The following is a 111,600-nucleotide window of genomic DNA, read 5'->3' on the forward strand; positions in this document are numbered from 1 at the left end:
GCTTCGCCGAATAACGGCTTTCGCCGGGCGGTACAAGCCTGCCGGATCAGGCGACCAGGAAGATGGACGAGCTTGGCGGCCGCCGGGTCGCATTGCCGAAGCCGTCATAGGTGATCGGCGCGCCATGGAACACGCGAACCGCGGCATTTCGTTCGGCGATCATTTTCTCGGCGCCGCCGATCTCGCCACGGATTTCGAGCAGCTTCTGCAGCATGATTTCGACGCCGGGCAGGCCGCCGACGGCACCGGACACGGCCGCAGCACGGTCCTGGGGCACAGCGCCGCCCTTGGGCAGCACCACGCCGATGGTCTGCACCGCAAGTTTGGGGATGACGTCCATGACTGACATGCAGGCTAAGGTAGCATCAGCCTTATCCACAGGAAAGGTGTGGTTTTTATTCAGTTAATACAACGGCTTGCTCTTAACGGATTGTTTACCAGCCGGCGGCCGCAGGCTTTCGCCACGTCCCGCCATTTCTTGCTATCCTGAGCGCGCATGCCGTTCCGCGCTGACAACAGTGATCCGCATTGCAGACCCCACCGGAGAAAACTCCTGATCGGGGCGGGCCATGCAGTGGCAGCAGCCATGTTGCCCTGGCCGCTGCGGGCCCAGCCTAAAGCCGTCGATCTTGCATTGGTGTTGGCGGCCGATTGTTCAGGCAGCGTCCATGCCGAGCATTACGCGCTGCAGCAGAAGGGGTACGCCGAGGCCTTCCGCAATCGCCAGGTTATCCAGGCCATTCGCTCCGGCATCCATGGCGCCATCGCGGTCTGCTATTTCCAGTGGTCGGGCTACAGCCTGCAGACGCCCGTGCTGCCCTGGACCATCCTGCGCAGCGATGCCGATATCGCCGGTTTCGCCACGCTCATGGAACGGGCCGAGCGCGTCATCTTCGGTGGTGGCACCTCGCCCACGGGGGCCATCGAATTCGGTCGTCGCATGCTGGACCAGGCGCCGGTGCAGACCACGCGGCGCGTCATCGATATCTCGGGCGACGGCCGCAACAACACCGGACCAGCCCCGATGGAGGCGCGCGATGCCGCCGTGGCCGCGGGCATCATCATCAACGGCCTGCCGATCCTGCATATGGAGCCGGATATCGACGACTATTACGAAAAATATGTCATTGGCGGTCCGGGCTCTTTCATCGTGCCGGCCCGCGACTACACCTCCTTCGAAGCGGCAGTCCGGCGCAAGCTGATCCTGGAAATCGCGGGCCATGACAGCGGGCCCAGCCATGGCTGAAACCGGCCTGGTCAGTGCGGATGAACTTTTTTTGTTTCTCCGCGTTCAGATTTCTCACAAGTACTTCGGGGGATATCATGTTTCGCAGTGTGATCGCGGTCCTGGCCGGTCTGGGGCTGATGACGATGACCATCAGCGCCGCAGGGCCGGCGGCTGCCCAGTCCAACGATCCGGCTTCCCGTTCGGCGGGACAGTCGACGCAGAACACCGGCAACAATATCTCCAGTCGCACGACGGCAGCTGCCGCCATGCCTGAACGTCCCAATGGCGCCTGGTTCCAGGCCGGCTATACCGATGTCGAGCAGAGCACGGCCGGTGCGGCCTTCGACGGCAGCCTGACCAACCTGATCGTCGGCTATGATCGCTTTGTCACCAGCCGGGTGCTGCTGGGCGTGGCCTTCACCTTCGAAAGCCTGGATATCGACACCAACTTCCTCAGCGGGCGCGGCAGTCTGGAAAACAAGGGCTTCGGTCTGGCGCCCTATGTCGGCGTCAAGCTGGACGATACCTGGTCGGTGGATTTCTCCGCTGGCTACAGCTGGCTCGATTATGACGTGCGCGGCAGCAACAACACGGTCGCCGGCAGCTTCGATGCCGAGCGCTGGTTCGCGAACAGCAGCGCCAATGCCATCTATCGCAGCGGCAACTGGCGCTTCCTGCCCAAGGTCGGCGTGCTCTACATGAAGGAAGACCAGGACGGCTATACCCAGTCGAACGGCGTTGCCGTCGCCCAGCAGGATATCCGTCTCGGCCGCCTCTATGCCGGCGGTCGCGTCGGCTACGCCACGGAAACGATGATGCCTTACATCCGCCTGCAGGGCGAATATGACTTCAAGCATCCCGCCGGGCAGGCGATCGGCAATGGCCAGTTCACCAGCGACGACGATACCGGCGGCCAGATTGGCGCCGGCATCGAGTTCTTCTCCACCGGTCCGTGGAGCGGCGCGATGGAGTTGGCCTACAACTCGCTCGGCCGCCAGGATCTGGATGTCTGGAATGCGCTGGCCCGCATCCGCATGACCTTCTGATCAGCCGCGCTGCCAGCGCCGCTGACGCAGCGACAGCATCAGGTCCAGGGGATTGGGTAAAGAACGAGCTGCCGGCGCCGGCGGCTCGTTTGCGTTCGTGGCCGGAGCTTTTGGTGTCGGCCTGCTGCCGCCACGATCCTGCAGGACCTGGCAAACCTGCACGCGGTAATTCTCGAAGAACTCACGCCGGCCCGCCGCCTTGGCGGTCAGGTGATCAGGATGCCGGCCCCAGGCCTGCATCGCGGCTTCATTTTCATATTCGACCAGCGTGACCCGCTCGCCATCCTCGGCGACGAAGGCCTTATGGGCGATATAGCCGGGCATGGAGGCGGCGAGAGGCGCAATTTGCTGCGCCATCTCCTTATAGGCAACGCTGGCATCGGCCCGCAGCCGGCTGCGGAAAGCAACGAGTATCATGATGGGTATCCTTTCGCGGGCCATGGGGAGGGGCGGCCGGCAGGCGGATATTGCGATTTCCTGTAAATCACGTAAAATGAATAATAATGATTATATCCATCTTAGGATGAGAACATGGAATTGTCCGATCTGCGCATCTTTCGCGCCGTGGTGCAGGCTGGCGGCATCACCCATGCGGCCCGGCAGCTGCATCGCGTCCAGTCCAACATCACCGCGCGCATCAAGAAGCTGGAAGTAGACCTGCAGGTCGACCTGTTCCTGCGCGAGGGGAAGCGGATGCAGCTCAGCCCCGCCGGGCGCGTATTGCTCGAGCATGCCGAGGAGCTGCTGGCGATGGCCGACCGTGCCCGCGAGGCATTGCACCAGACCACGCCGCATGGACTTCTGCGCATCGGGGCCATGGAAAGCACGGCTGCCGTGCGCCTGCCGGCACCGTTGAGCATCTATCACCAGCGATATCCCGGGGTGACCATCGAACTGCATAGCGGTCAACCGCGCGAGATGATCGCCCAGGTATTGGCCGGCGAGCTGGATGCCGCGCTGGTGGCCGAACCGGTCAGTGACAACCGCCTCGATGCCGTCAGCGTCTTTACCGAGGAGCTGGTGCTGGTGACGGATGTGAGGCATCCACCGATCAAGGCGCCCCGTGATGTGCAGATGCGCGGCATGCTGGCTTTCCATCCCGGCTGTCCGCATCGCGAACGGCTGGAGGCCTGGTTTGCACGGGCCAATGTGCCGATCGAGCGCGTGATCGAACTGTCGTCCTATCATGCCATGCTGGGCTGCGCCGTGGTCGGCATGGGCGTTGCGCTGATGCCGCGCAGCGTGCTGGACACCTATGCTGAAAAAGCGCGGCTGGGTGTGCACCCGCTAACATCACCGTTCCATCAGGCCCGCACGCTGCTGATCGCGCGCAAGGGGCCGGTGCAGCCGAAGGTGGCGGCGCTCACCGCGCTGCTGCTGGAAGAAAAGACACCGAAGGTCGCAAAGGCGAGGCGTACGGCCTGAGCCGGCGCTCTGGCTGCCGGAGACGTATAGACGACGCGTCCTGTTGCCCCTAAATAGGATCAGAGGAAGCAACAGGAGGGCGCCATGACCGGTCTCGACCAGCTTGCGGCGATGATCCCCGACGGTGCCAAGATCGCTGTGCCGCCGGATTATTCCGGCGTCTCGATGGCGCTCACCCATGCCATGATCCGGCGCGGCATCCGCAATCTGCATCTGGTCGGCGTGCCGGTTTCCGGCTTGCAGGCTGAACTGCTGATCGGCGCCGGCTGCGTCGCCGCGCTGGAAACCTCGGCCATCACGCTGGGCGAATACGGCACGGCTTCCCGGTTTGCCGCCGCGCTCAAGGCCGGTTCTTTCCGCATGATGGATGCGACCTGCCCGGCCATCCATGCCGCCATCCAGGCCGCCGGCAAGGGACTGCCCTTCATGCCGCTGCGCGGTCTGCTTGGCACCGATCTGCTGGCCAACCGGCCCGACTGGAAAGTGATCAGCAATCCCTTCGAGGACAAGGCCGATCCGATCGTGCTGCTGCCGGCCATCCGCCCCGATGTCGCGATCTTCCATGCGCCCTATGCCGACCGTAACGGCAATGTCTTTATCGGTCGTCGGCGCGAGCTGGTGGCGATGGCGCATGCCGCGGTCACCACGCTGGTGACGGTGGAAGAGATCCGCGATGTCGATCTGCTGGCGACGGAAGAGTCTGCCGCCGGCACATTGAGCGCGGCCTATATCGGCGGTGTGGCGATCGCCCCGCGCGGTGCCTGGCCGCTCAGCCTGTGGGACTTGTACGATTACGACGAGGCGCATCTGCGTGAATACGGCGAGTTGGCGAAGACGGACGAGGGCTTCCGGCGCTACCTCCAGACTTATGTGCATGACCGGCGGGCTGCCGAATGAGTTTCAGCCGCCAGGAACTGCTGATCCATACCATTGCCGGCCTGTTGCAGGGCTGCCGCATCATCGCGGTCGGATCGTCTTCGCCGATCCCCGGTGCTGGCGCGTTGCTGGCTCGGGCCCGCGATCCAAAGCTGCGTATCAATATCCTGGGCAGCGTGCGCCATAACTTCTTCTGCGATGGCGGCGTCGAGCTGTTCGATATCGCAGCCCAAGGGCGTCTTGATGCCTTCTTCCTCGGCGGCGGCCAGATCGATGGTCATGCCAATATCAATCTGGTCGGTGCTGGCGGCCAGTATCCGCAGACGGATGTGCGCTGGCCCGGCTCGTTCGGTTCGGGCTACCTTTATTATCTGGTGCCACGCGTCATCCTGTTCCGCGAAGAGCATTCGCGGCGCGTGCTGGTGCCGAAGGTGGATTTCATCTCCTCGGCCGGCCCGAAGAATGACGGCACCTATCGGCCGGGCGGGCCGATTGGCCTGCTGACCAACCTGTGCTGGTTCAGTTTCGACAAACAGACGCTGCGCTTCCGGCTCGACAGCGTGCATCCGGGTCACACGGTCGAGGAAGTGCGCGACAATACCGGCTTCGATTTCGATTGCCCCGATCATGTGCCGCAGACGGCCGCACCCGACGCGGCGACGCTGGCCCTGATGCGCGGCCGCATCGCCGCCGAGATCGGCGAGACCTATCCGCGCTTCGTCGCCAAGGTTTTCCCCCAGGCCGCCAGCGCCTGATCTCCAAAAGGATTGAATCATGTCAGCAGAGAAGACCCTGCCCGTGCAGCGCGTGGCTATTGTCGGTGCCGGTCTGATCGGTGCGAGCTGGGCGGCGCTGTTCACCGCCGGCGGCATCGACGTTGCGGTCTGGGACCCGGATACGGCGGCGCTGGAAGCCTTCCGGCCGCGCATGGCGGCGGCGCGGAAACAGCTGGCGCAGCTCGGCTTGCGCGGGCGTGGCAAGGCGAAACTGTTCAAGCGGCTGTCGGCCGCCGTCACTGACGCCGATCTGGTGCAGGAGAATGCACCGGAAAAGATCGAACTCAAGCGCCGCCTGTACAACGACATCTTCAATGCTGCGCCTGATACGGTGATCGCCAGCAGCACCTCGTCCTTCGCCTGGTCCGATCTCACCCAGGGCGTATCGAAGCCGGCGCAGATCGTCGTGGCGCATCCCTTCAACCCGCCGCATCTGGTGCCGCTGGTTGAAATCTTCGGCACCGATGACGTCATCGTGCGGCGTGTGATCGGCTTCTACGAGGCTCTGGGCAAGGTGCCAGTGCGCATGAAGCGTGAAGCGCCGGGCCATATCGCCAACCGTTTGGCCTCGGCGCTCTATCGGGAGGCCGTGAATATCGTCGCCGAGGGCATCGCCGACGTAGAGGCCGTCGACAAGGCGCTGGTCGAAGGTCCTGGCCTGCGCTGGTCGATCCAGGGGGCGCATATGACCTATCACCTGGGCGGCGGCGACGGCGGCATACGGCATTACCTCGACCATCTCGGTCCCAGCCAGGAAAAGCGCTGGGCCTCGCTTGGCAATCCGCAGCTGAGTGAAGAGGTGAAGGCCGCCATCGTGCAGGGCGTGGAAGCGGAAGCTGCCGGTCGCTCGATTGCCGAACTGAGCGCCGAGCGTGATGCCATGCTGCTGCAGACCCTGAAACTGCGAGCGAAGCGGCGCAGCTAAAGCCCGGGACTGCCGACTAAAAAACAGGCGCACTACCACCGGATGGGCAACGTTCATGGTCACCTGCGGGGAACCATGCGGATTGCACTGCAGCATCACATTTCCGTGCCCCGAATTTTCTAGGGCAAACGGGGGCGGCTGAGTTGTAATATGTGCACCCCATAATGGACGGCCCACGTCCAACCCCACCGACTTTCTGTCGCGGATCCGGAGGACCAGCAATGCCCAAGCTCAACGTGAATGGCAAAGTGCGCGAGTTCAAAGCCGAGGAGGATACCCCGCTGCTCTGGGTGATCCGCGAGCAGCTCAAGCTGACGGGCACCAAATACGGCTGCGGTGTCGCCCAGTGCGGCGCTTGCACCGTGCATGTGGATGGCGAGGCCGTCCGCTCCTGCGCCATGCCGGCCTCGGCTTTCACCGAGGCGCAGAAGATCGTCACCATCGAGGGCCTGTCGCCCGATGGCTCGCATCCGGTGCAGAAGGCCTGGCTGGCCCAGGACGTGCCGCAATGCGGTTACTGCCAGGTCGGCATGATCATGGCGGTCGCCGCGCTGCTGAAGTCGAAGCCCAAGCCGACGGATGCCGATATCGACGCCGAACTCACCAATATCTGCCGCTGCGGTACCTATAACCGCGTGCGCAGCGCGATCCACCAGGCAGCCGAGATGGCAGGCAGTGCGCCCGCCACTCGTGGCCGCACGTAAGCGCAGGGAAGGAGAACCATCATGAACGTTATGACTCCCTCCCGCCGCGGCTTCATTGCCGGGTCCGCCGCCGCCGGTCTCACCGTCGGCTTCCATATCCCCTTTGCCTCGGCGCAGCAAAAGACGCCTGCGCCGGCGCCCGAGATCAACGCCTGGGTGGTGATCAAGCCCGATGACACCGTGGTGGTCCGCATCGCCCGTTCCGAAATGGGGCAGGGGTCGCTCACCGGTCTGGCGCAGCTCGTTGCCGAAGAATTGGAATGCGACTGGTCGAAGGTGACCACCGAATATCCGACACCCGGCCAGAACCTCGCGCGCAACCGCGCCTGGGGCAATTTCTCCACCGGTGGCAGTCGCGGCATCCGTGAGTCGCATGACTATGTTCGCAAAGGCGGTGCGGCGGCGCGCATGATGCTGGTGCAGGCCGCGGCCGAACAGTGGAAAGTCCCGGCGGCCGAATGCACGGTCGAGAAAAGCGTGATCACGCACAAGGCGTCGAACCGCAAGACCACCTACGGCAAGGTGGCTAATGCCGCCGCCAAGCTGACCCCGCCCACCGATGTGCCGCTGAAGGACCCGAAGAACTGGAAGATCGCGGGCCAGCCGGTGAAGCGCCTGGATACGGTCGACAAGCTGACCGGCAAGCAGGTCTATGGCGTCGATCTTCAATTGCCCGGCATGCTGAATGCCGCGATCAAGGACTGCCCGGTCTTCGGCGGCAAGGTGAAGAGCTTCGATGCGGCCGGCACCATGAAGAAGCCCGGCGTGAAGAAGGTCGTCCAGGTGGGTGACAGCGCGGTAGCCGTGGTTGCTGATACCTGGTGGCGGGCGAAAAGCGCGCTGGATGCCATGACCATCGAATGGGATGAGGGGCCGAACGCCAAGGTTTCCAGCGCCACCATCGCCGCCGTCCTGAAGGAAGGGCTGGATGCCAAGGAAGCGGCCGTTGGCAACAAGGTCGGCGATGTCGAAGCGGCGCTGAAGGGCGCGGCCAAGACTGTCACCGCGACCTACAGCTATCCGTACCAAAACCACGCCACCATGGAGCCGATGAACGCCACGGCGAAATATACGGCACAGCGTTGCGAGGTCTGGACGCCGACCCAGAATGGCGAGGCGGCGCTGGCCGCGGCCTCGGAAGCCTCGGGCCTGCCGCCGGCGCAGTGCGAAGTCTACAAGCTGCATCTCGGCGGCGGTTTCGGCCGGCGCGGCGCGGTGCATGACTGGGTGCGTCAGGCGGTTGCCATCGCCAAAGAAATGCCCGGCACGCCGATCAAGCTGATCTGGTCGCGCGAAGAAGACATGACTCATGGCCGCTATCATCCGGTCACCCAGTGCAAGATGACGGCGGGGCTGGACGATAAGGGCGAGATCACCGGGCTGCATATGCGCATCTCGGGCCAGTCGATCGTCGCCGGCATCTTCCCGCAGAACATCCGCAACGGGCTTGATCCGGTGGTCTTCCAGGGCCTCAATCCGGCGGGCGGTGCGGAAGCCTCGATCGGCTACACCTTCCCGAACCTGCTGATCGACCACGCCATGCGCAACCCGCATGTGCCGCCGGGCTTCTGGCGCGGCGTGAATCTCAACCAGAATGCCATCTATCTGGAGAGCTTCATCGACGAGCTGGCGCATGAGACCAAACAGGATCCGCTGGCGCTGCGGCGCAAGCTGATGGCCAATCACCCCAAGCATCTCGCGGTGCTGAATGCGGTGGCGGACAAGATCGAATGGTCGAAGCCCGCACCCGCCGGCATCTTCCGCGGTCTGGCCCAGACCATGGGCTTCGGCTCCTATGTTGCCGCCTGTGCCGAGGTTTCGGTCGGCAAGGACGGCAAGATCAAGGTGCACCGCATCGTGGCGGCCACCGATCCGGGCCATGCAGTGAATCCGCAGCAGATCGCGGCACAGGTCGAAGGCTCCTTCGTCTATGGCCTGACGGCGGCGCTCTACGGCGAATGCACGGTGGCCAATGGCCGCATCGAGCAGGAGAACTTCGATACCTATCCGATGATCCGCATCGACGAGATGCCGAAGGTGGAGACGGTGATCGTGGCCTCGGGCGGCTTCTGGGGCGGCGTAGGCGAACCCACCATCGCCGTCGCCGCACCGGCGGTGCTGAACGCGATCTTTGCCGCCACCGGCAAGCGCATCCGTGACCTGCCGATGAAGAACACCGATCTGAAGTCGGCGTGATTTTTCGGACGGCTGTCGTTTCCGGCGTTCTGGCCCTGGCGGTATTGTCTGCCAGGGCCGAACCGCCGGTCGCTTACATAGTAACAGGCGATGCGATCCTGCTCTCGCTGACCGGGAAACCGGGCGATGCGCAGCGCGGCCGCGCCATCGTCGCCAGCCGGCAGAAGGGCCTGTGCCTGCTCTGCCATACCGGGCCGTTCCCGGAAGAGCGGTTCCAGGGTGACCTGGCGCCGCCGCTGAATGGCGCGGGGGCGCGCTGGTCGGAAGGGCAATTACGCCTGCGCATTGTGGATTCCAGACGGTTGAACCCGGACACCATCATGCCATCTTACTATCGTATCGAAGGCCTCAGTCATGTCGGCGCCGCCTGGCGCGACCAGCCGGTGCTGACGGCGGCCGAGATCGAGGATGTTGTGGCGTTTCTGACGGGATTGCGCGAGTGAACACAGGCCTGATCATCACGCGACGTATGGCGATGGCCGGCGCAGCCAGTCTGCTGGTGGTTCGACCTGCATGGTCGACCACGCCGGCCGAACTGGCGGATGTGATCGCTGAATTCACCGGCGGCGCCAAGGTGCAGCCGGGCCGCGTCAAGCTCGACCTGCCGCCGTTGGTCGAGAACGGCAATTCGGTTTCGGTCACGCTGAAGGCCGATAGTCCGATGACTCAGGCCGATCATGTGCGTGCCTTTGCCATCTTCACCGAACAGAATCCGCAACCCAATGTGGCGACCTTCCATCTCGGTCCGCGCGCCGGCCGTGCCACGGTGACGACCCGCATGCGGCTGGCTACCTCGCAGCGTGTGACGGCGATTGGCGCGTTCAGCGATGGCAGTTTCCGTTCCGACCAGGTCGACGTGATCGTCACCCTGGCCGCCTGCATCGAGTGACGCCCATGGCCAGAGCTCTCATCAGCGTGCCGAAGACGGCGAAGAAGGGCGAGATCATCGAGATCAAGGCGATGATTTCCCATGTCATGGAAACCGGCTACCGGCCGGGCGTGGATGGCAGGATCGTGCCGCGCGACATCCTGCGCAAATTCATCTGCCGCTATGCCGGCGAGGAAATCTTCCGTGCCGATTTCCATCCGGCCACGGCCGCCAATCCCTTTATCGGTTTCACCACCATCGCCACCGCCAGCGGGCCGATCACCTTCACCTGGGAAGGCGACAACGGTTTCAGCCAGACTGAGACCATGACCATTGCCGTGACATGATCCGACGCGGTCTGCTGGCCGTGATGGGCCTGGCGGCGACAGCCGCTGTGGCTGCCGACATCCCCAAAGCCGAGCGCCGCTCGGGCTTCACCTTCATGAGCCGCGAGACCCAGGCCATGCAGGAAGATGAAACGTTCAACTCGGGCATGCTCTGGGTCGCCGATGGCGAAAGCCTGTGGAGCGAAGCGCCGTCTGCGTCTGCCAAGGCCTGCAGCGGGTGTCATAATGATGCCACCGTCAGCATGCGCGGTGTCGCCGCGCGCTATCCGGCTTTTGACGACAGAAGCGGCAAGGCCATTGATCTGGAACAACGCATCAATCTCTGCCGCCAGACCCATCAGCAGCAGCCGGCCTTTGAGCCCGAAAGCCGGCCGCTGCTCGGGCTCTCGGCCTATATCGGCCACCAGTCGAAAGGCATGCCCATAGCGCCGCCTGACGATCCGCGTCTGGCCGCGACGCGCGAACGCGGCAAGGCGCTGTTCTCCACGCCGATGGGGCAACTGAATTTCTCCTGCGCGCAATGCCATGACGACAACTGGGGCAAGCGGCTGGCCGGCAGCCCGATCCCGCAGGCGCATCCGACCGGCTATCCGATCTACCGCCTGGAATGGCAGGGCATGGGTTCGCTGCAGCGCCGCCTGCGCAACTGCATGACTGGTGTGCGCGCCGAGCCGTTCGCTTACGGTGCGCCGGAGATGATCGAGCTGGAACTGTATCTGGCTGATCGCGCCAAGGGCATGGCGCTCGAAACACCCGCCGTCAGGCCGTAACGCCGAGACGCTTCAGCCGCGTCGCCTGATCTGGATTGACGGCGAGGTCCGGCATCCTGCCTTCGACCAAAGCCTTCACCTGCCGCACCGTATCGAAGGCCTGATGCTGGGTCGCCGCCGGGGTCAGCCCGCCGATATGCGGCGTGGCGATCACGTCGGTGCGGTTTGCCAGAAAAGGCGACGGCATCTGATCCGGTGCGCGGCCGACATCCAGCGCCGCACCGGCGAGATGGCCGGAGTCGAGCGCCTGAGCGAGCACTGCCTCATCGACCAGTTCGCCGCGCGCCAGGTTGATGAAATAGCTGCCAGCTTTCATGGCGGAAAAGGCCTGCGCGTTCATCAGATTCTCGGTCTGCGCATTGGCCGGCGCGAGGCAGATCACGAACTTTGACGCCTGCAGCAGGTGCGACAGTGTCACCTGTTCTACATGCGGCTCCGTGATCGTCACGGCGGGATCGGTGGCCAGCACCGTCATGCCCATGGCATGGGCAAGGGCCGCCACCCGCTGGCCGATGGCGCCATAGCCGATGATGCCGACGCTGGAGGTCGAGAGCTGCACGCCCATGCGGATGGCGGGCGGCTGGCCGCTGCGATAGGCCTGCACGGCGCTGCTCACGCCCCTTGAAAGATCGACCATGAAGCCGATGGCGAGTTCAGCCACTGAATCGATGAAGCCGGCGGTGGCGCGTGTCACCAGAACGCCGGCCTTGTTGGCGGCATCCAGGTCGATGTTGCGGATATCCATGGCGCAGCGCACGAAGGCGACCAGATCGGGCAAAGCCATAAAGATTTCGGCCGGGCCGGTGGTCTGGCGGTCGGATACGATCACCTGGCAGTCGCGGGCGCGTGCGATCAGTTCGGCCGGAGTCATCGGCGCGGCACCGTCATGCAGCCGCACCTCGCCATGCCTGCGCAGCGCAGCCAGCGCTTCCTCGCCGTAATAATTCTTCAGGGCATCAGGCGTGTGGCAGAGCAGGATACGCATCATGAAACTCGATCAATGGGACAGGCTGCGGCGCGGCTTGCCCGGCGGGGCGACCGAGCCGCGCACCAGCAGCGTGGACTTGAAGCGGAATTCTTCCGGCATCGTGTCGGGCTCTTTCAGGCGCAGCATGATGCGGTCGACCATGGTGCGCGCCAGTTCGGGCAGCGGCAGGCGCACGGTGGTCAGCGGCGGCGCCGTGTAAGCCCCGAGCGGAATGCCGTCCATGCCAACCACCGACATGTCGTCGGGGAGCGTCAGCCCGCGCTCGCGTAGGCCCGCCATCAGTCCGACGGCCATCATGTCGTTGATGGCGACGGCGGCAGTCGGCTTGTCGGGGTGCTTCACCAGCGGCTCAGCCAGGCTCTGGCCCAGTTCGGCCATTTCCTCGTCGGCGTAATGCGACGCCGTGCTGCCGGCGATGATCACCGCCTGCATGCCGACGGCTTTCGCGGCATTGAGGAAGCCTTCGCGTTTTTCGGCACGACTGAAGGTCCAGCCGGACGGCGTCAGGAAGGCGATGGTGCGATGGCCATGCTCGGCCAGATGCTGCACGGCCAGGCCGGCGCCGGCGACGTTGTCGGCCGAGACGTAATCCAGGATCGGCTGACGATCGCGGCGCGCATGGCTGTCATAGCTGACGGCGGCGAGGCCGCGCGCCACCGGCTCCTCGAAATGCGCCTCATCGGCCAGCGAGGAGATGACGATGGCGCCGCGCACGCCCTGCGACCACAGGTCATCGAGGAAGGCGCGTTCCTGCTCGGCCTTGCGGTAGGTATTGGCGACGATGACGCGATAGCCGTATTGCTGCTGCGCCACGGTTTCGATCTCGCGCGCCAGCAGGCCGTAGGAGGGGTTGGCCATCGATGGCACCAGCAGGCCCAACAGCTGCGCCTGGCCGGTCTTGAGCTGGCGGGCGGCGCGGTTGGGCTGGAAGCCGAGCTGCGCCACGGCCTGTTCGACCCGGCTCAGCGTCTCCTTGCTCATGCGGTCGGTGCGACCGTTGAGCACGTTGGAGACCGTCGAGGTCGAGACTTTGGCGAGCCGGGCGACGTCGCTGATGGTGGACATGATCAATGCATACCGAATTGCGCCGGAAGCCAGAGCGAGAAGGACGGAAACACGATCAGTATTACGATCCCGAGCGCGAGGATGGCAAGATACTTGGCCATTGGCCGCGCCACATCCTCGACCCGCGTGCCGGTCATGGTGCAGGTGGCGAACAGGCCTAACCCTACAGGGGGAGCAAACAGCCCGAAGCCCATGGCGATCACCATAATGGTGCCGAAATGCAGCGGGTTGACGCCGAGCTGGGCGGCGATGGGCGTCAGCAGCGGGCCGAAGATGATCAGCGCTGGCGCGCCTTCCAGCACGGCGCCGAAGAAGATCATCACCAGCGTCGCCACGATGACGAACATCATGCTGCCGTAGTTGCGGCCGAATTCGATCAGCGTGGTCGAGATCAGCGTCGGGATCTGCTCGATGGTCAACGCATAGGCAAAGCCGGAGGCCGCCGCCACGATGAACAGGATGCTGCCGGCCATGGCCGAGGACTGCACGAACAGCCGCAGCGTGACGCGCACCGTCAGTTCGCGGAAAGCAAGACCGCCGACCACCAGCGCATAGACCACGGCGAAGGCCGAGACTTCCGTCGAGGTGGCAACGCCGGCGGTGACGCCGCGGCCGACCATCAGGATCATGATCAGCGCGACCAGCGAACCGCCCACAAGCTGTGCCATCGAGCGGTCGCTGGCCTTCAGATACTGCGGGTCGACCTTGCCGCCGAACCAGATGGCGACGGCGGCCAGCAGCAGCGCCAGGAAGGCCGCCGGCACCAGCCCGGCCACGAACAGGCCGCCGACCGACACATTGGCGACGAAGGCGAAGATGATCATGTTGACGCAGGGCGGGATGGTCTCGGCCATCACGGCTGTACAAGCAAGCAGCCCTGCAGTCTCGTTGGGGTCCTGCCGGCTGCGGCGCACGGCCGGCATGATGATGCCGCCCACGGCTGCGATATCGGCCAGCTTCGAGCCCGAGATGCCCGAGAAGACGGCGGTGGCGACGATGGTGATCAGGTTGATGCCGCCGCGCATGCGGCCCATCAGCCGCAGCAGCAGCTCGATCAGCCGCGAGGACATGCCGTTGGCTTCCATGGCCAGGCCAGCCAGCACGAAGAAGGGAATCGCCAGCAGCACGAAGTGATCGGCGCCGGCCGCTACCTGCTGCGAATAGATCACCATCGGCAGCGAGGGATCGGCGAGGAAATACACCAGAGAGGCAAAGGCCAGCGCAAAAGCGATCGGCACGCCGATGACGACGCTGCCGATGAAGCCGACCAGCAGCAGGACGAGCGGCGAGGGCGCCGAAGCCCAGTGCAGGCTGTGCCAGGCCCAGATGGCGGCGCAGAAGATGATGGTCCCGACCAGCGTGCCCAGCGCCAGGCTACGCGGTGCCTCGAAGGCATTGGCCAGTGCGAAGACAGTCATGGCCAGGCTGCCCAGCAGCACCGGGTAGACATAGATGCCATGCGGCAGGCCCAGCGGCGTGGTCTGGCCGGCGCTTTCTTCGAGTAAAGAGTATGTCGTTGCCAGCAGGGCCAGCGCCACGCCGACCACGATCCAGCGGCCGGTCTGCACCAGGGCGGCCTGCCAGTGCGGCGGGAAGGCGGCGCGGAAGACATCGATGCCGGCATGATGGCTGCGGCCCAGCGCGGTGGCCGCGCCGAAGAAGACCAGCGCCACCATCAGGGCGCGCGCCACCTCCTCGGCCCAGTCCACCGGGTCATGCAGGAAATAGCGGAAGATCACGGAGGTGAAGACGACCAGCACGTCGACCAGCAGCGCGAAGGCCGCAATATGCTCGATCACATGCAGGCCATTGCGCAGCACGGCGCCGCCGCGACCGTAATGGTGGTAAAGGATCGGCGCGTCTGTGGCCATGCTGTTCATGTCGGTATGTTTCCTTTGTAGCGCCGGCCCCGCGGTGTGATCCGCAGGGCCGGGCTTTTGACCGTTCTGTCTGTTAGCCGCGCGCCTTGGCGATGGCGTCGAAGACGGGTTTGGTCGTCGGATACTGCGTCATGAACTGCGCATACAGCGTCTCCGAGATCGGCTTGGCGATCGCGGCGCGATCGGCGGCCGGGAAGGGCGTGAAGGTGACGCCCAGCTTTTCCAGTTCCTTCATGGCCTCGGTCGCCTTGGCATCGGCGATGGCGCGTTCGGCCAGCGTCGCTTCCTTGGCGGCCGCCAGGAAGGCGTCCTTGGTGTCCTTGGTCAGCTTGGCCATGCCGCGCTTGCCCAGGGCGCAGATCATCGGACTGAACAGATGGTCGGTGCGCAGGCAGAACTTGGCCACTTCGTAGAAGCGGTTGGACAGCACGGTGGCCGGATCATGTTCGAAGCCGTCGACCACGCCGGTCTGCAGCGCGGTGTAGAGTTCGTTGACCGGGATCGGCACCGGCACGGCGCCCATGATCTTGAAGGTCTCGATGAAGGCCGGCGCCGGCAGCACGCGCAGCTTGACGTTCTTCAGGCCGGCCAGGTTCTCGGCCTTGGCGCGGGTGTAGACGCTGCGGGCACCGAAATGGAAGCCCCAGCCCAGCACGCTAATGCCCTTGCGCTCGTCCAGCATGCTCTCGAAGGTCTTGCCTACGCCGGTATCCAGCGCCTTGGCGCCATGGGCGTAGTTGTCGAACAGGAAGCCCAGATCGAGCGCGCCGAGTTCCGGCACTGCCGTGGCCCAGATCGACGAGCCGGTGATCATCATGTCGACCGAGCCGATGATCACCTGCTGCACCACGTCGGCTTCCTTGCCGAGCTGGCTGTTGGGGAAGAAGTCGAGGCGGATCTTGTCGCCCACCTTGGCCTTCAGGTTCTTCTGGAACAGGTCGAACCAGACGTGATGCGCGGCATTGGGATCGATCGGCATCGAGGACGAGACGCGGAAGGTGATTGGCGCGGCCTGGGCCAGGATGGCGGGCGAGGCGAAGAGCGAGGCGGCGGCCACCCCGGTACCGGTCTTGATGAAGCTGCGGCGTGAAAGCGACATGGTGATGTTTCCTTTTCCCTGACGGTTTCTTGTTTGTGTATCGATTTACTAAATCGATTTACCTAAAGAGCGTCGCATGGAGAGTCAAGCAGAGCCTGTGCTGCGCTGCAGCGGCCGCCATGGCCGGACTGTCGGCAGATAGCCTAGTCGGGGGATTGTGCCGCCGGGACGGCAGTCCGATAGTGGCGGTGGATTTCCCTGACAATACAGACCCCATGAACGAGAAGATCAGGCCGCTGAAGTCGTCGCTGCAGGCCGGTCTGGCCGAGCGTCTCGATACCGCGCTGTTGTGGCGGACCGAGCGCGCCGGCCTGCGCGCCGAGGACATCGCCAGTTCCATCGGCCTGATGCCGGCGGTGCTGGCCGACAAGCGGGCCGGGCGCGAGCCGATCCTGTTCCAGGAGGTCGAGGCGCTGGAGGAGTATTTCGCCACCATCGGCTTTCCGGGCCTGATCGACGAATTGCGCCAGCCCCAGGGCTGGGCGGCGCAGCCGCTGCCGATGAGTTCGGCCAATGGCAATGCGATTGCGCTGCGCCTGCTGGAAGCGGCGCCCGATATTCGCAATGCCGGCATTTCGCTGCCGGAATTCCTGGGCGAACGCGGCCTGCTGGCCTATGTGCATATCATGATCAAGGCCGATGACTCGATCCGCACGGTGCATTGCGGCGGATCGGCGGCGGCCCATGCCGTGAATGTCGATCGCACCATCCTGGGGCGCGACCTGCGTACGCTCAGCGACCGCGCCTATGGCCAGTTCCTGCACAATCATGTCTCGGAACTGCTGCGCAAGGGCCAGCCTGACCTGAGCCGTATCACCTCGCAGACGCTGCGCTATTCGCGGCTCAGCATTCCGGCCGGCGTGACGCTGGTCGCCTATTCCTTCGATGTGGAAGCGACGGAATCCTTCTCGCTGCGCTGAAATCCCAGCAAAGCCAGTGCGGACATTCACATGATCGAATATATCTTGGCTAAAGTCGAATGGGGGCCAAGAAATGACAGCGGCAATCGGCACTGCAACTCAGAAACGCACCATCAAACTTTGGGAAGGCTTAATCATAGCCGCAATTATTGGCGTGATCGTCATCATTTCGCTTGATCCTGCTGCACTTGATCCGATCGGGGCAGTAATTGTTACCATATGGAAGGATCAGACGGCGGCGGCCTGGGCGCAGGGCATTGGTACAATTGCCGGTGTATTGGGTGCGGCGATGATTGCTGTTTGGCAGGAGCGTCGGCGAGAAGTTGCGGCGACGCGAGACCAGTTCAATGAAGGTCTCGGTATAGCGATTATGATCCGCACGCCCTTGAAAGATTACGTCACGGAATTGCATGGCCGCCTGCAAGGGCCTGTTGCTGCGCATGGCATTCTATTGCGACGATTCACGCTGCCGATACCAGATGACCTTCGCCAGCATGCGGGGCGCCTATGGATCATGGGGCGTCTGGGGGCCGAAATCCTAGAATTCATTTCAATGCAGGATGCAGCACAAGCTGCAGTTCAACGTGGATATGCAGCAGAACGCAAAGCCGATCCTGCGCAATTGCTTGCGGAGTTGAAGATTGCGGAATCGCACATGATCATTGGGCACCAAGTCGGTGAGATTGTGCTGCGGAACCTCAAAAACAGATACAATAACTATCAATGAGTCCGTTCCTGAATCAGGCATATGACTTGGGGCACGGATGCTTTTACTGAGCACCACCAGTTCTCACGCAGATTCACGGCCGGCAGCCCGACTAACTTTTCGCGCAGCGCTTTAGGCGCGGACTAATCTGCTTGACAAACTATTATATAAGTATTTGATATTTAAGATAAATGGTGGGCGGTACTGGGATTGAACCAGTGGCCCCAGCAATGTGAATGCTGTGCTCTACCGCTGAGCTAACCGCCCGCCGAAGGCAGCGTATAAAGAGGCCGCCTGAGGGTGTCAAGCGGCCTGTTGTTCCAAGGGCTTAGCCCGGTCTCCGGCAGGCTGGACCGGGCGGTTTCCAACCCTTAAGCCGCCGCGCGCTTGCGTTCCACGGCAAAGGGGCTGAGGCCCAGCCAGGTCTGCATCGTGCTGGCGATCTCGCGGGCGCCGGTCAGGGTAATCCTGCTGCCGGCCTTTTTCACCGTGAGTAAACCCATCCAGATTTCGGTCATGGTGCACAGGTCGGTCGAGACATAGAGGTCGACGTCGAAGCCCGGATCAGACCAGCACAGATCCACCTCGCCATGGGGCTCCACCACCAGCCACCACTGTCGCTTCGAGGCCGGCAGGTCGGAATACATCACCTCGATGACCACCCGCCGTTCCGGCAGCGGTGTCGGATCGAGATTCCGCCGCATGTCCCACATCAGCAGCGAGACATCCAGGTTGCTGAGAGAGAGACGCGCCTCCACCCATCGCTGACCCCAGAAGCCCATGGCTTCCACCACCGGGCGCAGGTCCCGGCCGGCTGCAGTCAGGCGATATTCGAAAACACCTTTTTCCGTTTTCACCTTGCAGCGCTCGAGCAGACCGGCGGCTTCCAGTTCCTTCAGCCGCTGCGACAGCAGCGTGGGCGACATCTTCGGCACACCGCGACGCAGATCGTTGAAGCGGGTCGATCCGGCGATCAGTTCGCGCAGCAGTACCATGGTCCAGCGTGTGCACAACACTTCGGCAGCCATGGCGACGGGGCAGAACTGCTTGTATCCGGCTTGGGTCATGACGGTCTCCATTCAAAAGCGGGGGGACCATAGGCGCGCCGCCGTGTCGCGCACAGTACAGAAACTGTATTGCCCGGATACAGATCGAGGACTGGAGGGCTTCGTCATACGTCTGACAGAGTGCCGCGCCGGCCGCGGATTCCCCCGCGCACCGCACAATCCCTCAGGAGTTTCAATGCAATGACTGTTTATGTAATCGCCGATATCAAAGTGACGAACGACAACTGGGTGCCGTCCTATGCCGCGTCGGTTCACGATCTTGTGCACAAGCATGGTGGCAAGTATCTGGCCCGCAGCGGCAATGTCGTGACCATGGAAGGCAAGCCGCTGGATACGACCCTGATCGCGATCATCGAGTTCCCGAACGCGGCGGCGGCGAATGCCTTCGCGGCCGATCCGCAATACGCGTCCTTCGCCGCAGCGCGCAAGGCCGGTAGCGACAGCCGTTTCCAGATGGTCGACGACAGCGATCTGGCCGGCACCATTCCGTATCTGCGCAAGGCATAAGCCTCGCCGGACAAAAGAAAAGCCGCGCCTGTTCAGGGCGCGGCTTTTTTGTTCCTGGTAGAGGCGGCCGGTCTTCAGTAAAGACCGCCTGTGCCCGAGATCGGCGCAGAGCCTGCAGAGGCGCCCACGCCCGAGATGCTGTCGCGCTCGGCCTGCATGGAGCCGTCCAGCACGGCGGCGCGTTCGCCCAGCTGGGGCTCGGTGCCGGGACGGAAGGCTTCCAGGATCACATTGCGGTCGCCGGGCCGGGCCAGTTCGCCGGTTTCGGCCTGCACGCGCACCAGGCGCACGCCCGGCGGTACGCGGAACTGGATGTTCGGCTTGCCCTGCAGGGCCTCGGCCATGAAATCCTTGAACACCGGCACCGAGACGGATGAACCGGTCTCGCGCTTGCCCATGTCCTTGGGCGTGTCGTAGCCGATGAAGACGCCGACCGCGAGGTCGGGGCTGAAACCGATGAACCAGGTATCCATGCTGTCGTTGCTGGTGCCGGTCTTGCCGGCCAGCGGCTTGTTCAGCTCGCGGATGCGGATGCCGGTGCCACGCTGCACCACGCCTTCCAGCATCGACACCATCTGATAGGCGGTGACGCTGTCGATCACCTGCGCGCGCGTATCGGGCAGAGCGGGTTCGCTCTGGCTGCTCCAGTCGGCCAGGCAGCCGGTGCAGTCGCGCCTGTCATGGCGATAGACAGTGATGCCGTTGCGGTTCTGCACGCGGTCGATCAGGGTCGGCGTGATCTTCTTGCCGCCATTGACCAGCTCGGCATAGGCCGTGGTCATTTTCATCAGCGTGCTTTCGCCCGCGCCCAGCGACATCGACAGCATGGCCGGCATGTTGTCGATTACGCCGAAGCGCTTGGCGTTGTCGACCACCTTTTCCATGCCGATGGCCTGGGCCAGGCGCACGGTCATCAGGTTGCGCGACTTCTCGATGCCGACGCGCAGCGTGGAGGGACCATAGAACTGGTTGGAGTAGTTGCCCGGCTTCCACAGCGGCAGGCCCGGACCCTGGTCCAGCACGAAGGGCGCATCCAGCACCAGCGATGAGGGCGTGAAGCCGGCATCCAGCGCCGCCGTGTAGACGATCGGCTTGAAGGACGAACCCGGTTGGCGCAGCGCCTGCGTCGCGCGGTTGAACTGGCTGATCTTGAAATCGAAGCCGCCGACCAGCGCCAGCACGCGGCCGGTGTGGGGATCCATGGCGACCAGGCCGCCGCCGACTTCGGGAATTTGGCGCAAGCTGTAGCCGCTCTGCGGCTTGCCGGCTTCCAGCGGTTGTACGGCGATCACGTCACCGACGCTGACGACTTCCGAAGGCGAGCGCGGCACCGGGCCGAAATGATCAGGGCCCAGTTTCTTGCGCGCCCAGCGTAGGCCGGCATAGGGCAGGGTGCCTTTGCTGCCATCGCTGAAACCAAGGGCGACGCTGTCGTTTTCCACGGCGGTGACGGCGGCGACACGCCATGTGGCGGAAAGGCCGGGGAAGGGCGGCATGGCGCTGAGCTGCGTGCGCCAGTCGGCAGTGGGCTGCAGCCTGGCCAGTGGGCCGCGCCAGCCGCCGGCGCGGCGGTCATAGGCTTCCAGGCCGTCGCGCAGCGCGCGCTCGCCCAGCGCCTGCAGCTTCGGGTCCATGGTGGTGCGAACACTCAGGCCGCCTTCATACAGGCCCTTCTCGCCGAATTTCAGCACCAGATCGCGGCGCACTTCCTCGGCGAACCAGTCGGCGCGCGCCAGTTCGGAATCCGGACGCGCCAGCGCGACCAGCGGAGATGCGATGGCGGCGCGCGCCTGCTCGACGGTGATGACGCCGTCTTCCTGCAGACGCTCGATCACCCAGTCGCGGCGCGCCTTGGCGCGGTCCAGGTGGCGCACCGGGTTGTAGTTGCTCGGCGCTTTGGGCAGGGCGGCCAGATAGGCGGCCTCGGGCAGCGTGAGGTCGTAAAGCGACTTGTCGAAATACACCAGCGCGGCGGCGGCCACGCCATAGGCACCCGAGCCGAGATAGATTTCGTTCAGGTACAGCTCGAGAATCTTGTCCTTGCTGAAGGTCTTCTCGATGCGGAAGGCAAGGATGGCTTCCTTGGCCTTGCGGCCAAGCGACACTTCGTTGCCCAGCAGGAAGTTCTTCGCCACCTGCTGCGTGATGGTGGAGGCGCCGACCGGACGGCGGCTCTGCGCCAGGTTCGCCACATTCTGTACGATGGCGCGCGCGATGCCGATCGGATCGATGCCGCTGTGTTCGTAGAAGTTCTTGTCCTCGGCCGACAGGAAGGCCTGGATCACCGGCTTGGGGATTGCCTGGATCGGCACGAAGAGACGACGCTCGCGCGAATATTCCGCGATCAGGCGGCCGTCGCCGGCATGCAGCCGCGTCGTCACCGGCGGTTCGTAATTGGCAAGCTGCTGATAGTCAGGCAGGTCGCGGCCGTAATACCACAGGCCGACAAGGCCGGCGACGCCGGCGCCGATCACGCCGATCACGGCGAGGAACATCAGCAGGAAAAAGCGCGACAGAAGGCGCATGGATAAAGGCTTCCCCAATGCGATCCCGGGTCGGGATCCGAGTTTCAGCGTACAGGTACTCCCGAATGATCGCTCTGTATAGAGACAACATTATGGCGTGACAAAGGCGATAACAGTTTCAATGTTACTGGGATTTAACGCCATGAATGCGGGCGCTTGTCGCTAACATTTCCGCACAGGTTCAGAAGAAGCCTTATCCGAGCAGAAAACAGGGCTTTTGCAAGTGCGTGTCATTTGGGCGGAAGCCCGGCCTGACCTTAATGGGTGATTGCCAAAAGGCGGGTTAGTCGACTGTTTAGCCGACTGTAAAGAGCTGCAGTCGATCCATGATCAGCGAGTTCAGCAGGGGGAGACATTCAATGCAAAAATCAATCTGGGGCCTGGCGGCCCTTCTGGCCGTATCTGCCGTATACGATGCGTCGGCGGCAGATCCTGGCGTCGCGGCCGACAAGATCGTCTTCGGGCAGGCCGCACCGCTCAGCGGCCCGGCATCCAGCCTGGGCACCGGCATGCGGGATGGCATCCTCGCCGCTTTCGGTGAGGCCAATGCCGCTGGCGGCGTCAAGGGCCGCAAGCTCGAACTCATTGCCCGCGATGACGGCTACGAACCCGACAAGTCGGCCGAAGCCTCACGCAAGCTGCTCGACGACGACAAGGTGTTTGCCCTGGTCGGTCCGGTCGGTACGCCGACCTCTGCGGCGGTGGAGCCCATCGTGGCCGAAAAGAAAGTGCCGTTCATTGGGCCTTTCACCGGCGCGGAGTTCCTGCGCAATCCCTACAAGCCGCATGTGGTGAATGTGCGTGCATCCTATTTCCAGGAAACCGAGGAAATGGTCGAGCGCCTGACCAAGGATCTCGGCCATACCAAGATCGCACTGCTCTATCAGAATGACGCCTTCGGTCGCGCCGGACAGGCCGGCATCCAGAAGGCGCTGGACAAGCGCGGCATGAAGGTGGCCGGCGAGGCGACCTTCGAACGCAACACCACGGCCGTGCGTCAGGGCCTGCTCGATCTTCGCAAGGAAGACCCGCAGGCGATTGTCATCATCGGGCCTTATGCGCCGGCCGCCGAGTTCATCAAGCTGGCCAAGCAGCTCAAACTCGCTGCCACCTTCGTCAACATCTCCTTCGTCGGCGCTGATCCGCTGGCCGAGGCGCTGGGGACCAACGGCGGCGGTGTGGTGGTGACGCAGGTCGTGCCGTTCCCGTATGACACCTCGGTGCCGGTGGTTGACCGTTACCAGAAGGCCCTCAAGGCGCATGTTCCGGCCGCGCAGGTCGGCTTCATCTCGCTGGAAGGCTATCTGGTCGGCCGGCTGGTCATTGCGGCGCTCGATCGTCTGGGCGGCGAACCGACCCGTGCGGCTCTGCTCGATGCCCTGTCGAAGGGCGAGTATGACCTCGGCGGTTTCAAGCTGACCTTCGGCGCGAATGACAACCAGGGCTCGGACACCGTGTTCCTGACGGTCATCGGCGACGACGGCAAATACAAAGCCGTGAAGAGCCTGAAGTAGTTCTGTGCGGCGTGCCCCGTCATGCGATGGGGCACGCCGGCATTTTCTGATTTTTGAGGGAAGCCATCATGACTGACGTTGCCGCAGACAGCGCGGGGGTGCATGCGGCGGCCTTCCTGCGCCGCAAGATGGGGATCGGAGCCAAGCTCTATGTCGCCTTCTTCTCCATTGCAGGATTGATGCTGGTATCGAGTGGTATCGGCGGCGCCTTTTTCGGGAGCATCGGCAACCAGCTTGATCGCGTGGTCGAGAACAGCCTGCCCGCGGTCACCACCTCGCTCAATCTGGTCGAACACAGTTCCGAACTGGTCGCCATCGCGCCGGCGCTGAGCGCGGCGGAAACTGAGGCCGACCGGGCACGCTTCTATGCCACGATCACCAAGATCAAGGATGGCATCGGGGTCGAGCTGCAGCGCCTGCAGGATCATGGCGTCGAGGCATCGGAAATCGCGGCTATCCGCACGATGGTCGAGGCTTTCTCGGCGGAAATCGTCAAGGTCGATGCCGGCGTGAAGGCGCGTCTCCAGTTCGAGGCCCGGCGCAAGCAACTGATGGCGGAGGTCGACAAGATCAATGAAGGCTTCAGCAAGCTGGTCGCCTCGCTGCTCGACGAGATGGCGTTCAATGTCACCGTCGGCCTGACCGGGGTCGACGAGAAGAAGTCGAGCAAGGAGATCGCTGCCGAAATGGTGGCACTGGGCAACGAATTCGGCCTGGTGCAGAGCCTGTTCGAGCTCAGCTCCGAGTTCAATGCGGCCATCAACATCACCGAAACGGCGGCGCAGACGCTGACCGCCTCGTCGCTGCGCACCCTGCAGGACCGGTTCGAGGGCCGTGCGACCAAGATGCTGCGCAGCATGGAAAACGTGCAGAAGGCGAAGGCCATGCCGGAACTGCGTGCGGCAGTCGAGGGCATGGTTCAGCTCGGTCGCGGCGACAACGGCATTTTCGCCGTCCGCACGCGGGAAGCCGAGGCGATCCGGAATTCTGACGCGGCCCTGACGGCCAGCCGCACGCGCGCCGCCGAATTGACGGCGCGAACCAAGGCGGTGGTGGGCAAGGCCAATGCCACGGCGCTGGATGCTGCGGGCTCGTCCTTCGCGGTCGTGAAGCTCGGCACCTCGGTGCTGGTCGGCCTGGCCGTTCTTGGCATTGTGGCCGCGCTGGCCGTGGCCAAGTTCTATGTCGGGCCCCAGCTGGTCGACAAGCTCACCAACCTGACCGGCGCCATGGCGCGCATCTCGAAGCGCGAATGGAGCACGCCGATCCAGGAACTGGAGCGGACGGACGAAGTGGGCGACATGGCGCGCGCGGTGCAGATCTTCCGGCAGAACGGCCTGGAAAACGAACAACTGCAGAAGCAGGTCGAGGAAGGCCGCGTCACCTTTGAACGGGAACGCGTGAGCCAGGAAGAAATGATCGACCGTTCCGTGGGCCTGATCGTTGCCGCGGCCGCGGCCGGCGACCTGTCGCAGCGGATCGATGTTGCGCCGCTGCAGGGCGTGATGCGGAAGCTGGCCGAGGGCGTGAACGCGCTGCTCGACAATTTCTCCGGCGCAGTCGATGCGGTGAACCATACGCTCGACGGTATGGCGCGCGGTGACATGACAAACCGTGTGAATGGCGAATTCCAGGGTGTCTTTGCCACCCTGCAACGGAATGTGAACCAGACGGCGGAGCAGTTGTCCGACGTGATGCAGAAGATTTCCCAGGCCGCCCGCACGGTGCGCGATGCGGCTGGCGAAATCTCGTCGGGATCGACCGACCTGGCCGGCCGCACCGAGCAGCAGGCCTCCAGTCTCGAGGAGACGGCGGCGGCGATGCATCAGATCACCTCGACGGTGAAGCACAATGCCGAAAACGCCGAAGCCGCCAACCAGCTCTCGGCCACGGCGCGGGCGACCGCGGATCGTGGCGGCAGCGTGGTCGGCAACGTCGTCACCGCCATGGACCAGATCGAGGACAGCGCGCGGAAGATTGTCGACATCGTCGGCCTGATCGACGAAATCGCCTTCCAGACCAACCTTCTGGCCCTGAATGCCTCCGTGGAAGCGGCGCGGGCTGGTGAAGCGGGCAAGGGCTTCGCGGTGGTGGCGCAGGAAGTGCGCGCGCTGGCGCAACGCTCGGCCGAGGCTTCGAAGCAGATCAAGGAGCTGATCGCGCTGTCGAACAACCAGGTCCGTCAGGGCGCCGATCTGGTCAAGCATGCGGGCACCGCACTGAAGGAGATCGTCGGTGCGGTCAACAAGGTGGCCGATATCGTTGCCGAGATTTCCGCAGCCAGCCGTGAACAGGCGACCGGCCTGGACGAGGTCAATACGGCAGTGGCGAACATGGATGAGATGACCCAGCGCAATGGCGCCCTGGTCGAGCAGACCACGGCTTCGGCGCAGGCGATGGCGACGCAGGCAGACCAGCTCAACGAACTGGTGGCCTATTTCCGGACCTGAGGTCGGCTACCGCGTTTCCGCGCCAAAAAACCGGTCGATGGCGGTCACCGTCGCGCCGGCCAGCCGCTCGCGGCCGGCTTCCGAGAACAGCAGGGCCTCGTCGCTGGGGTTTGAGATATAGCCCAGTTCCAGCAGGGCCGACGGCACGTCGGGGGCGGAGAGCACGCGGAAATTCGCCGCCCGTACCGCATTCCGCCGCAGTGGCGCGGCCTCGCTCAAGGACGCGGTGAGCAGGCCGGCGAAGCGGCTGCTGAGCCGTGCGGTGTCACGCGAGGCGAGATCGAGCAGGATCGACACGACATCGTCCACATCGCCGGCGCGGCTGCTGTCGCCCAGCTGGTCGGCGCGGTTTTCACGCAGCGCCAGCGCCTCGGCTTCCTTGTCGGTCGCCGCCTCGGCGCGGGTGTAGATGCTGGCGCCGCGCGTGGCGCGGTCGGCGGCCAGGCTGTCGGCATGGATGGAGAGGAAGAGGTCGGCCTCTTTGGCGCGCGCCAGCGCCACGCGCTCGGGCAGGCGGATGAAGCGGTCGTTGTCGCGCGTCAGCAGCACGGTGTAGCGCCCGGTGGCGCGCAGCTTCGCGGCCAGGGTACGCGCCACCTGCAGGGTGATTTCCTTCTCGTAGCGGCCGGACGCGCTGATCGCGCCGGGGTCCTGCCCGCCATGGCCGGGATCGAGCACGATCAGGCGGCGGCGGTCGCGCGCGGTGGCCGGCGGCGGTGCGATGTCGACGGCGGTGTCGAGCGGCAGATGCACTGGTGCGGCGAAGGCGAGGCTGAAGGCATTGGGCTCGGCCGGGCGCAGGTCGATCACCAGACGATGCCCGGCCGGTCCCTGCGGCTCCAGCCGGAAGGCGCGTTCGATCACCGCCGGTTCGATCAGCTCGATGGCGATGGAGAGCGGACCGTTCGGCGTCGCGACCGGAAGCCCGAGCGCCGCGATCAGTCCACCGGCCGTTGTCTCGGGCGGCGGGGCGGCCCAGCGCATGTCGGGGAAGGTCAACCGCAGGCCCAGCCCGTCGGCACTGGCCGCCAGCATGGCCTCGGGCGGGCCGGATGCCTCGATCACCAGCCTCGTGAGGCCGGCATTCAGCCCAAGCTGAAGCCGGGTCAGGCGCAACGGCTCAGCTGTGGCCGAGTCGGCCGTCCAGCCACATAAAAATATCAATAATATCAGTACATTATGGAAAAGGTCGGGCCGTCCTGCCGCGCCGCGGCAAGAAAGACCTTGTGGGTATGCCCTGCCAAAGCGTAGCATGCAGATGCGAATATCCGAGTCAGACCCGGACGTCCAGCCAAAGGCCTGTGGAATAAGGTTTATTCCTTGTTTTTCAGGTCCCGGTGCGGGAGCGGAAGGGTCGGCGTAGCGACGATGAGTTTGACCGCACCCATCCAGAGTTCAGCCCGAAGGAGGCGACCTGGCGCGGAAGGACCCCGGAGCGGCGCTCAAGACACACCGGATGATATTTAACCTTCGAAGCACCCGCGCCAGCCCCAGTTCTCATTCGGGCTAGGCTGGACGGAGGCTCGGCAGACCGGCGCCGCGGCGCGCTCAGCGTTTCTTCTTTACTCAAGAAGGCCTGCTGATGAAGCGCCCACTCACCGGTCGACAGGATCACTACCGCCGCCACCCCGTTCTCTAGGGCCGCGACGGGCCGATCCGGCCGCAGTCCGCTTCGATAGCAAAGGCGCGCCGCCGTTTGTTATTCGCGCGGGCGGCGCCGCGCCGTAGGAATAGTGCCTCATGGGCATGCGTATGTTGATTGATGCGACCCATCCGGAGGAAACCCGGGTTGTGGTCGTGAAGGGTACTCGGCTCGAAGAGTTCGATTACGAGACCTCCACCAAGCAGGTAAACAAGGGCAACATCTACCTCGCGCGGGTCACGCGCGTGGAGCCCTCGTTGCAGGCGGCCTTCGTTGAATATGGCGGCAACCGCCATGGCTTCCTGGCCTTCAGCGAAATCCATCCCGACTATTACCAGATCCCGATCGCGGATCGTCAGGCGCTGCTCGCCCAGCAGGCCGAGGAAGAGGCGCGCGCCGCCGAAGCCGAGGAAGCCGAGCTCGCCGCCGAGGAGGCCCGCAAGGCGTCCCGTCGCCGCGACAAGCAGCAGCAGTCTGCCGAAGCGAGCGATGAGGGCGACGATCATCACGATGCCGATGATCGCAATGACGGCGTAGAAACCGTCGAGGGCGATTTCGAAACCGTCGAAGAGATCAAGGCCGACGACGCAGCCCCCGTCGCGGAATCTGTTGTCGAGCCCGAAGCCGCACCGGTCGTCGAGACCGCGCCGGCTGTCGAGCCGGTGGCGGAGGCCGCGGCCGAGACTCCGGCTGCCGAAGCGCCTGCCGCTGAAGATGCAGCCGGCCAGCCGGCCTACTGGAACGTGCCGCATGTGGCCGAGCCGGTGCCAACCGTGTCTGCGCCTGTCGACGGCGAAGAGCATGGCGAAGACGATCAGGGTGAAGAAGCCGAAGCCAAGGACGGCAAGGGCGACGATCACCAGGAAGACAGCCGTCGCCGTCGCCGCGCCAGCGCCTTCCGTCGCTACAAGATTCAGGAAGTGATCAAGCGCCGGCAGATCATGCTGGTGCAGGTCGTGAAGGAAGAGCGCGGCAACAAGGGTGCGGCGCTCACCACCTATCTGTCGCTGGCCGGCCGCTATTGCGTGCTGATGCCCAACACCGCGCGCGGCGGCGGCATTTCGCGCAAGATCCAGTCGCAGGCCGATCGCAAGCGTCTCAAGGCGATCACGGCGGAGCTGGATATCCAGGACGGCATGGGCGTGATCGTGCGTACCGCCGGCATGGAACGCTCCAAGCCGGAGATCAAGCGCGACTTCGAATACCTGCTGCGCAGCTGGGACAGCATCCGCGAGCGCACGCTGGAATCCTCCGCCCCGGCCCTGATCTATGAAGAGGCCGGCCTGATCAAGCGCTCGATCCGCGATCTCTATTCGGATCAGATCGACGAAGTGATCGTGGAAGGCGAGGAAGGCTACCGCTTCGCGCATGACTTCATGCAGATGCTGATGCCCAATCACGCCGAAAACGTGAAGCAGTATCAGGACAAGATTCCGCTGTTCACCCGCTACCAGGTCGAACAGCAGCTCGATGCGATGTTCTCGCCCACCGTGCAACTGCGCTCGGGCGGTTACATCGTCATCAACCCGACCGAAGCGCTGGTCTCCATCGACGTGAACTCGGGCAAGTCGACCCGCGAACACAACATCGAAGAGACCGCCTACAAGACCAACCTGGAGGCGGCCGAAGAGGTCGCCCGCCAGCTGCGCCTGCGCGACCTTGCCGGCCTCGTCGTGATCGATTTCATCGACATGGAAGAGAACCGCAACATCCGCAAGGTGGAGCAGAAGCTGAAGGAATGCCTGCGCAACGATCGCGCGCGCATTCAGGTCGGCCGCATCTCCGGCTTCGGCCTCTTGGAGATGTCGCGCCAGCGGCTGCGTCCCAGCCTGCTGGAAAGCTCGACCATGCCCTGCCCGCATTGCCAGGGCCGTGGCTATGTCCGCTCGATTGAATCGACCGCGCTCACGGTGCTGCGCGCCATCGAGGAAGAGGGCATCCGCGACCGCTCGGCCGAGATCACCGTTGCGATGTCGGCGGAAGTGGCGCTCTACCTGCTCAACCACAAGCGCGACCGTATCGGCGACATGGAGCGCCGCTATGTGATGCGCGTGATTCTGGCCGCCGATCCTAGCCTGGTGCCGCCGGACTTCCGCATCGAGCGCAGCAAGACGCGTCAGCCCGGCGAAGTGAGCCGTCCGGAAGTGATGCAGCGCGACACGCAGCGTCCGATCACCCAGGAATCGGCTTACGCTGAAGAGGATGACGTCGCCGAGAGCGGTGATGAAGCCCAGACCGAGGAGGCCGGCGCCGAGACCGGCCGCAGCGGCAACGGCAGCGGCAGCGAAGAGGGGGGCGAAGACGGTCCCCGTCGCCGTCGCCGTCGCCGTCGTCGCGGCCGCAATGGCGAACGTGGTCCGCGCGATGGCGAAGAACGTTCGGCCGATGGCGAAGCCGCTGCAGGCGAAGGCGCCGAGGCTGGCGATGACGCCGGTTCCGAAGAGAATGAAGGCGAAGATCAGGCCGAAGGCGCTGAAGGCGGCGCCGAAGCTGCCGGTGAAGGCACCGAGGGTGTCGACGGTGAAGGCCGTCGCCGCCGTCGCGGTCGCCGTGGTGGCCGTCGCCGTCGTCGCGATGAGAATGGCGAGCCGCGCCCGCCGCGTGAGCCGCGTGCCGAAGGCGACCGTCCCCGTCAGGATGATCGCCAGAATGATCACCGGGGTCGCGATGACAATCAGGGCAGCGGCCATGGCAGCGGCATGACTCCGGCCGCGCTCGGCGCGATGCTGGATGGCGTGCCGAATTTCGAGTTCGACGACGAAGAGCCTGTCCGTCCGGCGCCGAAGCCCGTCGCCCCTGTGGCGGCTGCGCCGGCTCCGGTCGACCAGACCTCGACGGCACCTGCCGTTTCGCCGGCCATGTCGCCGTCGGAACAGACGCCGGCCACACCGGTCGTGCAGAACACCGGTCCGGTCTTCGAGACCGTGGTGGTCGCGCCCGATGGCAGTACCGACAAGCCGGCGCCTGATGCTGCACCGGCCAAAAAGGGCTGGTGGCGCCGGTGAGTGAAGCTGCGATCCGTCGCGCGACCGGACAGGATGAAGCGCGCCTCGGCGCGCTGCAGAAGCGCGCCTACGTGAAGTATGTGCCCCGTATCGGCGCCGAGCCACAGCCGATGGCGGAAGATGCCGCCGGCCTGATGCAGTCCTACGAGGTCTGGGTGGTCGATGGCGTCGAAGACGGTCTGGCCGGTGCGCTGGTGCTGCGCTCGGCCGCCGATCACCTGCTGATCTGGAGTGTTGCGGTTGATCCGACCCAGCAGGGCACGGGTCTCGGTCGCCGTCTGCTCGACTTCGCCGAGGAACAGGCGCGCCAGCGCGGCCTGCAGGAAATCCGTCTCTACACGAACGCACAGTTCACCGAGAACCGTACGCTCTATGCCCATCTCGGCTATGCCGAGACCGGCTCCGAGCAGTATGAGGGCCGCGAGCTGGTCCACATGGCCAAGTCGCTGCCGGCGGCGTAAGGCTTTCGTCTTTCACAGAATGCGAAACGGCCCGACTTGTTCGGGCCGTTTTATTTTGGAAAGACCGTCACCCTCGGGCTCAAGAAGATCATCTTGGCCGAGGGTCCATTCCCGCTTTCAGAGTGTCGGAACGTGCCGATGGATCCTCGGAACAAGTCCGAGGATGACGATGCGCCGCATCGTCACTTCATCCAGTCCTTCAGCCGTTTGGCTGCCTCGATCATGCGGTCGGTGCTGCCAGCGAAGGAATAGCGCATGAAGTAATGGCCGCGGCCGCGGTCGAAATCGAAGCCGGGCGTCGCCGCGATGCCGGTCTCGGCCAGCATGCGCTTGCAGAAGTCGTTTGCATCATTGGTGAAGCGGCTGATATCGGCATAGATGTAGAAGGCGCCATCGGCAGGCGCCAGCCGGTCGAAGCCGGCTTTCGGCAGTTCGTTCAGCAATATCTCGCGGTTCCTGGCATAGCGCGCGACATTCTCCTCCAGCTCGTCATAGGCCGAGAGCGCGGCCACGCCGGCCACCTGGCTGATGCCGGGCGCGGAGATGTAGAAATTCTGCGTCAGGCATTCGATCGGGCGCAGCAGGGCTTCCGGCACCACCATCCAGCCCAGACGCCAGCCGGTCATCGAGAAGTATTTGCTGAAGCTGTTGATCACGATGGCCTGGTCGGTCAGCGCCAGCACCGACTGCGCGCGGCCGTTATAGGTGATGCCGTGATAGATCTCGTCGACGATCAGCCAGCGCTTTTTCGCGGCACAGTCATCCACCAACGCCTTCATTTCGGCATCGCCCAGCATGGTGCCGGTGGGATTGGCGGGGCTGGCGACCAACACGCCTTTCGCCTGCGGTGCCTGCGCGTTGATCAGCGCGGGTGTCGGCTGGAAGCGCGTCTCTGGCTCCGTGACGATCGTCGCCGGGTTGAGGTCGAGCGCCTTCAGGATGTTGCGATAGGCCGGATAGGCCGGCTCGCCCAGCGCCACCGTGTCGCCGGCATCGAAGGCCGAGAGAAACGCCAGCTGGAAACCCGCTGATGATCCCGTGGTGACGATGATGCGCTCGGACGGCACATCCAGGCCATAATAGCTGCGGTAGTGATTGGAGATCGCGGCGCGCAGCGGCGGAATGCCCAGCGCCAGCGTGTAGCCCAGCGGATCGCGCTGCATGGCCGCCGTTGCCGCCTCGACGGCGCGACGCGGCGCCGGAGTCGAGGGCTGGCCGACTTCCATATGGATCACGTCGCCGCCGGCGGCTTCACGCGCCGCCGCCGCCTTCATCACTTCCATGACGAAGAAGGGATCGATCGCGCCCCGCTTAGACGGCTTCATGCTGCACTCAGAACTGGCGGCCGGTGGCGAGGCCGTAGCTGCGTGGATCGGCGGCGAAGCTGCAGCTGGCCGGATCGCGCGGCAGGCCGTTGTCGCAATAGGCGAGGTTGACGCGACCCAGCCGGCCGATCTCGTTCACCGTCACGCCGCGTGCGGCAACGGATTTGTAGATCGCCGGATCGGTCTTGGGTTCGACCAGCAGCACCGATTGCGGATTGGCCTGGAACAGGCGCGGCTCGGCCAGCGCGGGCACGGCGGCGTCCTTGCGCGCCTTGCCGCCCATCGCGGCCTGCAGCACGCCATAGGCCGCAGCGGAGGCGCTGGGTGCGCCGCCGGCGCCGCTGGCGGCGATGAAGGAATTGCCCACGCGCGGATTGAAGCCGACCATCGCGGTCAGGTACGGGCTCTCGTCGCCGGCCACGCCGGGCAGGTTGGCGAACAGGATGCCGGTCTCACGTCCGACCAGACGGGCGCCGAACGAGGTGCCCATGCTGAAGGCGCAAGCGGCCGCGCCGCCCTTGGAGTCGATGGCGCTGACGCTGGCCGAGCCATAGCCGTTCATCTGCATGGTGTTCGGATCGCTGCGATAGGCCTGGCCCAGATTTTCGGTGAACTTGTCGCCGCGCACCTTCGAACTGCTGCTGCTGCCGAAGAAGTTGGTGCTGGGCAGGAAGCCGCCGCCATCCTGCGACTGCTCCAGCAGCCAGGCGGCAACCGCGCCACCAGCCGGATTGTTGCTGGTATAGACGGTGACGCTGTTCTGGAACGGCACTTCGATCGGCTTCGACACCGCGGCCGTATAGGCGCGCAGTTCTTCGGCCGTGATCTTGCTGCCGGCCGCCGTCATGTCGGCCAGCACGGCCTGCGCCAGGGCGCCCTGATAGAAATCGGAAGGTCCGGCGGTGCGCAGGCGCGACAGCGTGTTGCCCTGGCTGATCTGCAGGCGGCGTTCGCCTTCCTGCGGCACCTGGCCACTGCGCGTGCCGAAGATGGTGCGCAGCGCGGGGCTCTCGGTCACCGAAGGCTGGGTCTCGACCGCGGCCTGGATGAAGGCCCGGCTGGCCGGTTCGCCGAAGCGCGCGAGCTGTTCGGCCGGCGTGACGATGGCTTCCCAGCGCAGCTTGCCGTGACGGCTGTGCAGCAGGCCCAGTCCGCGCACCAGCGCCGGAATGGCGACCGGGCCGCCGTCCTTCGGCGCCAGGGCGGGGAACTCGATGGTCTCGACTTTCCGTGTGACCGGATTGCTGACCACACAGAGGCCGCCGCTGCCCAGGGTGGCGGCGGAGGGATAGGTGATCGTATAGGCCAGCGCCGCCGCCGCGACGGCATCGGCCGCCGAGCCGCCATCGGCCAGGATGTCGCGGGCCACCAGGGCCGCGCGGGGCTCGTCGGCTGCCACGCCGCCGGCAAAACCCTTCAGGTAATCGACCTTGGCCGGGCCGGATTGCATGTCGTCGCCCTTACCGCAGGCGGTGGCAAATACCCCCACCAGGGCGAGCAGGGCGCATTGACGCAGCAGCAGGCCATGCTTACCTAGTCTGGACGGCCGCGAGGCGGCACTATGCCTTGTTGTGGCCGTTTTGTTGGGACAATGCTTCGCCATGGCCATACGCTGGTCTTCCATGCGCCGTTCTCTCATTCGTCTAGCTGCTGCCGGTCCTCGCCTTGTGGCCGTCGGCTGCGCTGCGTTGACGGCCGCCAGTGCGGTTCTGCCGACCGCAGCCGAGGCCCAGCGTCGCGGCGGGATTTCCCTGGTGCGCGACGCCGAGATCGAAAATACCATCCGGACCTATGCAGCGCCACTCTTCGGGGCGGCCGGATTGTCCAATGACGCAATTACGGTGCATCTGGTCAATGATCGCACCCTCAATGCCTTCGTGGCCGGCGGCCAGCGCATTTTCGTCAATTCCGGGCTGCTGATCCGCGCCGAGCGACCGGCCCAGGTGATCGGCGTGCTGGCCCATGAAATCGGCCATATCGCCGGCGGCCATCTGGCCCGGATGGGCGACGCCATCGATACCGCCTCCACCGCCATGATCCTGTCCATGCTGTTTGGCGCCGCCGCTGCCGTGGCCGGCTCGGGCGAGGGCGCTATGGCTGCTGTACTGGGTGGCCAGCAGGTGGCCGAACGCAACTTCCTCGCTTTCACCCGCAGCCAGGAATCGGCGGCCGACCAGGCCGGCGCCACCTATCTGGAACAGAGCGGCCAGACTCCGGCCGGCCTGATGGAATTCCTGCGCATCCTCGGCAACCAGGAAGCTCTGGTCTACGAACGCCAGGATCCTTACGCCCGCACCCATCCGATGTCGGGCGAACGCGTGTCGGCGCTGGACGCGCGCACGCAGCGTTCGCGGTTCCGCGACGCGCCGGACACGCCCGCCAATATCGACCGCTTCAAGCGCATGCAGGCCAAGCTGGTCGGCTATCTGGAAGGCCTGCCGGCCACCTTGCGCAAATATCCCGAAAGCGACACCTCGCTCTATGGCCGCTATGCGCGCGCCTTCGCCTATTTCCGCGGCCTCGATTTCAACCGCGCGCTGAGCGAGACGGATGAGCTGATCCGCCTCTATCCGAATGACGGCTTCTTCCATGAACTCAAGGCCGACATCCTGCTCAACATGGGGCGTGTGGCAGACTCGCTGCCGCCGATGCAGGAGGCCTATCGTCTGCTGCCGAACGAACCGCTGATGGCCTATGGCGTTGGCCAGCGCCTGGTGGCGCTGGAGGATGACAGCCGTCTGCCGCAGGCCATCGACATCCTCAAGCAGGTCACCCTGCGCGAACCCGATAACGGCGGGGCCTGGCAGCAGCTTGCCACCGCCTATGGCCGCCAGGGCGATGTCGGCATGGCCTCGCTGGCTTCGGCCGAACGCTATCTGGTGCAGGGCGCCTATCGCGATGCACAGGGCCAGGCCGAGCGGGCCGTGCGCCTGATGAAGGAAGGGTCGCCCGGCTGGCTGCGCGCCCAGGACGTCATCGCCAATGCCAAGGACGAACGCCGCCGCGACCGTCGCCGGCAATAGGGGCGCCGGCATGCTCTCTCACAGGCTTGTGCCTTTTCCTTCCGTTCCGCGCCGGGCATAGTCCGACTTCCGTTTCACCGAAGGTTTCCCATGTCGCTTTTCCGCTTCTGCCTCGTCGCCCTTCTGCTGGTTGGTGCAGGACCCGCCTTTGCACAACAGCAGACGCCGGCTTTCCCCGATGCGCAGCGCGCGGAAATCCGTGAGTTGCTGACCAACAATCCCGAAGTGCTGGAAATCCTGGTCCGCCACCCCGAGATCGTGGCCGAGGCCGCCGCCGAGCTGAAGACGCGCAATGCCGCGCTGAAAGCGGCGCTGACCGAGAACCGCAAGGCGCTGCTGGATGATGGCGTGTCCTATGTCGCCGGCAATCCGAAGGGTGATGTCACCATCGTCGAGTTCTTCGACTATCGCTGCCCCTACTGCAAGCAGGTGGTGCCGTCGCTGCAGGCCCTGATCAAGGAAGACCCCAAGCTGCGCGTGGTGTTCAAGGAGCTGCCGGTGCTGGGTCCCGACAGCGTGATTGCGGCGCGCGCCGCCGTTGCCGCCATGGAGCAGGAGAAGGGCGCGAAATACATGGCCTTCCACGACGCCATGATGAGCCATCGCGGCCAGCTGAACGAGGCGGAAGTGCTGCGGCTCGCCGGTGCGGCCGGGCTCAAGATCGACAAGCTGAAGGCCGACATGGCCTCGGCCAGGACCGAGGCGGTGATCCGCGACAATCTGGCGCTGGCGCAGAAGCTGGGCATCAACGGCACCCCGGGCTTCGTGATCGGCAACGAGCTGATTCCCGGCGCAATTCCGCTGGAGTCCATGCGCGAGCTGGTCAAGCAGGCCCGCGGCTAGGCTGCTTCCTTCCTGGGCCGGGCGGTTTGACGAATCCGGCCGGATTCCCTATGGTCCGGCCCGAAAACAGCCTTTTAGCCGGGAAGTATCATGCGCGCCGAAATCAGGGCCATGGCCGACGAGATCCAGCAGTCCTTGGGACTGCTGAGGAGGTCTCTTTGACTGGGACAACGCCGTCAAGAAACTCGAAGAACTGAACGCGCGGTCGGAAGACCCCGCGCTCTGGAACAAGCCGGCCGAAGCCCAGGCGCTGATGCGCGATCGCACGCGTCTCGACCGCGCCGTCAGCACTCAGCGCCGGCTGGAATCGGCACTACAGGACAGCCTCGACCTGATCGAGATGGGCGATGCCGAAGGCGACCAGGCCGTGGTCGACGAGGCCGAGGCCGTGATCATGGGCCTGTCGAAGGAAGTCGCCACCGCACGGCTTGAAAGCCTGCTGTCGGGCGAAGCCGACATGAACGACTGTTTCGTCGAAGTGCATGCGGGCGCCGGCGGCACCGAAAGCCAGGACTGGGCGTCCATGCTGCTGCGCATGTATGTGCGCTGGGCCGAGCAGCATGGCTACAAGGTCGAATTCCAGGAAGAGAGCGAAGGCGAGGAGGCCGGCATCAAGTCGGCCACCATCAAGGTCAGTGGACCCAACGCCTATGGCTGGCTCAAGAACGAGAGCGGCGTACATCGTCTGGTGCGCATCTCGCCCTATGACTCCAACGCGCGCCGCCATACCAGCTTCTCATCCGTCGGCGCCTATCCGGTGATCGACGACACCATCGAGATCGAGGTGCTGGACAAGGACCTGCGCGTCGACACCTACCGCGCGTCTGGCGCCGGCGGCCAGCACGTCAACAAGACAGACTCGGCCGTCCGCATCACGCATCTCCCGACCGGCATCGCGGTGGCCTGCCAGATCAACAAGAGCCAGCATCGCAACCGCGACGAGGCGATGAAGATGCTGAAGGCGCGGCTGTACGAACGCGAGCTGCAGAAGCGCGAAGCCGCCGCGCAGGCGATGTTCGACGCCAAGACTGACATCGGCTGGGGTCACCAGATCCGCTCCTATGTGCTGCATCCCTATCAGATGGTGAAGGACCTGCGCACCGAGCTGGAGACCAGCGACACCCAGGGCGTGCTGGATGGTGACCTCGATGCCTTCATGGCGGCGCAGCTCGCCTCCAAGGTGGGCGCCGGCGACACGACGTAATCACACAATCGTCATGCCGGCTGCGGCCGGCTTTCCTTTAAACGTGTCGCCCCGGCCTATCAGCCGGGGCGATTCTTTTTCTACGGAGCGTGACGGATGTCAGCCTATGTGATCTTCGATGTCGAAATCCGCGACATGACGCAGTACCAGTCCTTCATGGCGCAGGTGAAGCCGGCGCTGGAAGCCGCCGGCGGCAAGTATCTCGCCCGCGGCGGCGCGCATACCGTTTACGAAGGCGACTGGGAACCGCGCCGCATCGTGCTGCTGGAATTCCCGTCGGTGGCGGCGTTTGAAAGCTTCTACAACGGCCCGACCTACCAGGGCCTCAAGAGCATCCGCGATGCCTGTAGCTCGGCGCGGCTGGTCGGCGTCGAAGGCCTGTAAGACAAGCAAAGCCCGCACAAACAGAAACGGCAGCCTTCCGGCTGCCGTTCTGCATTCGCTGCTACTGTAAACTTTTTAGCCAGCGGCCTGGGCAAGGCCCGGGATGGCGGCGCCGGGCATCGGCAGGTCGGCGGTGCTGGCACCGCTCTTGATCGCCTTCTGCACGGCCTTCTCGGTGGCTTCGGCCAGCTCGCTGCTGGAGACGATACTGAGCTTGGCGCCGCTTGTCGCGGTCTCACGCGGGTTCTCGGCGAACTTGCACAGGCCTTCGACCTTGGCGCCGGCGGCGATCGACAGCAGCTCGTGCCAGATGTCGCCGCGCACCTTCGCGGTCTTGTCCAGTTCGACCGAGCGGGCGCGGATGCGGCCGATCACTTCACCGCGGATCAGCACCTGGTCGGCCACCACTTCGCCCACCACCTTGGCATTCTCGCCGATGGCGAGGCGCACGGCGGTGACGTCGCCGTTGACGAAGCAGTCGATCTGCACTTCGCCGTCGGACTGAAGGTCGCCGTTGACAGTCAGCCCCGCGCTCAGGATCGAGGGCGGCAGCTGCTTAGCGGCGGGCGTCGGATTGGTTTTCTTGCTGTTTGAAAACATGGTAGCCAGCCTCGATGAATTTACCGGGATCGATCTGCTCGTCATCGAGCAGAATTTCGTAATGCAGATGCTGACCGGTGCTGCGACCGGTCGAACCCATGGTGCCAACCTGGCGGCCGAAGGCGACGGTGTCGCCGGCCTGCACGGAGATGGCGCTCAAATGCGCGTAACGCGTCTTCACGCCCAGGCCGTGGTCGATCTCGACGGCGCGGCCATAGGGACCCTTGCGGCCGGCGAAGACCACGACGCCCGGGGCGGTGGCCATCACATTGGCGCGGTTGGGGCCGAGGAAGTCGATGCCGGCATGGAAGGCCAGCTGCTTGGTGAAGGGATCGGAGCGGCGGCCGTAGGTCGACGAGATTTCCGGATCGCCCGACAACGGCAGGTTCAGCGGCAGACGCTGCGCCAGAGCCTGCAGCTCGCCCCAGCGGCCGAGCTTGCCTTCCAGGCTGTTGATGTCGCGGTCGACCTGGTCCAGCGAGGCGACGGCCACGGTGGTGGTGCCATTCTCGTTGAGAACGCGCAGCGGACCGCCGACGCCGACATCGGCGCGGGCTTCGGCGGCGCGCGACAGCATGGCGCCGATATTCAGGCCGGTCTGAGCGAGCGCCTTTTCCAGCAGGGCGGTGCTCTTCTCGGTGCGCTGGCTGTAATCGTCGATCAGGTCGCGCTGGTGGCCGCGCACGCTGAGAATACGGGTCTCGATCTCGCGCGGCTTCACCGACGGGACCGGCGGCTTCGCCTTGGACTCGCGCAGCATGCCTTCCAGATCTTCGACCGAGGCGATGTCTTCGGCCTTGGTCTCGGGCTTGGCCGGCGTGACGCTGGCAACCTGGGTGTCAGGCTTGGTTGCGGGCGCGTCGGCGGTGATCTTGGCGGCGGGAGCCACCGGCGCGGTCGCGGCGGGCGCCACCGGCTTGGGGGCCTTGCCGGCATCGGCGGTATCGGTCGGCAGGGCAGGTGTGCGCTGCTTCATCGCCATGTCGTACAACCGACGATAGCGTTCCTCGAGGTCGCGCGAGGCGACGACGAAGTTCTCCTGATTCTTTTCGTAGTCGGAAGCGAGGCGCTCGTAGGCCAGGCTCAGTTCGGTGATGCGGCGGTCACGCGCATCCAGCATTGCATCGCGGTAGAAGACGTTGACAGAGGCGTAACCGACCCAGCCGGCGAAGGCGAGGATGCCCGCGGCCATGACCATCTGGCCGCGGCTCGAGAGTGCGACGTAACGAACGTCGCCTCGGCTGCGGAACATGATCTGCCGTTCCGGGAACAGGCGGTCGCGCAACTCCCGCCATTGCCGTCTCGCGCGTCGCGTCACTCAACCCCCCGATTGATCTAGAAAACTGCCGCCTCTGGCTGGGGGAGATTAGGACTTATTTAACTTGGTTAATGCAAGAAAGAATCTGTTACGATTTCCAAAAATACACGTCCGAACACATACTTAACGTATGTCTCTCTGGTTATCCACAGGGTGTGGATGAAGTCGGCAAGCGATTGATTCTACAGAGTCCGGACCGCCTCCAGCACGGAGTCGACATGGCCGGGCACCTTAACCTTCCGCCAGACGGCCGCGACTTTTCCCGAGGCATCGATCAGGAAGGTGGCCCGCTCGATCCCCATGTACTTTCGCCCGTAGAGGCTCTTTTCACCCCAGACCCCGTACGACTCGGTCGCCTTGCCCGACTCGTCCGCAGCCAGAATGACCTTCAGCTTGTGCTTGGTCTTGAACTTGTCGTGGGCGGCCACCGAGTCGCGGGAGCAGCCGATCACCACGGCGCCCAGCTTGTCGAATTTGGCCTTCGCGGCCGTGAAGCCGACGGCCTCGGTCGTGCAACCGGACGTATCGTCCTTGGGATAGAAATACAGCACAACCGGTTTGCCCTTCAGGCTGGCCAGCGACACCGTGCCGCCGCCATCGGTCGGCATGACGAAAGCGGGCGCTTTGTCTCCGACCTGCGGGCCAGGCGCAGACTTGGGAGCAGGCTTTGCGGCCTTGGACTTCGGTTCAGCTTTCTTCGCCATCGCGCGGGCTCTCTGCAGGATCGTTGTTGACGGAATCGGCCAGCGCCAGATGCGGCGCGGCGGGTTTGGCCACCAGTGTCTCGAACAGACTGTGCACCGTCTTCTGCACGGCTTCCAACTGCCGGGTCAGTGCGGTCATGTCTTTTGCCTTCACCAGCGCGGGCAGGCGGCGGGCCAGCAGCGGCGGCCATTGCGCCGGATCGGCGGCCTCGTCGCGGCCCACCATGCGGCTGGCGCCCAGCAGGGTGGCATACAGCCGCGCGGCTGCGTCGAGCGTGTCGGCCGCTTTGGGGTCCAGCAGCTTGGCCTGCCGCAGCGCGGCCAGAGCCTCCAGCGGATTGGGATGCAGGATCGCCGGCTTGGCCGATGCGTGCCGCAGCAGGAGGTATTGAAGAATGAATTCCAGATCGATCAGGCCGCCGCGCTGCTGCTTCAGGTCCCAGGGATTCTTCACCGGCTTATGCCGCGCCATGCGTGCGCGCATGCTCGCCACATTGGCGAGCAGGCGCTTCTCGTCACGCCTGGCGGTGAGGATGTCGAGCCGCAGTGCGCCGATCTTTTTCGACAGCGCCGCATCGCCGCAGATCACGCGGGCGCGCGTCAGCGCCATGTGTTCCCAGGTCCAGGCCTCCTTGCGCTGATACTCGGCAAAGGCTTCCAGCGAAATCGCAATGGGTCCGGCGCCGCCGCTGGGGCGCAGCCGCATGTCGATCTCATACAGCCGGCCTTCGCCGGTCATCGCCGTGATGGCGTTGATGAAGCGCTGGCACAGCCGCGTGAAATACAGTCCCGGCGTCAGCGGGCGCGGACCGTCTGAATCCTTCGCCTTCGCCGGGCAGTCGAAGATCAGCACCAGGTCGAGATCGGATTCCAGCGTCAGTTCGTTGCTGCCCAGCCGGCCAAAGCCGACCAGCGCGATGCTGGATTTGGCGATGCGGCCATGCTGGGCGATGAATTCGGCTTCCACCTTTGCCAGCAGGTCTTCCAGCACCGCATCGGCAATCGCGCTCAGGGCCGCGCCGGCGGCGACGCCGTCCATGGCGCCGCGCAACAGGCCGATGCCGACCTGCAGCTTCAGTTCGGTGGTCCAGCGTCGCGCCCAGTCCAGCACATCCTGGAAATCGCGCGCCGCCTGCATCTGCCGATGCAGGCTGGCGGCCAATGCAAGGCGGTCAAAGACAGCGGGATGCGCGGCATATTCGATCAGGCTGTCGAACAGCGCGGCATTCTGCGCCAGCGCATCGGCCAGTTGCGGTGCGGCGGCCAGCACTTCGGCCAGCGTATCCAGTACTTCGGGATTGGCCTGCAGCAGCGCGAAGAGCTGCACGCCGGCCGGCAGGCTGGACAGGAAATGATCAAAGCGTTTGAAGGCCGTGTCGGCGCTGCCGGTGCGCGAGAAGGCTTCCATCAGCTGCGGCATGATGGCGGTCAGTTTTTCACGGGCACGTTCCGACCGCATGGCGCGATAGCGGCCGAAATGCCAGCCGCGCACCATGGCGGCGATTTCGGCAGGATCGCCAAAGCCCATCTTGCGTAGCGTTTCCAGCGTTTCCGGATCGTCGTCGGTGCCGGTGAAGACCAGCGCGCCGGCATCGGCGCCCAGCGCCGGCGCTTCGGCGAACAGGTCGTCGTAGTAATGCTTCACCCGGCCCAGCACGCGCAGCATTTCCTTGCGGAAGGCGGCAGGCTTGTCATACCCGAGGAAAGTGCTGAGCTGCGCCAGTGCCGTTGCCTCTGTCGGCAGGGTATGGGTCTGCTCGTCATGGATCATCTGCAGGCGATGCTCCACCTTGCGCAGGTAGCGATAGTCGGCGATGAGCGCGTCGCAGTCGGTCTGGCTCAGGCGTTCGGTGGCGACCAGCGCGCGCAATGCATCGCAGGTTGGCGGCGCGCGCAGGCGTGTGTCACGGCCGCCGGAAATCAGCTGCTGCGTCTGGGCAAAGAACTCGATCTCGCGGATGCCGCCGCGTCCCAATTTGATGTTATGGCCCTCCACCGCGACTTCGGCATGGCCCTTGTGCGCGTGGATCTGCCGCTTGATCGACTGGATATCCTCGATGGCGGCGTAATCCAGGTTCTTGCGCCAGACATAAGGCGTCAGGTGTTTGACGAAGGCGTTGCCCAGCGCGATGTCGCCGCCCACCGGCCGCGCCTTGATCATCGCCGCGCGTTCCCAGTTCTGGCCGAAGCTTTCGTAATAGGTCTCGGCTTCCGCCACCTTGACGACGACGGGGAAGGAGCCGGGATCGGGGCGCAGCCGCAGGTCGGTGCGGAAGACATAGCCGTCTTCCGTGCGGTCATGCAGCAGGCGCACCATCTGCTGCGTCAAGCGGATATAGCATTCCAGCGCCGACCGGCGGCCCTTGTAGCGCACCTTGTCCTCGTCATAGAGCATGATGAGGTCGATATCGCTGGAGTAGTTCAGTTCGCGCGCACCCAGCTTGCCCATGCCGAGTGCGACAAAGCCGCTGTCGCGACACGGGTCTTTCGGATGCGGCAGGGTGATGTCACCGCGCGCCGCCGCCTCGCGCAGGATCACCATGATAGCGCTGTCGACGCTTAAGGAGGCGAAGTCGCTGAGCGCGCCCGTGATCTGCTCCAGCGTCCACAGTCCGGCGATATCGGCCACCGCCGTGGTCAGCGCCACCTGGCGCTTGGCGATGCGCAATGGCCGCGCCATCGCATCGGCTTCCCTGGCTTTCGCGGCGATGGTTTTCAGCGCCGTCACGGCGCGGGCCAGTGCCGCTTCGGGGCCATCCGTCAGCAGCAGGTCGACCGTAGCGGGTTCATGCAGCACCAGATCGGTCAGGAAAGGGCTGTTGCCGAACAGGGCAGCCAGCAGGGAGCGGGGGCCGGGCTTGGCGGTTGCCGTCGTCAGCCGCTTGGCCAGCACGCGATCCTTCAGGTCGGCCAGCGTCGCCGCCCAGGTCTCGAAGCCGCGTGCGGCCGCCTCCGGATCATGGGGTTCGGGCAGGGTTTTCCACAGCGGCGCCGCGCCGCGCTGCGTCCCGGCCTGCGCGGGTGTGACGGCAGCCTTCTTTTTGACCGATTTTGCCGGCAATGCATTGGCGGGCATGGCGTTTCTCTCGAAGTGGCGTCGAAGTTCGGCTAAACTTCGGTCAGGGTCAAGCCCGAGGCCAGACCCCGGGCCGGCTGGCATATGCCGCGATGGTCCGGCCATGATGCAAACAAGACTGACCCGATAAGAATGGCGAGGGCGTAACAGGTGGTTCTGCGGTGGAGTCGGTTGGTGGTGCGCACGGTCGCCGCGACAGTGGTGACGGTCTGCATCCTGCTCGGCCTGCTGGCCTGGCGCGTCGCGCAGGGACCGATCTCGCTCGGATATCTGGCTCCCTATATCAGCGAGGCGCTGGCCCTGCCGCAACTGGGCGTCCGCGCCGAGGTCGGCGATGTGGTGCTGGCCTGGTCCGAACAGGATGAAGGCATCCGGCTGCGTGTGATCGACGCGCAGTATCGCGGCGAAGACGATCGCGTCGGCCTCATCATTCCCCATATCGACATGATGCTCAGTGGCCGCGCCGCGCTGCGCGGCGTGCTCGCCCCGCGCTTCATTCATGCCAGCGGCATCGAGGCGCGGCTGGTGCGCGACGCCGATGGCCGCTTCAGGTTCGGCCTGCCGCAGGCGGCGACCGCAGCCACCGATGCGCCGGCGCCCGAAACGCCGGTAGCCGAACCCGAACAGCTGGATGGCAACCTGGCGCAGCGCATGTTCGCCGGCGTGTTCGAACTGCTGTCGCGGCCCGTCGATCCCAATGACTCGATGGGGCAGCTCGAGAATGTCTCCATTCTTGCTGACCGGCTGGTGATCGAGGACTGGAGCCTGAACCAGCGCTGGATCGTGCCGGCGGCGCGCATCACCTTCCAGCGCGGCGAGGGCCATGTCTTCGCCTCTGCCAGTGGCCGGCTCGATTGGCGCGACCGCCATGTCGATCTCAATCTCGACGCCGATTACAACGCGGCCGAAAAGCTGGCGCGCGTCACCGTGCGCTTCAGCGATATCGAGCCGTCCGATTTCGCCGATGTGGTGCCCGATCTGAAGCCGCTGTCCTATGTGGCCGCGCCGATCAGCGGCGATCTCACGCTGGAAGTGAATGAAAGCGGCGAGCGTCTGGGCCTTTATTTCAATCTCACCGCGGGCACCGGACAGATCGTCGCGCCCGAACTGTTCCCCGCGCCGCTGTCCCTGAGTGCCGCGCAATTCCGTGGCCATGCCGATGGCGCCAAGGGCATCTTCGCGCTGGATGCCGCCAGCATCAGCTTCACGGATAACCTGCGCCTGTCATTTGACGGCACGGTGACGCGCGGCGGTGACGAGCGCTACGGCCTCGATCTCAAGGGGCAGTTCTTCGCGCTGCCGGTCGATCGGCTGCCCGCCTACTGGCCGCCGGAGATGGCGAAGAATGCGCGCGACTGGGTGACCACGCGGATCAAGGGCGGCCAGGTTGCCACCGGCCGCTTCGAGGCGAAGCTGACGCCCGAGATGGTGGCGGGCGAGCAGCGCCTGCCTGCGGATGCCGTGAAGCTGGATTTCGTCTTTGACGGCCTGGACGTGAACTACCTGCCGCCGATGACGCATATCACCGAAGCCAAGGGCCTGGCGACGCTCAATGCCGATGTCTTCGATCTCACGCTCGAGAGCGCCAAGGTCGGTCCGGTGCTGGTCGGGCAGGGCAACGCAAAGATCACCGGCCTGCAGGATATCGACCAGCATGCCGATATTGCATCGACGGCGCGCGGCAAGACCGCCGATATCCTCACGCTGATCGACCAGAAGCCGCTCGGCTTCCCCTCGCGCATGGGCATCAAGCCGGCCACCGTGGGCGGCACCGGCGAAGTGAAGTTCCGCATCCGCTTCCCGCTGTTCAACAACCTGAAAGTGGAAGACATCGCGGTGAATGCCGATGCGGCGATGACCGGCCTGACCATGACCGGGCTGATGCAGCGCTACGATCTGGCCGATGGCGAGATGACCATGAAGGTCGACGCCAAGGGCCTGGAGGCCAATGGCAAGGCGGCGCTGAACGGCGTGCCGCTGCAGATCGGCTGGAAGCAGGATTTCAGCAGCCGCGCCGCCATCCAGGCGCGCTACAGCCTGAAAGGCACCATCGACGAGCCGCAGCGCAAGGCGCTGGGCTATCCGCTGGCGCCCTATATCGACGGGCCTGCCGATGCGGTGATGGATATCGAGGAACGTCGCGGCGGTGAAGTGGCGATCGGCGGCGAGTTCGATCTGACCCAGGCCACGATTGCGATTGCCGATGCGCATATGCGCAAGGAACCGGGTGTTGAATCGAAAGGCAAGGTGCAGATTCGCACCAAGGACAAGCAGCCGGTGCAGTTCGACCTGATCGAGGTGAACGGGCCGTCATTGACGGCGCGCGCCAAGGCCGTGCTGAACACGGGTGGCGGCTGGGGCGCCGAGGTGCAGAAGCTGCAATATGGCGAGAGCGACGCCACCGGCAATATTGCCTTCGCCGCCAATGGCGATGCACGCATTGAGCTGACCGGCAAACGTTTCGACCTGCGGCCCTTTGTCGAAGATGCGATGAATGACGGCACGCCGCCCGGCACGGTGAAGCCGCGCATGGCGCTGGCGCTGCGGTTTGATGAAGCCCGCATCGACAATGATCTGGAGATGCGCAACCTGTCGATTGCCGTGCAGCGCGCACCGACCCGCATTGACACGCTCAGCCTCACCGGCGGTTTCGCCACCACCGGCGGCATGACGTTCGCCATCGCGCCGGCGCTGAACGGCCGCCGCCTCACGCTGGATGCCGACAATGCCGGCGCGGTGCTACATTTCCTCGGTATCACGGATATGCAGGGCGGGACTCTCCAGGTCCGCGCAGCCTATGACGACACGCAGACGAGCCAGCCGCTCAGCGGCCGCATGACCATGAAGAACGTGCGTGCCGTGCGCACGCCCTTCCTGGCGCGGCTGCTCGGCATCGGCTCCTTCGCGGGTCTGGCCTCGCTACTGTCGGGCGAGGGCATCCTGTTCGAGACCGGCGAGGTGCCTTTCGAGCAGAAGGACCGCGTGCTCACCATCAAGCCGTCGCGCCTGAGCGGGCCGCAGCTCGGGATCACGCTGGAAGGCACGGTCAATCACAAGAACAACAGCGTCAGCATCAATGGCACGGCGGTGCCGGCCTTCATCCTGAATACGCTGCTGGGCAAGATTCCGCTGCTGGGCGATATCTTCGTCGGCGACGGCATCATCGGCGTCAACTTCGCCGTCTCGGGCGCCAAGAGCGACCCGCAGTTCACCATCAATCCGCTGTCGGTGATCGCGCCGGGCTTCCTGCGCCGCATCTTCCAGGCGCCGGAAGTAAGCGCGCCGCCCGTTGAGGGCAGCGAGCCGCTGCCGGCACCCGTGCCGGAACAGCGCGACCGTCAGACGCCGTAAGGCGTCAGGCCGCCTCGATCAGCACATGCTGCTTCTTGCCGAAGCTGAGGCGCAGCTGGCCGTCGGCGCTTAAGTCCGCCGATGAAATCTTCTGGTTCTCGTCGGTGACGGCTACGTCGTTCAGTTTGATCGCATTGCCGCGGATATGACGGCGTGCCTCGCCGCCACTCTTGGCGAAACCGGCTTCCTGCACCAGCGCGAAGGCGGCGATGCCGTCGTTCAGCCGGTCGCGCGCGATCTTCAGCACCGGCAGGTCGCCGCCGAAGCTGCCCTGCTCGAAGGCCTTCTTCGCGGTATCGGCAGCGGCCTCGGCCGCCTCGCGGCCACGGCACAGCGCGGTGGCCTCGGTGGCGAGAATCTTCTTGGCCTCGTTCAGCTCGGCGCCCTGCAGGGCTTCCAGCTTGGCGATCTCGTCCAGCGGCAGGTCGGTGACCAGCTTGAGGAAGCGGCCGACATCGGCATCCTCGCAATTGCGCCAGTACTGCCAGTAGTCGTAATGCGACAGCATGTCCTCGTTGAGCCAGACCGCGCCGCTCGCCGTCTTGCCCATCTTCTGGCCGCTGGCGGTGGTGAGCAGCGGGCAGGTGAGGCCGTACAGGCTCATGTCCTGGGCGCGGCGGCCGAGTTCGACGCCGTTGACGATGTTGCCCCACTGGTCCGAGCCGCCCATCTGCAGATTGCAGTTGTAGCGCCGGCCGAGTTCGACGAAGTCGTAGGCCTGCAGGATCATGTAGTTGAATTCGAGGAAGCTGAGCGGCTGCTCGCGGTCGAGCCGCAGCTTCACGCTGTCGAAGCTGAGCATGCGGTTGACCGAGAAGTGGCGGCCGTAGTCGCGCAGGAAATCGATATACTGCAGCTTGTCGAGCCAGTCGGCGTTGTTGGCCATGATCGCATCCGACGGCCCGTCGCCGAAGGTGACGAAGCGGCTGAACGCCGTCTTGATGCTGTCCATGTTGGCCTGGATGCCCTCGGCCGTCAGCAGCTTGCGCGCTTCGTCCTTGCCCGAGGGATCGCCCACCTTGGTGGTGCCGCCGCCCATCAGGACGATCGGCTTGTGGCCGGCCTGCTGCAGCCGGCGCAGCATCATGATCGAGAGCAGGTGGCCGACATGCAGGCTGGGGCCGGTGCAGTCATAGCCGACATAGCAGGTGATGCCCTGCGGCTTCATGGCCAGGGCGTCCAGGCCGGCGAGGTCGGTGCACTGGTGCACATAGCCGCGCTGGGTCATGGTCTGCAGGAAGGCGGAGTGCAACGCGGTCATCAGGCTGGCTCGTGTCGGACGTGTTGGTCGTTGTTGGTCGGTGTTGGCCGATGTATCATACAGCCGCCACCTCGCCTAGCTTCCGAGCGCCCCGCCTTGCCCCCGAAACCCGCCAAATCCCCTGCTGACGCCGCCTGGATCATCGGTCTGATGAGCGGCACCTCCATGGATGGCGTGGATGCGGCCCTGCTGCGTACCGATGGCGAGACCATTACCGAATTCGGCCCGGCGCTCACCGTGCCCTACCCGCAGGCGGTGCGCGAGGCCATCCGCGCCGTGCTGGGCGTGCCGGCCGCGACGGCCGGCCAGATTCCGGTGGTCAGCCGGGTGGTCACCATCGCCCATGAGGCCGCCGTCGCGGCGCTGCTGCAAATGGCCGGGCTTAAAGCCGCCGATGTCGCCTGGCTCGGCTTCCACGGCCAGACCATCCTGCACGCGCCCGACGCGCCGCATCGCCGCACCTGGCAGACCGGCGATGGCGCGCTGCTGGCCAAGCTCACCGGCATCGACACGGTCAGCGACTTCCGCGCCCAGGATGTGGCGATGGGCGGGCAGGGCGCGCCGCTGGTGCCATTGTATCATCTGGCGCTGGCCCGATATGCGCAACTGCCCACGCCGCTGCTGATCCTCAATCTCGGCGGCGTCGCCAATGTCACCTATGTCGGTGGCCCGGCAGATGCCGACCTGCTCGCTTTCGATACCGGTCCGGCCAATGCGCTGATCGATGACTGGATGCTGCAGCAGGCTGGCAAGCCGCATGATGATGGCGGCGCGACGGCGGCGCAGGGCAAGGTCAATGCCGATGCGCTGGCCAGACTGATGGCGCATCCCTATTTCGCGGCGCCGCCGCCCAAGTCGCTTGATCGCAATGCCTTCGGCCTCGATGCCGTGAAGGGGCTGTCGCTGGCCGATGGCGCGGCGACGCTCACCGCCTTCACGGCGGCCAGCGTGGCGCGGGGCCTGAGCCATCTGCCGCAACGACCGCTGCGCTGCCTGGTCTGCGGCGGCGGACGCTACAACGCAACGCTGATGACCATGCTGACCCAGCATCTCAACATGCCGGTGGAAAGCGTCGAGGCGGTGGACTGGCGCGGCGACAGCCTGGAGGCGGAGGCCTTCGCCTTCCTCGCCGCGCGCGCCGCGCGCGGTCTGCCGCTCAGCCTGCCCGGCACGACGGGCGTGCGATCCGCCGTCAGCGGCGGTCGCCTGCACCGGGCTTAGACTCACTGGGCTTAGACTCACGGGGTTTAAGACTCACCGGGCCTAGGCCAGCGCCTTCACCATCTCATAGGTGGCGCCGCTGGCCTGCGGGCGATAGCCGATGCGGCGATAGCCCAGCAGTTCATAGAAATCGACGGCGGTGAGTGATGCCGAAAGCCCGATTTCGCGCGCACCGCGCCGGCGCGCATAACGTTCGACATGATCGACCAGCGCTGTCCCGAGGCCGAGCCGCTGGCATTCCGGCGCCACGAACAATGCCCAGAGCCGCCGCTCGCCATAGCCCACGGTGCCCAGAATCGTGCCGTCGGTTTCAGCGACGAACACGTCATGCTGCCGGATGCGCTGCAACACGCGCTCGGGAGAAAAATCGGCGAAGACGCGATTGATCTCGGCCACCGAATAATCGGCGGCATTGCTGACGCGCAGCGTGCGCTGGACCAGGGCACTGACGACGTCGGCATCGAGCTGGGTGGCGTGGCGGATTGAAATCGAAAGCATGACGGTTTGAAAGATGCGAAGCCCGGAACCTGCATCGGCATGATGCATATTACTCTGTAGACGTGCTAGCGCGACGAAGCGTCACGGCGCGATCACAGCGGTGCCCCTTGAGCACCATATTTGGCCCCAATCTGGGGTAAATGACAGAAAAACATGAAACCCCGACTATCGACTCACCCGCTTCCACCCGTCCCCTCATCCTTGTTGTCGAAGACGATGACGCCGTGCGTGAAGTGATCGCCGATGAATTGCGCGATGGCGACTATCGCGTGGCAGAGGCCGGCGAGGCGCAGGGCGCGCTCGCCATCACCGATGCGCCTGCCTTGATGGTCTGCGATATCGGCCTGCCCGGCGGCATGCGCGGCACCGAGCTCGCAAGGCTGGCGCGCGAGCGCTGGCCCGATCTGAAAATCCTGTTCATCACCGGCTATGGCGATCTGGGGCGTGGCCCCATTGCGCTGGACGCAGGCATGGCGCTGATGACCAAGCCGTTTTCCACCGTGGCCCTTGTCGCGCAGGTCCGTTTCCTGCTGGGCGAGAACGGACCTGCGGTAGGCTGGTAAATACGCAGCCGGTCAGGCCACCGCGGCCGGCGCCGCCGTTGCGCGCGGCGGAATGTGATCGGCGCGCAGCGCCTGGCGATGGCCGGGCGTGGCGATCATCGGCGCAACCGCATCGCCGACCAGGAAGCTGAAGCCCGCCGCCGTGCCGATCTGGATGTCTTCCGGCCGCGACACATTCCACAGCACGGATTCCATCTTGTACCAGGCGACGCGCTTGGCGAAGTTGGCCAGCGCCACGGCGCGTGCCGTCGGGTCGCCGATATTGGTGGGCAGCGAGGTCGCCATCACCTGGCAGCCGGTGCCGGAATACAGATCGACCAGGCGCGGATCGGCATCGATCTCCAGCACGCGGCTGGCACTGAAGCGCTGGATGTAATTGATCGCATCGGCGACGCGGCTGGCCGGCGTGCCGTGCGGGATGTTGGTGATCGTCATGCTGATATAGCGGAACAGGCCGGCCGGCAGATCGGCAAAGCGGCTGAGATAGATGTTGCGCGTGCGCGCCTGTGCCAGCGTGGCAAACGATACCGGTACGCTGATGAAGCCCTGATGGCCGCCGGTCACCATGCGGTGCAGGCCCAGCAGCGCCGTGGTGAGGCGATAGCGGTCAAGCAGGAATTCCAGCTCCTGCGGATCTTCCAGCATCGGATCGCTTGAATCCGCCAGCCGGCCGGTCGGGATATGCGTCAGCGTCACCGTGTAGAAGGAGAACGACCGGCGCTTGGTGCTGAAGTTGGGATAGAAGGCAGCCTGGCATTCCTTCAGGAAGGACGCGCTGGTCTTTTTCTGGAACAGGCTGGTCAGCGACTGGTCCAGATCGGTCAGATCGGGGCCGGCGCCCATCAGCGGCGCGGGCCGCTGCTCATCATCGTGATCACCGCCGCTCAGCGGCTCGTCGCCGAACAGCAGGATGTTGTCGCCGGAGTCATGGGCGGTCGGGGTGCAGCCGCCGGCCTTGATGTGATTGACCAGTTCCTGCAGGGAGTCGACCTTGCTGGTGACGAACTCGCGGTCGACTTCCGCCACGGCGGACGCGATATGGATGTCGCAGCCGGGGATTTCACCCAGGATCAGGCGCTGGGCTTCCTCGGCGATCACGGCGGCCCGGGTCTTGGCCTGCGCATTGGTGAGGCTGGTGAACAGCACCAGGTATTCGTCGCTGTCGAGGCGGAACTGCGCGTCGCCCACATCGAGGCGCTTGCGGATCACGCCCTCGACGATGTGGTGGATGGTTTCGCGCCGCTGCGGCCATTCATCGCCCAGCGCTTCACGGATCGCCTGCAGGCCGATCATCTGCAGATTGCCTGCCTGCAGCCGTGCCGGCAGGCGCGAGGCATTGGCCTGCACCCGGGCGGTGGTCTGCGACAGGGGCTTGTGCTCAGGGGCGGCGTCGCCGCCGAACAGAAAGCTTTTCAGGTTTTGCAGGGCGCTCATTGTCTTTTCCTCCGTTGCCCCCAGCCTGAACCTGTTCTGAAAATTCGGGAGTGCAGATTCGGTAATGTTTGCAAAGGCTTACAAAACCTTACAAAGCGTGGGTTGGTTTTTGTCCGGATTATCCGGATGGCGGAAAACCGGGTTTTTCCAAAATAGTGTTCTTTTTTTGTTCCATTTTCTCCAGGGCTCTGGTAACATGATTTACCTCTGACCAAGAGGAGGCCGACATGACCGGCATGATCGAAGCGGCACCGGAGGCCGCAGTTTTATCCGCGCGCGCGGTGCAAACACGTCGCCGCATCGACTGGAAAAAGGGCGCAGAGCTTCTGGTGGGCGGGCATACGCCCGAGGCCGTCGCCGCCGTGCTTGATATCAGCGAGGCGCGGCTCTGGACCCATCTGCATCACAGCCTGCGCTTCGCGACGCACATACAGCGCGCGATGGATCGCAAGCGGCTGCTCACCCGGATTCAATATCCATCCCTTCAGGCCGCGACCATGCAGCATGCATTGCAGGACGTATCCAATGGCAACGCCTTGCAGTGGCTGAAAGACCAGGCGGCCGATGATGCCAGCGAAAAGCCGGTGCAGCAGTTGCGCGCCACCGCCGGCCGTTATCCTAGTCAGGCCCTGCGCAAACGCATCGCCGCCGAAAAGGTGCAGATGGATGCGCAGGTCGCCGAGAGCAGAGCGGCACTGGCGCGGATGAACGCCGCACGCGCCGCGCATGTGGCGGCGGAGCCCGCGCTAGTGCCGGATAAGGGTGAAATAACGTCGGATAAGGTGCCGATAACGACGAATAAGGTCGGAATAAGCACGGATAAGGAGGCAATGGCGCCGGATAAGCCGCAGATGGGGGCTGCCGCAGGCCCCGTCATGCCGCGACGCGGCCACGGACCGCCGCGGATCAGCCCCACGATTGTCGATCTCACCGATATGGATGGAAATCCGCTGCCTGAAGAGGGGCGGGGGCCGCATATGCCTAGACCGTCACCCCGGGCCCAGTCTTAAGAAGGTGGATAGTGAAAACGCCTCTCGTCGTCCCCGCGAAAGCGGGGACCCAGTATTTCATGCTCAGGCTGTTGCCCTGGATTCCCGCTTTCGCGGGAATGACGAGGAAAGGGCTGTCTTCAGCTCGCCGCCAGCCTTCAGCTTGCAGTTTGCGCGCCCTTGCCGGCGCGGGCCGAGGTGGGCAGGAAGGAGGTCTTCACATACTTGTCGGCAGCTGCCGTCAGTTCGTCCAGCTTGCCTTCAAAGAAATGATCGGCGCCGGCGACCTTCTTGTAGTCGATCTTGATGCCCTTCTGCAGGGCGAGACGCTGCGCCAGTTTGGAGACCTCATTCTCCGACACGATCTTGTCTTCGGTGCCCTGGATGATCAGGCCCGACGAGGGGCAGGGCGCGAGGAAGCCGAAGTCGAACATGCCGGCCGGCGGCGCCACCGAGATGAAGCCGTCGATTTCGGGGCGGCGCATCAGGAGCTGCATCGAGATCCAGGCGCCGAACGAGAAGCCGGCGATCCACACGGCCGAGGCATTGGCGTTGAAGCTCTGCAGCCAGTCGAGCGCCGAGGCGGCATCCGAGAGTTCGCCGATGCCCTGGTCGAAGCTGCCCTGGCTGCGGCCGACGCCGCGGAAGTTGAAACGCAGGACCGAGAAGCCACGCTTGGCGAAGACATGGAACAGATTGTAGGTCACCTTGTTATTCATCGTTCCGCCGTACAGCGGATGCGGATGAAGGATCAGGGCGATCGGGGCATTGGCTTCCGGCCCGGGGTGATAACGGCCTTCCAGCCGTCCGTCGGGACCAGGAAAAATGATATCAGGCATCGCGGTACGTCACTTTCGCCGCTTTCTGGGCTGGCTACGCCGGTGCTAGGGGGAGCGGCGCTGGATAATCGGTTGATCGGGCCATAGGGTCCGTACTTGGGTTTTACCATACTCGGCAGAGCGAAATTCAAGCTTAAAAGCAGGAAATGAACTCCACTTACCTTGACTATAACGCAACGTCACCGCTGCGGCCGGAGGCCCGGGCGGCGCTGCTGGCCGCGCTGGAGGCGCCCGGCAACCCGTCTTCCGTGCACCGTTTCGGCCGTGCAGCGCGGGGAATCGCCGATACGGCACGCGCCCAGGTGGCCGCGCTGGTCAAAGCAACGCCCAAACGCGTGGTCTTCACCGGCGGCGGCACCGAGGCCAACAACCTGGCGTTCCGGCTGGCCGTGGAGAAGGCAGGCGTGAAAAGCGTCATCGTCGCCGGCATCGAGCACGACTCGGTGCTGCGACCCGCTCGCGAACTGGGCCTCCCGGGACGCGAACTGCCGGTCGAGGCCGATGGCGTGCTGGGGCAGGAGGCGCTGCTGGCGGCGCTCACCGACATGCCGAAGCCGGCGCTGGTCTGCCTGATGCTGGCCAACAACGAGACCGGGGCGATCCAGCCGGTGCAGGCGGCCACGCAGATCGTCCATGAGCATGGCGGCCTGCTGCTCTGCGACGCCATCCAGGCGGCCGGCAAGATCGAGGTCGACCTGGGCAGGCTCGGCTGCGACTTCCTCACGCTGTCCGGTCACAAGCTCGGCGGCCCGACCGGGGTCGGCGCCCTGGTGCTGCGCGACGACTGGGCCCCGGCCCCGATGATCCGGGGCGGCGGGCAGGAGCAGGGGATGCGGGGCGGCACCGAGAACCTGGGCGGCATCGCCGGCTTTGGGGCCGCCGCCGTGGCCGCGCTGCATGGCCTGCTCGAGATGCATACCATCGCCCGCCAGCGCGACCGGCTCGAGGCCGCCCTGCGGGAAGCCTGCCCCGAGGCCCCGGTCCATGGGGCCGAGGCCCGGCTCGGCCGGCTGCCCAATACGCTCTGCATCGGCATGCCGGGAGTCCCCGCCGAGACCCAGGTCATGGCCTTCGACCTCGACGGTCTGGCGGTCTCGGCCGGCTCGGCCTGCTCGTCGGGCAAGGTCACTCCCAGCCATGTCCTGACCGCCATGGGGCTGCCGGAACAGGTGGCGCGCGAGGCCGTTCGCTTCAGTCTGGGCTGGGCCACCACGGCGGCGGATATCGACCGGGCGATCAAGGTCTGGACCGGGCTGCAGAGTCGCAAGCGGAAGTAATTCAGAAGATTATGAAGTGATTTTATCTATATGATTATAAATGATATTACGATTTAACTTGAAGCGCTTTGGTTCAAAAGGGCGCTCCGTAAAATCCCGGCCCCGTGAGTGGACGCTGTGCACCGCAGACGATATATCCGGGCGGCCTTTCAGGAGTAGTTGATGCCCAAGATGACCTTCATCCAGCCCGACGGCAAACGCCTCGAGGTCGAGGCCCCGCTGGGGCTCTCCGTGCTGGAAATTGCCCATAAGCATGGTGTGGATATCGAGGGTGCCTGCGAGGGATCGCTGGCCTGCTCGACCTGTCATGTGGTCATCGACCCCGACTGGTACGGCAAGCTGCCGGGCGCCAAGCCCGACGAGGAAGACATGCTCGACCTCGCCTTCGGCCTGACCAAGACCTCGCGGCTCGGCTGCCAGCTGATCATGTCCGAGGCGCTCGACGGCCTGGTGGTCAGCCTGCCGACCGCTACCCGGAACATGATGTAACCCAGACGTCGGGTATCCCCCTTGGACCTCTATCTCATCGTGGCGCTCGGCGCCGCGCTCGCCGGTTTCGTCCAGGGGCTCTCGGGCTTCGCCTTCGCGCTGGTCGCCATGTCGCTCTGGGCCTGGGTGCTCGACCCCCAGCTCGCCTCGGCGCTCGCCGTCTGTGGCGGCCTCAGCGGTCAGGTCCTGTCGGCCGTCACCGTCCGCCGGGGCTTCGACTGGCGCCTGCTGCTGCCCTTCGTCGCTGGCGGCCTCGCCGGCATTCCCATCGGCACCGGCCTGCTGCCGCTGCTCGACATCCAGGTCTTCAAGATCGTGCTCGGCAGCCTGCTGGTGGTGGTCTGCCCGCTGATGCTGCTGGCGCCGCAACTGCCCCGGATCACCATCGCCAACCCGCTGGTAGCCCGCATCGCCGATGGCGCGGTGGGCGTGATCGGCGGCACGCTGGGCGGCATCGGCGGCTTTTCCGGCGTGGTGCCGACCCTGTGGTGCACCTTGCGCGGCATGCCCAAGGACAGCCAGCGCAGCGTGATCCAGAACTTCAATCTGGCCCTGCTGACCGTGGTGATGCTCACCTATGTCGCCAAGGGCATCGTCACCTGGGCCACCGTGCCGCTGCTGCTGGTGGTGATCCCGGCGATGCTGGTGCCGTCGCTGCTGGGGGCGAAGCTCTATATCGGCATCAGCGAAGCCACCTTCCGGCGCATCGTGCTGGGCCTGCTGATCGTCTCGGGGCTCGCCATGCTGGCCTCGGCGCTGCCCAAGGTGCTGTGATCAGTCCCTGAAATAGGTCGGGTATTTGGCGCGGAGATCTGCGCTGCCGCTCAGCGAGCGCGACAGGTGGTGGCGCAACGCCGCGCGCGCATGCTCGGGGTCGCCGGACTCGATGGCGTCCACGATGGCGGTGTGATCCGCCACGATCTGGCGCGGCCGGCCGGCAATCGGCAGGTAGAGCCGGCGCAGGCGGTCGATATGGCCGCTTTGCCGCCGCACCAGCGTGTAGAGGTTGGGTACGTCTGCCGCCTCGTAGAGCTGGCGATGGAAGGCCTGGTCGGCATCGTTGAAGGCCGAGAAGTCGCCGCCATCGGCCAGCGACAGCTGCAGCGCCAGCGTGCGGCGCAACGCCGCGATCAGGTGCGGATCGGGCTGCTGCGCCAGCTGCTGCACGGCCTCGGTCTCGATCGAGCGGCGCAGGAAATGCGCCTGGCGCGTCAGTTTCAGGTCGATGGGGCTGACGCGGGTGGCATGCTGGGGGAAGATTTCCACCAGTTCCTCCTCCGCCAGCTTCATCAGCGCATCGCGGATCGGGGTCGAACTCAGGCCGAACTGCAGCTGCAGCTCCTGCCGCGACAGCACTGTGCCGGGGATCAGCTCCAGCGCGATGATCTTTTCCCGCAGATACTCGAAAACCTGGGGCGCGGCCTGGCGCGAACGGTCGCGGACGGGGGTGAGGGCGAGGGTGCTCACGGTGACGGTCATGGGGCGTCTATAGCAGGTTTCGCTGGTTGACGCACTAATGCATTAGTGGTTTGCTCCGACTCATAAAGAAGACAAACGGAGGAAACCAATGACCCTGAAATCCCTGATGGGGGCGGCTGCCGTCGCCCTGACCATCGTTGGCGCGGCGCAGGCCCAGCAATACCCCGAGCGCAACGTCACCATGATCGTGCCTTTCCCGGCGGGCGGCTCGTCCGACATCGCCGGCCGCAACCTGGCCTCCAAGCTGACCGAAAGCCTGGGCAAGACGGTGGTCGTTGATAACCGCGCCGGCGCCAACGGTTCGCTGGGCGCCACGCTGCTCAAGCAGGCCGCGCCCGATGGCTACACCATCCTGGTCGGCTCGATCGGCGTCTTCGGCATCAACCCGGCGCTGTTCAAGGATCTGAAATACGATCCGCTGAAGGACTTCGACCTGCTCACCGTCGCGGTCCGCACCCCGAACGTGCTGGTCGCCAACCCGAACATCCCAGCCAGCAACGTGGCTGAGCTGATCGCCCATATGAAGAAAAACCCGGGCAAGGTGTCGTTCGCCTCGTCGGGCACCGGTTCGTCGGATCACCTGACCGCGGCGCTGTTCATGCAGAAGATCGGCGTGGAAGGCGTGCACGTGCCGTACAAGGGCGGCGGGCCGGCCATCACCGACCTGATCGGCGGCCATGCCGACGTGTCCTTCCAGAATCTCGGCGCCATCGCCAACCATGTGCGCGGCGGCAAGCTGAAGGCGCTGGCCGTCACCGCCGACAAGCGCAATGCGGCGCTGCCGGACGTGCCGACCATGGCTGAGGCCGGCGTGAAGGATGTGGAGGTCTATTCCTGGCAGGCAGCTGCCGCGCCCAAGGGTCTGCCCCCGGCCATCCGCGCGCGTCTGGAGAAGGACATGATCGCCGGGCTTAACGCTCCCGACATGAAGGCAAAGTTCAACGACATCGGCTTCGACGTCGTCGCCAACACCGGCAAGGAGTTCGAGACCTTCCTGGCGGCCGAGATCGCCCGCTGGAAGACCGTCATCGAGGTCGGCAAGATCACGCCGGAATAAAAACAAGGCAGTCCCCGGGGCGGACATCATGTCCGCCCCATTTCTTTTTTCCCGACGAGTTAGATCATGGCCAGCAAGAAGAAGACCCCAGACCAGCTCCGTTCCGCCCGCTGGTTCGCACCGGACGACCTGCGCAGCTTCGGGCATCGCTCGCGCATCATGCAGATGGGTTATGCCTCGGTCGAATGGACCGGCAAGCCGCTGATCGCCATCGTCAACACCTGGTCCGACATCAATCCTTGTCATTCGCATTTCAAGCATCGCGTCGAAGACGTGAAGCGCGGCGTGCTGCAGGCCGGCGGCCTGCCGATCGAACTGCCGGCGATCTCCGTCTCTGAAAGTTTCGTCAAGCCGACCACGATGCTCTATCGCAACATGCTGGCGATGGAGACAGAAGAACTGATCCGCAGCCATCCGGTCGATGGCGTTGTGCTGATGGGCGGCTGCGACAAATCCACGCCCGGTCTTCTCATGGGCGCGACCAGTGCCGGCCTGCCGATGATCTACCTGCCGGCTGGCCCGATGCTGCGCGGCAACTGGAAGGGCAAGATCCTGGGCTCGGGCTCGGATGCCTGGAAATTCTGGGACGAGCGCCGCGCCGGCAATATCTCGAACCAGGAATGGAACGACATCGAGGCCGGCATCGCGCGCTCTTACGGCACCTGCATGACCATGGGCACGGCTGCCACCATGATGGCGATCACCGAGGCCATCGGCATGACGCTGCCGGGCGCATCCTCCATTCCCGCAGCCGACGCCAACCACATCCGCATGAGCAGCGATTGTGGCCGCCGCATCGTCGAGATGGTCTGGGAAGACCTGGTGCCGACGGTGATCCAGACCCGCAAGGCCTACGAGAATGCCATCGCCGTCGCCATGGCGATGGGCTGCTCGACCAACGCCATCATCCATCTGATCGGCATGGCGCGCCGCGCCGGCCAGGATATCGGCCTCGATGATTTCGAAAAGGCGAGCCGCAAGGTGCCGGTGATCGCCAATATCCGACCCTCGGGCGAAGAATACCTGATGGAGGACTTCTTCTATGCCGGCGGCCTGCCGGCCCTGATGACCCGCATCAGGCCGCATCTGCATCTGGATGCCGTCACCGTCACCGGCAAGACGCTGGCCGAGAATATCCAGCATGCCGAAGTGTATCATGACGATGTGATCCGCACGGTGGAGAATCCAATCTACGCCGAAGGCGCGCTGGCGGTGCTGAAGGGCAACCTCGCGCCCGATGGCTGCGTGATCAAGCCCAGCGCCTGCGACCCGCGTTTCCTCAAGCATTCCGGCCCGGCACTGGTGTTCGACGATTATCCGTCGATGAAGAAGGCGGTGGATGACGAGAACCTGGACGTCACCGCCGATCACGTGCTGATCCTGCGCAATGCCGGACCGCTCGGCGGACCGGGCATGCCGGAATGGGGCATGCTGCCGATCCCGAAGAAGCTGGTGAAGCAGGGCGTGCGTGACATGGTGCGCCTGTCGGATGCGCGCATGAGCGGCACCAGCTATGGCGCCTGCATCCTGCATGTGGCGCCGGAATCCTATATCGGCGGGCCGCTGGCGCTGGTGAAGAACGGCGACATCATTTCGCTCGATGTCGACAAGCGCACCATCACGCTGGATGTGCCCGAGGCCGAACTGGCCAAGCGCAAGGCGGCCTGGAAGCAGCCCGAGGTGCGCTACGAGCGCGGCTATGGCTGGATGTTCAGCAAGCATATCAAGCAGGCCGACCAGGGCTGCGACTTCGATTTCCTTGAGACCGGCTTCGGTGCGCCGGTCCGCGAACCGGACATCTTCTGATGTGGACTCCCGCAACGCGTTATCCCGACCCGGCCGTGCAGGTGCTGGACCAGAGCTTCGCCAAGTATCGCCTTGCCATGGCGGCGGTCGAGCGTATCGCTACCGGCTATCGCTGGTGCGAAGGCCCGGTCTGGTTCGGCGAGCATCGCGCCCTCATCTGGAGCGACATTCCGAACAACCAGATGCTGCGCTGGGATGAACAGTCCGGCGCGGTCAGCGTCTTCCGCAAGCCGTCGAACAACGCCAACGGCAACACGCGCGACCGGCAGGGGCGGCTGATCACCTGCGAACACCTGACCCGCCGCGTCACCCGCACGGAGTATGACGGCAGCATCACCGTGCTGGCCGACAGCTTCGAGGGCAAGCCGCTGAACTCACCCAATGATGCGGTGGTGAAGTCGGATGGCTCGATCTGGTTCACCGATCCGCCGTTCGGCATCGGCGGCAATTACGAAGGCCGCCGCGCCAAACCGGAAGTGGGGCAGAATGTCTATCGCCTCGCCCCGGAGACGAAAGAGCTGACCGTCGTCGCCGACGACGTGCTGGGGCCGAATGGCCTGGCGTTCTCACCCGACGAGAGCAGGCTCTATATTGTGGAATCGCGCGCCGCGCCCAACCGCCTGATCCGCGCCTATGACGTGAAGGGCAAGGGCATCACCAACGGCAAGGTGCTGATCGATTGCGGCAAGGGCACTTCTGACGGTTTCCGCGTCGATGTCGACGGCAATCTGTGGTGCGGCTGGGGTATGGGCGACGACGCGCTGGATGGCGTGATGGTCTTCAACCCTGATGGCCGCGCCATCGGGCGGATCGCGCTGCCCGAGCGCTGCGCCAACCTCTGCTTCGGTGGCGAGCATCGCAATCGCCTGTTCATGGCCTCCAGCCAGTCGGTCTATGCGCTCTACACCGATGCGCAGGGTGCGACCCTCTCTTGATTGATTTTCAGTGCGTGAAGTCAACACCGGCAGCATAGCGGGGGAAAACGGGAGAGGACCGATGAAGAGCAGTGACATGAAGACAAGCCGGCGAACATTCGTCACCGGCGGCGCGGCGGCGCTGGCCACCGCAACCATGGCATCCAAGGCCTTTGCGCAATGGGTGCCCACCGCACGCTATCCCGATCCGGCCGTGCAGGTGCTGGACCAGAGCTTCGGCAAATACCGGCTGGGCCTTGCTGCCGTCGAGCGCATCGCCACCGGCTTCCGCTGGTGCGAGGGCCCGGTCTGGTTCGGCGATGGCCGTTACCTGCTGTGGAGCGACATCCCCAACAACCGCATCATGCGTTGGGACGAGCAGACTGGTGCGGTCTCGCCCTATCGCAGCCCGGCCAATTATCCGAACGGCAATACGCGCGACCGCCAGGGCCGGCTGATCACCTGCGAAAACATGAACCGTCGCATCACACGCACGGAATATGATGGCCGCATCACCACGCTGGTCGACAAGTATGAAGGCAAGCCGCTGAACTCGCCCAACGACGTGGTGGTGAAATCCGACAACACGATCTGGTTCACCGATCCCTCGTTCGGCATCGGCGGCAATTACGAAGGCCGCAAGGCCAATGCCGAACTGCCGACCAACGTCTACCGCTACGACCCGGCGACCAAGAAGCTGACCGTGGTGATCGATGATATCAAGTTCCCCAATGGCCTGTGCTTCTCGCCCGACGAGAGCAAGCTTTACGTCATCGACGTGCGCAGCAATCCGACCCGCACGATCAAGTCCTATGACGTGGGTGCCGGCGGCAAGCTGTCGAACATGAAGGCGCTGATCGACTGCGGCAAGGGCACGGCCGACGGCATGCGCTGCGATGTCGACGGCAATCTATGGGTCGGCTGGGGCATGGGCAGCGACGATCTGGATGGCGTGATGATCTTCAATCCGGACGGCAAGGCCATCGGGCGCATCGCGCTGCCCGAACGCTGCGCCAACCTCTGCTTCGGCGGCGAGATGCGTAACCGCCTGTTCATGGCGTCGAGCCAGTCGATTTATGCGCTGTATGTCGACACGCAAGGGGCGGTCGGCGGCTGAGTTCAAATCCGGGGCTGCGACCTGGTATGGCCGTAGCCCCATCTATCTTTCTGAAAGGACGTTATCGTGAGCATGCTGAAACCTGAAACCCGCGACAAGCTGAAGACCGTCAGCACCGCCACGCTGGCGACGGCGCTGTACAAGCGCGGCCTGCGCAACCAGTTCATCCAGGATGTGAAGCCGCTCAATCCGTCGCTGCCCACCATGGTGGGCGAGGCTTTCACCTTGCGCTACATGCCGGCGCGCGAGGATCGCAATCCGATCGCGGTGTTCCAGAACCCCGAGCATCCGCAGCGCAAGGCGGTGGAAATCTGCCCACCCGGCGCGGTGCTGGTGATGGACAGCCGCAAGGATGCGCGGGCGGCTTCGGCCGGCTCGATCCTGATCTCGCGGCTGATGGTGCGCGGTGTGGCCGGCGTGGTGACCGATGGCGGTTTCCGCGATGCCGCCGAGATCGCGCAGCTCAAGATTCCCGCCTTCCACAGCCGGCCGTCGGCGCCGACGAACCTCACGCTGCATGAAGCCATCGAGATCAACGGCCCGATCGGCTGCGGCGATGCAGCCGTGTTTCCGGGCGATGTGGTTGTCGGCGATGGCGACGGTGTGATGGTGATTCCGGCAGAGATCGCCGACGAGATCGCGACCGAGGCGGTCGAGATGACGGCGTTTGAGGATTTCGTCACCGAGCAGGTGCTGGGCGGCCGTTCGATCAAGGGGCTTTACCCGGCCACCGATCCGCAGACTAAGGTGGATTTCGAGGCCTGGCGGAAACAGAAGGGGCGGTAAACGCCGCATTTGAAGACGCGAAAGGCGCCGTGCCCTGGGTCGGCGCCTTTCTTCGGGGTCATAATCACATACATAAAATGTTTATATGGACTAAACCTTGATTTCGAGTGGGGAATGCGAAATATCGGCTACCCGGGTGGCCAGAATCATATTATATGTACACATATGATTAAGGCCGTGAGTTCCGGTCAGCCCCGCTGTATTTCGTGCTGTCCCTGATATCGAGCCAAGCCCAATGACCAATTCCGCCGCCGCCGTTGCCGCTTCCGCGTCCCATCCGCTGCTCAAGCCGGGTGGCAACCTGCGCGAGGAGGAAGTGACCTTCGTCCATCACTGGACCGACAGCCTCTTCACCTTCCGCACCACGCGCGATCCGAGCTTCCGCTTCATCAATGGCCAGTTCGCCATGATCGGGCTGATCGTGAACGACAAGCCGCTGCTGCGTGCCTATTCGATGGCGAGCGCCAATTACGAAGAGCATCTGGAATTCTTCTCGATCAAGGTGCAGGACGGCCCGCTGACCTCGAAGCTTCAGCACCTGAAGGTCGGCGACAAGATTATCGTCGGCCGCAAGGCCACCGGCACGCTGCTGCAGGACAACCTGCATCCGGGCAAGACGCTGTACCTGCTTGGCACCGGCACCGGCCTCGCGCCCTTCATGTCGATCATCAAGGATCACGAAGCCTATGAGCGCTACGAGCGCGTCGTGCTGGTGCATGGCGTGCGCACCGTGGGCGAGTTGGCTTATCAGGATTACATCACGCACGAGCTGCCGGAGAATGAGTTCTTCGGCGAGGATGTGAAGAAGAAGCTGCTCTACTATCCGACCGTGACGCGCGAGGATTTCCGCAACAAGGGCCGCATCACCGACCTGATCCGCAGCGGCAAGCTGTTCAGCGATCTAGGCCTACCGCCGCTGAACATCGAGGCCGACCGCCTGATGCTTTGCGGCAGCCCGCAGATGCTGACCGAGATGCGCGAGATGCTGGACGGCCTGCAGTGGCAGGAAGGCAGCACCACCGGTGCCGGTCACTATGTGATCGAGAAGGCGTTTGTAGAGCAGTAAGGTCGGTTAGTTCTTTCCGACCATCTGCATCAGCGCCAGCCCCGCCCAGGTGGCGATCAGGCAGGCCAGCACCGACAGCGCCACATGGCCGCCGGCCCGCAGCAGCAGGCCGTCGCGCAGCAGGTTGAGCGTCTGCAGGCTGAAGCTCGAAAATGTGGTGAAGCCGCCGCAGATGCCGACGATCAGGAACAGCCGGGTATTGTCGCTGATGCTCCAGCGGACGCTGTCCATGGCGAAGGCGGCGAAGACGCCGATGGCGAACGAGCCGGCGATATTCACCAGCACCGTGCCCCAGGGAAAATTGACGTTGTTGAGGCGGCTGTCGATGGCCCCGGCCATCCAGTAGCGGGCGATGCTGCCCAGGGCGCCGCCGGCGGCGATATAGAGATATCCAGTCATGGTGTTGCGACCCTAGGGATTTTTGCCGCAGGCGTCAAAGTGCTCTTGGCCGGAACCGGCGGTTTGGCTAGTCTGCCGCCCCATGAGCGCGAGTCCCGAATTCATCGAGTTCGTCCAGGAACTGTTCGCCCCGCTGGGCGGCATTGCCGTGCGCCGCATGTTCGGCGGCGCGGGGGTCTATTCCCGGGGCGTCATGTTCGCCCTGGTGCATGACGACACCATCCATCTGAAGGCCGATGCCGAAAGCCAGAAGGCCTTTCTGGCGCATGACTGCGGGCCGTTCGTCTATCAGGCCGGCAACAGCAAGCCGATGCAGATGAGCTACTGGAAGATGCCGGCCGATCTGATCGACGATGCCGAGCAGGCGGTGGAATGGGGCCGGACCGCCCTGGAGGTCGCGCGTGCGGCCAAGGCCGCTGTGCCGCCGCCGTCGCGCCGCGTGTCGACTGCAGCGCGCTGGCGCCGTTAAGCCGTCAGCCCCGGAATAATCTCGCCACCCACCTCGCGCGCCAGGCCGCGGAACAGCGCCACCGCGCTGCCGGTCTCGTCCCGCACGGTCATGTCATAGATGCTGCTGCGACCTGCCGATTCACGCAGTTCGGCGGTTGCGGTCAGCACGGCGCCGACCGCGACAGGCTTGAGATAGGTGATGTCGCACTGTTGCGCCACGGCATTGCGATTGAAGGAATTGCAGGCATAGCCAAAGGCGCTGTCCGCCAGTGTGAAGATGATGCCGCCATGACAGGTGCCGTGGCTGTTCACCATGTCGGGCTGCACGGTCATGCGCAGCACGCAGTGGCCAGGGCCCACGGCGATCAGCTGCACGCCGAGTTTGCGGCCAGCCAGATCGCGGTCCACGACCATGCTGCCGATGGCCTCGGCGACCTGCTGCGGCGTCTTGCTCATTTTCCGGTGAACTTCGCTGCGCGCTTCTGCAGGAAGGCCATCACGCCCTCGATGAAGTCGCGGGTGCGGCCCGCCACCACCTGCGCCTCGCGCTCGGCTTCCAGCTGCGCATCCAGGCCGTTGCTCCAGGACTGGCGCACCAGCTTGCGAATCTGGGCCAGGCCGATGGTCGGGCCGGCCGCGAATTTCTTCGCCACCTTGCCGGCTTCCTCCATCAGCGCGCTGTCATCCACGCATTTCCAGATCAGGCCCCATTCGGCGGCGGTTTCGGCCGGCAGCGGCTGGCCCAGCATGGTGAGGCCGAGCGCGCGCGCGGTGCCGGCGAGGCGCGGCAGGAAGTATGTGCTGCCGGCATCGGGCACCAGGCCGATATTGGCGAAGGCCTGCAGGAAGGTGGCCGACTTCGCCGCGATCACGATGTCGCCGGTCAGCGCCAGGCTCATGCCGGCGCCGGCGGCAGGACCGTTGATCGCGGTGACCACCGGCATGCGATAGGCGGCGAGCTTGCGGATCACCGGGTGATAGTTGGTGTGCAGTGCCTTGCCCAGATCGGGCGGGCCGCCATCCTGCATCAGGTCGCCGCTGGCGAGATCCGCGCCGGAGCAGAAGCCGCGGCCGGCGCCGGTGAGCAGCAGGCAGCGCATGCTGTCATCGGCCTCGATCTCGCTGAGCGCGGCCAGCAGTTCGACCATCAGTTCGTTGCTCATGGCGTTGAGCCGCTCGGGGCGGTTCAGCGTCACAGTGGCGACGCCGTCGGACTTGTCGACGATCAGGGTATTCCAAGCCATGCGTTTCTCTCCCGTTATGGGACGAACGCTAGCCGATTTATCAGGAGCGGAGAACCGTCTCGCTCAGGGTCGACGCGCCTTCCGCTGCGGCAACCACGCGGTTGCGACCGTCGTTCTTGGCACCGTAGAGCGCGGCATCGGCGCGCTGCACAAAGCTGCTGAGCGCCTCGCCCAGACGGTATTCGGCCACGCCGGCGGAAATGGTGATGCGGCCCAGCTCCTCGCCCGAGGTGCGCTTCACCAGCTTGCGGGTGGCGATCAGCGCGCGGATATTGTCGCCCAGCTTCATGGCCTGGTCGGCGCGGGTGCGCGGCAGCAGCAGCGCGAATTCCTCGCCGCCATAGCGCGCCGCCAGATCCTGGCCCTTCACGTTGTCGCTGAGCGTGCGGGCGACCAGCTGCAGCACGGTATCGCCGGTCTGGTGGCCGTGGCGATCGTTGAACAGCTTGAAATGGTCGATGTCGAGCAGCATCAGGCTGAGCGGCTCGTGGCTTTCCTGCGCCGCCTTGGAGAACAGCGTCAGCGTCTGCTCGAAATTCTTGCGGTTGGCCAGACCTGTGAGGCTGTCCGACAGCGCCTCGCGGCGGGCCTGCTCGAAATGCTCGCGCAGCTGCTGCACTTCGGCCGTGGTCTCGGCCAGGCGGTCTTCCAGCGATTGGTTGATCTCCTGCATGCTGCGGGTTTCCTGCAGCATGGCGCCGACCAGCGAGCCGAAGGCCGGCGCATTGCCGTGCTCATCCAGCTTGTCGGAGAAATCCTCCAGCTTCTCGCCGTAGGAGCGCGTGTCCTCGCCGGCCGAACCGATATAGCTGCGCAGCTCGTCCATCGCGTGCTGCAGCTTCTCGGTGGTGTCGCGCGAGGCCCGCAGCATGCGCGCCGGATTGAGGAATTCCTCATAGAGCTGCAGCGTGGTGTCGGGTGTAAACGGCTTGCTGGAGGCGAGCAGGGCGTCGATGGCGCGGCTCAGCGCCGGGTCGCGGCCGGCGTGGTATTCATACCAGATGGTGAAATTGATCGGCGTCGGCGGGATCGAAAACCGCGTCATGCTGGCTACCGCCGCGTGGGCGAGTTCCGCTGCATGATGCAGGTCGTCGTGATACATGCCGGGCTCCCTGCGCGGGCCGATATCCCCCGATCCCGGCCTGCCGCGCAGCGCCTATCTTGCGGCGGCGGACGGGCGCTTGTCCATCCGGCCGAAGATGAAAATAAGTCAGATGCCGAGATAACGGTGCTGGATATCCGGGGCGGCCTGCAGGGCGGCGGAGTCACCCTCCCAGACCACGCGACCTTTCTCGATCACGTAATGCCGGTTGGCCAGCTTGGTCAGCGCGCCGACATTCTTATCCACAACCAGAATAGACTGTCCGGTCTGTTTCAGCCGCTCCAGGCATTGCCAGATTTCCAATCTAATCAAGGGGGCAAGGCCTTCGGTGGCCTCGTCCAGGATCAACAGGTGCGGGTTGGTCATCAGCGCGCGGCCGACAGCCAGCATCTGCTGCTCGCCGCCCGATAGCTGGTTGCCCATGTTATTCACCCGCTCGGCGAGGCGGGGGAACAGCTCCACCACGCGGTCATAGGTCCAGGGCTGCGCGGCGTTATTGCGATTGGCGGCAGTAGCGATCAGATTTTCTTTCACCGACAGGTTGGGGAAAATCTGGCGGCCCTCGGGCACCAGGCCGACGCCGATCTTGGCGACCCGGTAGGAGGGCAGGCCGCGGATGTCGTCATTGCGGAAGCGGATGCGGCCCTTGGCGGCCGGCGTCATGCCCATGATCGAGCGGATCGTGGTGCTCTTGCCCATGCCGTTGCGGCCCATGAGGGTGACGACCTCGCCCGCCTTGATGCTCAGGCTCATGCCGAACAGCACCTGGCTGCGGCCATAGAAGGTGTCGATGTTGTCGACGGTCAGCAGGTCGGTCATCACAGGGCCTCCGCTTCGTCGCCGAGATAGGCCTGGCGCACCTGTTCGTTGCGGCGGATGTCGTCGGGTGTGCCGGTGGCGATGCCATGGCCGTAGACCAGCACGGTGATGCGGTCGGCCAGCGCGAATACGGCATCCATGTCATGCTCGATCAGCAGGATGGTCACGCTGCCCTTGATCTTGCGCAGCATGGTGACCATGCGGGCGGAGTCTTCAGGCCCCATGCCGGCCATCGGCTCATCCAGCAGCAGCAGCTTGGGCTTGGTCGCCAGCGCCATCGCGATTTCCAGCTGGCGATGTTCGCCATGGCTGAGCACGCTGGCGGTGATATCGGCGCGATGACCAAGGCCGACCTGTTCCAGCGCCGCCATGGCCGGCTCGCGCAGCGACTTGTCGGTGCGGGCGTTGGTCCAGAAGCGGAAGGAATGGCCGTCATGGGCCTGCACGGCGAAGGCCACGTTGTCGAGCGCCGTGAAGTTCGGGAAGATCGAGGTGATCTGGAATGACCGCGCGATGCCGATCTGCGACCGCAGATGCACCGGCATGGTGGTGATGTCGCGGCCCATGAAATGGATGGTGCCGGCATCGGGGCGCAGTTCGCCGATCAGCTGGCCGATCATGGTGGTCTTGCCGGCGCCGTTGGGGCCGATCACGGCATGAATTTCACCGGCGCGCAGGTCGAGCGACAGATTGTCGGTCGCGACCAGGCCACCGAAGCGTTTCACCAGGCCTGAGACCTTCAGCACGGGCTCAGTCATGACTGACCTCCGGTGCGGTGATGCTCCAGGCCGCGTTTCTCCCACCAGATAGACAGCGCCAATACGCCCAGTGCGCCGGCGAAGATCAGTGCCGGCACCAGCCAGTTGCGTTCGTAGACCAGATGGATGCCGTAGACGATGTAGAAGAGGCCAAGGCCGGCCATCAGCTTGCCGGTGTGGCCGCGCAGGATGGCGCCATCGATGCCACCGCGCGCGAAGATCACCACCAGCACTAGCAGCGGGCCGAAGACGATCTTCCAGAATTCGGTCCAGCTGGAGAGGATTTCTTCTAGCAGCAGGAAGGCGACGGTGCCGAACAGCGGGCCGAACAGGCTGCCCATGCCGCCCAGCACCACCATGACGATCAGGTCGCCCGAGCGGCTCCAGTGCATCATGGCGGGGCTGATGAAGCTGGTGAAGATGGCGGTCAGCACGCCGGCCAGACCGCAGACCATGCCGGCAATCACGAAAGCTGTGAGGCGGTAGCGGTGCACGGGGAAACCGATCGTGGCCATGCGGCGGTCATTCGACTTGGCGCCCTGCAGCACCATGCCGAAGCGCGAGTTCACCGCGCGGTGGCAAAGATAGATCGTGACGACCAGCAGCACCCAGCAGAGGTAATAGAAGCTGGGCTTGTGGCCGAGGTCGATCAGGCCGCCGAAGTCTGACTTCTTCATGATGTTGAGGCCGTCGTCGCCGCCATAGGCAAACGCGCCGTTGCCGATGTAGTAGACCAGCTGGGCCAGCGCTAGCGTGATCATGATGAAGAAGATGCCTTTGGTGCGCAGCGACAGCAGGCCGATGATGACGGCGACCACGCCGCTGATCAGGATGGCCAGCGGCCACTGAATCCAGGCCGCATGGATGCCGTGGAAGCTGAGGATGCCGACGGTATAGCCGCCGATGCCGATATAGGCGGCGTGGCCGAAGCTGACCATGCCGCCATAGCCCAGGATCAGGTTCAGGCTGACGGCGGCAATCGCCATGATGACGATGCGGGTGAACAGCGTGAGCAGGAAGGGATCGGAGAAGACGGCGGCATAGACCGGCACCAGGCCGAGCAGCGCCAGCAGGATCAGGCCGACCAGCGTGGTGAAATTGCGCGGCAGGGGAACGGGGAGAGCGGACGGGACGGACACGGACAGACTCTCCTCAGCGGCCGGGTGCGGGGAACAGACCCGCCGGACGCAGCACCAATACTGCGGACATCAGAATGTAGATCAGCATCGACGACACCGCGGTTGCGAGCGTGCCGGCCTCGGACGGATTGAGGAAGGCGCTGAGCATGACCGGCAGGAAGGCGCGGCCCATGGTGTCGATGATGCCGATGGCGACGGCGGCGATGAAGGCGCCGCGGATCGAACCGATGCCGCCGATCACGATCACGACCAGCGCCAGGATCAGAATGTTGTCACCCATGCCAATCTGCACGGTGGTGACGGGGCCCGCCATCAGGCCGGCGAGCGCGGCGAGCGCCGAGCCCAGACCGAAGACCAGGGTGAACAGCAGCTTCACGTCGACGCCGAGCGCACCGACCATGTCGCGGTTCGACGCGCCGGCGCGGATCAGCATGCCCAGCCGCGTCTTCTGCACCAACAGATAGAGGAAGCCGGCGCAAAGCAGCCCGACCACGATGATCAGGAAGCGATAGGACGGATAGGGCAGACCGGGAAGCACCTCGATCTGGCCGCTGAGCCAGAGCGGCAGGTCGATGGTCATGCCGCCGACGCCGAACATCAGGCGCGCGAGTTCATTGAAGAACAGGATCAGGCCGAAAGTGGCCAGCACCTGATCGAGATGGTCGCGGGTATAGAGCGTGCGCAGCGCGATGACTTCGACAAGGATGCCGAGCAGCGCGCCGGCCGGCAGCGCCAGCAGCGCGCCGAGGAAGAAGTTGCCGGTCCATTGCGTGAAGACGGCGGCGAAGTAGGCACCCATCATGTAGAGCGAACCATGCGCCAGGTTCACCAGGTCCATGATGCCGAAGACCAGCGTCAAGCCGGCGGCCAACAGGAACAGCAGCAGGCCGATCTGCAGTCCGTTCAGAAATTGCTCGAAGATCAGCAGCATGGCGTGGGGCGCACTCGTCGTGGAAGGTCACATCCGGTGTTCAATACAGAGGTTGACGCGGATGTAAAAGCGGGGCGCCGGTGTAATCCGACGCCCCGCCGATTTTCAGGTCAGATGCCGATTATTTCATCGCGCATTTGGCAGCGTACGGGTCAGTCAGGTCCTTGTAGATCGTGCTGACCGTGCGGATGTCATACTCGGTGTCAGACACCTTGTAGACTTCCTGCTGGTAGATGTTGTGGATCGGGAAGTGGTTCTTGCCGAACTTCATCGGACCGCGAACCGAATCAAACTTCGCCGCTTCCAGCGCCTTGCGGACATTGTCCTTGTTCTTCATGTCGCCCTTGGTCGCGATCACCGCCGAATTGATCAGGTTGATCGTGTCGTAGGACTGAGCGCCGTAGAAGGTCGGGGTGTCCTTGTGCTTCTTCTTGTACTCGCCGACGAACTTCTGGTTCGCGGCAAACGGCAGATCAGAGGCCCACCACAGGGTCTGGTAGGTGTCCAGTGTCAGGTCCTTCTGCAACTTCAGCGTGACGGAGTCGACGGTGAAGGTGGAGTACAGCGGGATGTCCTTCTTCAGACCGGCCTGGCTGTACTGCTGGAAGAACTGCACGCCCGCGCGACCCGGGAAGAAGACGAAGACGGCGCCCGGCTTGGCGGCGCGGATCTTCGAAATCTCGGCCGAGAAGTCGAGCTGGTCAGGCCACTTGGTCATGTCCTGGCCGACAACCTGGCCCTTGAAGGTGGACTTCACGCCGTTGGCCATGTCCTGGCCGGCGGCATAGTTCGGCGCCACGATGTAGAGCGACTTCACGCCCTTCTGGTTCAGCACTTCGCCGGCGGCCATGGTGTTCTGGTCGTTCTGCCAGGAGGCGGCGAAGAAGTTCGGATGGCACTGCTCACCGGCCAGCGGCGAGGGACCGGCATTGGCGCTGATCAGGAAGGTGCCTTCATCGACTACCGACTTGTAGGAGGCCAGCAGCACGTTCGACCAGATGTAGCCGGCGACGAAGTCGACCTTGTCGCGCTGCATCAGCTTTTCGGTCTTCTGCTTGCCGACTTCCGGCTTCTGCTCGTCATCTTCATAGATGACTTCGACCGGGATGCCGCCCATCTTGCCGCCGAGGTGGGCCAGCGCCAGCTCGACGCTGTTCTTCATGTCGACGCCGTAGGCCGCGTTGGGGCCCGACAGCGTGGTGACGAAACCGATCTTGATCTTCTTGTTGGCCTGGGCTGCCGCCGGCTGGGCGACAAACAGCACCGCCGCGAGCGCGAGCGCGCTGGTCAGGCGAAGTGCAGTCGACATCTTCATCATGAGTCCTCTCCCTGCGCAGTCCCGGTTGTCGGGCTGCTGCTCCTGTTATGGCCCCTGCCGCAACGTCATGCGGTGAATGCCCCTGTACGCGTACCTTACTCTACGCTTGCACGATGCGTCCAAACCGACCTTAGGCGGCGGGACGTCCCGATACACTTCACAAGGCTGCGTGGATTTCCGGCGGCCATCCGGACGGTTGGTCCGGTGCAGATGGGCCGAAATCCGCCACGCGGCGCTTCCTTTAATTCCCTAGTCGACAGGTACTATAATGCCGGTTAGGCCTGTCGCAAGCACTATTGTGCAGACTCGATATCATGTCTTCGGCCTGCAACCTTAAGCAATCCCGAGGGGAGGCCAATGGACGCACGGGAGGGAAACTTGCACTTTTCCTCTCCGCCCGTGCGGCCCAGTCAACCCTGCTTGCGCAGGACGAAACGCTGCACCTTGCCGCTTTCGGTGCGCGGCAGGGCGTCGATGAATTCCACAGCCCGGGGGTATTTGTAGGGGGCGATCTCCGCCTTCACGAAATCCTGCAGGGCCTTCGCCGTATCGGCGCCGGCCTTGTCCTTGTCGCGCAGCACCACGAAGGCCTTCACGATCTGGCCGCGTTCGGGGCAGGGCGCGGCGACCACGGCGCAGTCCTGCACCAGCGGATGCAGCAGCAGCACGGATTCCACCTCGGGTCCGGAGATGTTGTAGCCGGCCGAGACGATCATGTCGTCGGCGCGCGCCTGATACCAATAGTAGCCGTCCTCGTCGCAGACATAGGCGTCGCCGGTGAAGTTCCAGCCATGCTGCACATAGGCCTGCTGGCGCTCCGGGTTGTCGAGATAGCGGCAGCCGACCGGCCCGCGGATGGCCAGACGCCCCACGGTGCCCGGCGGCACCGGCTTGCCATCCTTGTCGAAGATGCCGGCTTCATAGCCCGGGATCGGTTTGCCGGTTGCGCCGGGGCGGATGTCGTCGCCGGCAGACGTGATGAAGATGTGCAGGATTTCCGTGCCGCCCAGGCCGTCGATCAGCTTCACGCCGCTGGCCGCTTCCCAGCCGAGATAAGTGGCCTTGGGCAGGGTCTCGCCGGCCGAGACGCCTTTTTTCAACGAGGAGATGTCGTAGGTCTTCGCCATGTCGGTCATGGCGCGATAGGCGGTGGGTGCGGTGAACAGGATGCTCACCTTCTTGGCCTGGATGGTCTCCAGCATCTTCTGCGGATTATACTGCTCGACCAGCACCGTGCTCGCCCCCACATGCATGGGGAAGGTGACCAGCGCGCCCAGGCCAAAGGTGAAGGCCAGCGGCGGGCTGCCGGTAAAGATGTCGTCCTTCGTCGGTTTCAGCACATAGCGGTTGAAGGTGTCGCAGATCGCCATCACGTCGCGATGGAAATGCATGCAGCCCTTGGCCGGACCGGTGGTGCCGGAAGTGAAGGCGATCAGGCAGACATCGTCCCAGGCGGTGTCGACCGTCTGGAAGTCCGTCGGCTTGGAGGCCATGAGGCTTTCGAGTGAGTCCGGGCTGTCCTTGTAGAAATAGCAGGCGCGCTTGAGCTTCTTCGACTCTTTCAGCGTCGTTTCCATCTCGTCATGCAGGCGCCAGTCGCAGATCGCCAGTTCGATCTCGGCCTTCTCGGTCATGAAGGTGAGTTCGCGCCAGCGATAGAGCGGCATGGTGGCGACGGCAATCGCGCCGACCTTCATCACCGCGAACCAGCAGGCGACATACATCGGATTATTGGGCGAGCGCAGCAGCACGCGGTTGCCCGGCTTCACGCCGAGGTCCTGCACCAGAACGTGGGCGATGCGATTGGCGGTCTCCAGCAGATGCCGGTAGGTCCAGACCTCGTCATTATAATGGATGACCGGGCGGTCGCTGTATTTTGCGGCTTGCTTGTCGAGCAGCTCGGTCGCGCAGTTCATGCGCTTCGGATAGGCCTTCAGCTCGGGCAGTGTGTCCCACAGCATCTCGGGCCACTGGTCCAGTGGCGGCAGATGATCGCGGGCAAATGTATCGACGTGAGCGGAGGGCTCAAAGATATGTTTAGGGACGGACATGACGAACCTCTGACGACGGCAAGGCAGGTTCGGCGAACGGGAGGGGCAGTTCGATACGCACCGCATCTGACGGCGGTGTTGCACGGCCGGCGGCATCATGGCCGCGGACGTAATAGGTGTAGCGCAGGCCGCCCAACACCAGCTTGTCGGCATGCTTGGTCGACTTGACGGCCTCGGTGACGCGGGGATGGCCATCACCCTCGGCACGATAGATGTTGTAGCCGGCAATGGCGGCCGCGCCGGCGACGGCCTTGTTCCAGGTCAACTTGATCTGGCCCTTGTCGACAGTCGCCGTCAGCCCGGCACCGCCATCGGGCCAGCGTGGTGCTGCGCCATCGGTGGCATCGGCAGGCGCCTGCGTCAGGCCCTTGGGCCAGAGGAAGCAGGTCACTTCCTTGAAATTCTCGTCCAGCTGCTTGCAGACGTTGCAGTAGATGCAGCGCACGATCTGGTCGCTGCGCATCTCCTCGACCTTCTTCACCCAGTCGGGATCGGCCAGAAGTTGCCGCGCCATGCCGATCATGTCGGCCTGGCCGTTCTGCAGCAGGGCTTCCGCCTCTGCAGGCGCGCTGATCTTGCCGACCGAGATCACCGGCGTGTGGAAGCCTTTGGCATTGATGAACTGCTTGATGCCGGCGGCCAGATGGGCGTGCGGCAGTGACGGATACCAGTCGCCCGGCATGCAGCGGTCGCCCGAATAGCCGGTGTAGGGGTACAGCGGCTGGCCCTCGCGATGCACGGCATCCTCGAACTTGCCGCCGACCGAGAGCGAAATGTAATCGACGCCGAGTTGCGCCATGCGCAGCGCGATCAGTTTAGCATCCTCGACGGTATAGCCTTCCTTGATCGCTTCCTCGGCGAGGAAGCGCACGCCGACGGTCCAGTCGGCACCGACATATTTGCGCACGCTCTGCATGACGCGGCCCAACATGGCGAGCCGGCCTTCCAGCGTGCGACCGTCATAGTCGTCGCGGCGCGGATTGCGGCGCGAGAGGAAGGAAGACAGCGTATAGGCATGGGCCGAATGCAGCTCGACGCCGTCATAGCCGGCAGTGCGCGCCCGCAGCGCGGCCTGGCCGAATTCGTCGATGATGCGGTCGATATCCTCGTTCGACAGGCTGTCGATGGTCTGGCGCCAGCCCGAGCGCGCGACTTTGAGGAAATGGATGATCTGCGGGACGACCTTGGAATCGGATGTGCTGTGCACCTGATCGACCAGGTCGCGATGGCCGGGAATGAATTCGTCACCTGACAGTCGTAGCAGTGGACCGGACTTGTTGGAATGCACGGCGGTGGCTTCCACCACGATCAGGCCGACGTGGCCTTGAGCGTAACGCACATAGCGGTCGATGATCGGCTGGTTGACGAAGCCGTCCTCCCCCGACAGCCGCGTCACCATGGCCGGCACCGCGATGCGGTTGGGCAGGGTGACGCCGTTGAGCTTGAGAGGGGAGAGGACTTTCATCAGGCGTCGCTCCCTGCCTCGCTGGCAAAGGCTGCATAGGTCTGGCCGGCGATCACCAGCTTGTTGATCTCGGTGGTGCCTTCGTAGATGCGCAGCGCGCGCACTTCGCGATACAGGCTTTCTACCATGCTGCCGCGTTTGACGCCGAGGCCGCCCCAGAGCTGCACGGCGGCGTCGATCACGCGCTGGGCGGCTTCGGTGGCATACATCTTGGCCATCGAGGCTTCGCGGGTGACGCGGGCCGCGCCCATGTCCTTGGTCCAGGCGGCGCGATAGATCAGCAGGGCAGAGGCGTCGATCTCGGTCGCCATGTCGGCGATTTTGGCCTGGGTCAGCTGATAGTCGGCCAGCTTCTGGTCGAAGACCTTGCGCTCATGTATGCGCTTCAACGCTTCATCCAGCGCGCGGCGCGCGAAGCCGAGCGCGGCGGCGCCGACGGTGGAACGGAAGACATCCAGATTGCTCATGGCGATCTTGAAGCCTTCGCCCTGCTTGCCGATCAGATTGCCGGCGGGAATGACGCAATCCTTGAACTCAAGCCGGCCGAGCGGATGCGGCGCGATCACGTCGAGGCGTTCGGGCACGCTGAAGCCCGGCGTGCCGGCCTCGACCACGAAGATGGCCAGACCCTTCGCGCCCGGCGCGTCACCAAGGCGGGCAACGACCGTGTACTGGTCGGCAATGCCGCCATTGGAAATCCAGGTCTTCACGCCGTTCAGGCGATAGCCCTGCCCATCGGGCACGGCCACCGTGCTCACTGCGGCGACATCGGAGCCGGCATCGGGTTCGGACATCGCGAGTGCTGCGATCTTCGTGCCATTGGCCACGCCGGGCAGCCAGCGCTGCTTCTGCTCGGGCGTGCCGAACTGGCTGATCGGACCCGAGCCCAGCCCCTGCATCACAAAAGCGAAGTCGGCCAGGCCATGGTGATAGGCCAGCGTCTCGCGGGCGATGGCCAGCGAACGCACTTCCAGCTTGTCGTAAGTTCCGCCGCCATCCTTGGGCACGGTCAGGCCGAGGAAGCCGTCCTTGCCGAGCTGCGCTACGAACTGCCGGCAGACCGCATCGATATCCTCATACTCGTCATGATGGCTGGCATGCTGCTTCGCCCAGGCCTGCAGCTTCGCTGCCAGCGCGCGATGACGCTCCTCGAAGAACGGCCAGTGCAGATAGCTCTTGTCTGCCATCTCAGTTGCCCTCGAAGACGGGTTTCTGCTTGGCGACAAAGGCATGATAGGCGCGGGCGAAATCCTGTGTCTGCATGCAGATCGCCTGCGCCTGCGCTTCGGCCTCGATGGCGGCATCCATATCCATCGACCACTCCTGATGCAGGCAGGTCTTGGTGATGCCATGCGCAAAGGTCGGGCCGTCGCTGAGTTCTTTCGCCAGCGCGGTTGCGTCGGCCAGCACCTGCTCGGGCGCAACGAGGCGATTGTAGAAGCCCCAGCGTTCGCCTTCCTCGGCGCTCATGCTGCGGCCGGTATACAGAAGCTCGGCAGCGCGGCCCGAACCGATGATGCGCGGCAGGATGTTGCAGGCGCCCATATCGGCACCGGCCAGACCGACGCGCACAAAGAGAAACGCTGTCTTGGTGCGTGGCGTGCCGATGCGCAGGTCAGACGCCATGGCCAGGATCGCGCCGGCACCGGCGCAGATGCCGTCGACGGCGGCGATCACCGGCTGTGGGCAATGCTGGATGGCTTTCACCAGATCGCCGGTCATGCGGGTGAAGGCCAGCAGCCCGGCCATGTCGCCGGCATCTTTCATCTTCACCAGCGGGCCGATGATCTCGTGCACATCGCCGCCGGAGCAGAAATTGCCGCCCTCGCCGGTGATCACGACGGTCTTCACATCGGTGACATGGTTCAGCGCGCGGAAGGTATCGCGCAGTTCGGCGTAGGACTCAAAGGTCAGCGGGTTCTTGCGCTCGGGACGGTTGAGTGTGACGATCGCGACCTTGCCATCCACCGACCAGCCGAAATGTTTGGGGCGGAAATCCTTTGCCAGTGTGGTCACTGCTTTTCTCCCTGATCGTCGACGGCGTTCTGGTGCACCGACTGCTTCAGCTTGCCCAGCAGTTGGAACAGCTGCTGCATGTCCTGGCGGCTCAGGCCGTTCATCATCCGGTCGATCCATTCCTCATGGACCGGCGTCATGTCGTCGAAGGCCTTCTTGCCGGCAGGCGTCAGGCTGATATGGCTGGAGCGACGGTCGCGCAGCGACGGCGTGCGCTTGACCAGGCCTTCTTCCACAAGGCGATCCGCGAGCCCGGTGATGTTGCCATTCGACACCATCATGCGGGCCGAAAGCTCGCTCATGGTCAGGCCATCGGGCGCACGATCGAGCTGGGCCAGCAGGTCGAAGCGGGGCAGCGTTGTGTCGAACTGCGTGCGTAGTGCGCCACGCACATTCTGCTCGATCAGGCTGGAGCAGGTGAGCAGCCGCAGCCACAGCCGCAGCTCCAGCTTGTCGTCGCGGGTGGCCGAGGTTTCACGATCGTTGGCCGGAGCAGGCTGGCGGACTTCACTCATGACATCACTTCTCCCCCGGCAATGGCGATGGCCTGTCCGGTGATCGAGGCAGCGGCGTCTCCCGCCAGCCACAGCACGGCATCCGCTACTTCCTGCGGCTGGATCAGGCGGCCCTGCGGATTGCTTTTCGCCAGTTCGGCGCGGGCTTCTTCAGCGCTGCGTCCGGTTTTCTTCACAATGGTATCGATGGTGGCCGCCGTCATGTCGGTATCGACATAGCCGGGGCAGACCGCATTCACGGTAATGCCGGCTGTGGCGAATTCACGCGCCAGCGCCCGGGTCAGGCCGACCACGCCATGCTTGGCGGCCACGTAGGCGGCGACATAGGCATAGCCGGTGAGGCCGGCGGTCGAGGCGATGTTGATGATGCGGCCGGATTTACGCGGCAGCATGCCGTCGATGGCGGCGCGGGTGACATGGAAGACGCTGGAGAGATTGACGGCCAGCATCTGGTCCCAGTGCGCGCCCGTCATTTTCGCAAAGGCCTGGCTGGCGCCAAAGCCGGCATTGTTGACCAGGATGTCGACCGGGCCCGCCGCATCGACAGCCTGCCGCACCATGGCCGTTGCAGCATCGGCATCGGCCAGGTCGGCGACGGCAATGTGATGGCTACCGTTCAGGGTAGCGCGGCGCTGATCCAGCAACGTCCGGTCGCGGCCGCAGAGCGTGACGCTGGCGCCGCGCATGACCAGGCTTTGCGCGATGGCCCAGCCGATGCCCTTGCTGGCACCGGTGACAAGCGCGTGCCGGCCGGCGAAATCGCCAGAGCCTGCGGAAATCGGCCTCGTCACCAGTTCCGTCATGCCGAGTCCCTCCCGAGGGCCGTCAGATTTATTTTAAGTATAAAATAAATCCGGGTAGCCGACAAGATCGCCTTCGCATGGCATCGATCGAAACATTCGAAACACGTCGGACTGGTGCAGGACGCGGGTGAAGGCGACTTGGCCGGGCAAGTATGGTAAACAAACCAAAGCGATTCGCCGGGGGACGTCGAGAGCGACGATGAATGTGTCAGGTCTGATAGCCAAGCCACTCGGCAAGGGATTGGTGGTGCTTTTGATGGTTGCCGCCCTGTCGGGCTGTTCCATCTGGAACAGCAGCGGCAGTTCCAGCGGCACTTCCACCGAGACCGGTCAGCGCGGCAGCGGCCCGCCGACGCAGATTTCCGGCGTGGCGCTGCCCGATGGTTATTCGCTCGACACCAATCGCACGATCATCCTGGGCGAGGGCGACCGCTGGATCGGCCGTCTGTCCTACAGCGTGAATTCCTCAGCCGATTCCATGTTCGATTTCATTCGCCGCGAAATGGCGAATTACGGCTGGACCGAAGTGTCGGTCGTGCGCGCCGAAACCAGCCAGCTCACCTTCCTGTCGGGTGGTGGTGATCGCGTGGCTTCGGTGCTGATCGCGCGCTCGACGCTGTATGGCTCGAAGATCGACATGACCGTCTCGCCCTCGACGGGCAGCACGGTATCCACCACGCCGCGCGCGGCGGGTCGCGCCCGCTAACGCGGGCGGCACATTCTCAGTTAAAGGCCTTGAAGGTGATGAGCGTGAAGGTGTCCTTCACGCCGGTGATCGTCTGCAGCTTGTTGACGACGAAGTGGCCGATGTCCTGGCCATCAGAGAGATAGCATTTCATCATCAGGTCGTACTGGCCGGAGATCGAATGCACCTCGGAGACCTGTTCGACCTCTTCAACGGCCTTCACCGCCACGTCATAGGCGCGGCCGAGCTCGCATTTCACCATCACGAAAATCGTCTGCATAGCCGGCTCCGTTTCCTCATCCTGGCCCGACTGTAGTCGAACTCAGGGCCGGCTCGCAATCAGTGCTGATGATCAGGAGGCGCGGCGGCTCGGGCGCAGCAGGAAGTCCGGCACATGGTCGCCCATGCCGACAACCGGCGGTTCGCGGTCTTCGCGGTGATCGCGACGGCCCCGGTCTCCACGATCGCGATCGTTGCGATCACGGCGACCCTGTTCGCCCCGATTATTCTCACGGGGAGCCTGGTCACGGGGTGCATGCTCACGGGCTTCGCGCGGCTGCTTTTCCGCACGCGGCTGGCGCTCGCGGCGCGGCTCGTTCCGGGGCTCACGCTCGGCGGCCGGCTGTTCGGCCCGCACCTGCTCGGTGGGGGCGGCCTGCTCGGCGGCAGCGGCGGTTGCGGTCGGCTCCATCGAGGCGTCGCTGGCGCGCGGTTCGCGGGTGCGATCCTGGCTGCGCTTGCGGTCGCCATCGCGATCCCGGCCACGGCCGCCACGGCCACGACCCTTGCGGTCGCCACCGCGCTCGCCGCCACGATCGCTGCGCTCGCCTTCACCGCCAGCGGCGGCAACGGCTGCAGCGTTTTCTTCCTGCGAGAAGCCATGCAGCTCCATCACCGGAATTTCGCGCTGGATCAGGCGGGTGATGGCAGAGAGATACTTGCCGTCCTCACCGGCGACCAGCGTGAAGGCGCGGCCGTTCATGCCGGCGCGACCGGTGCGGCCGATGCGGTGCACGTAGTCTTCCGGATGGGTCGGGACGTCGAAATTGAACACATGGGTCAGGCCCTGGACGTCCAGGCCGCGTGCGGCGACGTCAGAGGCAACCAGGATGCCGATCTCGCCCTTCTTGAACTTCTCCAGCGTCGCGGTGCGCTGTGACTGGTCCAGATCGCCATGCAGCGGCTGGGCGTCGAAGCCGTGACGGGCCAGCGACTTCGCCAGGATGTCCACGTCACGCTTGCGGTTGCAGAAGATGATGGCGTTCTTCACATCCTCGTTACGGATCAGGGTGCGGAGCGCTTCGCGCTTGAGGCGATGCGGCACCTGGATCTGGAACTGGGCAATCGATTCAGCCGTCGTCGCCTGACGGGCGACTTCGATTTCCTTCGGATTGCTGAGGAACTTGTCGGCCAGCTTGCGCATGTCGGCCGCCATGGTGGCCGAGAAGAACAGTGTCTGGCGCAGCGGCGGCAGCATTTTGCCGATCCGCTCGATGTCGGGCATGAAGCCCATGTCCAGCATACGGTCGGCTTCGTCGATCACGAAGATCTGCACGCCGGTCAGCATGACCTTGCCGCGCTCGAAATGGTCGATCAGGCGGCCCGGGGTGGCGATCAGCACGTCGACGCCGCGATCCAGCAGTTTTTCCTGCTCGGTGTAGTTCACGCCGCCGATCAGCAGCGCCATCGAAAGCGGGGAGTTCTTGCCGTATTTGTCGAAGCTCTGCGCGACCTGGTCGGCCAGTTCGCGGGTCGGCTCCAGGATCAGGGCGCGCGGCATGCGGGCGCGGGCGCGGCCGCCGGCCAGGATGTCGATCAGCGGCAGGGTGAAGCCGGCGGTCTTGCCGGTACCGGTCTGGGCTGTGCCGAGAACGTCGCGACCCATCAGCACGATCGGGATGGCCTGGGCCTGGATCGGGGTCGGGGTGGTATAACCAGCTTCGGCGACAGCCTTCAGAACAGGCTCGCTCAAGCCTAGATCGGCGAATTCCATGGATTTCCGTATTTATATTGACGGCAGCAGCGCAAATGCGCACCGTCCGCGGGCGGACAAGACCATAGCGGCCCCCTTGAGTCAATCCCAATGTGAGCCGCTAGAAACAGCAAAATCAATCGGTTATCGTCCCCAACCAGACAAATTTTCCCCAGCAGATTTCTTTGGCGGAGACCCCCATGAAGCTCATCGACGAAATCGTCGCCAACAAGGCCCAGCTGACCGAATGGCGGCGCGACTTGCACATGCATCCCGAAACCGCCTTCGAGGAGCATCGCACGTCGGAATTCGTTGCCAAGACCCTCGAATCCTTCGGCATGCCGGTGCATCGCGGCCTGGCCAAGACCGGCGTCGTCGGCACGCTCAAGGCTGGCAAGGGCAACCGCGCCATTGGCCTGCGCGCGGACATGGATGCGCTCGACCTGATCGAGATGAACGAGTTCGGCCACAAGTCCAAGCATGAAGGCAAGATGCATGGCTGCGGCCATGACGGCCATACCATCATGCTGCTCGGCGCGGCCCAGTATCTGGCCAAGTCCAAGTCATTCGACGGCACCGTGCATTTCATCTTCCAGCCGGCCGAGGAGAATGTGGCCGGCGGCAAGGTGATGGTGGACGAGGGCCTCTTCACCAAGTTCCCCTGCGAGTCCGTGTTTGGCATGCACAACATGCCCGGCATCGATGTCGGCAAGTTCGCCGTACGCACCGGCCCGATGATGGCCTCGGCCGACATGTTCTGGATCAAGATCAAGGGCGTGGGCGCCCATGGCGCCTATCCGCATCGTGGCGTCGATCCGGTGGTGATCGCCGCCGAGATGGTGCTGGCGCTGCAGAATATCGTGGCGCGCAACGTCGATCCGCTGCAATGCGCGGTGGTCAGCTGCTGCCAGATCCAGGGCGGCCATACCACCAACGTGATTCCGGAAGAGGTGATGATCGCCGGCACCACGCGCGCCTTCCTGCCTGAAGTGCAGGACCTGATCGAGGCGCGCATGAACCAGATCGTCACTGGCATTGCCGCCAGCCATGGCGCGACCGCCAAGCTGGATTACCAGCGCCGCTATCCGCCGACCATCAACACGGCGGAAGAAACCGAACTGGCCGCCAGTGCGGCGGCTGCGGTGGTGGGCGGCGCGAACGTGCTGCGCAACGTCAATCCCAGCATGGGCGCGGAAGATTTCGCCTGGATGCTGCGCGAGAAGCCGGGCTCCTACGTCTGGATCGGCAACGGCGCCGGCGAAAGCAGCTGCATGGTTCATAACCCGCGCTACGACTTCAACGACGAGGTTCTTCCGATCGGCGCCAGCTACTGGTCGCGCCTGGTTGAGTCGATCCTGCCGGCCACGTAAGCGAAGGATCGCGGGGATGGGCTTCAAGGTGAAGTTCTGGGGTGTGCGCGGCAGCATTGCGACGCCGTCCCCGCGGCATATGGTGTTCGGCGGCAACACGTCTTGCGTCGAACTGAAGATCGGCAGCCGTACGATCATCCTCGATGCCGGCACCGGCATCCGCAATCTGGGCCACTGGCTGCTGCGCCGGAACGTGACCCAGGGCGACATCTTCCTGTCCCACACGCACTGGGATCACATCAACGGCTTCCCGTTCTTCTCGCCCGCCTTCAAGGATGATCGTCACTTCACCATCCATGCCGGTCACCTGATCGACAAGGGCGGCATTGGCAATGCCCTGCAGTCGCAGATGGCGCAGCCCTTTTTCCCGGTGCCGCTCGACAAGATGGGCGCCCGGATCGAAAGCCGCGACTTCCGCGCCGGCGACAGCTTCGATCTGGGCGACAATATCCATGTGCGGACGACGGCGCTGAATCACCCCGACGGTGCCACCGGCTATCGCTTCGAATATGGCGGCAAGTCGCTGTGCTACGTCACCGATACCGAGCATACCCCGGGCAAGCCGGACCAGAATATCCTCGGTCTGATCGAAGGCTGCGACCTGCTGATCTACGACAGCACCTATACCGACGAGGAATATGAAAGCCATGTCGGCTGGGGCCACTCGACCTGGCAGGAAGGCGTGCGATTGAGCCGCGCCGCCGGGGTCAAGGCCCTTGCGATTTTCCATCATGATCCCGATCATGAGGACCAGTTCATGGAAACGCTGGAAGCCGAAGCGCGGCAGATGTGGTCCGGCACAATAGTGGCGCGCGAAAATATGCGCGTGAATTTGCTGTAAGGGGGGGAGTATGGCGCGTCTGTATCTGGTGCGGCATGCCAAGGCGGCAGCCCGATTTGATGAAGATCCCGACCCCAGTCTCTCGGAAGAGGGCAAGGAGGCGGCGGTCGATCTCGCGTTGACTCTGGAAACGCTCGGGCCGATGCCGATCTATACCTCGCCGATGGAACGCGCGCGCGAAACCGCGATGCCGTTGGCCAACCGCTGGGGCGTGGTGCCCGAGGTGAGCGCCGCTTTCAGTGAAATCCCCACGCCCAACGAGGTGGCGGAAAAGGGGCTGGCGGCGCGCGGTCCCTGGCTGCAGCAGATCGCCACGCAGAAATATCCGGCGCAGCCGTCGATCATTCGCGCCTGGCGCGAAGGCCTGATCGGCATGATGAAGTCCTGTCGCAGCGACACCATCGTCTTCACCCATTTCATGGTGATCAACGCCGCTCTGGGCGCAGCGCTGAACGACGAACGCATGGTCGTCATGCAGCCTGACTATTGTTCCTGTACGATTGTGGAAACCAGCTCGCGTGGTCTGGCCCTGGTCACGCGCGGTGTCGAGGCGACCACCAGGGTCTTCTAGTCTGGCAAGGCCTGCTGATCGCCTGCGTATGCATTGATGGATGCCCTTGGCCCGGACGGGTCATCTGGTTAAGCTGGCGGCAGGCCTGCGAGGATAGCCCGGCATGAATGTTAAACCGGAGATCAAGACTGAACCGACGGCAATGCCTGACGGCTACGTGCTGGAAGAGCAGGTCGGGCAGCTGATCCGTCGCGCGCATCAGCGCCACACCGCCCTGTTCCTGGCGATGATCGGCGACAGTCAGGTCACTACCACGCAGTATGCCGCCCTGGTGAAGCTCTACGAGATGGGCGAGCTGTCGCAGAACCATCTCGGCCGCCTGACCGCGATGGACCCGGCCACCATCCAGGGCGTGATTCGTCGTCTGACCGGTCGCAAACTGATCTCCCATCGTCCAGACAAGAACGACAAGCGCCGCCGCTGCCTCAGCCTCACGGCACATGGCCGCGAGCTGGTGGCGCGTCTGCTCGCCAACGGTCCGAAGGTGAGCAAGGCCACGCTCGATCCGCTGACTCCGGCGGAACAGCAGCAATTCGTGGCGCTTATCAAGCGTCTCACCTGATCGCATCAGGCGGTTTTGCGCGCAGCGAAAGGCTTTGCTGCGCTGCCGCATCCTTGAGCAATCGCTGCATATATTTTGACGTTGACTCTTTTGAGGCAGCGACGCAGCATCATATGCGTACGAACGATATCGGCCTGCGGGGGTGGGCGTGGCGTTCGTATGCCGGCGGAGGCCCCAACACCGATGGCGTCATATCTGCGTCCGACGAATCTGGCCGAAGCGCTCGATCATCTGAGCGCAGCCCATTTGCATTCCGGGACGCCTGTGATTTTGGCCGGTGGCACGGATTACTATCCCGCCCGCGTCGGCCGCGCGCTTGATGACGATATCCTCGACGTCACCGCCATCCCTGAGCTTCAGGGCATCAGCGAAACCGACGATCTCTGGCGCCTGGGCGCCACTGTCACCTGGGGACAGCTGACGGCTGCCCATGATCTGCCGCCCTTGTTCGATGCGCTGCGTCAGGCGGCGGGCGAGATCGGTGGCGTGCAGATTCAGAATTCCGGGACCATCGCGGGCAATCTGTGCAATGCCTCTCCGGCTGCCGACAGCGTGCCGCCGCTGCTGGCCATGCGCGCGCGCGTCGAACTGCGCAGCACCAAGGGCCGCCGCGACATGGGTTTGGGCGAGTTCATCACCGGCAATCGCCGCACGATGCTGAAGTCCGGCGAATTGCTGTCGGCCGTGCTGATTCCAAAACCGAAGAAAGACGCGCAAAGCCTGTTCCTCAAGCTGGGCGCACGCGAATATCTGGTGATTTCCATCGCCATGGTCGCGGTGATGCTGGAGGTCGACAACAACATCGTCTCCAGCGCCAGCGTGGCGGTCGGCGCCTGCTCGGCGGTGGCGCAGCGCCTGGTCGCACTCGAATCCGAACTCACCGGCCGGCGGCTGAATACCGCGCTGGCCAATCGTGTGAAGCCGCAGCATTTCGATGGTCTGTCGCCGCTGGACGACATCCGCGCCGATGCCGACTACCGGCGCGAGGCCGCGATGGTACTGGTGCGGCGCGCGCTGACCACGCTGGGCAAGAAGGGCAACTGAACCGATGCGTCTGGTCGTCAACGGCAAACCGCACAGCTTCCATGGCTCGCCCGCCAAGCGCCTGTCCGATGTGCTGCGCGACGATCTGGGCCTGACCGGCACCAAGGTCGGCTGCAATGCCGGCGACTGCGGCGCCTGCACGGTGATGATGAACGGCAAGCAGGTCTGCGCCTGCCTGACTCCGGTGGGGCAGGCGGCCGGACTGTCGGTCGTCACGGTCGAGGGCCTGGAAGCGCATGGGTCGCTGTCGCGGCTGCAGACGGCGTTTCTCAAGCATGGTGCGGCCCAGTGCGGCATCTGCACGCCGGGCATGCTGATGGCGGCCACCGATCTGTTGGCCGAAGTGTCGAAGCCGAGTGAAGCGCAGGTGATGGATGCCATTGGCGGCGTGCTCTGCCGCTGCACCGGCTACCGCAAGATTGTCGAGGCCGTGCTCGATGCCACGCGTACGCCGGGTCTGCCTGACATGCCGGAGACAGGCAAAGCCGTCGGCACACGCAGCCTGAAGGTCGATGGTGTGGCCAAGGTCGTCGGCACCGAGAAATACGGCGCCGATTACATCCCGCATGAGGCGCTATGGCTGCGCGTGATCCGCAGCCCGCATGCGCGCGCGACCTTCACGCTGGGCGATTTCACTGATGCAATCCGCAAATACGGCCTGGTGCGTGTGTTCACCGCCGCCGATGTGCCGCGCAACGGCTTTGCCATCTTCGAGTCCAAGGACCAGCCGGTGCTGGCCGATGGCCTGGTGCGCTACAAGGGCGAAAGCGTCGTGGCGCTGGTCGGTCCGCGCGAGGCGGTCGAAGCTGTACGAGCCGAGGACCTGCCGATCGTCTATACGCCGGAAGACCCGGTCAGCGGCGTGATTGCCGCCGCCGCGCCCGGTGCGAAACTGGTGCAGGCCGACAAGGCCGGCAATGTGCTGATCCGCGGCAATGTCACCAAGGGCGATGTGGCAAAGGGCTTCGCCGAGGCGGCCGCCACCGCCGAAGGCCTGTTCCAGACCAGCTTTGTCGAACACGCCTATATTGAGCCCGAGGCCGGCTGGGCCGTGCGCGTGGGCGACCGCATCGAAATCCACGCCTCCACCCAGGCGCCCTATATGGATCGCGACGAAGTGGCTGGCGTGATGCAGTTGCCGCCCGATCGCGTGCGCATTGTGCCGACGGCCTGCGGCGGCGGCTTCGGCGGCAAGCTGGATGTGGCCGTGCAGCCGCTGATCGCGCTCGCTGCCTGGCATCTGGACAAGCCCGTGGCCTGCATCTACACGCGGCCCGAAAGCATGGCGTCGAGTACCAAGCGGCATCCGGCACGCATCACCGCGAAATTCGCCGCCGCGAAAGATGGCCGTCTGACCGCGGTCGAGACCCATGCCGATTTCGATACCGGCGCCTATGCCAGCTGGGGCCCGACGGTGGCCAATCGCGTGCCGGTGCATGCGACCGGGCCGTATCTGGTGCCGCATGTGAAGAACCGCAGCTGTGCGCTGTTCACCAACGCGCCACCATCAGGGGCTTTCCGCGGCTTCGGCGTGCCGCAGGCGGCCATTGCGCATGAAACACTGATGGACGATCTGGCGGCCAAGCTGGGCATCGACCGGCTGGAGATTCGCTACATCAACGCCATCCGCGCCGGCGACCTGACCGCCACCAGCCAGAAGCTGGAGCATTCCGCCGGTCTGGCCGAGTGCATCGCGGCCCTGCGCCCGCAGTGGCGCGCACTCACAAAGGAAGTCGAAGCCTTCAATGCCCGGCGCAAGACGGTGCAGCGCGGCATCGGCATCGGCTGCATGTGGTATGGCTTAGGGAACACTTCGATCTCCAATCCCTCTACCATGCAGGTCAGCCTGCGCGCCGATGGCCGCGTGTTCTTCTACAACGGCGCCGTCGATATCGGGCAGGGCTCGAACACCATCTTCGTGCAGATCGTGGCCGATGCGCTCGGCGTCGGCATGGACCGCATCGACTATGTCATGGGCGATACCGACAAGACGTTGGACGCCGGCAAGACCTCGGCCTCGCGCCAAACCTTTGTCTCGGGCAAGGCCGCGCAGTTGGCGGCGCAGGATTTGCGCAGCCAGATTCTGCGGCTGGCCAATGCCGGCGAGACGGCCGTGCTGAAGCTGGATGGTCCGATCCTGACCGTGGAAGACGGCGGCACCGTGCGCCGCATCGACCTCGCCACGCAGGGGCGATTGAACGGCAATGCCGACGTGCTGATGGGCGAGGGCCGTTTCGATCCGCCCACCACCATGCTGGACGCTGATGGTCAGGGTGTGCCCTATGCCACATACGGTTTCGCCGCGCAGATGGCGCTGGTCGAGGTCGATACCGAACTCGGCACCGTGAAGGTGAAAAAGATCATCGCCGCCCATGACGTGGGCAAGGCGGTCAATCCGACGCAGGTGGAAGGCCAGATTCATGGCGGCATCGCGCAAGGCCTGGGTCTCGCGCTGATGGAAGAATACCTGCCGGGCCGCACCGAGAACCTGCACGATTATCTGATCCCGACGGTCGGTGATATTCCAGAGATCGACGTGATCATGATCGAGGATGCCGAGCCGCTCGGCCCCTTCGGCGCCAAGGGCGTGGGTGAGCCGGGTCTGGTGCCGACCGCACCGGCGATCCTGGGCGCAATCCGCCATGCCACCGGCGTGCGCGTCACGTCTGTTCCGGTGCTGCCGCATCGCCTGCATGCGGCGCTCAAAGCCTTGCCTCTGGCCGCGGAGTAGGAGGACAGCATGAGCCACGCCGTCGCCGAAACTACCCCGAAAGACGACGTCGTCCGCTGCGATGCCTGTCCGGTGCTGTGCCGCATCCGTCCCGGCAAGGCCGGCGCCTGCGACCGTTACGCCAATGTTGAAGGCATGCTGACCCGCGTCGATCCGCTCGTGGTCACCGAACGCGCCGCCAGCGAAGGTGCGGTCGTGCCATTCCTCGCCGGCTCCGAAGGCTGGAATGGCAGCGTCGCTGCACCGGCCCCCGTGTTTGTTACCGGCATCGGCGCCGGCACGACGTATCCAGATTACAAGCCCGCACCCTTCATCGTGTCGTCGCAGCATGACGGCGTCGACATGGTCACGGTCGTCACTGAAGGTATCTTCAGCTACTGCGGCGTGAAGGTGAAAATCGACACCGATCGCCATCTTGGCCCCGAACAGGCGGCCGTGCGCGTGAATGGCGAGGCCATCGGTCATGTCACCACGGCGGAATACGGCTCGCAGATGCTGTCGCTTGGCGGCGTGCATCACCTGACCGGCGGCAGCAAGAAGGAAGGCACCATCACCTGCGATGCCATGCTGGCGCTGTGCAACAAGCAGGCGATTACCGTGCAGATCGATGGCGGCGCCGAAGTCACCATCCAGGCCAACCAGCCGCCCATCGTGAACGGCACGCCTGAAGCCCGCATGCGCGTCGGCTGCGGTTCGGCCACCATCGGCATCTTCGCCAAGCAGTGGCTCGGCCATGCCGACGAGGTGATCGTGGTGGATGACCACATCACCGGTGTGCTGAGCGAGCATCAGGCCGGCCGCTTCCTCGACATGCCGCTGGCCGGCATCCGCGTACGCGGCCGCAAATCGACGCCGGGTCGTTACTTCCAGGTGGCGGAGCCTGGTCTGGGCTGGGGCGGCACCAATGTTTCCGATCCACTGGAGATCATCGAAACCATCGACGCCAAGACGGCCTGGCCCGGCATGAAGCTGCTGATGGTCTCGACCACTGGCGAGCACAGCGCCTGGTATGTGCTGGACGATCAGCTGAAGCCGCAGCCGGCCGAGATGCCGGTGCCGGTGCGCACCGTGGTCGACCGCATCGCCGAGAATTGCGAACCCTCGCTATGCACCGTGCTGTTCATGGCCGGCGCGGGTGGCAGCTTGCGTGCCGGCGTCACTGAAAATCCCGTGCGTCTCACCATCTCGGTGAAGGATCGCCTGACCCGCGTCACATCCGGTGGTGCGCCGGTCTATGTCTGGCCCGGCGGCGGCATCACCTACATGGTGGATGTGGCGCGCATGCCTGACAATTCCTTTGGCTATGTGCCGACCCCGGCACTGGTCGCACCCATCGAATTCACCCTGCGCCAGGACGATTACGCGGCGCTCGGCGGCCATATGGATTACGTCGTGCAGCTTTCCGATGTCCTGCAGGGCGGGCGCCTGAACCGGTTGGCACAACGTGCGGACAATCCCTGGCCGATCACGCGGCCGACGGCGGAGGAGCAGCCATGACCGGCACGCCTGTCGCCACATGGCTCGATGGTCAGAGCCGCCGCCTGCATCTGCAGCATGGCCCCATCGACCTGATTATTGAGGCGTTTGGTGGCCATGATGCCGTGGCACGGGCCTATGACCAGGCCGTGGCGCGCTTCCAGGATATTCTTGCCGTACTGGTGAGCGAGCTGGCCGAGCTGAAGCAGCCGCTGGGCGCGGCGCATCCGCTGTTCCGCGGTCCGGTGGCGCGCCGGATGGCGGCGGCCTGCTGGCCGCATCGCGGCGTCTTTATCACGCCGATGGCGGCGGTGGCCGGTTCGGTGGCCGATGAAGTCCTGGCCGCCATGCTGCGCGACAATAACCTGGCTCGCGCCTATGTGAACAACGGCGGCGACATCGCTTTCCATCTCTCGGCCGGAGAAGCACTGCGTGCGGCTGTGGTCTGCAACCCGGACCTGCCGCATCTGGATGCTATCGCCACGCTCGACTCGGTCCAGCCGGCGCGCGGCATCGCCACATCGGGCTGGCGCGGCCGCTCGTTCTCGCTCGGCATCGCCGATGCGGTCACTGTTCTGGCTGAAAACGCCGCCATGGCCGATGCGGCGGCGACCATCATCGCCAATGCGGTGACCGTGGAGCACGACGCGATTCAGCGGCAACCCGCACACTCATTGCGGGACGATAGCGATCTCGGCGCACTGCCGGTGACGGTGACTGTAGGTACACTGCCGGTTTTTGCCATCGAGCAAGCCTTGTTGTCGGGTGTGCAGTGCGCGCAAGATTTGCGACGCAGCGGCCTGATTCAGGCCGCATTTTTGTCGCTGCAGAGCGAGAACCGGATTGTCGGCGGCGAAAACCTGCTGATGCAACAGAAAGTGATGGGGCGGGCATGAGTCTGGTCGAGGTTCGCAAGATCGTCTGCATCACGGACGAGATCTTCCATGAAGGCGGCCCGAAGGTGGGCAAGCCGCCGCGGCGCGGCGTGATTGGCGCGCTGGTGAAGAACCCTTACGCCGGCCGATATGAAGCGGACATCACGCCGATGATGGACGCGCTTAAGCCCCTCGGCCTCGATCTGACCAAACGTCTGGTCGCGGCGCTGGGCAATGATCCCAAGGCCATCGAGGCCTATGGCAAGGGTGCACTGATCGGCGCCGGCGGCGAACTGGAGCATGGCGCGCTGTGGCATGTGCCCGGCGGCTATTCGATGCGCGAGATTCTGGGCAACGCCAAGGCCATCGTGCCGTCGACCACCAAAGTGGGCGGACCGGGCGCGCGGATCGATATTCCGCTGCATCACGTCAATGCGGCCTATGTGCGCAGCCATTTCGACGCCATCGAATGGGGTGTTGCCGATGGTCCGCGTGACAACGAGATCGCCTTCATTCTCGCCATGAGCACTGGCGGCCGCGTGCATGCGCGTGTTGGCGGCCTGCAGGTACACGAAATCAAGGGCGAGGACGGCCAGCGATAGAACGGCATTAGCTTACGCGTTTCGGATTTCCACAATACACACACAGGAGGGGCTTTCATGAACCGCAGGACCTGGTTGAAGTGGAGTGCAGCATTCGGTATCGCTGCGTACGGCCTGGTGGCCGGAGGCGCGCAGGCGCAGGACACCATCAAGGTGGGCGAACTGAATTCCTACAAGGTGTTCGCCGCCTTCCTCGAGCCCTACAAGAAGGGCATGGATCTCGCGGTTGAAGAGATCAACGCCTCGGGCGGCCTACTGGGCAAGAAGTTCGAGGTCATCAGCCGCGATGATAACGGCCAGACTGGCGACGCGGTGCGTATCGCCGAGGAATTGCTGACCCGTGAAAAGGTCTCGTTCCTGATCGGCACCTTCCCCTCCAATGTGGGCCTGGCGGTTGCCAGCTTTGCCAAGGAGAAGAAGACGCTGTTCATCGGTGCCGAACCGTTGACCGACAAGATCGTCTGGGAGCAGGGCAACAAGTATACCTTCCGCCTGCGCGCCTCGACCTACATGCAGACGGCCATGCTGGTGCCCGACGCCCTGAAGGTGAAGAAAAAGCGCTGGGCGATCGTGTATCCGAACTACGAATACGGCCAGTCGGCAACAGCAGCCTTCAAGAAGCTGATGCTGGAAAAGCAGCCTGACATCGAGTTCGTCACCGAGCAGGCAGTTCCGCTGGGCCGCATCGAGGCTGGTGCGGTGGCCGATGCCATTGCCGCGGCCAAGCCGGATGCGATCTTCTCCTCGCTGTTCGGCGCCGACCTGACCAAGTTCGTGCGTGAAGGCAACACGCGCGGCCTGTTCAAGGGCAAGGAAGGCTTCAACCTGCTGGCCGGCGAGCCGGAATATCTCGACCCGCTGGAAGATGAAGTGCCGGTGGGCTGGTATGTGACCGGTTATCCCTGGCAGGACATCGCCACGCCCGAGCACAAGAAGTTCCTGAGCGCCTATCAGGCGAAGTTCAAGGACTATCCGCGCCTGGGTTCCATCGTCGGCTATTCCACCGTGATGTCGGCTGCGGCCGTGATCAAGAAGGCCGGTACGCTCGACATGGAAAAGCTGGTGGCGGCGATGAGCGGTCTCAGCCACTCGACCCCGCTGGGCGACATCACCTATCGCCCGCAGGATCACCAGTCCACCATGGGCGCCTATGTCGGCAAGCTCGGCCTGAAGAACGGCAAAGGCATCATGACCGACTGGTACTATGCCGATGGCGCGAAGTTCCTGCCCTCGGATGCCGAGGTTGCCAAGATGCGCCCTGCTGACTAAGGCGGCCGACTGAGCCTGACGTCACGCTTGCCTGCTCCCGCCGGTTCCGGCCGGCGGGAGTCTTTTCTCTCCAACCTCTGATCGGGACCAGGCCTTGCTCGCCAATATCGTCATCCAGTTCATGAACGGCCTCGCCGGTGCGTCGTCGCTGTTCATGGTGGCCGCCGGCCTCTCGATCATCTTCGGCGTCAGCCGCATCGTGAATTTCGCCCATGGCTCGCTCTACATGCTGGGGGTCTATCTCTCCTGGAGCCTGATCAATTTCTTCGGCCGTGGTTCCATCCCGGCCTTCTGGGGCGGGGTGCTGCTTAGCGCGGTGGCCGTCGGCGTCATCGGCATTGTCATCGAAGTGCTGGTGTTGCGCCGCATCTACAAGGCGCCAGAACTGTTCCAGCTTCTGGCTACTTTCGCGCTGGTGCTCGTTATCAAGGATGTCGCGCTGTATTTCTGGGGCGCGGAAGACCTGCTTGGTCCCCGCGCACCAGGCCTGCGCGGCGCGGTCGAGATCATGGGCAAGCGCTTCCCTGAATATGATCTGCTGCTGATCGCCACCGGGCCGCTGGTGCTGGGCATGCTGTGGCTGCTGATGAACCGTACGCGCTGGGGCACGCTGGTGCGCGCCGCCACGCAGGATCGCGAGATGGTCGGCGCGCTCGGCGTCAACCAGAGCTGGCTGTTCACCAGCGTCTTTTTCCTCGGTGCCTTCCTCGCCGGCCTGGGCGGCGCGATGCAGACGCCGCGCGAACCGGCGCAGCTGATGCTCGACATCACCGTCATCTCCGATGCCTTCGTGGTTGTCGTGGTCGGCGGCATGGGCTCCATCGGCGGCGCCTTCCTCGCGGCGCTGCTGATCGCACAGGCCAAGGCCTTCTGCATCGGCTTGGGCGATGTCACCGTTTTCGGCACGGTCTTTTCCTTCAGCAAGTTCACCCTGGTGGTCGAATTCGTCATCATGGCCATCGTGCTGGTGGTGCGGCCCTGGGGCCTGCTGGGCAAGCCGCAGGGCGCGCAGCGTGGTGCATCCACCATCGAGCCGCCGCTCTATCCACTGAACAACACCTTCTGGATGGCGGTCTTTGCGCTGGTGGTGGTGGTGGGTCTGATGCCGCTGGGTAGCGACAGCTATCTGCTGGTGTTGCTGATCGATATCGCGGTCTTCGCGCTGTTTGCCGCCACGCTGCATTTCCTGATGGGACCCTCGGGTATGGTCTCGTTTGGTCATGCCGCCTATTTCGGCCTGGGCTGCTATGGCGCGGCGCTGGCTTTCCTGAAATTGAAGCTGCCGATGGAACTGGCGCTGCTCGCAGCCCCGCTGGCCGGTGGAGCAGGGGCCTTGCTGTTCGGCTGGTTCTGCGTGCGCCTCTCGGGCGTCTATCTCGCGATGCTGACATTGGCCTTTGCGCAGATCGCCTGGTCGGTGATCTATCAGTGGGATGCCTTCACCGGCGGCTCCAACGGCCTGATCGGTCTGTGGCCCAGCGACTGGCTGAAGGATCGCACCGCTTTCTACTACGTGGCACTCACCATCTGCATCGCCAGCCTGATCTTCCTCTGGCGCGTCGTGCATGCACCCTTTGGCTATGTGCTGCGCGCCGGCCGTGACTCGCCTTTGCGGGCGGATGCCATCGGTATCAATGTGCGGCGCTTCCAGTGGTTCGGCTTTGCGCTGGCCGGAGCTTTCGCAGGACTCGCCGGTGGTCTCTTCGCCTTCTCCAAGGGCAGCATCTCGCCCGAGGCGCTGTCGGTCGCGCGCTCGGTCGACGGTCTCGTCATGGTGCTGCTGGGCGGCGTGCAGACCTTGACCGGTCCGGTCGTCGGCGCTGCCGTCTTCACCTGGCTGCAGGACGAGATCGCGCGCAATACCAATTACTGGCGCGCCATCCTCGGCCTCACGATTCTCATTATCGTGTTGGCCTTCCCGCAGGGCATTGCCGGCTTCCTCAAGCAGGCGGGCCAGTGGGTCGCGCAACGGCGTCGTCCGGAGGCCGTGCTATGACGGTCCTGGGTGTGGCGGGCCTTAATAAAGCCTTCGGTGGCGTCAAGGCCGTGCAGGATGTCAGCTTCTCGGTGGCGGCTGGTGAGTTGCTGGCGCTGATCGGGCCGAATGGTGCGGGCAAGAGCACCTGCTTCAACATGCTGAACGGCCAGCTCCGGCCCGACAGCGGCACGGTGACGCTGAACGGCCGCGATCTTGGCGGGCTGGCGCCGCGCGATGTCTGGCGTCTGGGCGTCGGCCGCACGTTCCAGATCACGGCGACGTTCAACTCCATGACCGTACGCGAGAATATCCAGATGGCGCTGCTGTCCTTCCATAACGGGCTGATGTCCTTCTGGAAGCCAGCCAATGCCATGTATCGCGATGAGGCGATGGCGCTGCTGGCCCGTGTCGGCATGGCCGACCAGAGCGAGCGGCCCTGCGGCATCCTGGCCTATGGCGATCTCAAGCGTGTCGAGCTGGCCATCGCGCTGGCCAACCAGCCCAAGCTGTTGCTGATGGACGAGCCGACCGCCGGCATGGCGCCGAACGAACGCATTGCGCTCATGGAATTGACGGCGAAGCTGGCGCGGCAGGACAATATCGCTGTGCTGTTCACCGAACATGACATGGATGTGGTCTTTGCCCAGGCCGACCGCATCATCGTGCTCAATCGTGGCATGCTGATCGCCGAGGGCAGCCCGGAGCAGGTGCGCGCCAATCCGGAGGTGCAGGCCGTCTATCTCGGCTCGGGCGCCGTCTTCGGGGAGGGCCACTGACATGCTGAGCGTGCAGGGGCTTCACACCTACTACGGCCGCGCCCATATCCTGGCCGATCTGGCGCTGAATGCGCATCCCGGCGAAGTCGTCGTGCTGCTGGGCCGCAACGGTGCCGGCAAGTCGACCACCATGAAATCCGTCATCGGCCTGGTGACGGCACAGAGCGGCGAGATCAGCTTCGACGGTGCGCGCATCGACCGCCTGTCGCCGCATCGCATCGCGCGGCTGGGCCTTGGCTATGTGCCGGAAGATCGCCGCATCTTCACCGACTTGTCGGTGATGGAAAACCTGGAAGTCGGCCGGCAGAAGCCGCGCGACGGCGCGCCGACCTGGACGCCGGAACGCCTGTTCGAGCTGTTCCCCAATCTTGGCCGCATGAAGGACCGTCCCGGTGGCCGGATGTCGGGCGGCGAGCAGCAGATGCTGACAATCGCGCGCACCCTGATGGGCAATCCGCGCCTGATTCTGCTGGATGAGCCGTCCGAAGGCCTGGCACCGGTGATCGTCGAGCAGATGGCGCGCACGATTCTGCAGTTGAAGGCCGAGGGCCTCTGCGTGCTGCTGTCGGAGCAGAACCTGCATTTCGCCCAGATGGTGGCCGATCGCGCCTACATCATCGAGAAGGGCCGCATCCGCTATTCGGGCACCATGGCCGAACTCGCCGCTGACGCGGCGGTGCGTGAACAGTATCTGTCGGTTTAGGAGCGTAAGCATGGGCTGGATTGTCGGAATCGATGTGGGCGGTACCTTCACCGACCTGATCGGCATCGAACCGGAGAAGGGCCTGGTCGCACTGGCCAAGGTGCCGACCACACTCGACAACCAGGCTTTCGGCGTGCTGGCTGCACTGGAGAAGGGCGGCATCGCGCTGCCGCAGACCGACACCATCGTGCATGGCACCACCACCACCACCAATGCGCTGCTGGAGCGCAAGGTGGCCAGGATCGGGCTGATCACTACCAAGGGCTTCCGCGACAGTCTTGAGCTTGGTCGCCGTACCCGGCCACAGCCCTATGGCCTGACCGGCAGCTTCGAGCCGCTGGTGCCGCGCCAGTGGCGCCTGGAAGTGCCCGAGCGCATGGATGCCGATGGCGACGTGGTCATTCCGCTGGACGAGGCCGCCGTGCGTGCCGCGGCGATCCAGTTGAAAGACGCCGGCTGCGAAGCGCTGGTGATCCATTTCCTGCACAGCTACATCAACCAGAGCCACGAAAAGCGCGCACTCGAAATCTGCGCCGAGGTCTGGCCCAACCGCTACATCACTGCCGGCCATCAGCTGCTGTCGGAGTATCGCGAATACGAGCGCGGCACGACCGCTTGCGTGAACGCCAGCGTGCAGCCGGTGCTGCACCGCTATATCGAACGCCTGAACGGCGAGTTGAAGAGCAAGGGTTTCAGCCGCGACCTGCTGGTGATGCAGGGCAATGGCGGCACGATTGCGGCCGGCATTGTGGCCGAGACGGCGGTGAATACCGTGATGTCCGGTCCGGCATCTGGCGTGATGGCGGCGGCCTATACCGCGCGCGCCGCCGGCCTGCCGAATGTGATCACCTATGATATGGGTGGCACGTCCTCGGATGTGGGCCTGATCCAGGATGGCGTGCCGCAGGTCTCGTCGGAACTGGAACTCGAATACGCCATGCCGATCCATGTGCCGATGGTGGATGTGCATACCATCGGCGCCGGCGGCGGTTCGATCGCCTTCATCAACGAAGCGGGCATGCTGCAGGTCGGGCCAGAAAGTGCTGGCGCGCGCCCGGGCCCGATCTGCTACGGCCGGGGCGGCACGCGCCCCACCATCACCGATGCCAATCTGGCGCTCGGCCGTCTCAATCCTGATGGACTCTTGGCTGTCGACAGCAAGGTGTCGCTGCAGGACGTGAAGAACGCCATCGACCGTGATGTGGGCAAGCCGCTCGGCATCGGTACCGATGATGCCGCTGCCGCCATCCTGCGTATCGCCAATGACAAGATGGCCGGCGCGATCCGCATGGTTAGTCTCAGTCGCGGCCATGATCCGCGCGACTTTGCGCTGTTCGCCTTCGGCGGTGCTGGTCCGTTGCATGCCGCCGCCCTGGCGCGCGAACTGGGGATTCCCAAGTTACTCATCCCGGCACGGCCGGGCATCACCAATGCGCTGGGCTGCGTGGTGGCCGATCTGCGCCATGATTATGTGCGCACGGTGAACAAGCCGCTGTCGGTGCTGGACGAGGGCCTGGTGGCTGAAGTGCTGGCCGCGCAGGTCATCGAGGGCCGCGCGACCATCGAACGCGATGGTGTGCCGGTCGAGGAAATCCAGGTCCTGCACACTGCCGACATGCAGTTCCAGGGCCAGAGTCATCTACTCACCGTGGCCGTGCCCGATAAAAACATCACCCGCGACGCCCTGCAGAAAGCCTTCGATGAGGCCTACTGGCAGCGCTTCGAGGTCGAACTGCCGGAAATCCGCGCCGTGCTGGTCAATCTTCATACCGCAGTGATCGGTCGCCGGCCGCAGCTGTCGCTGGATCGCCTGCTGGCTGCCGAACCGGCCAAGGATGTCGCCGGAGCGAAGAAAGGCAGCCGTCCGGTATGGTATGATGACTGCGGCTGGCAGGAGACGCCGGTCTATGATCGCGAGCGGCTGCCGCGCGGCGCAAAGTTCGCGGGCCCGGCCATCCTGGAGCAGCTCGATACCACGATTGTCATCGATCCGGGCAATCAGGTCAGCGTCGACAAACTTGGCAACCTGATTGTTGCCATTGCTGCAGAGTAGGGAGAACGACATGACGAAGACGCCTATCGATCCCGTCACCCTTGTCGTCATCCAGAACGGCCTGCAACAGGTCTGCAACGAGATGGACCTGACCTTCTGCCGCGCTGCCTTCTCGCCGGTGATCTCCGAAGCGCTCGACCGCTCGGACGGCATCTATCATGGCGAAACGGGAGAGCTGATCGCGCAGGGCGAACTCGGCCTGCCGGTTTTCGTCGGCACCATGCAGTTCTCGACCCAGGCGGTGATCGAGCGCGCCCGCAATATTCCCATGCTGGCGCCCAAGCCGGGTGACATCTATATCGTCAACGATCCCTATCTGGGCGGCACCCATCTGATGGATGTGCGCTTCGTGAAGCCCTTCTTCTACAAGGGCAAGCTGTTTTCCTGGCTGGCCAATACCGGGCACTGGCCCGATATCGGCGGCATGGTGCCCGGCGGTTTTTCCGCCAATGCCACCGAAGTGGAGCAGGAGGGGCTGCGCTTGCCGCCGGTCAAGCTCTACAAGGAAGGCAAGCTCGATGAGGAAATCCTCTCCATCATCCTGAGCAACATCCGTATTGCCGATCAGCGCATCGGCGACATCAAGGCGCAGGCGGCGGCGCTGACCATCGGCGAGAAACGGCTGACGGCCTTGCTCGACCGCTACGGCGCCGATGTGGTGGCGCAGGCCATCGAGGAGTTGAAGCAGCGCGCCAGCCAGCAGATGCGCGCCCGCATCCGCACCATCCCCGATGGCGTCTATGAAGGCGAAGGCGTGGTCGATTCCGATGGCGTGATCGACGAGCCGCTGGTGATCAAGATGAAGGTCACCAAGACCGGCGAGGAAATGCATTTCGACATGACGGGCTCCAGCCCACCCTGTCGCGGACCAATGAACAGCGTCATCGCGACGACCTATTCATCGATCTATCTCGCCGTGAAGCACATCTTCCCCGATGTGCCGATCAATGCCGGCACGTTTGAACCGCTGAAGGTGAAGGACCCGCACGATACCTTCCTTTATGCCAAATATCCGCGTCCGGTCTCGGGCTGCGCGGCCGAGGTCAGTCAGCGCATTGCCGAAGCGGTGTTCAACGCGCTGGTCAAGGCGATGCCGGACCGGCTGTTCGCCGCGCCCGCCGGCACCTCGGGCAATCTGGCGCTCGGCGGCTATGACCCCAAGCGTGACCGCTCTTATGTGATGTATGTGATTTCCGGCGGCGGCTATGGCGGCTGGCATGGCGGCGACGGCATCAGCAACGGCTGCTCCACCATCGGCATTTCCAAGACCACGCCGATCGAGGTGATGGAGCAGTATTATCCCGTGCTGTTCGAGGAATACTCGCTGCATGAGGGCTCGGGCGGCGCGGGCGAGCATCGCGGCGGCTTCGGCGTCAACTACACCATTCGTTTGCGCCGTGGCGAGGCGCGGGCCTCCATGGTCATGGATCATGGCCGCACCGGTCCGCGCGGCGTACTGGGCGGCGAAGACGGCGGCTTCAATACTGTCGCCATCGAGACGCAGCACCCTGATGGCGTGCGGCGCTATGTGCCGCCGCATCTGTCCAAGGACCAGGATATCGAGATCAAGACCGGCGACCGCGTGCATGTCTCCACGCCCGGCGGCGGCGGTTATGGCGATCCGTCCAAACGCGATCCGGCCGAGATCGCCCGTGATATCGAACGCGGCTATTACACGCCGCAGCAGATCGCCGAGCGCTTCCGCGGGCCGGTCAAATCTGCGGCTGAATAGCCATGCTGGCCGAACTGGCGATCTGGGCCGGTGTCGCCGCCGAGCCGGCGGCAAGACAGCTCGGCTATGCCAAGGCGGCGGTGAGTCTGTGGTCACGCCGGCGGCGTTGTGCGAAAGCCTGGGCCGAACACGAGGCCAATACGCGCGCCTTCGCCTTGCAGGTGGCACAGGGCTGTAAACGTCATGACACTGTCTGGCTGCTCGGCGCGGGCACACTGGCCGATTTGCCGTTGGCCGAACTCTCCGCGCTGTTTCGACGCGTTGTCGTTTTCGACATTGCCCTGCTGGGTGGCGCGCGACGTGCGGCCAAACGCTTTGGCAATGTCGAGCTGCGGCTCGCCGATGTGACCGGTGTGGTCGAGGCGCTGGCGGAATGGCGGCGCGGCATGCCGCTGCCGATTGCCCCCGTGGATGCGATGCAGGATCTCGATCCGGTGCCACCCGATTGCGTGCTGTCGCTGAACATATTGTCGCAGCTGCCACTGCTGCCGACGGATCATGTGCGCAAACAGGGAATCACCAATGCCGGTGCCGACAGTTTCGGCCGAGACATCCTCAAGACGCATCTGGCGGGACTGGCCGCGTTCGACTGCCCGGTCGGGCTGGTGGCCGATGCGAAACGCGTCTGGCGCAGCCGGGCCGGCGAGACGGTGCTGAGCGAAAGCGCGGTGCTGGGCGTGGCGCTGCCCGATGCAGACAAAAGCTGGATATGGCCGGTGGCACCGCGCGGCGAGATCGACAACGAAGCGGGACTGGAGATGACGGTCCAGGCAACGCAGCTCGGCCGCGTCGAGGCTACTTTCTGACTTCCTGCACGGACTCGATGACGAAGCCGCGCTCGGGCGGGAACTTGCGCATCATGGTGCGGCGCACTTCATCTTCGTTGGAAGCCTGCAGTTCCAGGTAGTTGATGTCGCCCCACTTGTCGTCGAGCTGGCGGTGCTTCTCGCCCATCATATGGGCGCGGCGGACTTCCTGGTTGAAGACGCCAACGCTGAAGGTCTTGGTGTTGGCTTCCTTGGCCACCGCTTCGCTGGCCAGCTTTTCCATCTTGGCGACCTGGGCTTCCAGCTCGATCTTCTGTTTGGCCAGTTCTGCGATCTTGCTCTGGGCGGTCTTGGTGAACTTCTCCAGTTCATCCAGGCGCTGGCCGCGCCGGATCACCTCGGCCGAGCTCCACTCATAGGCCAGAATCTGCTTCTTATGCTGGGCGATAAGCTGCAGCACAATGAAGACAGCTCCCGGTATCCCAACCAGGAGGGCAATGATGATGAGCAGGAAGCTAGACATGCCAAATGTCTTAGCCGAGTGGGAAAATCCCCACAAGGTGCTGAATTACCGGCAAAAGTTGTGAGGAAGGGGCGCAGGGCCGGCCCGAGGACGCTTGACCCGGGTAATAGCCCCGGTTTATGAAGCGCGTACCTGTGGCGGGGGTAGCTCAGTTGGTTAGAGCACCAGATTGTGGCTCTGGGGGTCGCGGGTTCAAGTCCCGTTCCTCGCCCCAAATTTATAGCGGCGGATCAATGGCTTAGCCGTTGGTCCGCCGTTCCCTTTTCGGGCGGTTTTGCAAAACCTGCTCTGGGGGCCAGAAAAGTTTTGCAATTCCTCCAAAACCCGGCCCGTCAGCCAGACCGCTTATCGAAGCTGGTGAGCTTGTCTATTGCCCGTGTCGCCACCTGCCGCTGGCGTACTTCCTTGGTGTAATGCTGGAACATCTGGACGGTCATTCCGACCGTCTCGGAGCCCTCGCGCTCATCGCATCCGGCTTCCACCAGGCGGGCGCAGGCCGACTTCCGCAGCCCATGGGCCGAGAAGCCCGGCCGGCCTATGGCCTTCATGAACCGGGTGATGCTGTGCTTGAGCCAGTCATATAGCCATGGCTGGCTGTTATGAGGGGCTAGGAGGATGGCCGTGGAGGGCTGCTCCAGTATCTTGTTGTCTTCCCAGGCTTCGTCCAGGACGGCCTTCAGGGCGGGATGGCAGGGTATCCAGACCAGGCGCCGGGTTTTACGGGTCATGACCTGGAGGCCCTGGCCGTCATACTGGGTCCATTGCATCCCGATCACGTCACTGATCCGCTGCCCCGTGTACAGCAGCACCATGAGGGCGCGCCGTAGGGCTGGTTCGGCCTGCCCCAGGGCCAGTTCGATGATCTCTTCGGGCCAGCGTGGATATCCGACAGTCTTCTTGTGGATGCGCGGAATCCGGAATGCGGGATTGTGCTTCATGCCGCCGTACCGGCTGGCGCGGTCCAGGGCAAAGGCGCAGACAGACGACAGGATGTCCATGCGTGTGTCGGCCTTGCGCGTCAGCGTTACCAGGACCTCGACTTTCTTACCCTCGACAATCTTGATCACCTTTTGCGGCTTGGCGATCTTGTCTCGCATCGCGATGAAATCCTCTCGCGATGTACCGCCGACCGGCAGCTTGCCCCATCGGGCTTTCACATCCTCGACATGGGGGCGATAGAGTTCGCGGGTGCGAGGCGCCAGATTGAGCCAATTGGGATGCTGCTGCCATTCAGCAAACAGCGCGTTCCAGCTGCCTGGCAGGTTCGTCTCATCAACAGTGTCGCCCTTGTCGAGGCGTTCCATCTGCTCATTGAGCTGATTGAGCCTGGCGTGAAACTCTGGGCTGGTCAGATCGTCAGGCAGCCGCGTGCCGGTGGGGCGATGATAATAATACATCTTCCCCTTGGCGCGGACGGCGTTGACGTAATCGAGTTCCAGCTTGGGCATTTTTGCGTTGACGGATCTACAATGCGGCTTGGTATGGATTCAAAGGTGGTGCCGCTTCCACCAATCCAGCGGTCATCCTCGCGCGGATGTCAAGCCAATCCCTTACGGCAGACCGGTGCCAGCCGCCCAGAAGGCTATCACGACGGGGATGCCCAGCCGCTTCCAGTTCCAAACGATGTTCATAAAACCACGTCACGGAATGCTCATGCATCTCCGCCACCTGGGAGGCGGTCAGGATGCCCTGTCGCTGTCTCCGGCGGCGGATAGTCACGATCAGTTCTGACCCTCGTTGCCGCTTCGGCGAACGGCGTTCGCCTTTAGGGCGTCAACCAGCACCTTAAGGCTTGAAGCTTGAAGTGCGCAGAACCCGACTGGGGTGTCTGGATACCATTGAAGTCGCCAAATGCTGTTGCTCTCTAGAGCCAGTTGCCTTTCTTCAGGGCTTACCCAATCATGCTGATCATCGCTTAGCATGCCGTTATCAGCTGCTTCCTGAGCGGTACAGTAGTTACAAGCGAAGTCATTGAAGCTAATGAAGATGTGACTGTGCTGGCCGTTCAGTTGACCTTTTAGCTGCGCTTCCAGATCTTCAATAGCAGACCGTTGCATTGCTCGGCGGCGATCAAGTTCTTTTGTAATTTCTTCCGCCGCCCATAAGACGCGATAACCAGTGCTGTCAGTGACTGCAAACCCAAGACGCTCAAAGATTCGGCGGGCCAGCTCAACATCTTGAACCGTAGGATCAAAGGGCATTCTTCGCCTCCTTAACGGCATTCACCGTCTTAGCCCCGATCAGAATTCCCTTCGGCCCTTTGCCGCATTTCGGGCACCGCACGGCCATCATGCTGGCGACAGCGACGTCTGTCGGTGCATTCATGACTAGTTCGGCTGTGAATGCATGATCGCAGGGCTTACAGATCATCGGCGTGGACTGGATGATCATGGCGCCGGCCTTTTTGGGAACGGCACCACGGCGGCCTCGGCCTCTACCGTGCTTTCCTCTGCCGTCTGGTCCTTGGTGATTTCCTCGGCTCTGGGCAGCGGCCACGGCAGCATGCGCACGGCCTCGTCCTTGGATCCCTTATTCCAAAGACGCGGCTTGCCGGCATCCGCATGCGGTAGAACCGAGGCCAGTATGCGTTCGATGACGGCCTCGCGCTGCATGACCCAGTTCAGCTTGGGGCCGATCACGATATTCCGCTTCAGGCCTTCGCAGAATTGCCGGATCAGGGCGGGCGATGCCGTCTCAAGGCTGGTTGCCAACTCTTCTAGTGCTGGTCGAGGAAGGGCGAATGGAGCCAGATAGCGGTTCAGGATCAGCCGGCGTTCTTGCTGGCCGGGATTATCAAGTTCGATATGGACTTGGAACCGACGCCAAATGGCTGGGTCGAGTTGGTTGCCGTGGTTGGTCGCGGCGATGATGAAGCCTTCGTGCCGGTCGATGCTCTGCAGCAAGGTGTTGACCGATTGATTGTTGTCCTGTGCGGCGGCAGAACTGGCCGCCGTGCGCTTGAATCCGAAGCTGTCGAACTCGTCTAGGAACAGCAGCATGGGATTGCCTGGGTCGCTGACGTGATCGAATAACGCGCCAATATTCTGCGCCGTCTCGCCCATGTACTTGCTGGAAATTCGCTCCGGCCGTACCGCCAGCATGGGGAGGCCGAGCAGGGCCGCCATGCGATGGGCCAGCGTCGTCTTGCCGACGCCTGGCGGGCCGACGAACAGCGCCCGGCTGCGCGGCAGCAACCCCACAGCTTGCAGCTCATCCTTGCAATGGATCTCCTGATTCCATTCCATCAACGCATCACGCACTGGCCGGGCAAGGATCGGTGCCTGCGACTCTGTCGGCTGCAGCACCTCTCCATACCGTTCCTCATTCATGCCCGACCGGCGCGCCATGGCGATCAGTCCTCCTCATCCTGGCCGAAGCCGTCAGAACCGGCCTCCTGTCGCCACCCGATATCGAAATGCGGCCGGCGATCATCGCCATAGGGGAAGGGGTTGTCCGTCACCGGTCGGTTGTCCCGTGCGTAGTCCCGGCCAAGATCCTCGGCGCCGAGTTTTGTCAGCGCGGCGATCTCGGGCGGCAGAGGAGCCTTGGCTGCCGATGGCTTCTTGCCGGCTTGCTGGAGCTGCTGCGGGACGAAGGCCTCGACGTCCTCGATGACCACGGCGCCGTCCTTGTTGCGGCTGATCTTGACCTGCTTTCCGCCGAGGTTCAGGACGATGTCTCCCTGCCCGTGGGGGGGGGCGATCTGGCCCAGAAGGGTGACCATGGTTTCCTGCGCCAGTGCATCCTGGCCGGCATTGGCGAAGAAGCGGAAGAACGGCGGCTCCTTACCCATGCCGATGGCGTGCATGTAGACCTGCAGCATAGCTTCTGCGTCCTGGAGGTCGTGCGGCTTCATCTTGCGGCGCTGCAGAACCTCGCGGATCCGCTCGGGGCTGAAGCCCTTGGCCTTGGCTTCTGCGAAGATGGCGGTCTCGTCGTTGCCGAGCGACTTTTTCTGCTTCCGCACATTCTCGATGCGGTCGATGTAGGACTGCAGCTCCTTGCCGCTGATCGTGTTTTTACCAAGCGCCGTCATGGTTGGGTCCCCTCTAGGTTGGTTGTGGCGTGTACCGGGTCTGCCGGTTTGAAGGTCTTGAAGTCCCAGCAGATCATCACCCGCTCAAGGGTGGCGTCGGGCTGGAAGTCTTGGGCGAGGTACTTTTTCATTTCGAGCCAGTTCTCGAAGCCGTCCGAAAAAGCGAAACGCATAAGCCCGCGTTGCTTGTCGACAACCCTGAAGGTCGGCTGTTTGTTGGTGCTTGTGATGTCGATCAAGATGGTGTCGGTGAACAAAAATATCCTGACCGGATACACGGCAACACAGATCGAAGTGCCGATCTTAACGGGCCTCATGCGTGGCCCATGGAAATGCTGGATCTCTTCGCCAGGCCGGGCATGACGCTTGCGTTGGGTTCGCAGCGTGTGGGTCTTTCTACCCGACAGGACATGCGGCACGAATTGCTTGTTATAGGAATAGGCAACCATCAACTCTGCCTTTGATCGTTGATGGCATTCGCGGCCTGGATCAGCTCGTTCCAGATGGTCACCGCGCAGCCGATCGTTTCGGCATCAAGGGAACCCCAGACATCCTCAAGCCGCGACATGGTGGCGCCAGCGGTGGGATCGAAACCGCATTTGCAGATCACCCAGACGTCGCAGGAGTCTTCAGCCATCTGTTCGGCTCGGGCTGTGAACTCGGTGATGTTGCCGCACTTCGGGCAGGGCTCGATCTGACTGCCGGCGCGCATGATGAATTGACGGGTGCCCATTATGCCGCCTCGTGAAACGGTGGCAGCTGCTGATAGAGGCGTCCGTCCAACAGCGCGCCGGCAGCCTTCTTGCCGACAGGCGTCATGCGGACGACATGGTTCCCATGGAAGCCTTGGCCTCCAGTGTCGTTCATCCACTGGCCATTGGGTGTTTCTCGTTCAACCGTGTCACAAAAGCGCCAGTCGGGATCGTCTCGTTGGCGGTCGTAACCCGGCTGCCAGTGGCCCCACTGCTTGAAGAAGAACAGCACGCCCACGTTGGCGCATTGGCGTTGCAGGCTGCGTACCCAAGCTGGGTGCGTAGGGCGGGGTTTACTATTCGGGCGGCCTTTGCTTTCGCCGCCAACGATCACCCATGCACGCTTCCCAAGGGAAAGAAAATCGGGCGGCAGAATGATCGGCTCGTGCATCGGTTCGATGGACACGAATATGTTCCAGCCGGCCTGTGCAAGCGCCTTCATTTCCGCCCACATAGAATCAAAGTGGCTCTGGCTGCCGGCTGAGAAGCCAAGCCATACGCCGGGGTAGGGCGGTGGGCGCATACTGAATTGAGGGTTGAAATGCCCGGTGAGCTGCTCAGCGCATTCCTGGTGCTTTCTGCGCAACAAAATGGGATCACCCAGCAGGTATTCGGCGAGAATGGCGGGACGCTTGGTCAGGATCTGGACCTGTGCCCTTCGCCTGGCCGCCGCGAGGCCTGAGAAGGCAATGATGTCATCCAGCATTTGAGCTGTTACCCAAGGCGCGCTGGCGTCCGTCATTGAGGTAATGAACATGCGCCGTTGTTGGCTGGCGCAAGCCTTGAGCGCTTTGCGCAGCATCTCCCGGTCCAAAAAGATTTCCACGTCCTTGCGGTGGCCCGGCTTGAATGGCAGGCCTGTGCCGAGGCGCAGGTTGAAACCTTCGGCAAAGCAGTTGATGCAATCTGCATTCACATGCTCGCAATGCCAGCCGACCTTGCCTGTCAGTAGGTTTCGCGCGCGGATGGGATTGACCGTAAGGTCGGTCCATTCGATGGGAGACTTACCCATGGAATACCTGCTCGACTAAAGCGGGGTTCGGCAGTTGCGCCATGGGCGCCCATGCGATGACTTCTACGCCTTCGCCTGGGTGAGGATCCTCGACATGACCGTCTGTGAAGCAGTCCTGCTCCCAGTTCCAACCGGCGAGCAACCAATTGTCTTCGCCGATGTCACCCTTTTGGTTGAAGCCGACCGTGCGGGAAATCTCTGCATCATCGAGCGGGTTCTCGCAGCCGCGCACAAGCAGCTGCAGCCATCGGCCGTCCTTCGGGCAGGCCGCCATGTTGTAATTCCATTCAAAGGCGGGCGTCGGCCGGCGTTTTGAAGGCTGGACGTTGGCTTCCCGCAATTTCGCCACTACCTCGTCAACGAATCCCATATGAATGAGCATGCGGATATCGCCCATCCACATTTTCCACGATTCACGCTCCAGATTGCGGGTGACGCGCTCGGTGACCGGAAGGCACACGAAAAACAACAGGCCTGTCACGCCTGCATAGATCAGGGTCAGCCAGATCGGGACCTCTTGCGTCGTCTGCAGGCCGATGAGGATCTGCTCTAGGAACTCTCTCACGAGGCATTCTCCAGGGATTTGAAGTTGACGACTTTGATCAGGCAATTGGCGGCGGCTTCCAGTCGGCTGGACCCAAAGCCGGTTGCCCAGACGCGGGATGACTGGACGGTGATGCTGCACTGGCATTTGAACTTGCCGGGCTCCCAGCTGTTCGTGCTTTCGAGTTCGGTGGCGCCGTGCCGGTCCAGCTCCTCCAGAACATCATCAAGCGTCTTGCCGGCGATCTCCCGGGTTCCGGGCGGGAGGGAAATCTGCATGTCTCGCAGAACCACAGCTCGGTCTGATGTCTTATCGAACAGCCGTTCCATCGCCTGCATTGCGGGGATCTTGGAGATCGTGGCGGCGGTCATGTCAGGCCTCCAGTTTCAGTCGGGATGGGGTGATTGCGGCAGTCAGACTCTGCCAGGCGAGGCCATCGAGGCGTGCAAGGGCATCGCGAACGGCGTTCGCCATCGTGCCCTGCATCGGTTCCTCGGGCGGCCAGCCAGATAGCGGGTCTGCATCCTGCGGCGCGAGGAAATGGATGCTGCCGCGTTCTTCCCGCTGGCGTTCCACCAGGGTGATGGTCAGCGGTTCGTCTGGGCGCAGCTCATGCAGTGTGTGCGCCTCCATCGCATAGGCTGACGGCGAGCAGAGCTTGCGGATGCGCAGGATCTCCACGCGGTAGTCGATTTCGTCCTGGCGTTCGACACCAGGGCCGGGCATTGGCTCGCCGTCGACTTCCTGTGCCGGCGAGAACAGCCCCCATGCAGCGCCGCAGCGCATGGTCTCGGCGAACTCATGCACCACCAGGCGGCCCTGCAGGACCCGGCAGAACTGGCCGAAGCGCAGGCTACGCCGGCAGCCGAAGGTCTCGACGGCCGGCGGCAGCACCGGCGACCAGATCTGGAGGCGGTGCTGGGGGCTGACGGTCAGCTGGGCGCAGCCGAGGTGGGCGAACCATCGCAGGTGCAGCGCGCCGCGTTCCAGACCGCCGAACAGGAAGTCCTGGACGTGGGCGATATCGACCGGGCCGATCATGATTGGACCTCGGCCTTTGCTATTGCAGCCTCGCAGGCCTTTATGCAGGGCTCGAAATTGTAGTTTCGACCCATAGCGCTATATCGCACAGCTTCCAGTATGGCTGCGTGCTGTTGCTTAACCGCCTTCAGCAAGTCTCCTGCCGCAGCGCGAAGTCTGTTGTCAGCTTCACGTGCCGCAATAGTGGCGGCCTCTTTCCTTTCTTCCTCTCGGGTTTCGTTAAGTTGTTGATCCCGAGTGGGTATCGCGCCAGCCAAGTAAGCCTTTGAGGCTTCTGAAAGCATGGAAGCGTCATTGGTCTCTGCGTAGTAATGGCTCGGCCAGCCGTCTCGGGTACTGGGTACTGTTGCTGGTTTGTCATTCAGTAGAAGCAACCGCATTGACTTCTGGGACCTGTACTGTGCCCAGGTTGCGATCACCTCACCGTTAACGAGGATCTCACGGCGGGCGTATGCTTCAAGAGCGGGTTTGCCGATCTTCCGTATCTCCAGCTCAATGCGTGTTGGATTATCTGTGGCTAGCATGCGTAAACCCTTTCGAGAATATCCTGCTTGGTGAATTGCAGGCGGCCGACCGCCTTGGCGAGAATGGGCGGCACGCAGTTGCCGCAGAGGCGGTTCTGTTCATCCTTGGTGATGGGTTTCATCACCACGCGCTTGTTCTTGCGCCCGACCGTCTTGGGGACCAGCAGGTCGATCTTGTAGTGCTCCGGGAAATTGTTGGCGCGGAACAGTTCACGGGCCTGCAGCATTCGCATGCCGATATCCACGATAGCGTAGAGATCGGCGCCGACGCGGACCGTGAGCATGGCGCGGCGCGGCGCAGGCACGCAGGGCAGCAGATGGGTTTCGGCCGGCGGAATCTGATCCTCAAACCAGCGCGCCACCCACCAGGCGGCGTAGCGTTCGTCGTCGGTCAGCATGGTCTCGCGGCCGAGTTCAGCGTGGGTGGCGCCGAAGCTGTCGTTGGTCGGCACTGTATGCAACGGATCGGTGGCCGGCTGCAATTGGCCGCCATCGCGGTGATACTTGGTCAGGAAACAGGCGGCGATTGCTTCATGGTGGCCATCGGCCGTATTGGTCGGGCCTGGCTGGCGCAGATCCATGCCGTCCTTGGCTGTGCCGCGCAGCAGCGACAGATGGGCGGCGACCAGCTTTTGCTGCGCACCCTTCTGCGAGACCGTGCTGAGGGGAGCGGTGGCGGCATGACCCGGATTCTCGTTCCAGCCGGCATTGTGCTGCGCGAGGTAGACGGCCGACAGGCCTAGGCCGTGCGCTGCGCCGGCCGGATTCTCGGCCGGTCCGGCAGTATTGACCGGCATAGGGTCGTTCAGGTCATGGCCCGGAGAGTTGCCCCGAATTTTCAGCAAGTGGCCGCTGACCAGAGCAGTCTCGCCACGGTGGGCGGCGGTTGTCGTGGCAATAGGTTCTTCCACCGAGTAGGCCCGGTCGCCGCCCTGGTGTGTCAGATGGATCAAAGTTGGCGTAAGGAGAGCGTGACGGTTTTCGGTGGGTTGCGTGCGCAAGGGCTCGTCTATGGATGCGCCCCGGTTCTTTCCACCCTGGCCTTCGCCGTAATAGGCCACCAGCGTGGGCGTGATCAGCGCCGTCTCACCGCGCTTGGCCGTGGTGTTCGTCGGTCCCGGCTCCATGATGCTGCGCGGTGCGCGCTTGGAGTCCTTGGTGTGGGTGATGCTGATCAGGAAAGGTTCGGCGCTGCGCAGCACAAAGCGGTCGATGCCGCGCGCGATCCGCAATTGGGTGGCGTTGGCGAGCGGGCGGATGCAGCCCAGCTTGCGGGCCTGCTCACGGGTTAAGAAGATAGAGGGGCAGGGGATGCTCCAGTCGAGGCAATCGGCGACCGGCAGCCAGGGCTTGGCCTTGCCGGCGCGCACTTCGGGCTTGGTCGGCGCGGCATGCGTCATCACTGGCCAGCGGATCGGCAGTCCGTCGCTGCGGCCGATCATCACTAGACGCTCGCGGATGGTTCGCCCGCCCAGACCGCTGATGCGGATGACGCGCCATTCGACGTGGAAGCCGTGACCGCGCCATGCCTTCACGAAGGCGCGATGGGTCTGGCCTCGGCGGTCGGGGTCTGGGTGCCATTCCATTTCACCGGACTTGCCCATCCGCAGCTTGAGCGGCCCCCATTGGGCGAATTCCTTGACGTTCTCAAGGATGATGACGCGCGGCTTCGCTGGCTTGGGCAGGGCGGCCCAGCGCATGCCCTCCCATGCGAGACCCCGGATATGCTTGCGGCGCGGCATGCCGCCCTTGGCGGCCGAGAAGTCGGTGCAGTCGGGCGACAGCCAGACCGCGCCAATGCGCCGCCAGCTGCCATCGGCTTTCTTGGCCAGAACCTTGGGGCGGCTTTCCCAAATATCGCCCTTGATGTGGATTGTGTTGGGGTGGTTGGCGGCGTGCATCGCCAGCGCCACCGGATCGTGGTTGCGGGCTACGTCCGGTTCGCGGCCGAGGGCCTGTTTCAGTCCCTCGCTGCTGCCACCGCCGCCCGCGAAATCGACAACGATCCATTCGTCGTCATCGAGATCGAGCGGCGGGATGGTATCACCGATCTGGATGGATTCTGGCGTCCAGGCCAGCGCCTGTTTCAGCGCCTCGGCAACGGTATCGGTCGGGCGCAGCTTCACTCTGCGACCTCCGTCTTTGCTGCGCTAAGGGCCGTGTGGACTTCCTCGGCTGTGAGGAAGTCAATCTCCGGCGGCAGCCAGTGGCGATTGGCATTCACGACGATCCAGTCCCGCAGGTCTGAGATTTTCTCGGGCACTGCGGTGGCGTCGAACTCCGGGCAGGCCTGTTCTGCGATACGCAGCAGGAAGCTGCGGGTGCGGCTCTTGAGATAGTCAGCGAGGTTGAAGTGCAGCAGGTCGCGCGCACCGACCGCCTCGGCAATGAAGATCTGCATAGGCGTCGCACCAAGCGTAGGGCTGCCGCGACTGAAATCACCGATGGTGCTGGCCATCAGTACCTGAAAGAGATACTCCAACCGATCAGTCAACTTGCCTGGAATTTCCAGCTCGCTCTGTTCAAGAAGCCAGCGC

Annotated in this window: 105 protein-coding genes and 2 tRNA genes (1 of these 107 only partly in view); 55 read left to right on the top strand and 52 right to left on the bottom strand. The window is 64.1% G+C overall.

Translation table 11 applies throughout. From position 1 onward, the window contains the following. Positions 1-46: 46 nt before the first annotated feature. A complete protein-coding gene (locus AC1RRE_RS08550) occupies positions 47-340 on the bottom strand; it encodes a hypothetical protein (protein ID WP_492980701.1) in 294 nt (97 codons plus the stop codon). Between the two features lie 246 nt (positions 341-586). On the opposite strand from AC1RRE_RS08550, the gene AC1RRE_RS08555 reads away from it, so the two are divergent. Both AC1RRE_RS08555 and AC1RRE_RS08560 read left to right on the top strand, forming a co-directional pair. Continuing rightward, complete coding sequence (locus AC1RRE_RS08555) at positions 587-1,246, top strand: DUF1194 domain-containing protein (RefSeq protein ID WP_492980702.1); 660 nt, start codon at positions 587-589, stop codon at positions 1,244-1,246. A gap of 77 nt (positions 1,247-1,323) precedes the next feature. Next, the gene (locus AC1RRE_RS08560) at positions 1,324-2,274 is read left to right on the top strand and encodes an autotransporter outer membrane beta-barrel domain-containing protein (RefSeq protein ID WP_492980703.1); all 951 of its coding nucleotides are present in this window, start codon (positions 1,324-1,326) and stop codon (positions 2,272-2,274) included. On the opposite strand, the gene AC1RRE_RS08565 is transcribed toward AC1RRE_RS08560, so the two are convergent. Then, positions 2,275-2,691 carry an antibiotic biosynthesis monooxygenase family protein gene (locus AC1RRE_RS08565; protein WP_492980704.1) on the bottom strand — a complete coding sequence of 139 codons (417 nt, stop codon included), beginning with the start codon at positions 2,689-2,691 and terminating at the stop codon, positions 2,275-2,277. It abuts the gene before it with no gap. Positions 2,692-2,805: 114 nt separating this feature from the next. Between AC1RRE_RS08565 and AC1RRE_RS08570 the strand changes: the two genes are divergently transcribed. From AC1RRE_RS08570 to soxA, 10 genes are all read left to right on the top strand, one after another. Beyond that, positions 2,806-3,699 carry a LysR family transcriptional regulator gene (locus tag AC1RRE_RS08570; RefSeq protein ID WP_492980705.1) on the top strand — a complete coding sequence of 298 codons (894 nt, stop codon included), beginning with the start codon at positions 2,806-2,808 and terminating at the stop codon, positions 3,697-3,699. An 84-nt stretch (positions 3,700-3,783) separates the two neighbouring features. Then, positions 3,784-4,596, top strand: coding sequence for a CoA transferase subunit A (locus AC1RRE_RS08575; RefSeq protein ID WP_492980706.1), 813 nt, complete (start codon positions 3,784-3,786; stop codon positions 4,594-4,596). Beyond that, a complete protein-coding gene (locus AC1RRE_RS08580; RefSeq protein WP_492980707.1) occupies positions 4,593-5,330 on the top strand; it encodes a CoA-transferase in 738 nt (245 codons plus the stop codon). The genes AC1RRE_RS08575 and AC1RRE_RS08580 overlap by 4 nt, the downstream gene beginning before the upstream one ends. Before the next feature lie 19 nt (positions 5,331-5,349). After that, on the top strand, positions 5,350-6,276 hold the full coding sequence (locus tag AC1RRE_RS08585; protein WP_492980708.1) for a 3-hydroxyacyl-CoA dehydrogenase NAD-binding domain-containing protein: 927 nt from the start codon (positions 5,350-5,352) through the stop codon (positions 6,274-6,276). 221 nt (positions 6,277-6,497) lie between these two features. Then, complete coding sequence (locus tag AC1RRE_RS08590; protein WP_492980709.1) at positions 6,498-6,980, top strand: (2Fe-2S)-binding protein; 483 nt, start codon at positions 6,498-6,500, stop codon at positions 6,978-6,980. A gap of 21 nt (positions 6,981-7,001) precedes the next feature. After that, complete coding sequence (locus AC1RRE_RS08595; protein WP_492980710.1) at positions 7,002-9,176, top strand: xanthine dehydrogenase family protein molybdopterin-binding subunit; 2,175 nt, start codon at positions 7,002-7,004, stop codon at positions 9,174-9,176. Next, a complete protein-coding gene (gene soxX / locus AC1RRE_RS08600) occupies positions 9,173-9,619 on the top strand; it encodes a sulfur oxidation c-type cytochrome SoxX (RefSeq protein WP_492980711.1) in 447 nt (148 codons plus the stop codon). The genes AC1RRE_RS08595 and soxX overlap by 4 nt, the downstream gene beginning before the upstream one ends. Beyond that, complete coding sequence (locus tag AC1RRE_RS08605; protein WP_492980712.1) at positions 9,616-10,065, top strand: SoxY-related AACIE arm protein; 450 nt, start codon at positions 9,616-9,618, stop codon at positions 10,063-10,065. Before soxX ends, AC1RRE_RS08605 begins: the two co-directional genes overlap by 4 nt. A 5-nt stretch (positions 10,066-10,070) precedes the next feature. After that, complete coding sequence (locus AC1RRE_RS08610) at positions 10,071-10,391, top strand: thiosulfate oxidation carrier complex protein SoxZ (RefSeq protein WP_492980713.1); 321 nt, start codon at positions 10,071-10,073, stop codon at positions 10,389-10,391. Further along, entirely contained in the window at positions 10,388-11,161 is a 774-nt protein-coding gene (soxA, locus tag AC1RRE_RS08615; RefSeq protein ID WP_492980714.1) for a sulfur oxidation c-type cytochrome SoxA, read from the top strand. The genes AC1RRE_RS08610 and soxA overlap by 4 nt, the downstream gene beginning before the upstream one ends. Here the strand turns inward: soxA and AC1RRE_RS08620 are convergent. The 4 genes from AC1RRE_RS08620 to AC1RRE_RS08635 all read right to left on the bottom strand — a co-directional run bounded on the left by AC1RRE_RS08620 (position 11,151) and on the right by AC1RRE_RS08635 (position 16,193). After that, positions 11,151-12,149, bottom strand: a complete 999-nt coding sequence (locus tag AC1RRE_RS08620; RefSeq protein WP_492980715.1) for an NAD(P)-dependent oxidoreductase — start codon at positions 12,147-12,149, stop codon at positions 11,151-11,153. The two genes, soxA and AC1RRE_RS08620, sit on opposite strands and share 11 nt — an antisense overlap. A 9-nt stretch (positions 12,150-12,158) precedes the next feature. Then, entirely contained in the window at positions 12,159-13,214 is a 1,056-nt protein-coding gene (locus AC1RRE_RS08625; RefSeq protein WP_492980716.1) for a LacI family DNA-binding transcriptional regulator, read from the bottom strand. Between the two features lie 2 nt (positions 13,215-13,216). After that, a complete protein-coding gene (locus AC1RRE_RS08630; RefSeq protein WP_492980717.1) occupies positions 13,217-15,094 on the bottom strand; it encodes a TRAP transporter large permease in 1,878 nt (625 codons plus the stop codon). A 73-nt stretch (positions 15,095-15,167) separates the two neighbouring features. Next, on the bottom strand, positions 15,168-16,193 hold the full coding sequence (locus AC1RRE_RS08635; RefSeq protein WP_492980718.1) for a TRAP transporter substrate-binding protein: 1,026 nt from the start codon (positions 16,191-16,193) through the stop codon (positions 15,168-15,170). A gap of 215 nt (positions 16,194-16,408) precedes the next feature. On the opposite strand from AC1RRE_RS08635, the gene AC1RRE_RS08640 reads away from it, so the two are divergent. Both AC1RRE_RS08640 and AC1RRE_RS08645 read left to right on the top strand, forming a co-directional pair. Continuing rightward, positions 16,409-17,113, top strand: coding sequence for a hypothetical protein (locus AC1RRE_RS08640; RefSeq protein ID WP_492980719.1), 705 nt, complete (start codon positions 16,409-16,411; stop codon positions 17,111-17,113). Between the two features lie 73 nt (positions 17,114-17,186). Then, positions 17,187-17,840: a hypothetical protein gene (locus AC1RRE_RS08645; protein ID WP_492980720.1), complete on the top strand. Its 654-nt coding sequence runs from the start codon at positions 17,187-17,189 to the stop codon at positions 17,838-17,840. Positions 17,841-18,011: 171 nt separating this feature from the next. Here AC1RRE_RS08645 and AC1RRE_RS08650 read toward each other — a convergent pair. Both AC1RRE_RS08650 and AC1RRE_RS08655 read right to left on the bottom strand, forming a co-directional pair. Next, positions 18,012-18,086: transfer RNA gene (locus tag AC1RRE_RS08650), tRNA-Val, on the bottom strand. A 104-nt stretch (positions 18,087-18,190) separates the two neighbouring features. After that, the gene (locus AC1RRE_RS08655; RefSeq protein WP_492980721.1) at positions 18,191-18,886 is read right to left on the bottom strand and encodes a winged helix-turn-helix transcriptional regulator; all 696 of its coding nucleotides are present in this window, start codon (positions 18,884-18,886) and stop codon (positions 18,191-18,193) included. A 180-nt stretch (positions 18,887-19,066) separates the two neighbouring features. On the opposite strand from AC1RRE_RS08655, the gene AC1RRE_RS08660 reads away from it, so the two are divergent. Next, a complete protein-coding gene (locus AC1RRE_RS08660) occupies positions 19,067-19,393 on the top strand; it encodes a DUF1330 domain-containing protein (RefSeq protein ID WP_492980722.1) in 327 nt (108 codons plus the stop codon). A gap of 74 nt (positions 19,394-19,467) precedes the next feature. Here AC1RRE_RS08660 and AC1RRE_RS08665 read toward each other — a convergent pair whose 3' ends face one another. After that, entirely contained in the window at positions 19,468-21,918 is a 2,451-nt protein-coding gene (locus AC1RRE_RS08665) for a penicillin-binding protein 1A (protein WP_492980723.1), read from the bottom strand. A gap of 359 nt (positions 21,919-22,277) precedes the next feature. Between AC1RRE_RS08665 and AC1RRE_RS08670 the strand changes: the two genes are divergently transcribed. After that, positions 22,278-23,432, top strand: coding sequence for an ABC transporter substrate-binding protein (locus AC1RRE_RS08670; protein ID WP_492980724.1), 1,155 nt, complete (start codon positions 22,278-22,280; stop codon positions 23,430-23,432). A gap of 68 nt (positions 23,433-23,500) precedes the next feature. Continuing rightward, a complete protein-coding gene (locus AC1RRE_RS08675; RefSeq protein ID WP_492980725.1) occupies positions 23,501-25,882 on the top strand; it encodes a methyl-accepting chemotaxis protein in 2,382 nt (793 codons plus the stop codon). 6 nt (positions 25,883-25,888) lie between these two features. Here the strand turns inward: AC1RRE_RS08675 and AC1RRE_RS08680 are convergent, their stop codons facing one another. Continuing rightward, positions 25,889-26,947 (bottom strand): N-acetylmuramoyl-L-alanine amidase family protein, encoded by a 1,059-nt coding sequence (locus tag AC1RRE_RS08680; RefSeq protein ID WP_492980727.1) that lies wholly within the window; start codon positions 26,945-26,947, stop codon positions 25,889-25,891. Positions 26,948-27,622: 675 nt separating this feature from the next. Here AC1RRE_RS08680 and AC1RRE_RS08685 point away from each other — a divergent pair. Together AC1RRE_RS08685 and AC1RRE_RS08690 are read left to right on the top strand one after the other, a co-directional pair. Continuing rightward, the gene (locus tag AC1RRE_RS08685) at positions 27,623-30,529 is read left to right on the top strand and encodes an Rne/Rng family ribonuclease (RefSeq protein WP_492980728.1); all 2,907 of its coding nucleotides are present in this window, start codon (positions 27,623-27,625) and stop codon (positions 30,527-30,529) included. Next, positions 30,526-30,990 (top strand): GNAT family N-acetyltransferase, encoded by a 465-nt coding sequence (locus tag AC1RRE_RS08690; protein ID WP_492980729.1) that lies wholly within the window; start codon positions 30,526-30,528, stop codon positions 30,988-30,990. Before AC1RRE_RS08685 ends, AC1RRE_RS08690 begins: the two co-directional genes overlap by 4 nt. Positions 30,991-31,172: 182 nt before the next feature. Here the strand turns inward: AC1RRE_RS08690 and AC1RRE_RS08695 are convergent, their stop codons facing one another. Together AC1RRE_RS08695 and AC1RRE_RS08700 are read right to left on the bottom strand one after the other, a co-directional pair. After that, entirely contained in the window at positions 31,173-32,315 is a 1,143-nt protein-coding gene (locus AC1RRE_RS08695; protein ID WP_492980730.1) for a pyridoxal phosphate-dependent aminotransferase, read from the bottom strand. A gap of 7 nt (positions 32,316-32,322) precedes the next feature. Next, on the bottom strand, positions 32,323-33,939 hold the full coding sequence (locus AC1RRE_RS08700; protein ID WP_492980731.1) for a gamma-glutamyltransferase: 1,617 nt from the start codon (positions 33,937-33,939) through the stop codon (positions 32,323-32,325). Here AC1RRE_RS08700 and AC1RRE_RS08705 point away from each other — a divergent pair. From AC1RRE_RS08705 to AC1RRE_RS08720, 4 genes are all read left to right on the top strand, one after another. Then, positions 33,938-35,338, top strand: a complete 1,401-nt coding sequence (locus AC1RRE_RS08705) for a M48 family metalloprotease (protein ID WP_492980732.1) — start codon at positions 33,938-33,940, stop codon at positions 35,336-35,338. The genes AC1RRE_RS08700 and AC1RRE_RS08705 overlap by 2 nt on opposite strands. A 90-nt stretch (positions 35,339-35,428) precedes the next feature. Beyond that, positions 35,429-36,181 (top strand): DsbA family protein, encoded by a 753-nt coding sequence (locus tag AC1RRE_RS08710; protein ID WP_492980733.1) that lies wholly within the window; start codon positions 35,429-35,431, stop codon positions 36,179-36,181. Positions 36,182-36,271: 90 nt separating this feature from the next. Then, positions 36,272-37,385, top strand: a protein-coding gene (gene prfB / locus AC1RRE_RS08715; RefSeq protein ID WP_492980734.1) for a peptide chain release factor 2 whose coding sequence is annotated in 2 segments (ribosomal slippage) — positions 36,272-36,340 and positions 36,342-37,385 — 1,113 coding nt in all. Because the reading frame shifts where the segments join, the coding sequence is not laid out codon by codon here. 96 nt (positions 37,386-37,481) lie between these two features. Beyond that, complete coding sequence (locus tag AC1RRE_RS08720) at positions 37,482-37,769, top strand: DUF1330 domain-containing protein (protein ID WP_492980735.1); 288 nt, start codon at positions 37,482-37,484, stop codon at positions 37,767-37,769. A 75-nt stretch (positions 37,770-37,844) separates the two neighbouring features. On the opposite strand, the gene AC1RRE_RS08725 is transcribed toward AC1RRE_RS08720, so the two are convergent. From AC1RRE_RS08725 to AC1RRE_RS08740, 4 genes are all read right to left on the bottom strand, one after another. Then, complete coding sequence (locus tag AC1RRE_RS08725) at positions 37,845-38,369, bottom strand: bactofilin family protein (RefSeq protein ID WP_492980736.1); 525 nt, start codon at positions 38,367-38,369, stop codon at positions 37,845-37,847. Then, positions 38,326-39,621, bottom strand: a complete 1,296-nt coding sequence (locus tag AC1RRE_RS08730; protein WP_492980737.1) for a M23 family metallopeptidase — start codon at positions 39,619-39,621, stop codon at positions 38,326-38,328. Before AC1RRE_RS08730 ends, AC1RRE_RS08725 begins: the two co-directional genes overlap by 44 nt. 248 nt (positions 39,622-39,869) lie before the next feature. Continuing rightward, positions 39,870-40,295, bottom strand: coding sequence for a peroxiredoxin (locus AC1RRE_RS08735; protein WP_492981343.1), 426 nt, complete (start codon positions 40,293-40,295; stop codon positions 39,870-39,872). A 79-nt stretch (positions 40,296-40,374) separates the two neighbouring features. Next, positions 40,375-43,467 (bottom strand): bifunctional [glutamine synthetase] adenylyltransferase/[glutamine synthetase]-adenylyl-L-tyrosine phosphorylase, encoded by a 3,093-nt coding sequence (locus AC1RRE_RS08740; protein WP_492980738.1) that lies wholly within the window; start codon positions 43,465-43,467, stop codon positions 40,375-40,377. Positions 43,468-43,641: 174 nt separating this feature from the next. On the opposite strand from AC1RRE_RS08740, the gene AC1RRE_RS08745 reads away from it, so the two are divergent. Next, positions 43,642-46,818: a YhdP family protein gene (locus AC1RRE_RS08745; protein ID WP_492980739.1), complete on the top strand. Its 3,177-nt coding sequence runs from the start codon at positions 43,642-43,644 to the stop codon at positions 46,816-46,818. A gap of 4 nt (positions 46,819-46,822) precedes the next feature. On the opposite strand, the gene tyrS is transcribed toward AC1RRE_RS08745, so the two are convergent. After that, the gene (tyrS, locus tag AC1RRE_RS08750) at positions 46,823-48,079 is read right to left on the bottom strand and encodes a tyrosine--tRNA ligase (RefSeq protein ID WP_492980740.1); all 1,257 of its coding nucleotides are present in this window, start codon (positions 48,077-48,079) and stop codon (positions 46,823-46,825) included. Positions 48,080-48,175: 96 nt separating this feature from the next. On the opposite strand from tyrS, the gene AC1RRE_RS08755 reads away from it, so the two are divergent. Then, positions 48,176-49,300 carry an anhydro-N-acetylmuramic acid kinase gene (locus AC1RRE_RS08755; protein WP_492980741.1) on the top strand — a complete coding sequence of 375 codons (1,125 nt, stop codon included), beginning with the start codon at positions 48,176-48,178 and terminating at the stop codon, positions 49,298-49,300. A 42-nt stretch (positions 49,301-49,342) separates the two neighbouring features. Here the strand turns inward: AC1RRE_RS08755 and AC1RRE_RS08760 are convergent, their stop codons facing one another. Then, a complete protein-coding gene (locus tag AC1RRE_RS08760; RefSeq protein WP_492980742.1) occupies positions 49,343-49,798 on the bottom strand; it encodes a GNAT family N-acetyltransferase in 456 nt (151 codons plus the stop codon). A 140-nt stretch (positions 49,799-49,938) separates the two neighbouring features. Here AC1RRE_RS08760 and AC1RRE_RS08765 point away from each other — a divergent pair, with 140 nt between their 5' ends. Then, on the top strand, positions 49,939-50,361 hold the full coding sequence (locus tag AC1RRE_RS08765) for a response regulator (RefSeq protein ID WP_492980743.1): 423 nt from the start codon (positions 49,939-49,941) through the stop codon (positions 50,359-50,361). A gap of 12 nt (positions 50,362-50,373) precedes the next feature. Here the strand turns inward: AC1RRE_RS08765 and AC1RRE_RS08770 are convergent, their stop codons facing one another. Next, positions 50,374-51,795, bottom strand: coding sequence for a hypothetical protein (locus tag AC1RRE_RS08770; protein ID WP_492980744.1), 1,422 nt, complete (start codon positions 51,793-51,795; stop codon positions 50,374-50,376). Between the two features lie 227 nt (positions 51,796-52,022). Between AC1RRE_RS08770 and AC1RRE_RS08775 the strand changes: the two genes are divergently transcribed. Continuing rightward, entirely contained in the window at positions 52,023-52,805 is a 783-nt protein-coding gene (locus AC1RRE_RS08775) for a hypothetical protein (RefSeq protein ID WP_492980745.1), read from the top strand. A gap of 137 nt (positions 52,806-52,942) precedes the next feature. Here AC1RRE_RS08775 and AC1RRE_RS08780 read toward each other — a convergent pair whose 3' ends face one another. Then, a complete protein-coding gene (locus tag AC1RRE_RS08780; RefSeq protein ID WP_492980746.1) occupies positions 52,943-53,623 on the bottom strand; it encodes an alpha/beta hydrolase in 681 nt (226 codons plus the stop codon). A 146-nt stretch (positions 53,624-53,769) separates the two neighbouring features. On the opposite strand from AC1RRE_RS08780, the gene AC1RRE_RS08785 reads away from it, so the two are divergent. The 3 genes from AC1RRE_RS08785 (at position 53,770) to AC1RRE_RS08795 (ending at position 56,163) form a co-directional block, all read left to right on the top strand. Further along, the gene (locus AC1RRE_RS08785; protein WP_492980747.1) at positions 53,770-54,900 is read left to right on the top strand and encodes a cysteine desulfurase family protein; all 1,131 of its coding nucleotides are present in this window, start codon (positions 53,770-53,772) and stop codon (positions 54,898-54,900) included. Positions 54,901-55,062: 162 nt separating this feature from the next. After that, the gene (locus AC1RRE_RS08790) at positions 55,063-55,389 is read left to right on the top strand and encodes a ferredoxin family 2Fe-2S iron-sulfur cluster binding protein (protein ID WP_492980748.1); all 327 of its coding nucleotides are present in this window, start codon (positions 55,063-55,065) and stop codon (positions 55,387-55,389) included. Positions 55,390-55,410: 21 nt separating this feature from the next. Beyond that, positions 55,411-56,163, top strand: coding sequence for a sulfite exporter TauE/SafE family protein (locus tag AC1RRE_RS08795; protein WP_492980749.1), 753 nt, complete (start codon positions 55,411-55,413; stop codon positions 56,161-56,163). Here AC1RRE_RS08795 and AC1RRE_RS08800 read toward each other — a convergent pair whose 3' ends face one another. Continuing rightward, positions 56,164-56,868, bottom strand: a complete 705-nt coding sequence (locus AC1RRE_RS08800; RefSeq protein ID WP_492980750.1) for a GntR family transcriptional regulator — start codon at positions 56,866-56,868, stop codon at positions 56,164-56,166. Between the two features lie 88 nt (positions 56,869-56,956). Between AC1RRE_RS08800 and AC1RRE_RS08805 the strand changes: the two genes are divergently transcribed. From AC1RRE_RS08805 to AC1RRE_RS08830, 6 genes are all read left to right on the top strand, one after another. Next, complete coding sequence (locus tag AC1RRE_RS08805; RefSeq protein WP_492980751.1) at positions 56,957-57,925, top strand: Bug family tripartite tricarboxylate transporter substrate binding protein; 969 nt, start codon at positions 56,957-56,959, stop codon at positions 57,923-57,925. Between the two features lie 66 nt (positions 57,926-57,991). After that, positions 57,992-59,731: an L-arabinonate dehydratase gene (araD, locus tag AC1RRE_RS08810; RefSeq protein WP_492980752.1), complete on the top strand. Its 1,740-nt coding sequence runs from the start codon at positions 57,992-57,994 to the stop codon at positions 59,729-59,731. Beyond that, entirely contained in the window at positions 59,731-60,666 is a 936-nt protein-coding gene (locus AC1RRE_RS08815) for an SMP-30/gluconolactonase/LRE family protein (protein ID WP_492980753.1), read from the top strand. The genes araD and AC1RRE_RS08815 overlap by 1 nt, the downstream gene beginning before the upstream one ends. A gap of 61 nt (positions 60,667-60,727) precedes the next feature. After that, the gene (locus tag AC1RRE_RS08820; RefSeq protein ID WP_492980754.1) at positions 60,728-61,762 is read left to right on the top strand and encodes an SMP-30/gluconolactonase/LRE family protein; all 1,035 of its coding nucleotides are present in this window, start codon (positions 60,728-60,730) and stop codon (positions 61,760-61,762) included. 72 nt (positions 61,763-61,834) lie between these two features. After that, positions 61,835-62,548 (top strand): ribonuclease activity regulator RraA, encoded by a 714-nt coding sequence (locus AC1RRE_RS08825; RefSeq protein WP_492981345.1) that lies wholly within the window; start codon positions 61,835-61,837, stop codon positions 62,546-62,548. Positions 62,549-62,783: 235 nt separating this feature from the next. After that, positions 62,784-63,614, top strand: coding sequence for a ferredoxin--NADP reductase (locus AC1RRE_RS08830; protein WP_492980755.1), 831 nt, complete (start codon positions 62,784-62,786; stop codon positions 63,612-63,614). A gap of 6 nt (positions 63,615-63,620) precedes the next feature. Here the strand turns inward: AC1RRE_RS08830 and crcB are convergent, their stop codons facing one another. Beyond that, positions 63,621-64,013, bottom strand: a complete 393-nt coding sequence (gene crcB, locus AC1RRE_RS08835; protein ID WP_492980756.1) for a fluoride efflux transporter CrcB — start codon at positions 64,011-64,013, stop codon at positions 63,621-63,623. An 82-nt stretch (positions 64,014-64,095) separates the two neighbouring features. Between crcB and AC1RRE_RS08840 the strand changes: the two genes are divergently transcribed. After that, entirely contained in the window at positions 64,096-64,482 is a 387-nt protein-coding gene (locus tag AC1RRE_RS08840; protein WP_492980757.1) for a TfoX/Sxy family protein, read from the top strand. On the opposite strand, the gene paaI is transcribed toward AC1RRE_RS08840, so the two are convergent. The 14 genes from paaI to AC1RRE_RS08910 all read right to left on the bottom strand — a co-directional run bounded on the left by paaI (position 64,479) and on the right by AC1RRE_RS08910 (position 78,624). Beyond that, the gene (gene paaI, locus AC1RRE_RS08845; RefSeq protein WP_492980758.1) at positions 64,479-64,919 is read right to left on the bottom strand and encodes a hydroxyphenylacetyl-CoA thioesterase PaaI; all 441 of its coding nucleotides are present in this window, start codon (positions 64,917-64,919) and stop codon (positions 64,479-64,481) included. The genes AC1RRE_RS08840 and paaI overlap by 4 nt on opposite strands. Further along, positions 64,916-65,707 carry an enoyl-CoA hydratase-related protein gene (locus tag AC1RRE_RS08850; RefSeq protein WP_492980759.1) on the bottom strand — a complete coding sequence of 264 codons (792 nt, stop codon included), beginning with the start codon at positions 65,705-65,707 and terminating at the stop codon, positions 64,916-64,918. Before AC1RRE_RS08850 ends, paaI begins: the two co-directional genes overlap by 4 nt. 40 nt (positions 65,708-65,747) lie before the next feature. Then, positions 65,748-66,809, bottom strand: a complete 1,062-nt coding sequence (locus AC1RRE_RS08855; protein WP_492980760.1) for a diguanylate cyclase — start codon at positions 66,807-66,809, stop codon at positions 65,748-65,750. Between the two features lie 108 nt (positions 66,810-66,917). After that, positions 66,918-67,628 (bottom strand): ABC transporter ATP-binding protein, encoded by a 711-nt coding sequence (locus AC1RRE_RS08860; RefSeq protein ID WP_492980761.1) that lies wholly within the window; start codon positions 67,626-67,628, stop codon positions 66,918-66,920. After that, positions 67,628-68,386, bottom strand: coding sequence for an ABC transporter ATP-binding protein (locus tag AC1RRE_RS08865; protein ID WP_492980762.1), 759 nt, complete (start codon positions 68,384-68,386; stop codon positions 67,628-67,630). The genes AC1RRE_RS08860 and AC1RRE_RS08865 overlap by 1 nt, the downstream gene beginning before the upstream one ends. Further along, entirely contained in the window at positions 68,383-69,525 is a 1,143-nt protein-coding gene (locus tag AC1RRE_RS08870; protein ID WP_492980763.1) for a branched-chain amino acid ABC transporter permease, read from the bottom strand. Before AC1RRE_RS08870 ends, AC1RRE_RS08865 begins: the two co-directional genes overlap by 4 nt. A gap of 13 nt (positions 69,526-69,538) precedes the next feature. Next, positions 69,539-70,456: a branched-chain amino acid ABC transporter permease gene (locus tag AC1RRE_RS08875; protein ID WP_492980764.1), complete on the bottom strand. Its 918-nt coding sequence runs from the start codon at positions 70,454-70,456 to the stop codon at positions 69,539-69,541. Positions 70,457-70,577: 121 nt separating this feature from the next. Further along, a complete protein-coding gene (locus AC1RRE_RS08880) occupies positions 70,578-71,774 on the bottom strand; it encodes an ABC transporter substrate-binding protein (protein WP_492980765.1) in 1,197 nt (398 codons plus the stop codon). A 410-nt stretch (positions 71,775-72,184) separates the two neighbouring features. Next, complete coding sequence (locus AC1RRE_RS08885; RefSeq protein WP_492980766.1) at positions 72,185-73,825, bottom strand: AMP-binding protein; 1,641 nt, start codon at positions 73,823-73,825, stop codon at positions 72,185-72,187. After that, entirely contained in the window at positions 73,812-75,290 is a 1,479-nt protein-coding gene (locus tag AC1RRE_RS08890; RefSeq protein ID WP_492980767.1) for an oxidoreductase, read from the bottom strand. The genes AC1RRE_RS08885 and AC1RRE_RS08890 overlap by 14 nt, the downstream gene beginning before the upstream one ends. Further along, positions 75,290-76,477: an acyl-CoA dehydrogenase family protein gene (locus tag AC1RRE_RS08895; protein ID WP_492980768.1), complete on the bottom strand. Its 1,188-nt coding sequence runs from the start codon at positions 76,475-76,477 to the stop codon at positions 75,290-75,292. The genes AC1RRE_RS08890 and AC1RRE_RS08895 overlap by 1 nt, the downstream gene beginning before the upstream one ends. A gap of 1 nt (position 76,478) precedes the next feature. After that, complete coding sequence (locus tag AC1RRE_RS08900) at positions 76,479-77,306, bottom strand: enoyl-CoA hydratase family protein (protein WP_492980769.1); 828 nt, start codon at positions 77,304-77,306, stop codon at positions 76,479-76,481. Then, a complete protein-coding gene (locus AC1RRE_RS08905; protein ID WP_492980770.1) occupies positions 77,303-77,821 on the bottom strand; it encodes a MarR family winged helix-turn-helix transcriptional regulator in 519 nt (172 codons plus the stop codon). The genes AC1RRE_RS08900 and AC1RRE_RS08905 overlap by 4 nt, the downstream gene beginning before the upstream one ends. Continuing rightward, the gene (locus tag AC1RRE_RS08910; RefSeq protein WP_492980771.1) at positions 77,818-78,624 is read right to left on the bottom strand and encodes an SDR family NAD(P)-dependent oxidoreductase; all 807 of its coding nucleotides are present in this window, start codon (positions 78,622-78,624) and stop codon (positions 77,818-77,820) included. Before AC1RRE_RS08910 ends, AC1RRE_RS08905 begins: the two co-directional genes overlap by 4 nt. A 199-nt stretch (positions 78,625-78,823) precedes the next feature. Between AC1RRE_RS08910 and AC1RRE_RS08915 the strand changes: the two genes are divergently transcribed. Beyond that, positions 78,824-79,330, top strand: coding sequence for a hypothetical protein (locus AC1RRE_RS08915; RefSeq protein ID WP_492980772.1), 507 nt, complete (start codon positions 78,824-78,826; stop codon positions 79,328-79,330). Between the two features lie 16 nt (positions 79,331-79,346). On the opposite strand, the gene AC1RRE_RS08920 is transcribed toward AC1RRE_RS08915, so the two are convergent. Further along, entirely contained in the window at positions 79,347-79,589 is a 243-nt protein-coding gene (locus AC1RRE_RS08920; protein WP_492971107.1) for an Lrp/AsnC ligand binding domain-containing protein, read from the bottom strand. Positions 79,590-79,661: 72 nt separating this feature from the next. Beyond that, a complete protein-coding gene (locus AC1RRE_RS08925) occupies positions 79,662-81,302 on the bottom strand; it encodes a DEAD/DEAH box helicase (RefSeq protein WP_492980773.1) in 1,641 nt (546 codons plus the stop codon). 179 nt (positions 81,303-81,481) lie between these two features. Between AC1RRE_RS08925 and AC1RRE_RS08930 the strand changes: the two genes are divergently transcribed. The 16 genes from AC1RRE_RS08930 (at position 81,482) to AC1RRE_RS09005 (ending at position 100,670) form a co-directional block, all read left to right on the top strand. Next, positions 81,482-82,651 (top strand): M20 aminoacylase family protein, encoded by a 1,170-nt coding sequence (locus AC1RRE_RS08930; RefSeq protein WP_492980774.1) that lies wholly within the window; start codon positions 81,482-81,484, stop codon positions 82,649-82,651. 16 nt (positions 82,652-82,667) lie between these two features. Next, the gene (locus AC1RRE_RS08935; protein ID WP_492980775.1) at positions 82,668-83,492 is read left to right on the top strand and encodes an MBL fold metallo-hydrolase; all 825 of its coding nucleotides are present in this window, start codon (positions 82,668-82,670) and stop codon (positions 83,490-83,492) included. A 10-nt stretch (positions 83,493-83,502) separates the two neighbouring features. After that, positions 83,503-84,063 (top strand): histidine phosphatase family protein, encoded by a 561-nt coding sequence (locus AC1RRE_RS08940; protein WP_492980776.1) that lies wholly within the window; start codon positions 83,503-83,505, stop codon positions 84,061-84,063. Between the two features lie 103 nt (positions 84,064-84,166). Beyond that, positions 84,167-84,625: a MarR family winged helix-turn-helix transcriptional regulator gene (locus tag AC1RRE_RS08945; RefSeq protein ID WP_492980777.1), complete on the top strand. Its 459-nt coding sequence runs from the start codon at positions 84,167-84,169 to the stop codon at positions 84,623-84,625. 183 nt (positions 84,626-84,808) lie between these two features. After that, positions 84,809-85,669 (top strand): FAD binding domain-containing protein, encoded by an 861-nt coding sequence (locus tag AC1RRE_RS08950; RefSeq protein WP_492980778.1) that lies wholly within the window; start codon positions 84,809-84,811, stop codon positions 85,667-85,669. A gap of 4 nt (positions 85,670-85,673) precedes the next feature. Next, a complete protein-coding gene (locus tag AC1RRE_RS08955) occupies positions 85,674-88,400 on the top strand; it encodes a molybdopterin-dependent oxidoreductase (RefSeq protein WP_492980779.1) in 2,727 nt (908 codons plus the stop codon). A gap of 9 nt (positions 88,401-88,409) precedes the next feature. Further along, complete coding sequence (locus tag AC1RRE_RS08960; protein ID WP_492980780.1) at positions 88,410-89,897, top strand: 6-hydroxynicotinate reductase; 1,488 nt, start codon at positions 88,410-88,412, stop codon at positions 89,895-89,897. After that, positions 89,894-90,772 carry a UPF0280 family protein gene (locus AC1RRE_RS08965; protein ID WP_492980781.1) on the top strand — a complete coding sequence of 293 codons (879 nt, stop codon included), beginning with the start codon at positions 89,894-89,896 and terminating at the stop codon, positions 90,770-90,772. The genes AC1RRE_RS08960 and AC1RRE_RS08965 overlap by 4 nt, the downstream gene beginning before the upstream one ends. Then, positions 90,769-91,353 (top strand): amino acid synthesis family protein, encoded by a 585-nt coding sequence (locus AC1RRE_RS08970; protein ID WP_492980782.1) that lies wholly within the window; start codon positions 90,769-90,771, stop codon positions 91,351-91,353. Before AC1RRE_RS08965 ends, AC1RRE_RS08970 begins: the two co-directional genes overlap by 4 nt. Before the next feature lie 57 nt (positions 91,354-91,410). Continuing rightward, complete coding sequence (locus tag AC1RRE_RS08975) at positions 91,411-92,622, top strand: ABC transporter substrate-binding protein (RefSeq protein WP_492980783.1); 1,212 nt, start codon at positions 91,411-91,413, stop codon at positions 92,620-92,622. Positions 92,623-92,716: 94 nt separating this feature from the next. Further along, positions 92,717-94,618 carry an ABC transporter permease gene (locus AC1RRE_RS08980; protein WP_492980784.1) on the top strand — a complete coding sequence of 634 codons (1,902 nt, stop codon included), beginning with the start codon at positions 92,717-92,719 and terminating at the stop codon, positions 94,616-94,618. Continuing rightward, positions 94,615-95,376: an ABC transporter ATP-binding protein gene (locus AC1RRE_RS08985; RefSeq protein WP_492980785.1), complete on the top strand. Its 762-nt coding sequence runs from the start codon at positions 94,615-94,617 to the stop codon at positions 95,374-95,376. Before AC1RRE_RS08980 ends, AC1RRE_RS08985 begins: the two co-directional genes overlap by 4 nt. A 1-nt stretch (position 95,377) precedes the next feature. After that, positions 95,378-96,079 carry an ABC transporter ATP-binding protein gene (locus AC1RRE_RS08990; RefSeq protein ID WP_492980786.1) on the top strand — a complete coding sequence of 234 codons (702 nt, stop codon included), beginning with the start codon at positions 95,378-95,380 and terminating at the stop codon, positions 96,077-96,079. Between the two features lie 10 nt (positions 96,080-96,089). Beyond that, positions 96,090-98,132, top strand: coding sequence for a hydantoinase/oxoprolinase family protein (locus AC1RRE_RS08995; protein WP_492980787.1), 2,043 nt, complete (start codon positions 96,090-96,092; stop codon positions 98,130-98,132). Between the two features lie 10 nt (positions 98,133-98,142). After that, entirely contained in the window at positions 98,143-99,864 is a 1,722-nt protein-coding gene (locus tag AC1RRE_RS09000; protein ID WP_492980788.1) for a hydantoinase B/oxoprolinase family protein, read from the top strand. Between the two features lie 2 nt (positions 99,865-99,866). Then, a complete protein-coding gene (locus tag AC1RRE_RS09005; protein ID WP_492980789.1) occupies positions 99,867-100,670 on the top strand; it encodes a hypothetical protein in 804 nt (267 codons plus the stop codon). On the opposite strand, the gene AC1RRE_RS09010 is transcribed toward AC1RRE_RS09005, so the two are convergent. Then, on the bottom strand, positions 100,660-101,154 hold the full coding sequence (locus AC1RRE_RS09010) for a hypothetical protein (protein WP_492980790.1): 495 nt from the start codon (positions 101,152-101,154) through the stop codon (positions 100,660-100,662). The genes AC1RRE_RS09005 and AC1RRE_RS09010 overlap by 11 nt on opposite strands. Before the next feature lie 137 nt (positions 101,155-101,291). On the opposite strand from AC1RRE_RS09010, the gene AC1RRE_RS09015 reads away from it, so the two are divergent. Further along, positions 101,292-101,368, top strand: a tRNA-His gene (locus AC1RRE_RS09015). 118 nt (positions 101,369-101,486) lie between these two features. Here AC1RRE_RS09015 and AC1RRE_RS09020 read toward each other — a convergent pair. From AC1RRE_RS09020 to AC1RRE_RS09080, 13 genes are all read right to left on the bottom strand, one after another. Next, positions 101,487-102,602, bottom strand: coding sequence for a tyrosine-type recombinase/integrase (locus tag AC1RRE_RS09020; protein WP_492980791.1), 1,116 nt, complete (start codon positions 102,600-102,602; stop codon positions 101,487-101,489). A gap of 273 nt (positions 102,603-102,875) precedes the next feature. Further along, complete coding sequence (locus tag AC1RRE_RS09025) at positions 102,876-103,355, bottom strand: hypothetical protein (RefSeq protein WP_492980792.1); 480 nt, start codon at positions 103,353-103,355, stop codon at positions 102,876-102,878. 186 nt (positions 103,356-103,541) lie between these two features. Beyond that, on the bottom strand, positions 103,542-104,501 hold the full coding sequence (locus AC1RRE_RS09030) for an AAA family ATPase (protein ID WP_492980793.1): 960 nt from the start codon (positions 104,499-104,501) through the stop codon (positions 103,542-103,544). 5 nt (positions 104,502-104,506) lie between these two features. After that, complete coding sequence (locus tag AC1RRE_RS09035) at positions 104,507-105,190, bottom strand: DUF2312 domain-containing protein (protein WP_492980794.1); 684 nt, start codon at positions 105,188-105,190, stop codon at positions 104,507-104,509. Then, a complete protein-coding gene (locus AC1RRE_RS09040) occupies positions 105,187-105,639 on the bottom strand; it encodes an ASCH domain-containing protein (protein WP_492980795.1) in 453 nt (150 codons plus the stop codon). The genes AC1RRE_RS09035 and AC1RRE_RS09040 overlap by 4 nt, the downstream gene beginning before the upstream one ends. Beyond that, positions 105,639-105,923 (bottom strand): hypothetical protein, encoded by a 285-nt coding sequence (locus AC1RRE_RS09045; RefSeq protein ID WP_492980796.1) that lies wholly within the window; start codon positions 105,921-105,923, stop codon positions 105,639-105,641. The genes AC1RRE_RS09040 and AC1RRE_RS09045 overlap by 1 nt, the downstream gene beginning before the upstream one ends. Next, positions 105,923-106,954 carry a DUF5131 family protein gene (locus AC1RRE_RS09050; RefSeq protein WP_492980797.1) on the bottom strand — a complete coding sequence of 344 codons (1,032 nt, stop codon included), beginning with the start codon at positions 106,952-106,954 and terminating at the stop codon, positions 105,923-105,925. The genes AC1RRE_RS09045 and AC1RRE_RS09050 overlap by 1 nt, the downstream gene beginning before the upstream one ends. After that, a complete protein-coding gene (locus AC1RRE_RS09055; RefSeq protein WP_492980798.1) occupies positions 106,947-107,519 on the bottom strand; it encodes a hypothetical protein in 573 nt (190 codons plus the stop codon). Before AC1RRE_RS09055 ends, AC1RRE_RS09050 begins: the two co-directional genes overlap by 8 nt. Next, a complete protein-coding gene (locus tag AC1RRE_RS09060) occupies positions 107,516-107,869 on the bottom strand; it encodes a hypothetical protein (RefSeq protein WP_492980799.1) in 354 nt (117 codons plus the stop codon). The genes AC1RRE_RS09055 and AC1RRE_RS09060 overlap by 4 nt, the downstream gene beginning before the upstream one ends. 1 nt (position 107,870) lies before the next feature. Continuing rightward, the gene (locus tag AC1RRE_RS09065) at positions 107,871-108,539 is read right to left on the bottom strand and encodes a hypothetical protein (RefSeq protein ID WP_492980800.1); all 669 of its coding nucleotides are present in this window, start codon (positions 108,537-108,539) and stop codon (positions 107,871-107,873) included. Continuing rightward, positions 108,536-109,063 (bottom strand): hypothetical protein, encoded by a 528-nt coding sequence (locus AC1RRE_RS09070; protein WP_492980801.1) that lies wholly within the window; start codon positions 109,061-109,063, stop codon positions 108,536-108,538. The genes AC1RRE_RS09065 and AC1RRE_RS09070 overlap by 4 nt, the downstream gene beginning before the upstream one ends. After that, positions 109,057-111,189 (bottom strand): DNA cytosine methyltransferase, encoded by a 2,133-nt coding sequence (locus tag AC1RRE_RS09075; protein WP_492980802.1) that lies wholly within the window; start codon positions 111,187-111,189, stop codon positions 109,057-109,059. Before AC1RRE_RS09075 ends, AC1RRE_RS09070 begins: the two co-directional genes overlap by 7 nt. Next, positions 111,186-111,600: the 3' end of a ParB/RepB/Spo0J family partition protein gene (locus AC1RRE_RS09080; protein ID WP_492980803.1), read on the bottom strand. The gene runs 1,694 nt beyond the window's last position; only the last 415 of its 2,109 coding nucleotides appear in the window; its start codon lies off the right edge, out of view — the gene reads right to left on this strand; the stop codon is at positions 111,186-111,188. The genes AC1RRE_RS09075 and AC1RRE_RS09080 overlap by 4 nt, the downstream gene beginning before the upstream one ends.

The organism is Ferrovibrio sp. GW821-FHT12D07 (genome assembly GCF_058807275.1).

What these genes read in the sequence shown, in the direction of transcription:
- AC1RRE_RS08550 (WP_492980701.1), bottom strand. Translation starts at nt 340, where the DNA reads ATGGACGTCATCCCCAAACTTGCGGTGCAGACCATCGGCGTGGTGCTG.
- AC1RRE_RS08555 (WP_492980702.1), top strand. Translation starts at nt 587, where the DNA reads ATGTTGCCCTGGCCGCTGCGGGCCCAGCCTAAAGCCGTCGATCTTGCA.
- AC1RRE_RS08560 (WP_492980703.1), top strand. Translation starts at nt 1,324, where the DNA reads ATGTTTCGCAGTGTGATCGCGGTCCTGGCCGGTCTGGGGCTGATGACG.
- AC1RRE_RS08565 (WP_492980704.1), bottom strand. Translation starts at nt 2,691, where the DNA reads ATGATACTCGTTGCTTTCCGCAGCCGGCTGCGGGCCGATGCCAGCGTT.
- AC1RRE_RS08570 (WP_492980705.1), top strand. Translation starts at nt 2,806, where the DNA reads ATGGAATTGTCCGATCTGCGCATCTTTCGCGCCGTGGTGCAGGCTGGC.
- AC1RRE_RS08575 (WP_492980706.1), top strand. Translation starts at nt 3,784, where the DNA reads ATGACCGGTCTCGACCAGCTTGCGGCGATGATCCCCGACGGTGCCAAG.
- AC1RRE_RS08580 (WP_492980707.1), top strand. Translation starts at nt 4,593, where the DNA reads ATGAGTTTCAGCCGCCAGGAACTGCTGATCCATACCATTGCCGGCCTG.
- AC1RRE_RS08585 (WP_492980708.1), top strand. Translation starts at nt 5,350, where the DNA reads ATGTCAGCAGAGAAGACCCTGCCCGTGCAGCGCGTGGCTATTGTCGGT.
- AC1RRE_RS08590 (WP_492980709.1), top strand. Translation starts at nt 6,498, where the DNA reads ATGCCCAAGCTCAACGTGAATGGCAAAGTGCGCGAGTTCAAAGCCGAG.
- AC1RRE_RS08595 (WP_492980710.1), top strand. Translation starts at nt 7,002, where the DNA reads ATGAACGTTATGACTCCCTCCCGCCGCGGCTTCATTGCCGGGTCCGCC.
- AC1RRE_RS08610 (WP_492980713.1), top strand. Translation starts at nt 10,071, where the DNA reads ATGGCCAGAGCTCTCATCAGCGTGCCGAAGACGGCGAAGAAGGGCGAG.
- soxA (WP_492980714.1), top strand. Translation starts at nt 10,388, where the DNA reads ATGATCCGACGCGGTCTGCTGGCCGTGATGGGCCTGGCGGCGACAGCC.
- AC1RRE_RS08620 (WP_492980715.1), bottom strand. Translation starts at nt 12,149, where the DNA reads ATGATGCGTATCCTGCTCTGCCACACGCCTGATGCCCTGAAGAATTAT.
- AC1RRE_RS08625 (WP_492980716.1), bottom strand. Translation starts at nt 13,214, where the DNA reads ATGTCCACCATCAGCGACGTCGCCCGGCTCGCCAAAGTCTCGACCTCG.
- AC1RRE_RS08630 (WP_492980717.1), bottom strand. Translation starts at nt 15,094, where the DNA reads ATGAACAGCATGGCCACAGACGCGCCGATCCTTTACCACCATTACGGT.
- AC1RRE_RS08635 (WP_492980718.1), bottom strand. Translation starts at nt 16,193, where the DNA reads ATGTCGCTTTCACGCCGCAGCTTCATCAAGACCGGTACCGGGGTGGCC.
- AC1RRE_RS08640 (WP_492980719.1), top strand. Translation starts at nt 16,409, where the DNA reads ATGAACGAGAAGATCAGGCCGCTGAAGTCGTCGCTGCAGGCCGGTCTG.
- AC1RRE_RS08645 (WP_492980720.1), top strand. Translation starts at nt 17,187, where the DNA reads ATGACAGCGGCAATCGGCACTGCAACTCAGAAACGCACCATCAAACTT.
- AC1RRE_RS08655 (WP_492980721.1), bottom strand. Translation starts at nt 18,886, where the DNA reads ATGACCCAAGCCGGATACAAGCAGTTCTGCCCCGTCGCCATGGCTGCC.
- AC1RRE_RS08660 (WP_492980722.1), top strand. Translation starts at nt 19,067, where the DNA reads ATGACTGTTTATGTAATCGCCGATATCAAAGTGACGAACGACAACTGG.
- AC1RRE_RS08665 (WP_492980723.1), bottom strand. Translation starts at nt 21,918, where the DNA reads ATGCGCCTTCTGTCGCGCTTTTTCCTGCTGATGTTCCTCGCCGTGATC.
- AC1RRE_RS08670 (WP_492980724.1), top strand. Translation starts at nt 22,278, where the DNA reads ATGCAAAAATCAATCTGGGGCCTGGCGGCCCTTCTGGCCGTATCTGCC.
- AC1RRE_RS08675 (WP_492980725.1), top strand. Translation starts at nt 23,501, where the DNA reads ATGACTGACGTTGCCGCAGACAGCGCGGGGGTGCATGCGGCGGCCTTC.
- AC1RRE_RS08685 (WP_492980728.1), top strand. Translation starts at nt 27,623, where the DNA reads ATGGGCATGCGTATGTTGATTGATGCGACCCATCCGGAGGAAACCCGG.
- AC1RRE_RS08695 (WP_492980730.1), bottom strand. Translation starts at nt 32,315, where the DNA reads ATGAAGCCGTCTAAGCGGGGCGCGATCGATCCCTTCTTCGTCATGGAA.
- AC1RRE_RS08705 (WP_492980732.1), top strand. Translation starts at nt 33,938, where the DNA reads ATGCGCCGTTCTCTCATTCGTCTAGCTGCTGCCGGTCCTCGCCTTGTG.
- AC1RRE_RS08700 (WP_492980731.1), bottom strand. Translation starts at nt 33,939, where the DNA reads ATGGAAGACCAGCGTATGGCCATGGCGAAGCATTGTCCCAACAAAACG.
- AC1RRE_RS08710 (WP_492980733.1), top strand. Translation starts at nt 35,429, where the DNA reads ATGTCGCTTTTCCGCTTCTGCCTCGTCGCCCTTCTGCTGGTTGGTGCA.
- AC1RRE_RS08720 (WP_492980735.1), top strand. Translation starts at nt 37,482, where the DNA reads ATGTCAGCCTATGTGATCTTCGATGTCGAAATCCGCGACATGACGCAG.
- AC1RRE_RS08725 (WP_492980736.1), bottom strand. Translation starts at nt 38,369, where the DNA reads ATGTTTTCAAACAGCAAGAAAACCAATCCGACGCCCGCCGCTAAGCAG.
- AC1RRE_RS08730 (WP_492980737.1), bottom strand. Translation starts at nt 39,621, where the DNA reads ATGTTCCGCAGCCGAGGCGACGTTCGTTACGTCGCACTCTCGAGCCGC.
- AC1RRE_RS08735 (WP_492981343.1), bottom strand. Translation starts at nt 40,295, where the DNA reads ATGCCGACCGATGGCGGCGGCACGGTGTCGCTGGCCAGCCTGAAGGGC.
- AC1RRE_RS08740 (WP_492980738.1), bottom strand. Translation starts at nt 43,467, where the DNA reads ATGCCCGCCAATGCATTGCCGGCAAAATCGGTCAAAAAGAAGGCTGCC.
- tyrS (WP_492980740.1), bottom strand. Translation starts at nt 48,079, where the DNA reads ATGACCGCGTTGCACTCCGCCTTCCTGCAGACCATGACCCAGCGCGGC.
- AC1RRE_RS08760 (WP_492980742.1), bottom strand. Translation starts at nt 49,798, where the DNA reads ATGCTTTCGATTTCAATCCGCCACGCCACCCAGCTCGATGCCGACGTC.
- AC1RRE_RS08765 (WP_492980743.1), top strand. Translation starts at nt 49,939, where the DNA reads ATGACAGAAAAACATGAAACCCCGACTATCGACTCACCCGCTTCCACC.
- AC1RRE_RS08770 (WP_492980744.1), bottom strand. Translation starts at nt 51,795, where the DNA reads ATGAGCGCCCTGCAAAACCTGAAAAGCTTTCTGTTCGGCGGCGACGCC.
- AC1RRE_RS08775 (WP_492980745.1), top strand. Translation starts at nt 52,023, where the DNA reads ATGACCGGCATGATCGAAGCGGCACCGGAGGCCGCAGTTTTATCCGCG.
- AC1RRE_RS08780 (WP_492980746.1), bottom strand. Translation starts at nt 53,623, where the DNA reads ATGCCTGATATCATTTTTCCTGGTCCCGACGGACGGCTGGAAGGCCGT.
- AC1RRE_RS08785 (WP_492980747.1), top strand. Translation starts at nt 53,770, where the DNA reads ATGAACTCCACTTACCTTGACTATAACGCAACGTCACCGCTGCGGCCG.
- AC1RRE_RS08790 (WP_492980748.1), top strand. Translation starts at nt 55,063, where the DNA reads ATGCCCAAGATGACCTTCATCCAGCCCGACGGCAAACGCCTCGAGGTC.
- AC1RRE_RS08800 (WP_492980750.1), bottom strand. Translation starts at nt 56,868, where the DNA reads ATGACCGTCACCGTGAGCACCCTCGCCCTCACCCCCGTCCGCGACCGT.
- AC1RRE_RS08805 (WP_492980751.1), top strand. Translation starts at nt 56,957, where the DNA reads ATGACCCTGAAATCCCTGATGGGGGCGGCTGCCGTCGCCCTGACCATC.
- araD (WP_492980752.1), top strand. Translation starts at nt 57,992, where the DNA reads ATGGCCAGCAAGAAGAAGACCCCAGACCAGCTCCGTTCCGCCCGCTGG.
- AC1RRE_RS08815 (WP_492980753.1), top strand. Translation starts at nt 59,731, where the DNA reads ATGTGGACTCCCGCAACGCGTTATCCCGACCCGGCCGTGCAGGTGCTG.
- AC1RRE_RS08820 (WP_492980754.1), top strand. Translation starts at nt 60,728, where the DNA reads ATGAAGAGCAGTGACATGAAGACAAGCCGGCGAACATTCGTCACCGGC.
- AC1RRE_RS08825 (WP_492981345.1), top strand. Translation starts at nt 61,835, where the DNA reads ATGCTGAAACCTGAAACCCGCGACAAGCTGAAGACCGTCAGCACCGCC.
- AC1RRE_RS08830 (WP_492980755.1), top strand. Translation starts at nt 62,784, where the DNA reads ATGACCAATTCCGCCGCCGCCGTTGCCGCTTCCGCGTCCCATCCGCTG.
- crcB (WP_492980756.1), bottom strand. Translation starts at nt 64,013, where the DNA reads ATGACTGGATATCTCTATATCGCCGCCGGCGGCGCCCTGGGCAGCATC.
- AC1RRE_RS08840 (WP_492980757.1), top strand. Translation starts at nt 64,096, where the DNA reads ATGAGCGCGAGTCCCGAATTCATCGAGTTCGTCCAGGAACTGTTCGCC.
- paaI (WP_492980758.1), bottom strand. Translation starts at nt 64,919, where the DNA reads ATGAGCAAGACGCCGCAGCAGGTCGCCGAGGCCATCGGCAGCATGGTC.
- AC1RRE_RS08850 (WP_492980759.1), bottom strand. Translation starts at nt 65,707, where the DNA reads ATGGCTTGGAATACCCTGATCGTCGACAAGTCCGACGGCGTCGCCACT.
- AC1RRE_RS08855 (WP_492980760.1), bottom strand. Translation starts at nt 66,809, where the DNA reads ATGTATCACGACGACCTGCATCATGCAGCGGAACTCGCCCACGCGGCG.
- AC1RRE_RS08860 (WP_492980761.1), bottom strand. Translation starts at nt 67,628, where the DNA reads ATGACCGACCTGCTGACCGTCGACAACATCGACACCTTCTATGGCCGC.
- AC1RRE_RS08865 (WP_492980762.1), bottom strand. Translation starts at nt 68,386, where the DNA reads ATGACTGAGCCCGTGCTGAAGGTCTCAGGCCTGGTGAAACGCTTCGGT.
- AC1RRE_RS08875 (WP_492980764.1), bottom strand. Translation starts at nt 70,456, where the DNA reads ATGCTGCTGATCTTCGAGCAATTTCTGAACGGACTGCAGATCGGCCTG.
- AC1RRE_RS08880 (WP_492980765.1), bottom strand. Translation starts at nt 71,774, where the DNA reads ATGATGAAGATGTCGACTGCACTTCGCCTGACCAGCGCGCTCGCGCTC.
- AC1RRE_RS08885 (WP_492980766.1), bottom strand. Translation starts at nt 73,825, where the DNA reads ATGTCCGTCCCTAAACATATCTTTGAGCCCTCCGCTCACGTCGATACA.
- AC1RRE_RS08890 (WP_492980767.1), bottom strand. Translation starts at nt 75,290, where the DNA reads ATGAAAGTCCTCTCCCCTCTCAAGCTCAACGGCGTCACCCTGCCCAAC.
- AC1RRE_RS08895 (WP_492980768.1), bottom strand. Translation starts at nt 76,477, where the DNA reads ATGGCAGACAAGAGCTATCTGCACTGGCCGTTCTTCGAGGAGCGTCAT.
- AC1RRE_RS08905 (WP_492980770.1), bottom strand. Translation starts at nt 77,821, where the DNA reads ATGAGTGAAGTCCGCCAGCCTGCTCCGGCCAACGATCGTGAAACCTCG.
- AC1RRE_RS08910 (WP_492980771.1), bottom strand. Translation starts at nt 78,624, where the DNA reads ATGACGGAACTGGTGACGAGGCCGATTTCCGCAGGCTCTGGCGATTTC.
- AC1RRE_RS08915 (WP_492980772.1), top strand. Translation starts at nt 78,824, where the DNA reads ATGAATGTGTCAGGTCTGATAGCCAAGCCACTCGGCAAGGGATTGGTG.
- AC1RRE_RS08920 (WP_492971107.1), bottom strand. Translation starts at nt 79,589, where the DNA reads ATGCAGACGATTTTCGTGATGGTGAAATGCGAGCTCGGCCGCGCCTAT.
- AC1RRE_RS08925 (WP_492980773.1), bottom strand. Translation starts at nt 81,302, where the DNA reads ATGGAATTCGCCGATCTAGGCTTGAGCGAGCCTGTTCTGAAGGCTGTC.
- AC1RRE_RS08930 (WP_492980774.1), top strand. Translation starts at nt 81,482, where the DNA reads ATGAAGCTCATCGACGAAATCGTCGCCAACAAGGCCCAGCTGACCGAA.
- AC1RRE_RS08935 (WP_492980775.1), top strand. Translation starts at nt 82,668, where the DNA reads ATGGGCTTCAAGGTGAAGTTCTGGGGTGTGCGCGGCAGCATTGCGACG.
- AC1RRE_RS08940 (WP_492980776.1), top strand. Translation starts at nt 83,503, where the DNA reads ATGGCGCGTCTGTATCTGGTGCGGCATGCCAAGGCGGCAGCCCGATTT.
- AC1RRE_RS08945 (WP_492980777.1), top strand. Translation starts at nt 84,167, where the DNA reads ATGAATGTTAAACCGGAGATCAAGACTGAACCGACGGCAATGCCTGAC.
- AC1RRE_RS08950 (WP_492980778.1), top strand. Translation starts at nt 84,809, where the DNA reads ATGGCGTCATATCTGCGTCCGACGAATCTGGCCGAAGCGCTCGATCAT.
- AC1RRE_RS08955 (WP_492980779.1), top strand. Translation starts at nt 85,674, where the DNA reads ATGCGTCTGGTCGTCAACGGCAAACCGCACAGCTTCCATGGCTCGCCC.
- AC1RRE_RS08960 (WP_492980780.1), top strand. Translation starts at nt 88,410, where the DNA reads ATGAGCCACGCCGTCGCCGAAACTACCCCGAAAGACGACGTCGTCCGC.
- AC1RRE_RS08965 (WP_492980781.1), top strand. Translation starts at nt 89,894, where the DNA reads ATGACCGGCACGCCTGTCGCCACATGGCTCGATGGTCAGAGCCGCCGC.
- AC1RRE_RS08970 (WP_492980782.1), top strand. Translation starts at nt 90,769, where the DNA reads ATGAGTCTGGTCGAGGTTCGCAAGATCGTCTGCATCACGGACGAGATC.
- AC1RRE_RS08975 (WP_492980783.1), top strand. Translation starts at nt 91,411, where the DNA reads ATGAACCGCAGGACCTGGTTGAAGTGGAGTGCAGCATTCGGTATCGCT.
- AC1RRE_RS08985 (WP_492980785.1), top strand. Translation starts at nt 94,615, where the DNA reads ATGACGGTCCTGGGTGTGGCGGGCCTTAATAAAGCCTTCGGTGGCGTC.
- AC1RRE_RS08990 (WP_492980786.1), top strand. Translation starts at nt 95,378, where the DNA reads ATGCTGAGCGTGCAGGGGCTTCACACCTACTACGGCCGCGCCCATATC.
- AC1RRE_RS08995 (WP_492980787.1), top strand. Translation starts at nt 96,090, where the DNA reads ATGGGCTGGATTGTCGGAATCGATGTGGGCGGTACCTTCACCGACCTG.
- AC1RRE_RS09000 (WP_492980788.1), top strand. Translation starts at nt 98,143, where the DNA reads ATGACGAAGACGCCTATCGATCCCGTCACCCTTGTCGTCATCCAGAAC.
- AC1RRE_RS09005 (WP_492980789.1), top strand. Translation starts at nt 99,867, where the DNA reads ATGCTGGCCGAACTGGCGATCTGGGCCGGTGTCGCCGCCGAGCCGGCG.
- AC1RRE_RS09010 (WP_492980790.1), bottom strand. Translation starts at nt 101,154, where the DNA reads ATGTCTAGCTTCCTGCTCATCATCATTGCCCTCCTGGTTGGGATACCG.
- AC1RRE_RS09020 (WP_492980791.1), bottom strand. Translation starts at nt 102,602, where the DNA reads ATGCCCAAGCTGGAACTCGATTACGTCAACGCCGTCCGCGCCAAGGGG.
- AC1RRE_RS09025 (WP_492980792.1), bottom strand. Translation starts at nt 103,355, where the DNA reads ATGCCCTTTGATCCTACGGTTCAAGATGTTGAGCTGGCCCGCCGAATC.
- AC1RRE_RS09030 (WP_492980793.1), bottom strand. Translation starts at nt 104,501, where the DNA reads ATGGCGCGCCGGTCGGGCATGAATGAGGAACGGTATGGAGAGGTGCTG.
- AC1RRE_RS09035 (WP_492980794.1), bottom strand. Translation starts at nt 105,190, where the DNA reads ATGACGGCGCTTGGTAAAAACACGATCAGCGGCAAGGAGCTGCAGTCC.
- AC1RRE_RS09040 (WP_492980795.1), bottom strand. Translation starts at nt 105,639, where the DNA reads ATGGTTGCCTATTCCTATAACAAGCAATTCGTGCCGCATGTCCTGTCG.
- AC1RRE_RS09045 (WP_492980796.1), bottom strand. Translation starts at nt 105,923, where the DNA reads ATGGGCACCCGTCAATTCATCATGCGCGCCGGCAGTCAGATCGAGCCC.
- AC1RRE_RS09050 (WP_492980797.1), bottom strand. Translation starts at nt 106,954, where the DNA reads ATGGGTAAGTCTCCCATCGAATGGACCGACCTTACGGTCAATCCCATC.
- AC1RRE_RS09060 (WP_492980799.1), bottom strand. Translation starts at nt 107,869, where the DNA reads ATGACCGCCGCCACGATCTCCAAGATCCCCGCAATGCAGGCGATGGAA.
- AC1RRE_RS09065 (WP_492980800.1), bottom strand. Translation starts at nt 108,539, where the DNA reads ATGATCGGCCCGGTCGATATCGCCCACGTCCAGGACTTCCTGTTCGGC.
- AC1RRE_RS09070 (WP_492980801.1), bottom strand. Translation starts at nt 109,063, where the DNA reads ATGCTAGCCACAGATAATCCAACACGCATTGAGCTGGAGATACGGAAG.